We start from the raw sequence: 113,922 nt of genomic DNA, 5'->3' as shown, positions 1-113,922 counted from the left end.
GAGGGCCGTCTTCCAACACCTGCCGGGTCCAGACGATGGCCTCCTGGGCGAACAGGTTGAAGTGATCGGTTGGAGAATCTCCCAGGGCCGCCTGGTCGTGGTTGCCCATCACCGCTGCCCGCAGCAGCGGACGGAGCCGTTCGACGCACGCGTTGGGATCTGGACCGTAGCCGACGAAGTCACCCAGGCAGAGCAGCATGTCAGGGGCCTGACGGTCCTGGTGCGCGAGGACCGCTTCAAGCGCCTCGAGGTTCGCGTGGACATCTGATACGACCCCGATGCGCATCTGCGACCCCTACTCGAGCTCGCGCAGCTCGCGCTCTATCCGCTCGGCCTCGGCAGGGGTGGGAGGCCTGGGAGCGGAGTGGGTGGGAACGGTGGATCCTCCGGTCGCGCTGCGACGCACGAATCGGCGGAGTACAAGGAACCCGATGCCCAGGACCAGGGGCAGCGACATCCAGAGAATCAGGCCTATGCCCCGGCGCGGCGGCGCGGCGAGCACCCCTTCGCCAAACTGCGCCACGAAATAGGCGATGATCTGCTCCCGGGTCTGGCCCTGCTGCAACCGCTCGCGTATGACCGCGCGCATCTGCACGGCGAGCTGGGCCTCGGACTCAGCGACGGTCTGGCCTGCGCAGACCGGGCACATCAGTTCGTTCGCGATTGCTTGGATCTGATCGTCCAGCGTCGGCGCGGCCCGCGCATGGCCGGCAGCAAGCAGAAGCACCATGAGAACTAATGCAGCCGCATCCGGCACGGCGCGTCTCATACCAGCGCCGCCTGGGCCTGGGCGAGTTCCCACCGGCATCCCAGCTTCGTGAAGAGGGCTACCGCCGCCGCGTGTTCGTCCAGCGCTTCTGTCTGGTCCAGCGCAAAGAGCGCCCGCGCCAGGATCAGCCGGGCGGCCGCCTCGTGGTAGCGGTCGCCGCCGGCGGTGAAGACGGCCAGTGCATCCCGGGCGATCCCTTCGGCCTCCCCGGCCCGGCCGTCGTACAGCAGCGCCTCCGCGTACCCCAGGCCGACCTGAGCGCGGCCGTCGCGCCACCCGACCGACCAGCGGCGGCGCGCTTCCTTGTGCAGCGCGATCGCCCGACGGATTGCCCGGCGATCGCCGGGACGGCCCGCGCGCAACACCAGATCACCCCGGCTGGCCGCAGCGGCGGCAATCCACTCGTCGCGCGCGCCTCGCCTGGCTAAACGCATCGTGCGGTCGGAGTAGTCCAGACCGGCTTTGAGATACCCTTCCGCCGCGGCCGGGAGGACGTCGGCCAGATCCCTGTAGGAAGTCTCCACATGAGTACGGTACGGCACAGTGGCCTCTTCTCCCAGCGTCCGAGCTGCCAGGTTGACCAGTTCGCGAGACCGTGCCAGCCCCTCCTCCATCGGCTCGGGCCGCCGAGAATGCCGCAGTGCTGCGGAGAGGCCCAGGAGCCAGAGGATCTGGAGTGACTGGTCGCCCGACGCGCGGACCTCACTCTCGGCGGCCTCGAATGCCACCGTTGCCCGCTGGAGCGCCGCGGTGCCCTCGGAGAAGAACGCCCGCAGCGCCGCCCAGCCTGTTGAGACCGGATCGGCCGATGCGGTTTCCGCTCTCACGGGACGATGGACACCAGCGCGCCGGCGCGCAGCCGCGCCCTCCAGAGGTGGGCGAGCAGCCAGAGCGAGATCGCCGCGGTCAGCAGCACCCCGGTCGGGATCCCGCCGGCCAGCGGCAGTTTCTGTCCCAGACCGAAGATCGTCTGCAGGGCCACGACTAACAGGAGCGCCAGGCCCAGTCCACCCCGAACTCCCGCACGGATCAGATAGGCCGTCGTGACGATGTGAGCGAGGGTTGGGAAGAACCACGCCACGACGGCAACGGCCGTCGAGAGCGGTGTTATGAACGGCGTTCCTACCAGACCCAGAGCCATCGCGAGGAACTTCTGCCCTGCCACCAGCCCGAACCCGGCACCCGATGCGGCACCGTAGGCGAGCCCGGTCACCGCGTCCGCAGGCGTGAAGCTGATTGCCATCAGCGGGACGGTGGCCTTGAGGAGCTCCCCGACCAACGCGGCGATCAGTAGGCTGGCCCCCAGGCCGGCGGGGCCGCGCTCCAGGCCTCCGATCGGACCCAACCAGTCCCACGCCATCTTGGTGGCCTCCCTGGCGAAGAACCCGGCGGCCACGCCGCCTAATAGGCACAGCCACAGAAGCGGCCGGCGGATGTTCCTCCCGGCAAGCGGAAGGAGACCCAGGAGCGCAAAAACCGCCGCGATGACTATGGACGCGTACTGCTGCATCAGGCAAACCTCACAGGGAGTATGCCGGGGAAACGCACCGGGGTGCGACCTCGGCCCATTGTAAAACAGGGGGCGCCGCGGGTCAATTTGGCGGATCCGGCTGAACGCTCGCCGGAGGGGGCGGTGCAGCGCGCGACCAGAGCTCGCGGACGAGTTCAAGCAGGTCCTGACGGCGGCGCTGAGTAGGCGCCAGGTCGCCGACCAGATAGCCATCCCTATACCTGTTGCGCACCGCGGAGGTGTAGAAGGGCGCCCAGAAAGACTCCTCGCAACCTTCGTGCAGGACCACGACGCGCCAGCCGACGCGGGCTTCCAGACGGCAGCGACCAGGCGTGTGCACGACCCACGCGTCGCTGGCATCGAACTCTCGGTGCAGGATCTCGCGCAGACGGGACACCAGCAGCGGCCGGCCGGGCCAGCGCCCGGCCGGCCGCGAGGCGAAAGTCGGCATCTGTGGAGAACTACCCATGCTCGAGACGGGCGTTCAGGTCGTCCAGAAACGCCGCAAGGTACGCCGCGCCTATCTCCACCGGGGGCACCCCCCGCCGGGGCGCCGCCTCGGGAACCGGCAGCGCGGCAGCGATCTCGTGAACAACCGGCCGCAGCGCCTTCAGGTACATCTGCAGGGATTTCTTGGCGGAACGGGTGTGGGGAAGGGGCATGATGAATCCGTGCCTGCGCTCACCCGGCTCGAGCCTTCTGACACCTCTCATGCTCGCCACCTCCTCGCGGCCTCGGAGAGATCCCCTAGCGATGCGGCGTGGCAAACTCGGCAACCGTAGGGGTGACCAGCCGCAGGTAGTCCTGGACGGTCAGCGCTATCGTCTCACGGTGCGAGCAGGCGTTGAAGACGATCCGGGGCTGCGTGCTGAGACTCTGGTCCAAGTAGACCGGGACGTCGTAGAGATGGCCGAACGGCGGCATCGCGCCCGTCTCGCAGTCCGGGAACAGCGACGCGAACTCCTCCTCGCGGGCCAGGCGGGCCGCCTTGGCCCCCAGCGCGTTCTTCAGCTTGACCAGATCCACTCGGGCCGCGGCCGGCAGGATCAGCATCACCTGCCTGCCGTCCACGTCGGCGATGACAACCTTCGCGAACTGGCGTCCGGGAACGTGCTCTGCGGCGGCGACTTCTTGTGCGGTGTACGCTTCGGGGTGAGGTGTCAGCTCGTACCGGACACCGTGCTCGCGGAGGTAGGTCTCGAGTCGCTCTCGCCCTCGCATACCCTCTTCCTCCCTTCTGCGTGGGGGTTCCCTGCTCCCCTTGATGACGTTCCACACCCGGCGGCAAGGCCCCTTCCGTCACGGTATCCACCGCACCCGGCTTCCTTGGACACCCGATAGCAGCTTGTGCCCTCCCCATTCCTACTGGCCCGGATCCAACGGTGCCGAAGGGCCCAGCGCGGCTAGCGCCGCCGCTCCTAGGATCGGCGCGAGTTGGCGCGCCAGCTCCAATGTGCCTTCCACCTCTTCCTCGGAAACGACGTAGACGCCGCCGTATGTGACCTCATGCCGCCGGCGGCGCAGCATCTCCGCACGGTCAAACAGCACCGTGTGCCCAGGCAGGGCGAGCTGTGCAAAGCGGATTGTCACATAGTGGTGGCCGTTCACCCTTGGGCGGTATCCATACGCGGCCATCAAGGCTATGCAGCCGTCGAGGATGGCCTGGTGGGCAATCTTGAGTGCCCAGTCGGTGGCCTTCTCGCGATTGTGTTCCGCCGTCTCCAGATCGTGCGCCATCTTCTCCAGCAGCCGCTCAATGTCGATGCGGCTGACGGTTACGCGCTGCAGCTTGGGTTCAAGTTCTGTGAAGGGACTGCTCATCGCCCACCAGGAAGATCTTGTCTGTCCGCAGCAGCTCTTCGATGAAGCTTTCGCGGGCCTCGCGCCGGCGCCGCCACTCATCCAGCCCCATGATCATCAGGTTGATTTCGCGCCCCAGGTTCCCTTCGGCCTCGCGGAGGGCGACGGCCAACCTTGCCTGGTCCGGTTTGCCCAGCACGAAGAGGTCGATGTCGGACGTCGGCCGCTCGCCGCCTTTGACCACTGATCCGTAGATGAATGCCGCCTCCACCCCTCCCACTCCGGCCATCGCTTCCCGAAGTGTGTCACCCAGCGCCGTGCTCTTGTACACTAGGCGCTTCAGCTCGGGGAAGAACGGATGCTGCTCGTTGACGCGGTAGAGTTTCACCTTCCCGCGCCGCTCGGTTGTCAGCAGGCCCAGGTGTTCCATACGCGCTAGTTCTAGCTGCACGGAGGCCAGCGCGAAACCTGTGTCTCGCGCGAGCTTCCGGCTGTAGAACTGCTCAGCCGGATGAGTGCAGAACACCGTGAGCAGCGCTGCGCGCGTCCTGGAGCCGAGCAGCGTCTGCAGCGATCCTCCCGCCCCTCCCTGCCGTAGTGCAGCCTTCCGCTCCACCACCGACTGCCCCCTAGATCAAGTGACCAGAATTCTGGTCAGTATACGACCGGCCGACCGCTTTTACCGGTCAAGCGACCTATTCCATAGGTCAACCCTTGTTCCCTTCATGGCCCCGGTGGCGCAATGAGCGCAGAAGATCATCCACGAATTCTTTGGCAGGCCTTGCTGTGGGGGCGATGGCTAGAACGCAGTTAGAATGATCCTGGCGCGCCCGGAGGGACTTGAACCCCCGACCTACGGCTCCGGAGGCCGCCGCTCTATCCACTGAGCTACGGGCGCGCGCCAACTCTTATTATAACACCCCATTACACCCTTCGGGGCCTACTGCTCGCCGTCCCCTCCCCCGGACAGCGGCGCGGGTCCAACTGCGGGCTCACCAGAAGGCACAGCCGCGGCTGCGCGCGGGAACAGCTTTGCCACCAAGTCGTCCAGCAGCGAGTAGACCACCGGGATGACCAGCAGCGTCAGGAACGTTGCGGTCAGCATTCCGCCCAGCACAGCCATGCCCAGCGGCCGGCGCCACTCGGCGCCGCTGGTACCCAGACCCAGAGCCACCGGCAGGGTCCCCAGGATCGTCGTGAGCGAGGTCATCAGGATCGGCCGCATCCGGACCCCCCCGCCCTCGATTAGGGCATCCCATCGCGAACGGCCGCGGATCCGGAGCTGGTTGACGTAGTCCACGAACACGATCGCGTTGTTCACCACGATGCCCGTGAGCATGATGATCCCCAGCAGCGACATGATGCTCACGTTGATGCGCGTGGCCAACAGCAGCGGGAAGACGCCCACCGCCGCCAGCGGGAGGGTGAACATGACCGTCAAAGGGTGCAGCAGCGACTCGAACTGGGCGGCCATCACCATGTACACGAACACGATCGCCAGCGCCAGCGATGTGAGCAGGTCACGGAACGATTCCGCCTGTATCTGCGCCTCTCCGCCGAAGAAGATATCGTAGCCGGGCGGGAGCGCCAGCGCACCGGTCTGCTTCTCGATGTCGGCGATGACCGCACCCAGTGGTCGTCCCTTCAGGTCGGCCGATACGACCGCTAGCCGGGCCCGGTTCTTCCTCTGCACGGAGGCCGCTCCGCGTGCCTCGTGCAGCGAGGCTACATCGCGCAGGCGTATCGCGGCCCCGTCCGGGGCGGTCCCCACGTTGATCTCACCGATGCGTTCCACCGCGTTCCGATCCTCGATCCTGGACCGCACCGTGATGTCGAACTCGTCCCCTCCGACGCGGTACCTCGTCACGGCGTTCCCCTCGATCGCGCTGCGGAGAGCGGTGCCGACGATGGCGGCGTTCAGCCCCAACCGCGAGGCGCGTGCGCGGTCGAGGGTGATCTGGATCTCGGACTTGCCCGCGGCCAGGGAGTTGTCCACATTCACTACGCCGGGGGTGGTGCGTACGATCTCCTCGACCCTCGCCGCCAGATCTGCGAGCCGGCGTTGATCGGACCCCGAGATCTCGATCTGTACCGGCGTCTGGCCACCGCCGGTCATGCTGGCGGAGGAGATCTTCACGTCCGCCGCCGGGATGTTGCCCATCTCCCGGCGCAGCGCGGCCATAATCTGCTCGACCGACCGCCGGCGCTCGGCCCGATCAACCAAGCTCACAGAGATGTCTGCCTTCTGCGAACCCGGCGTGGTAAACCCAAGACCCAGCGAGGTGGCGCCCACCAAGGTGAAGACGGTCTTCACCTCAGGCGTCTGCCGCAGGATCGCCTCGGCCTTCCGGGCGGCGGCGTCCGCCAGCGCCAACGAGCTGCCCTGGGGCATCTCAATCTGGACGCGAAACTCTCCGGTATCAGAGGTCGGGAAGAACTCCTTGCCGATGAGCGGTGAAGCTACCAGCGCCATGCTCGCCGCGAAGGCCAGGGTCGCCAGTCCCAGCGTGACGGCACGGTGCCGCAGGCACCACGCCAGCCATCCCTGGTAGCGCCGCACCAACGCGTCATAGGCGGCATCCCATCGAGCGAAGAAGCGCCCCTGCCGGGTGCCGCCGTTGTTCTTTCGCCTCAGCCAGCGCCCGGACAGCATAGGCGTCAGCGTGAACGCGATGAAGACCGAGATCAGGTTGGCAAAGACGACCGTGAGGCCGAACTGCCGGAAGAACTGCCCGACAATGCCGCTCGTGAAGGCAATCGGCACGAACACCGCGACGTTGGTCAACGAGCTGGCCATCACCGCCAGCTCGATCTCGCGCGAGCCTTCCCGCGCGGCGTCCTGGGGCGTCGGGTCGAGGTCCAGGTGCCGGTTTATGTTCTCGGTGACCACGATAGCGTTGTCCACCAGCACGCCCACCGATACAGCGAGGCCGAGCAGCGACATCATGTTGATCGTGAATCCCGCGAAGAACATTGGTAGGTAGGTGGCGATGATCGCGGTCGGCATCGCCAGCGCGATGATCAGCGTGCTGCGCACGTTGTGCAGGAACAGGAAGACCACGATGGCGACCAGGATCGCACCGAGCAGCAGGTTGCTCTGCACGTCGGCGACCGAGGAACGGATGAAGACCGACTGGTCCTGGGCGATGCTGAAGGTCACGTCGGCGGGCAGCGCGCGGCGCAGCTCCGCGACTGCCTTGCGCACGCCGTCGGCGACCTTGACGGTGTTCCCGCCGGCCTGCTTCTGGACGGTGACCCCAACGCTGTCGCGGCCGTTCAGGCGTGTGTGCTGGGTGGCATCCTTCTCAACGTCGCGGACCGCGGCCACATCCCCCAGACGCACCGTGGTGCCGTCGCGGCGGAGCACGTGCAGGTCGGCGATTTCCTCGAGGCCGGTGAACTGCCCTGTGAGCCGAACCAGGAACTCCCTGGATCCCTCGGCCACCTTGCCGCCGGGCACGTTTAGGTTCTCGGCGCGCAGGGTATCCTCGATCTGCGAAATGGCCAGCCCGAACGCCCGAAGCCGCTCCTGGTCTACCTCGACACGGATCTCGCGTACACGGCCACCGGTGACGCTAACGGCGGCCACGCCGGGAACCCGCTCGATTCGCGGTTTGACCACGTCGTCGGCGATCCGGCGCAACTCGCGCGGGGACCGGGCGCCGCTCAGCCCTATGTTGAGCACCGGCTCGCCGGCGATGTCGAGCTTCTGCACCACGGGCTGTTCGGCGTCCCTGGGGAAGCGCGCACGGGCGATGTCCACGCGCTGCCGCACGTCGGCGGTCGCGGCATCCACGCTCGTGCCCAGCTCGAACTGCACCGTAACGAACGCGATGCCTTCGCCCGCCATGCTGCGGACCTCGCGCACGTTGGGCAGGCTGGAAAGCTGATCTTCCAGCGGCTTGGCGACGAGGAGTTCCACCTCTTCCGGGCCGGCGCCCGGATAGACCACGGTCACGGTCACGAACGGGAACTGAATGTCGGGGGTCAACTCGACGGGCAGGCGCGTGTAGGAGACCAGACCCAGCACCATGAGCGCGCTGATGATCATGAGCACGAAGACCGGACGGCGGACGGCAATCCCTGAGAGCGACACTAGCGGGTCACCACCCGGACCTTGGTGCCCGGGGCCAGCACCTCCGGCCCCAGCACGACCACCTGTTCGCCAAGCGCCACGCCGGTACGCACCTCTACGCGGCTTCCCTGCGACAGGCCCAGCACAACGGACCGAACCTGAACGGCGCCGTCCACCACGATCCGCACAACGGGTTGGTCGCCGCCGGAGACGGCGGCCTTGGGCACCACAAGCACTCCGGCGCGCTGCTCAATGACGATCTCGCCGCGCGCGAAGGTTCCGGGCACGGCGGCCGCTGCGCCCGGCTTCAGCCGCAGCCGCACACCGGCCGCCCTGCTGATCGGATCGGCCACCGGCGTGATGAGCCGGACCGCGGCCTCAACCGGCTGGTCGGGCGCGCCTTCCAGCCGCAGCATCCCGCGCATGCCCACCCTGACCAATCCAATCTCGCGCTCGCCGATCTTGACCTCCACTTCCACCGCCTGGTCGTCGTATACCAGCACGGCGTAGCCGCCGCGGCCGGCGAAGTCGCCCGAGATGAGGTGGTCCCCAACCGAAGCGGTCAGGCCGGACACCCGACCGGAGAAGGGCGCCCGCAGGATCATGTGCCCCAGCCGCTGCCGGGCCATCGCCGCGACCGCGCGGACCTGCTCCACCTGCGCGCGCGCGGCCCGCAGTTCTTCGCTCCTGGCGCCGCTCTCGGCCACCGTCAACTGCTGCCGGGTGGAGTCGAGCGCCACCCGGGCGATCTCGATCTGCGTCTGCGCCGCCTGCACCTGTGCGCGCGCCTGGTCCTGTTGGAGCCGCGCCTGGTCCACCTGTGCCTGGGCGATTGCGCCGTCCCGCAGCAGTTGCTCGTGACGGCGCAGGTTGTCCTCGGCGACCCGTAGCGCGGCCTGCGCCAGCGCGGCCTGGGTCTCCGCGGCCTTCACCTGGTTCTGCGCCTGTGTGACGGCGTTTTGGATCACCTGCCGCTCCTGCGGCCGGAGCCCGCTCTCAAGCAGGGCCAGGCGGGCCTCGGCTGAGGCAACCGCGGCCTCGGCCTGCGTCAGATCGATCCGCTGGTCCGCCGGGTCGAGCTCGATCAGTGCCTGGCCGGCGGCCACGCGGGCGCCGTCCTGGACCAGCATGCGCGCGACGCGGCCGCTCACCTTGGGGTAGATCTCGGCCACGCGGGATGAGGTCACGGTACCGCTGACCTCGACCGTGTGCGATACCGTTCCCCGCTCCACCGCGGCGACCTCCACCGGGATCAGAACCGGCGCGGTCTGGTCGGATGCGGACGGGCTCCCCCGGCCGCGCAGCACCGTTCCTACGGCCACAACGATCAGCGCAAGCAATACCACCCACCACCAGCGACGCATCAGCACAGGCTCCTTCCGTACCTTGCGATATACCCCGAGGGGCCTTCTTCTAAACAACTCAATCCGCCCGCTTGACTATTCCATCCAGGAAGGCGTCGGCGACGTCCGGCGCCAGGCGCCGCAGTGGAACAGCCCTGCGGTCAACGATCCATTGTGACATCATGCCGTCCAGGAGCGCCACCAGCACCGGAGCAGCCACGCCGGAGCGCCCAGCATCCAGTTCGCCACGGTGCACGCCTTCTCGAACGAGGGCGTCGACCATCTGTCTGCCCTGACGGTACATATCGCGCGCCATGCCTTCCACTTCCCGGGCCAGCTCTAACCCCCCGGGCAGCGTGGAAAGCTGCAGTAGGTTGCAGAACTGCGGGTGGTCCGCGTAATAGGTGACGGCCGCGGCGATCACGGCCCGCAGGCGTGCGACCACGGAACCGTCGCCCCCGTGGGCAACGACCTTCAGGTGCTCGATCAGACGCGAGACCTCCTGCCGGATAACCGCCAGGAACAGCTCTCCCTTGTTCTCAAAATGCCAGTAGACGGCGCCCTTGCTGACCGCGGCACCGGCAGCGATCTCGTCCAGTATGGCCCGGTGGTATCCCTTCTGCGAGAACTCGCGCAGCGCCGAGTCCAGGATACGGGTACGGACGCCTGGCTGGTCGGTCATTGTACGGCGGGGCACCGGCCTCTCCTTCCTGCATACTGACTGGTCAGTATGCAGGTTACCCGAGGCGTTCCCCGGTGTCAACGCCCGCGGACCGGCCTGTTGGTTGCACTACCCCTGCAGCCGGCGGCGGCGGATGTCCTCGTCTATGGCGGCGCGCAGGCGGAAGGCGATGGTCACAGCCAGATCGCGCACCGATCCGCCCTCGGGCGGAACGTCCGCTGGGGTGAAGCGGAAGACCGCCCAACCACGGGCGAACACACCCCAGCCCTCCGGATACGCGGCCGAAGATACCTCGAACGGCTCGAGGTCCGCGTCGAAGAGCCGGTCGAGCAGGTCGGCCGCCTCCTTGATCCTGGCCGGATCCGGCAGCCGTACGATCGGACGGCCGTTGACCAGGAGATCGGCGAGCACCAGGCCTTCTTCAACGTGTTCTCGCACCGCGAGCACCAGGTAGTTGGCCGTAACCCGCCTTACGAGCGGAATCCGGCGGGCGCGCAGCTCGGACTCCACATACTGCGCGCGCTCAGCGGTCTTGGGGTGTTGGGCGAAGGCGCCCGGGTCGGGCCGTGGAGAGAGCTGCTCCAATCGCACCAACCGCTCCAGCACGGTCAGCACTGCGACGGGACTGTAGTGGGTCTTGGACAGGTAGGCAATCGAGGCGAGATCGGCGTCGCGCTCGAGATCGCGCGCGTATCCCGCCAGCAGGCCGGTGGAGAATATCTGCGCGCCCTGCGCTAGGTTGGCGTCGCGGGCGAAGATCGCAACCAGCAGGGTGACGAACGCGGCCTGGTTCGCGCGGCGCATCATCTCCATGCCGTGGGCGAGCGCTGCGTGTGCCACCTCGTGGGCAATGACCGCGGCCAGCTCGTGGTCGCTGCGGACGAACTTGAGCAGACCGGTTGTCACGTAGATGAACCCGCCCGGCAGCGCTACAGCGTTGACCTGGTCGAACTCCACCACCTTGAAGCTGTACGGAAGGCGCGGACGGTCGGAGAGCGCCGAGACCGCGGCGCCAATGTGGTTCACCCGGGCTATAACCGCGGCATCCTTGACGACCTTGAATCTGGCTTCGATCTCGGTAGCGGCCTGTCGGCCGATCCGAATCTCCCGGTCTTCGGCGGGCGCGGCCAGAGCAGGCGAGGCAACGGCCGCCAGCAACAGAACTGCCAGTATCCCTGCGGTAAGGCGCAGGACGGACGCGGCGCACGTGGGCCTGGTCACGAGAGCGCCACGAACCGGGCGAGGTTGAAGACCGCCCTGGCGTTGGACGTCGTGATCTCGGCAACCGTGCCGGCGGATACGCCGCGGGCGTGTGCGGCCGCCCAGGCCACCAGAGGCAGATGGGCCGGCTCGTTGCGCCGGCCGCGGTGCGGCTCGGGCGGAAGGTACGGGGCATCGGTCTCGAGGAGGAGGCGATCCGGGGGCACGAAGCGCACCACCTCCTGGGTCCGGCGCGCGTTGCGGTAGGTCAGCGGACCGCCCAGCCCCAGGTAGTAGTCTCGGTCCAAGCAGGACCGGGCGATCTCAAGCGATCCGGAGAAGCAGTGCATGACAACGCCCGAGGGCGCGCCTTCGTCCAGGATGCGCAGCACGTCCTGATGGGCGTCACGGCTGTGAATGATCACCGGGAGGTTCAGCTCACGAGCCAGGCCTAGGTGTGCGTGGAACGCGCTCGCCTGGGCCTCCCGCGGCGCGAAGCGCCGGAAGTAGTCCAGCCCGGTCTCGCCGACGGCCACGACCCTGGGATGGTGGGCCAGTGCCGCCAGTTCGCGCATCGCCTCGGGCGTGGCATCGCCTGCGTCGTGGGGGTGAATCGCCACGGATGCGAACACGTCCTTGTGCTGTTCTGCGAGGGTCACGGCGCGGCGGCTGGAAGCCAGCGAGGTGCCGATGGTGACGAACCCGCCCACGCCCGCCGCCCGGGCACGGTCCAGCACGGCCTCCCGGTCGGGGTCGAATGCCCCGTCGTCGAGGTGAAGGTGCGAGTCGAAGAGGTTGAGGATCACCTCTTCAGTCTACCGGGCGCCTGCGGGAGCCGCAACCTGCCGGACCGATCAGGAAATCCTCGACCCCACAGGCGGCGCGCCGTCCACGGTAAGGATCGCCACCTCGTCGTCCCCCCACGTCGCCGCCAGCAGCATCCCGCGCGACTCGACACCACGCACCTTGCGCGGCTGCAGGTTGGCCAGAACCACGATGCGCCGGCCGATCAGGTCGGCCGGCTGGTAGTGAGTGGCGATCCCGGCCACGATCGTACGCGTCTCGTCGCCTATGCTCACCGTCAACCTGACCAGCTTGTCCGTGCCCTGCACCCTCTCTGCGGCGGTAACCTCGCCGATACGCACGTCCAGGCGCTTGAACTCCTCGATCGTGATCTCGCTCACGGCATCTTCTCCCTCCCTGGCCGCAATTGCAGCGACGGGCTTTGGCCGCGTGTCTATGCGCGGGAAAATGGGGTTTCCTGTTCGCACGCGCAGGCCGGGGCACAGCCCGCCCCACCGCCTGGCATCTTCGATCCGCTGGACCTCCAGCGGCTGCTCGATGCCGAGCTGCTCCCAAACCCGCTGGGTGGCGACCGGCATAATCGGGGAAAGCACGATGGTGGCGATCCGCAGTGCCTCCAGCGTGTTGTACAGAATCGTCCCTGCCCGGTCGGTACGGCCCTGCTTGATGGCCGACCACGGCGCCTCTTCATCTATGTACTTGTTGGCCGCGCCCAGCAGCCTCCATACCTCGGCCAGCGCCTGGCTGAAGTTGAGGCGGCCCACGTGCTCGCCAAATGAGGCCACGACCGCGCGCGCGGTCTCTGCCAGGGCTGCATCGGTTCCTTCGGCCGGACCAGGCGCGGGGAGCACCCCGCCAAACTGGCGCGCAACAAGAGGGAGAGTGCGGTTGAGCAGATTGCCGTAGTCGTTGGCCAGGTCGGCGTTGAACCGGCCGATCAGGGCCGGCCGGTTGAAGTCACCGTCCGCGCCAAAGGGGACCTCGCGGAGGAGGAAGTAGCGCAGCGCGTCCACCGCCACCGCCGGCTCGGCCCCTGATGTCTCGGCCAGCTCGCGGCTGACGGCCACCGGGTCCAGGATGATCCCAAGCGACTTGCTGAACTTCTGCCCCCCAAACGTCAGGAATCCGTGCGCGAAGATCTGTCGGGGAGGCTCAAGCCCGGCGGCGTGCAGCACGATCGGCCAGATTACGGCGTGAAACCTCAGAATGTCCCGGCCCACAAGGTGCACCTCCGCCGGCCAGAACCTTCGGAACTGCTCCAGGTCGTCACCGTATCCGATGACCGTGATGTAGTTGATCAGGGCGTCAATCCAGACATAGGCCACCTGATCAGGGTCGAAGGGAAGCGGCACGCCCCACTTGAAGGTGGAACGGCTGACCGCGATGTCCCTGAGACCGGACCTCACGAAGCTCAGCACCTCGTTGCGCTGCGCCTCGGGCTCTATGAATCCTGGGTGGCGCTCGATGTGGCTCTGTATCCAGTCCTGGTACCTGGACAGGCGAAAGAGGTAGCAGGCTTCGGCGTTCCACTCGACCGGCCTGCCGGTGTGCACCGGACAGGTGCGGTCCACTCCCAACTCGGCCTCGGGATAGAACGACTCGCACGAGGAACAGTACCATCCCTCGTAGGTGCCCTTGTAGATGTCCCCTTGCTCGTACAGCCGCGTGAAGATCGCCTGCACCACCCGCTCGTGCCTGGGTTCGGTCGTGCGGATGTAGCCGTCGTGAGCGATGTGGAGGCCCGCCCAGAGATCGCGGAACGCGGCGGAGATCCTGTCGGCCCATACCTGGGGCTCCACCCCGTGGGCGCGCGCCACGCGTTCGATGTTGAGGCCGTGTTCGTCGGTGCCGGTGGCGAAGTACACGTCACGGCCGACCAGCCGGTGGAACCTGGCAGCGGCATCGGCCGCGATTGTCGTGTAGGCGTGCCCGATGTGCGGCACGTCGTTCACGTAGTATATCGGCGTCGTGATGTAGAACTTCTCCATCAGCCATACCCTTCCGGGAAACCGCGCTGGACCCCGGCTTCGCCAGGCGTAGGTTTGATTCTAGGCCTGGCCGTTTGAGAGTGTCAAATGCCGGTGGTTCCTAGGGCTCTGTAGGTCGGTTTCCGGTGTTGTATTGGATACCACCTCCCTGCCTTCTAGGAGTACGGCCGCCTGCGCCTAGATATGTGCCTGATGCGGCCTGCGCCTCCTACCCCTAGGCTGGAATCGGAGGTGGGTGCCATGCAGCATCAAACCACGGGTCCGCCGCAGACGGCAGAAAGGAAAGGGATCCTGCCCCGCGCTGCCGGGCTGAGCTTCGCACTGGGCCTGATCGCCCTGCGCGTCTGCTGGCTGCCAGGCATCAACTGCATCCTGGCCCTCGCCGCCATCACGCTGGGGATCCTGGGACTGTACAGGATCATGAAGACCCGCGGGGCAGAAGGTCTCGATGAGGCGGTCACCGGCATAGTAATAGGCGTCGTGGTCCTCGGCCTCTCGACGCTCTTCGTTGCGGCGTTCATGACGGCATGGCGGTAGAACACCCGGCCGCCTGCCTTACTCGCCGCTAGATCCTCTCCGCCACGAAGATCGCCGCCTCGGAGTCCATGGTGTACGGTTCACCCGCCAGGCCGCCGTAGAGGGCTACCAGCGTAAATCCGGCCGCGCCGAGCATCGCCCTTACCTCCGCAACTGTGAAAGCCCGGATGGACTGCGTCCACGCCTCCCTGCGGCCGTCTGGATAGATCACGGTGTTGACCCAGCTCAACCGGCCTGCCAGCGGGTCAAAGGCCCAGTCCTCGATCTCCAGGATCTCGTCGTGGCGCCGATCCAGCACGACCGGCTGGAAGTTGCGGATCTCGTGCTCGCGGTTCCAGAAGTCAATCAGCAGGCGGCCGCCGCGGCGCAGTACCCGTGCCACCCCATCCAGCATCACCTGGCTCTCGGCATCGGTCGTGAAGTAGCCGAAAGATAGGAACATGTTGATCGCGGCATCGAAGCCGCCCCCAAGCGGCAGCGCGCGCGCATCGCCCACCACGAACGCGGGGCTGACGCCGGCCGAGGCGGCGTGGCGGTACGCCTGCGCTACCTGGACTTCGGAGATGTCCACGCCGGCGACCGCGAAGCCCCTGCGGGCCATCTCCACGCTGTGGCGGCCGTAGCCGCTGCAGACGTCCAGCACGCGCGCGGGCGGCCGGAGATCCAGCAGGCGAAGCGCCTGATCCACCTGTGTTGCGGCGCGGTCCAGGTCGGCCTTCTGGTACAGATCGAAGAACTCCCGCCGGTTGAATACGTCATGCCACCATTCGGCGCGGCGGGTCACGGCGGAGCGTCCTGCTCGAGCGCGGCCAGATAATCGGCAATCAGCGCGCGGGCTTCGCCCTCGTGCTCAGGGGGCACCAGGATCTCTGCCACTATGCCGGCCTGGTCCCCGGCCATCGTCGGCACCCCGTAGCCGGGCACAACGCGCGATCGGATCATCGTGTGCACGCCGGCGGCCTCAAGCAGATCGCGGATCGCGATGGCCTCGAACTCGGTCGCGGCACCGTGCACCACCACCACGTCTCCGGGCGCAGGCCACATGGGCATCTCACACCACCCCGCTGGCGATCCTATAGGCGTCGCGCGACGGCAGGCCGTACGCCTCGGCAAGCGCCCTGGCCGCATCGCGTCGAGAGAGTCCCTGCGCCACCAGGCGCGCGGCGAACTCCTCGGGGGATGCGCGCTCCTCGCCCACCCGGGCGGACGGCGAAGATCCGGCCTCGCCCGCGCCCGCAACCGCCCCCGCAACCGCGCCCTCGACCAACAGCGTAATCTCACCCCTGGGCGGCGTGCTCAATGCCGCGCGCACCTCGGCAGCAGTGCCGCGCAGGACTTCCTCGTGCACCTTGGTGATCTCGCGCGCCAGCACCACCCGGCGCGGGCCCAGGACCGACTCGATGTCGGCCAGCGTGTCGCGCACGCGGTGTGGGCCCTCGAACAGCACCAAGGCCATGGGCAGCCGGGCCAGCGAGGCAAGTACGCGCCGCCGCTGGCCGGTCCTAGCCGGGAGAAAACCGATGAAGGCGAACCGATCGGCTGGGAAGTCGGCCAGGGACACCACCGCGGTCACGGCGCTTGCTCCGGGGATTGGCACGATCTTGAACCCGTCCGCCACGGCGGCGGCCACCAGATGGGAACCCGGGTCGGAGATCGCGGGCGTGCCGGCATCGGAGACGACGGCCACGCTCCTCCCCTCCCGCAGCAGACCCAGAATCTGCGGGATGCGGGCCCGCTCGTTGTGCTCGTGGAGGCTCAGCGTCGGCGTCCGGATCCCCAGGTGGGCCAGCAGCCCTCGCGTGTGACGCGTGTCCTCGCACGCGACCACGCTGACCTCGCGCAGCATGCGCACCGCGCGGCCCGTAATATCCTCAAGGTTGCCGATCGGCGTCGCCACCAGGTAGAGCGTGCCGGATGCGCTCATCGTCAGCCCCTCAACCCCAACAACAGCACCAGCGCCGCCCGTCCTTGACAGCACCGCGGTTGCGTGGCTATCCTTGATTTTGCACTCGGTACGCGCGGAAGTGGCGGAATTGGCAGACGCGCAGGCCTCAGGAGCCTGTGGGCCAAAAGCTCGTGGGAGTTCAAATCTCCCCTTCCGCACCAACCCCTATTGATCTTTCCAGGCCTTCAGCCGGTCGAAGTTGGCAAGTCCGCCGCCGCCGATCCTCGATGCCGGATCCCAGTAGAAGGTGGTATTCTGGTCGAACTGCATCTGATACGAGAGGATGGCGCCGTTGGTGAGTTGCGCCCGGTCCAATTGAAAGCCGCCACCTGGGACGATGAAGGTCCCGGAGATCAGACCCGACTGGTTGAAGTGCACGGCCCCGCACGTGGCCTCCCCGCCCAGGCAGTCGCCCGCGTCTCCATTCGGCTTGTTGGACAGGACGTTGATCGTGAACCGATCCCCGGTGATCGCGGAAGGCGTCGCCCCTGTTGTGGTTGATCCGAAAACGGACAACTGCTCCGCCTTGAGCGCCTGCCTGGCCGCGCCGGCGGGATTGGCTTCAGGCTCCAGCAGCCAGAGCACGACCCTGCCGGATCCAGTGATCACCAGGCGGGCGCACTTGCCGACCCAGAGGCGGCGCATCCGCACGGTGACGGTGGCGTTGGGATCGGTGCCTGAGTCTATGATCAGCGTGGCGCGCTGGTCGACGTCGGCGGGACAGACATTGGTGCCGGACGATGACAGGGTCACGTCACCGTAGTTCACCACTGGATCGAGGGTAACGGTGGTGCCGGCGGCCACGGGGAGGGGACCGGCACCCGCCGACGAAGGGGGGGCAAGCGTCACCGGCGGGCAGACCGACCCTGCCGGCTGGTTGGGCGCGAGGGTCCCTTCTATCTGCGCGGACGTGCAGGTGCCGCCGCCGCAGGTAATCGTGCCCACCGCGGTTACGCTCCCGGAGTAACCCTGCGCCGGAGCAGGCACCGGTGCCGGGCAGGCGCCCCCGGCATTGGAATCGCAGACCTTAGCCGGGGTCCCCCCGCGGGCCAGGGTGATGTTGCCGTCGCTGCCCACGTCTCCGTAAATCCTCACACCCTGATCGAGGTTGACCCCGTCGTAGGCACAAACGGCGTAGCTGCTCGTGGAGGAGGTCGTGCCCTCAACTACTGCGGTTACCACGCGCATGGGGCCAGGCACTATGAGGCGGCCCTCGGACCGGATCCGCCGGTAGGCGGCGTTCGGACCGGAGCAACCGGCCCCGGTAGGGACCGTGCCGTCCAGACACCTTACGGCAATCGCGGCGTAGCCCACTGCAGCGCCCGTGGTTCCATCGGCGCTGATGGGCACCGCAGTGGCCTCGCCGGTGTAGGCGGCGGCCGCCGAGCCAAGAGCCTGCATGCGGGCGATGGCGTAGTGAAGGCCGGCCTCGGCCACGTTGAAGACCTGCACGGCCTGCTGCTGGCGGATCCCGGCCGCCAGGTCGGACCTGACGACGATCATCACGGTGGCGGTAACAATCATGATTATGATGAGGACGAGGATCGTGGAGAGCAGGGCCGCGCCCCGTTCCATGGTTCTTGCGGTTCTCATGGCGGATACGTCTCCGTTGGGCTGAGCCAGTTGTTCACGTCGGGCCGGGGGTTCCGCAACATGACCAAGCGTGTGAAGGTCTGTGCCTGCGGACCTGACGTGCCTTCTTCCCCCTGGACCGTCAGCGTGATCTCGATGAGCCTGATGCCGCGGACCTGCTCCGGGTCGGTGATCTGCCCGCCCATGGGGACGGAAATCAGATCGCCGGTGCGCGCGAAGTATCTGAACACCAGCGCGGTCACCGGGATGCGCGGGTTGGAGACCACCGACGAAGAGACGGTGGACGAGTTCCAGGCCACAGAGCACGGAGCCCTCTCCTCGACAACCGCCCCGTTCTCCAGACGGTAGCCCAGGGTGATGACCTCGTTCCCGGCCACGGTGTCCGAGTTGAGGATCTCGCCGCTCACGTAAACGCTCCCCGACTGCGGGCGAAGACCTGAGTCCTCTGCCACCACCATGTCCTTGCAGCGCACCTGCGCCTGGGCGTCGGGATAGACGTTCAGGCCGGCGTTGCGCAGCCGTTCGGACATCCACTCAAGGGTCTGCCGCGCCGATTCGGTGTCGGCGGAACGCACCGCGACGATCATCTTGCCGCGCATCGCTGCGCCCACAAGCACCGACATCGTCCCAATAATCATCACCATCACCAGGACGGCAACCAGCATCTCAACCAGGGTTGTCCCGGCCTGGCCCGCCTGCGCCGGGGCCCTGGCCGCAGCCCTACTGGTAGGTGAAGTTCGCCACATAGGTCACCAGGATAGTGTATGGCGGCGAGGCCGGTGTCTGGTACAGCCGTACCACGAGTCGCTTGAGCGGCAGACCGGAGATCGGGGTAACCTCCACCTCTGCTTGGTGGAACCCGGCCGGCACGCGGGGCTCCAGTAGATCCGCGTAGTCAAGGTATCCGTTGTTGGCCAAAGCGGTGTCGGGGAACCTGCGCGGTGCGGTCGTGATCGGTACCCCGTAGCCCTGGACACGCAGGAAGTCCAGCTCCGACTGCACCCAGGCCGCGGCCTGCGCCCGGATGAAGGCCCTGCGCGACTGGGTCAGGCTGAAGAGCACACCCCCCAGCACGGTGGTGGCCATCATTCCCAGGACGGCCACGGCCACGACCACTTCTATCAGGGTGAAGCCGCGCCCGGGCCTCCTACGGTTCACTGTAGCTCACCCGGCCTGTGCCGTCTTCCACCCGAATGGTGTACGACCGCCCGGTAGAGGTGCTGCTTACCGTCAGCGTCAGCGGTGTCGAGGGCACGCCCCTGCGGTCGAAGACCACCTGCTGCTGTGGAGACCCAAATGTGATGTGCCCGGGCAGGACTTCCTGTCGGAGGGTTGCGCCGCCGACCACGGCGATCGTGTATGTCTGATTCAGGAACGTCGCACGCACGCTAACTCGCCGGGTGATCGCATCCTGCTGCCCGGAGCTGAGGTCGGCCGCCACGCCACGGACCCACCCGTCAACTTCCTCGCGGGCGGCGGCCAGGCGAATCCCGTGGACGGCGGCCGAAAGCAGGATCCCCACAAGGGACAGCACAGCCACTAACTCTATGAGCGAGTAGGCCCGCTCTCCGGAGGCGTGCCTCATGAAACCACTTCTCAAACCCTCTGACTCTGGAGCACTATCCACATGGTATCACAACTGGTGGAGTCCCGCCCACTCAGTTCCGACCGAACGCGAAGACCTTATCGAGAGGAATCACCGCGCGCACGGCTCCGCGTGGCATCGGGGTGCGGTGGTCGGCCATCACTACCTCTTCACCCACCCTTATGTAAGCGCGGTAGCCCGCCCCGAGGAAGAGCACATCCACGACCTCACCGTCCACCCAGGCCGAACCGGCAGGCGCTGGTTCCTGCGGCGACGCCAGTTGAATGTCCTCCGCGCGGAAGATGAGAGAGCCGGCCGCGGAGGGCAGGATCCGGCCGTCAGGATCCATCACCGCCGCAAGCACGTTCGTGGAGCCCAGAAATTCCGCCACGAACGGGCTCTTGGGGTGCGCATAGACCTCTTCGGGACGACCGGCCTGAGCGACGCGCCCACCCTCCATGACCACGACCATATCCGCGATGCTCATCGCCTCTTCTTGGTCGTGGGTGACGTAGATTGCGGTGATGCCGGTGCGGCGCTGCAGCGCCCGAATCTCGACGCGCACGCGGTGGCGGATCTTCGCGTCCAGGTTGCTGAGCGGCTCGTCCAGCAGCAACACCTGAGGACGGACGGCGATGGCCCGGGCCAGCGCCACGCGCTGCTGCTGCCCGCCTGAAAGCTGGCGGGGCTTTCGCCCCTCTATCCCGGGGACGCGATCGAGCTCCACAAGATCCAGCGCCTCGCGCACTCTCTGCTCGACGTCGCGGCGGGAGACCTTGCGCAATCGCAGGGCGAAGGCCAGGTTCTCAAAGACCGTCATGTGTGGCCAGAGTGCGTAGCTCTGAAAGACCATGGCCGCGTCGCGCGATTGAGGCTGCGTGTACGTGACGTCCCGATCACCCATCCGGATCCGGCCGCGGTCCGGAGCCACGAATCCGGCCAGGCAGCGCAGAAGCGTGGTCTTGCCGCACCCCGAGGGGCCGACCACCGCGGTCAGAGCGCCCGATGGGAAAGCCTGGCTCACGCCATCCAGCGCGGTAACCTGTCCGTACCGCTTGGTTAGGTCTTCGACGCGAACATCCATCTTTCTAAGTCACCCTCCGAACGTGCTCACAGACGCCCGAAGAACGCCAGGTACTCGGCCCGCAGGAAGCGCTCCATGAGCACCAGGAGGAGCACCCCAGGTACCATCAGGACAAGCGCGGTAACCGAAGCAATCTGGAGTTCATATCCCAGGCTCGCCGTGTACATGTAAACGGGCAGCGTCGTAACGTACGGTGCGCCCACCAGCAGGGTACCGGTGAACTCATCCAGTGAGTATATGAAGACCAGGATCGAGCTGGCCACCACCCCCGGCAGCGCCAGCGGCAGCGAGATCCGGAAGAACGTCCGCGTCACCGAGGCGCCGAGGTTTATTGCCGCCTCTTCAATGTCCTCCCCGATCGCGCGGAAGACGGCGGTCATTGTCCAGACGGCGTAGACCAGCCCGCCCACCAGGTGGATCAGAACGACGCCTGCATACGTGCCCGCCAGGTTCCAGCGGTAGAACAACACCGCGGCGCTGGCGAAGACCGGCAACTGCGGAAAGGCCTGTGGCAGAAGGAACAGCATGAGCAACACCGGACCCAGCGGCAGGCGCGCCCTGGCGGCCCCGTAGGAGACCGGGATTGCGGCCACCAAAGCCACCACGGTGGTCACCGATGCGATAGCCACGCCGCGGGTAAGGGCGGCCAGCAGATCTCCTTGGGTAATGCGGGCCCAGTACTTCAGCCCTACCTGCTGGGGCAGCAGCGCCGGCCAGTGCCAGCGCTCGGCGACCGACCACAGCACCAGCCCTGCCAGCGGCCCGACGACGGCTGCCAGGAGCACGGCCACAAGCGCCGCCCGCAGAACCAGCGCCAGCAGTCCCCTGGGCCGGTCTCGCTGGTGGGCCGCAGGCGGCACGGTCGCGTTCACTGCCGCACGACGCCCTTCAGGTAGTAGTAGGCGGCTCCCGCGGCCAGGAGGTAGGACACTACGCCGATCGCGCTGGCCGTGCCGAAGTCGCCGTGCAGCCCGTAACGGTGGTAGAGGTCAATCATCAACATCTGAGGCCCGGACCCCTTCGTCATCATAAGGGGGATAGAGAACGAGGCCAGCATCGACGTAAGCGATAGCACCACTGCCAGCCCGATTGACGGTGCCGCCATGGGCACCATAACCGCCCAGATCTGCCGAAGCGTCCCGGCGCCGAAGCCCCGCGCGGCCTCCAGGTACTCCTCGCCCACCCCCCGGAACGCGCCCATCAGCAGCAGGACCACCAGGGCCAGGTGCTTCCACGCCAGCGCTATTGAAAGCCCCAGCCATCCCTCGCTGATCGCCAGGGTTGTGTCCTGGGATACCAGCCCCAGCGCGTGCAGGAAGATCAGCAGCGTGCCACGCGGGGCCAGGAAGATGCGCATCGCATGCCCGACGACCACGAACGGAACGAAGAGCGGGACCTTCAATAGAAATTCGGCGGTCTGCGAGTGGTGCAGCCGCAGGTAGCCGCTGAGGGGGATGCCGATCCCGAAGGTCAGCACCAACCCCGCAGCGGCCACCAAGACCGTGTAGACGACGTCTTGCCTGTATAACCTGTAGACCAGCTCGTAGTTCGCCAGCGTCAGAACGCCGTCGCGCGTGAACGACGCGACAAGCGACTGCACCAGCGGAAACCCAAAGCCGACGATGATCACCATGGTGGCCGGTATTGCCGCCAGCCACCACAGGACCTGCTCCGCCGGCCGTGCCGCGTTCACCTAACGCACGATCTCCTCGTAGGCCAGCAGGATGAAGTCATAGTACTCGGCCAGCGGCATCTGCCGCGAGTAGCGGGCTAGGTCCTCGGCGGTCACGCCTCGGAACAGCAGCGCCTTGGCCTTGTCCGACACCAGCGGCATCACCCGGTTGGGGTCAATCCCCGGGTACCAACCGAACTGCTCCACGATGACCTTGGCCTGGATGTGTGGGTTGGCCACCAGGTCTATGTACTTCGCGGCCCAGTCGCGGTTGGCCGCCTCGCGCGGCACCGTCAGGTAGAGCGGGTAGATGGGCAGCCCGGGCGCGATCAGCACCGGGGTGATATCCGGGTTCATGCGCCCCTCGTTCTTCCAGGCCACGAGCTGGTCCACCCACACCGCGCCCATCCATATCTCGCCGCGGTTCAAGGCGTCCAAGGTGCCGGCATTGCCCGAGGTGACCGTGACATTCCGGTTGAACTCCCGAAGCTGCTCGATGGACGAGCGGATCATCCCCTCATGGGCTTTGTCGTAGGGTCCCTGGAGGAGAAGATCGTACTGCCCGGTCTTGTAGAACACCCACCCCATGGTGAAACCGATACCAGAGACACCGCCCCGTATTCCGTTGTAGCCGAACCGCCGGGGGTTGGCCCGCACCCAGGCCTCTAGCTCGGCGAATGTCCGGGGTGGCTTGCTCACGAACTGCGGGTTGTAGGCTATGGCTATCTGATTGCGAAACATGGGGACCACGTAGCCCTTGATGTCCACCCCGAACGCCCGTACCGTGTCGGGACCCACCACGTAGGGTGCGAACTGGAGGTCGGAGGTGAACCTGTGCAGCAGGTTCTCCCTCACCATCTGCGCAGCGTATCGCATCGAGACCACCGCCACGTCAATGTCCCAGTTGCGGCGCCCGGCGTCGGCCTGCGCCTTGAGCTTGGTATAGATCGCCCGGCTGGCTGCCTCGCCGGTGCCGGTGCCCACAACGTTGAAACCTACCGTCGGGTGGTTCTTGCTGAACGCCACGCCCAGGAAGTTCCGATGAACCTCTACGACGTTGACGTCCGCTGCAATGGCCACCTGCAGCGTCACGCGAGACTGTCCGTACCCTGCGGGGCCAGCGGCCGCGACGACCACCAGCACCACAAGGACTGCAATCAGCCTTCTCATGGTTCTTCCCTCCTCCCCTTTGGGGAACGTTCTTCGTGAGGCACGTTACCCTCCGCAGAGCGCCGGCGCTCGACGGCCGCCTCCCAGGCAAGTGCCACTGCCTCAATGGGTTTGTCCACGCGCCGGATGGGATCGGCCTCAATCCCGGCCCGTTGCATCACCCAGGTCCCGTAACCCACCACCGTGACGCCCATCTTGAGCGCGTAGGCGATCTCCGAAAGCGTTCCGTAGGCGCCTCCTATCGCAATCACCGCCTCCGCCGTGCGCGCGATCAGGACATTGCGCCCCTCTCCCATGCCCGTAACGATGGGTATGGTCACGTGAGGGCTGCCTCCATCGGCGGTGGACCCTGGGAGGATGCCAACGACGACGCCCCCCTCGCGGGCCGCACCCCGCGCCGCGCCGGCCATCACCCCTCCCATCCCGCCGCAGACAACCACGCCGCCCCTGCGGGCGACCTCCCGGCCGACTTCCTCGGCCACAGCAACAAGCGCCGGAGAGGCGTCCTGCTCACCTATCACGCCGATCCGCACCGGCCTATTCACGGTAGACCTCGTAGCAGTAGTCAATGGGGATCTCCCGGTCCACGAACGTCGTGCCCTCCACGACCAACACCGGGTCGCCCGGCGCGACCCCCAGCAGCGCCGCCTCTGCTCGGCTGGGTTTGGCCGCGCGGTAGGCCCGGTCGCCCCGCGTGATCCGATAGCCGTACCGGTTCTGGATGATGAGGTAGAGCGAGTCCTCCTCGAGGTTGCAGCGGTCCAGGTCGGGACAGCGGGACAGTGGGATGTTGGAAACGTTGTAGGCAATGGGCTGGCCGTGTACCGCGCGGATGCGCCGGATCTGCAGCACGCGCTCCCCTGGCCCCAGGCGCAGCGCCTTCTGGATCGGGCCGGACGGGATCACCCGCCGGACGCCGAGCAGCTTGTTCTGAACCTCCAGCCCCCGGGACCTCATTTCCTCAGTGAATGAAATCACCGTCCAGAACCGACGCAGGGCGCGGGGCCGCGTGACGAAGGTACCCTTCCCATGATCGCGGCGGAGGAAGCCATCGTTGACCAGTTCGGAGACGGCCTGTCGCACCGTCATCCTGCTAACCCCGAGCTGCGAGGTCAGCTCCTGATCAGACGCGAATCGTGCACCCTCAGTCCACCGTCCCTCCTGGATCTCGCGCATGAACTTTGCTTTGAGCTGAAGATACTTGGGAACGCGGGAGTGGGGGTTAATCGTGGACCGCACTAGACGTCTAGATGACATCGCCTCTTAAGCATGACCCGTACGGTGCACCCCTGTCAATAGGGTGCGTCGGTTGCTCCTAACGCAACACCCTACGGCACCATCACCACCTTGCCGAAGTGCTCCCGCGCGCCCATGATCCGGTGGGCTTCCCGGATCTCGGAAAGGGGCAGCACAGCGTGCAGGATGGGATCTATCGCGCCAGTGAAGATCGCGGACATAACCGCGCGCAAGTCACTCGCGTTGCCCATCGGCGCGCCTATGATCCGGCGGTGGCACTGGTAGACCTCGCGGATGTCGAAGTCGGGCCGCTCGCCGCCGGAGGCGCCGCAGATCGTCATGCGGCCGCCGCGGCGGAGGCTGCGAATTGTCTGCTGCCAAGACGGCGCGCCGACGGGGTCGGCCGCGAGGTGCACTCCGGCGCCGTCGGTGGCGGCCAGTATCTGCTCGCTGAAGTTCGGGTGCTCCCTGTGGTCTATGGGGATTGCGCCGGCGGCCGCGGCCTTGGCCGCCTTCTCGGGCCCGCCCAATACGGCGAAGATCCGGCGCGCGCCGGCCATCCGCGCGATCAGAAGCACCGCGGTTCCCACGCCGCCTGAGGCGCCGACGGCCAGCACGTCCTCACCCGCGCGGAGGCCCCCGGCGGTGATCATCATCCGCCAGGCGGTGCAGTAGGCCGCGGGCACGGCCGCCTTCTCGAAGGACACGTGGTCTGGGACACGGATCAGGTTCGCGAAGGGCGCGACCACATACTCGGCCAGCCCGCCGGGCGTGTGCTCGCCGAAGATCTTGTACGAGAGGCACATCGTCTGCTCGCCAGCGAGGCAGAACCCGCACCGTCCGCACGCCAGGATCGGGTTGATCACGACGCGGTCGCCGGGCTGCCACTCTTGGGCGCCGGAGGCGGCGGGCAGGACACCGGGCCCCGCGGGCACTCCCGTCTCGGACCCTACAGCCACCACCGTCCCTGCCACGTCCCCGCCCGTCGTGAGTGGGAACTTCCGCTCACGCCAGGGGAAGACGACCCGGCCCCCGGGCGGGCCCGAGCGCGCCCAGATGTCCATGTTGTTCAGCGCGCAGGCGCCGACCCGGATCAGGGCCTCGCCTGGGCCGGCCGTGGGAATCGGAACCTCCTCGATGTTCAGGACCTCGGGACCGCCGTGACGGTGGATGACGGCGGCTCTCATGGTGCCGCCACCAGCCCCCGTGCCTCACGCAGCGCCGCGGTCACGCGGTTACGGCCGCGCACCAGGTGCGTCAGCGTCACGCGGTATCGGTGCCCCCCCGGCTCGATTCCCGCCAGGGTCTTGGCCGGAGCCAGATCGGGCAGCGGAGGCACGTCCACCGCCGGGTCGTGGCGGAACCGGCCGGCGCGGGTGTAGTTGATCCGCACAAGGACGCGCGCGAGTTTCCGCAGCGTGGTATTGGCCGCCCGCACCGCGGGGTCGGATGCCGGTCGGCCGCCCAGGCCAGCGCGGTCGAGGTACCAGCGGTCGAGGTCGGCTCGCAGCGCCTTCGCCTCTGCGAGCGGCTGGCTGAGATCGAACGCGCCCCCTGCCGCATCGCCGTATGCCTTCAGCGTGCCGGCCATCTCCTCGGCCAGCGCGCGGAAATCGAGCGGGTGCAGCGGGGCGTTGGCCGCCCGGTAGGCCGCGACGGTGTAGACCTTCGTGTCGCGCAGCAGGTTGTCGCGGTCGGCAATCTCGAGTGTATCGTCCTCGGTGTGCCAGGCGATGTTGGCGCCACAACCGCCCACGGGGTAGTAGCCTTTCTCCTCCAAGAGCGGCTTGGGCATCGTGGATGACAGCATGTAGAAGGTCGAGACGCCGACGTTCGAGAACGAGCAGTCACCCGCGCGCAGCGGCCGCCCGCCGGCGGCATCGAGGCCGGTCACGTCCTTGATGACCGCCTTCCCGATGCCCTCGGCCTCGCTCATCCAGAAGACGTCCTCGTACACGGTGGCCCACCGGCAGCCCGTGGAGTCGCAGTTGATGTGCGCGACGCAGTTGGCGTCGATGTCGAGCCCGAACTCGTCAGCGTACCATACCGAACCGGCGTACCGGCCCTGGGAGTGACCTGACCACCAGGCGATCCGCACCGTGCGCGCCAGCCGGTCCCGGTGCTTCCAGAGGACGCGCGCGAGTTCCAGAAGGGTGGCGTTGCCCGTGGCGTTGTCGCCGATGCCCTGGTGCCAGCCGTCCAGGTGGCCGTGGACCAGGACAAACTCCTCGGGCGCCTCGCGGCCGGGGATTTCGGCCACACACACCGGGCACTCGACCCAGCCTTCGTCCAGCTTCGTGGAAAGGCGGGCCTTGACCTCGCCGCCCTGAGCCAGGTCGCGCAGCCAGGCGCCGTCGGTCTTGTTCACGGAGACTACAGGAATCGTCGGCTTGCGCTCCCACGAGTCCAGGTCGGGCGAGCCCCAGATGGTCGTACAGATGCCCTCGTGGATCCGCTCGCCAGGACTGATGAAGATGACGCCGATCGCGCCTGCCTTGGTGAAGTCGGCCACCTTGCCAGGCGAGGCGTAGCCCTCGGTCAGGACGATCTTGCCCGCGACCTCGGGCATATCCCTCCCCACGCCCTCGAATAGCCCTCGGATGTGGCCCATGTGGTGCGTGGGAACGTACACAACCTGGCCGCGCTTCCACCGACCGCCGGTGGAGTGCGACATCGAAGGCGTCTTCGCGGCCACCGCGCGGCGCTCGGGCGCCAGGATCTCCAACCGCGCGCGCCGGGGCACGCTGATCAGCAGCGTAGGCGTGTGGATGGTGTGGGGAACGCAGTGCTTCTTCAGACGCTTGCTGATGTAATCGAAGGCCCGCTTCTCCTGCTTGGTGCCGGACTCGCGGACCAGCCCGTTGAACTTCTCGACGAGCGGCCAGGGCTCGTCCAGCGATACGTCTTCGACGAGCGCCTGCTCGTCGGCCTGGTTGCGCCAGTCGCTGACCGTGCTCATATGTCGTACGCCTCCTTAGGGTGGGTTCTCGTCGGATGAACTCTCAAGTGAGATCGATATACCCTGTCTCTCCGGCCGTCCTCAGTTCCGTCCCGAGCGCAGCGCTCATCGCCCGCATCCGCGCCAGTATCCGAAAGACCTGCTCCGGGGCCGCCGCGCACTGCTCGCCTGCCGGGTCGCTGGCGGTGGGGTGTACCACGAGACGCCTGCAGCTTGCGCCGTCGAACTCAAGCACGAAGACCGCCGACTCCGCCAGCTCGGGGGTGCTGACTGCCTCCATGCGGTAGGGCGGCGCCGGCCTACCCAGCTCGAAGCGCCTCCCCTCGCCCATGGCGTGGAACAAGAAGTTCCCCATGCTGTAGAGGATAGGCCTGCCGCGGTAGACCTCAACGCCGTGCAGGCAGTGCGGGTGGTGACCCAGTATGGCGGCAGCTCCGGCCTCGATGAGCGCGTGCGCCGCCGGCTGCTGGTAGTCCGCCAGGATGCCCTGGAACGGCGCCGCCCACCCAGGCGGCACGCCCCAATGGACGCTCACGATTACGGCGTCCGACTCTCGGGTTGCCGCGCGCACCGCCGCGGCGGCGCGGTCGAGATCCTCCGCGACTACCTCCGTGGAGACGTACGGCGAGGTACCGGGCTGCTCCTCGGCGACCGAAGCGTCGGCCTCGATCCGCACGCGCACGCGCAGGGGCGCAACGCCCGGCCGCCCGGGCGCAGCGGCGGATCCGGTCGGCAGCGTCGAGGCAAACCCGAGCCACGCGACGCGCACCGGCGGGTGCCCGGAGGGTGCGCGCCGAATGGAAGAGGGCTCGACGGACGGACACTCCGTGAACGCCGGCCGTAGCGCCTCGTCCAGGGTGGCCCCGGCGCCTACGACCCGGACGCCCGCGGCCCGCACCACCTCGAGCGTCTGCTCCAGGGCCGGGATCCCGAAGTCGAGGGCGTGGTTGTGGGCAAATGACACTACGGAGAGCCCTAGATTCGGCAGGACGGACGCGAGAGAGGGCGCTGACCGCAGCACGATGAGCTTGTCCGCAGGGTGGCCGCGGTCGGAGAGCGGCGCCTCCACGTTCGCGAACGCAAAGTCCGCGCGCCGGAGCAGGTCGTGGAGGGGGTTCGCGGCGGGCAGGTGTTCCAGCATGATGTCGCCCGCCGCGGCCAGGGTCCAGGCGCGGGAGGCGTGGGTTCCCTTCATAGCTTCAGCCTCGGATCAAGGGCGTCGCGCAGGCCGTCGCCCAGGAAGTTGTAAGCCAGCACCGTGGCCAGGATCAGCATGCCGGGGTACATCGCCAGGTTCGGCGCCGACCAAAGGTAGATCTGCGCGTTCTGCAGCATGTTCCCCCAAGAGGGCAGCGGCGGCCTGATTCCGAGCCCCAGGTACGAGATCGCCGACTCGGTCAGGATCGCAAAGGCGACGTTGAGCGTGGCGGCCACAATGATCGAGGGGGTAACCTGTGGCAGGATGTGCCGAACCATGATCCGACCGTCGCCCGCGCCGATGGCCCGCGCGGCCTCGACGAACTCCGTGACGCGCCAGCGAAGGTACTCGCTGCGCACGATGCGCGCCACCGGCATCCACGCGGTCAACCCGATGACCACCGTGGCGGCCACCGGCCCTCCGCCGAAGACCGCCAGCGCGGCCAGGATCACGAAGAACGTGGGCAGCGCCATCATCGCGTCGGTGAACCGCATCAGCGCGACGTCCGGCCACCGTCCGAAGTAGCCCGACAGCGCTCCCACCGTGATGCCCACCGAGACCGAAATGGCCATCGCCACGAACCCGACCGTCAGCGAGACGCGCGAGCCCAACATCAGGCGGGCCAGCACGTCGCGGCCCACCTCATCGGTGCCCAGAGGGTGCCGGAGGCTGATGGCGTGCAGCGTGGAGAGCGGATCGGTGAGAAACGGGTCGCGGCCCAACACCGACGGGCCAAGGACCGCACCCAGGTGAATCAGGACCAGGAATCCCGCCGCGATAAGGGCCGGCGGGTTCCGGCGTAGCCGCTGGGCGGCGATCCGCCAGAGCTTACGTGGCGGGTGCGAACCGGCCGTCGTCGCGTCTACGGGCTCGGACGCACTAGCCATAGGTGATCCGCGGGTCGAGCCAGCCGTAGGCGACGTCCACCATCAGGTTGGAGACGATGACCACCATCGCCACCACGATCGTCAGCCCCATGACGAGCGGGTAGTCGCGGCCCACGGCCGACGAGACCGCGAGCTGGCCCATGCCGGGCCAGGCGAAGATGGTCTCGGTAATGACGGCACCGCCGACGAGCCTCGGGATCAGTACACCGAGCATCGTGATCACGGGAATGAGGGCGTTGCGGATCGCGTGGTGCGAGAGGACGCGGCGGTTGGCGAGCCCCTTCGCGCGCGCCGTGCGCACGTAGTCCTGGTCGATCTCCTCGATCAGCGCCGACCGCATGAATCGGACCAGATTCGGGAGCGTCGCCGTCGCCAGCACCAGCGCCGGCAGGGTCAGGTGCGCCACGCGGTCGCCGAGCGAGAACGAGGCGCCGATGGTGGCCATCCCGGAGGCCGGAAGCCAATCGAGACGCACTGAGAACGCAAGGATCAGCAGGATCGCAAACCAGAACGCGGGGATCGAGACCCCGACGAAGCTCAAGAAGGTGACAATGTGGTCGGTTGCCGAGTAGCGGCGGGTGGCAGAGACGATACCCGCAGGGATGCCTACGAGCACAGAGAGCAGGAGCGCCGTGCCGCCGAGGAGCAGGGTGTTGGGCAGCCTCTCCCCTATAACCTCGGCGACAGGGCGTCCGTCGTTGAACGAGCGGCCAAACTCAAGACGCACCGCGGCAGCGGTCCACTTGGCGAACCGGATCGCCACGTGCTCGTCGAGCCCAAGCCGGCGCCGGTGGGCGTCGCGCATCTCCGCGGTCGTCTCCATCGTCGCCATGATGGCCGGCCCGCCAGGGGCCAGGCTGACCATCAAGAACGTCAGCGTGGAGACGACGAAGAGCACCACCAGCGCCTGGGCCGCGCGCAGCAGCAGGAACCTGCTCAGGCTACTGCCACCTCCACTCGTGCGTGTACTGGAAGGCGTCCCGCAGGCCGATGTTGGGCAGACCGCTCAGGCGCTTGTTGACGGCGCGGATCTCGCTCGGCCACCAGAGGTACAGGTAGGGCAGGTCCTCGGCCACGAGCTCCTGGAACCTAGTGTACGCCTTCTGGCGGTCGCGCACGTTGGTCGCCTGGCGTCCCGCCTCGAGGAGGGCATCGACTTCCTTGTTGTTGTAGAGCGGCAAGTTGAAGCCCTTTTCGGCAGCGCTGGAGTGCAGGTAGTTGAAGAAGTCGGGGTCGGCTGGTGTGACCCACCAACCCAGCAAGGCCTCGAACTTGCGCGGCAGCAGCCGCTGCGTGATGAACTGGTTGAACTCCAGGCCTTCGAGAACGACGTCGATCCCGACCGCCTTCAGGTACTGCTGCACCAGCGCCGCCAGCGGCTCGAAGTACTGCACGGTCGCGTAGGTCAGGGTGAAACGGAACCTCTGGCCGTCCTTCGTGAGCATCCCGTCGGGGCCCGGCCGCCAGCCGGCCTCGGCCAGCAGGGCGCGCGCCCTGCTGCGGTCGAAGTCGTAGGTCTTGACGTTCGGGTTGTAGTACGCCCGCAGCGCAGGTGAGACCGGGCCTGTCGCGGGCTGCGCGAAGCCCTGCAGGAACCCGTTGATCATCGCGGGCCGGTCCCAGGAGTGCATGATCGCCTGCCTGACCCGGCGGTCCTGGAACACCGCGGTCTGGAAGTTGGGCGCCAGGTAGTAGAAGTTGGTCTGCGGCACGGTCGTGACGTCTATGTTCGGCCGGCCCCTGACCGCACGTACCAGCGCCGGGTTGTCGATGAAAACGAGGGTCAGGTCGCCCGAGAGCAGCTGCGCGACCTGCGCGTTGATGTCGGGCAACACCTTGAAGGTGACCGTATCGAGCGTCGGCGTTCCCGCGAAGTAGTTGGGGTTGCGCTCCAGCGTGACGTACGCCCCCGGCACGTACTCCTTCATCTTGAAAGCGCCGGTGCCGATCGGTGCGCGCTTGTTGAAGGCGTCGTGGGTCCAGGGGTCGGCGATCCCCTGGAAGGCGTGCTTGGGGATAATGCCGGCGTTCGTACCAACAAACGCCGCCAAGCTCGCCACGGGACTGTGGAGCACGAACTGCACCGTGTGCGGATCGACGATCTTGACCTCCTTCACCGTCCGGAAGTTCGCGGACCCCGACGCGGCAAGCTTGGGGTCCATGACGATGTCGTAGGTGAACTTGACGTCCTCTGAAGTGAAGTCCCTTCCGTCGTGCCACTTGACGCCCTTGCGCAAGAAAAACGTCCAGACGAGCCCATCGGACGAGATCTCCCAGCGCTCCGCTAGGTCGGGCGCGGGCTGGAGGTTCTTGCCAGGCTTCGTCAGCCCATTGTAGATCACGCGGTTCGGAAACACCGACTCGACGAACGCTCGAGGGTGCCACGGGTTGAATGTGGGGTCGGCAACGATCGGGAACACAACGGATCCCCCGCCCGACGCCGGCCCACCGCTCGCCGGCGGAAGCCCTCCGACGACCAGGACCAGACCCACCACAAGGATGCCAATGGTGCGGAAGCGCATGATTACTCCCCCTTTGTCTTGCGTCGCCGTGGCTTCGAATCGCCCCGGCGCTGCTTAGATTCGCGCTGCTTAGATTCGCCCTGCTTCGCGTGACGCTGCTTCGATTTCACGCTGGAGTCACTCGGAGCCACACCGGCCGGTTCCGGAAGCCAGATGTAGCTCTGCTTGTGGATCTTCAGGATCATTGAGGTGTCGGTCCTGATCAGGCCGGGCACGCTCGCCAGGCCGTCCACCAGGAAGTCGTGCAGGCTGTCGGTATCGGGTAGCACGACCTCGACGATGATGTCGAAGGTGCCCGTGGTGACCGCGACGTAGCGGACCTCGGGCATCTCCATCAGGCGGGCCAGGGCCCGGCTCATCTTGCTGCGCTGGACGTTCATGCCGGTGATGGCCGCCGCGTGCATCCCGACCTTCAGTAGGTCGGCCACGGCCACCACCCGGATTACCCGGTCGGCAAGGAGGCGGGAGAGGCGGTTGCGCACCGTTCCCTCGGTGACGCCCAGCGCCCTTGCCATGGTGCTGAAGCTGGCGCGCCCGTCGCGCTGCAGCGCGCGGATGATGCCCTTGTCGAGCGCGTCCAGATGGCTAACGCGGCCCACGGGAAACCACCCCTGTGGCCTTGGCTTCGCCCTTGCGCTTGGCCTGGCGTTTGACCTGACGCGAGGCCTGCTTCGTGATCTTCGGGGGTACCGGGTAGGCCCTGCGGCTGTGGCGCAAGCCGAGCTCGCACAACATCTGCATCATCTTCGTCGCCGCGTGCACGGGGTTGACGACTGGGATGCCGAGGCGCTCGGACATCTCGTCCTGCGCGCCCTGGAAGGCCATCGTCATGCAGCCCATCACGATGGCGTCCGCCCGCTCCTGGTCGCGCGCCGCCTCGGCCTCACGGACCATCCGGGAGAAGGTCCTGCCCGGATCCTTGGCGATCTCGAGCACCGGGATGTCGACCGCGCGCACCGAGGCAAGTTTACGGTCCACCCCCACCTGCCATGCCAGCCGCTCGAGCAAGGGTATCACCGATGGGAGGACCGTCACGATGCTGAACCTGTGTCCCAGCGTCGCGGCCAGCAGCATCGCCGCCTCGCCCGGGCCGATCACGGGTATCGAGACCATCTCGCGGATCGCGTCGATCCCCGGATCCCCGAAGCATCCCAGGATGGCGCCGTCGAACCCGGCGCGCTCGGCCTCAACCAGGCGCTCCACGGAACCGGGTATGGACAGGTACTCCTCGTACGCGGACTCTATCGACAGCGGCCCGCCCTTCACGTCCCAGGCCTCTATGGCCCACGTGGGACCGGCGACGCGCTGAACCACGTCGCGCCGGCGCGCCAATTCCTGCGCGCCTCCCCGCCAACGTGTTATCTCTCCAGGAACGAGATAGAGTCCCCGCATTCCAGGCACCTCCGTACTCTGAATTCCTAAGCAGGGGGCAGGAGGATTGCGAATACCGGAAAATAGAAGCTCGGTCGGCTTGTTTTGTGAAAGACTATCACGGTGGGATCGAGGGGTCAATCCCGGTGTGCAGACGTGTAATAGGTCAATGATTTTGTCACCCGCCAACGGGCCAATGAATCTGTCACCCTGGGAGCATGACTAGGGAGACGATTATCTTGACCCAGAAGGAGCAACACCGTGTCCAAGTCTTGGCCCGGGTTCAGCACGGCGTTCTACGGGCTACGGAGGCCGCTGTGCTGTTGGGCCTTTCCCTTCGCCACCTCTCCGACGGCTGCTGGCCTGCCTGCGCCAGCAGGGCCTCGCTGCCCTCGCCCATGGCAACCGCGGCCGCCCCTCCTCGCGGCGCCTCCCGGAGGCCGTCAGGGACCGCATCCTCACCCTGGCCCGTACCACCTATGAGGGCGTGAACGATCACCACCTCACCGAGTTGCTCCGGGAGCGCGAGGGCCTCCGGCTTTCCCGCCAGACCGTGCAGCGGCTCCTCCGCGCGGCCGGGATCGGCAGCCCCCGTACCCGCCGTCCCCCACGCCATCGCAGCCGCCGGGAACGCATGCCCCAAGCCGGCCTCCTCGTCCAGATGGACGGCAGCCATCACCCCTGGCTCGAAGATCGCGGGCCGCGCCTCGTGCTCCACGCCGCCATCGATGACGCCACGGGCCAGGTCCTCGGCGGCGTCTTCCGCCTGGAGGAAGATGCCCACGGCTACTTCCTGCTCCTCCGCCAGATCATCCGGCGCTATGGCCTCCCCACTGCGGCCTACACCGACCGCCACGGGATCTTCCACCGCGATCCCCGCGCCCCACTCACCCTGGCTGAGCAGCTCCAGGGCCGGCCCGCGTCCACCCAGGTAGGACGCGCCCTCCAGGAACTCGGCATCCGCTGGATCGGTGCGCATTCCCCACAGGCCAAGGGGCGGATCGAGCGGCTCTTTGGCACCTTCCAGGATCGCCTGGTCATCGAGCTCCGCCTCGCCCAGGCGCGCACGCTCTCTCAGGCCCAGTGCGTGCTCGATCGCTTTCTCCCACGCTACAATGCTCGCTTCACTCACGCCCCTGCGCACCCCGAGCCCGCTTGGCGCCCGGCCCCGGCCCAGAGAGACCTCGACCGCATCTGCTGCTTCAAGTACCAGCGCACCGTCCAAAACGATAACACCATCCAACTCGACGGCCGTCTCCTCCAGCTCCGACCCGGATCAGGTGGACGCAGCTATGCCCGAGCCCGCGTCGATGTCCACGCACATCTGGATGGCACGCTCGCTGTGTATTACCGCGGCCAGCGCCTCGCCGCCAAGGCGCTCACGCCAGAGAAGCACCCCTCTGGACAGCCCCTGGAGCGATTCGTTGAGGGCAAGCCGCATCCGAGTACCCCTCTCCCAGGCAACGGCGAACAGCCACCCCGGGAGAGGTACATCCCGCCGCCGGATCACCCCTGGCGGCAAGCGACCATAACCACTGCGCGACGTAGGCAGCTCCAAACCCAGGGGTGACATATTCATAGAGCCATTAGGGTGACAGGATTACTGGGCTACGACATCCCGGTGTGCAGACGCTTCTGGCCGCGCATCACCGACGCCCTCCGGACCGCAGCAACCGTCCCGAGTTCAACAGGATCAGGAAGTCGGGGATCACCTGCGCCGCCGCTGCCAGCACCGGAGGCAGCAGGCCGACGGCCGCAAGGGTGATGCCCGTCAGGTTGTAGGCAACGGTGCCATACAGGTTCTGGCGAATGACGCCGAACGCCTCCCGGCTGATTCGCACCGCCTCCGGCACCAGGCGCCAGTCATCGCGCATGATGGCGACGTCGGCGGCCTCCAGCGCCGCCGCGGTCCCGGTGGTGCCCATGGCGATGCCGACGTCGGCCTGGGCCAGGGCCGGGGCATCGTTGATGCCGTCGCCGATCATGGCGACTACGCGGCCTTCGGCCTGAAAGGCCTGCACGACCGCGATCTTGTCCTCCGGGAGCATCTCTGCCCGGCACTCCACCCCTAGAGCGTCCGCGATCGCCCGGGCGGCGCGCGCGTTGTCGCCCGTGAGCATAATGATGCGCTCCAGGCCCATCGCACGCAGCGCCCGGAGCGCTTCCGGCACCTCGGGCCTGGGCGCGTCGGCAATGGCGATTAGCCCGGCGGTGCAGCCATCCTCGGCGACGAACAGCACCGTCTGGCCGGCGGCCTCCAGCGCCGCCGCCTCGTCGGTCAGCCGCTCGGGCAGGGAAAGATCGCGCTCGGCGAACAGTCGCCGGCTCCCAACCACGACCTGCCGGCCGTGCTCGTGCACGATCACGCCGCGGCCCGGAGCTACCTCGATCCGCGCCGCGTCCTCAGTTCCGCCGGCCGGCAGGAAGGCCGCCTCGCCCCGCGGCGGGGTATTGATGGTACTGGAAACAGCGGCCATCACCGCCGCCGCCGCCGGGTGTTCGGAGTAACGCTCGGCGACGGCGGCGACTGCCAGCACCTCGGCGGCGGTACGACCTCCCTCTGGATAGACGCCGGTCATCTGCGGCCTGCCCACGGTCAGGGTCCCGGTCTTGTCCAGCAGCAGTATCTCCGCCCGCGCCAGGGCCTCCAGTGCTGTCCCGCCTTTGACGAGGATGCCACGGCGGGCGGCGCTTCCGACCGCCGCGACCACCGCGACCGGGGTCGCCAGCGCTATCCCGCACGAACACGAGACGACGAGCACGGCCACCCCGGCGCTTGCCGAGCCGCCGATCAACCATGCGGCCGCGGCCACCCCACTCACCACCGGGATGTAGTACGCGGTAACGCGGTCGGCCAGACGTTGCGCTCCGCTCTTGCGGGCTTCGGCTTCTTCCACCAGCCGCACGATGCGGCCAAAGGTGCTGTCCGCGCCAACGTGCTCGGCTCGGATCCGCAGCGCGCCGTCCAGGCTGATCGTGGCTGCGAGCACGGCCTGCCCCTCTGCCCTCTCAACGGGCATGGCCTCACCGGTGATTGGGGCCTGGTTGATCGAGGCACGCCCGGAGAGTATCGTGCCGTCAACCGGGATCCGCTCGCCCGGCTTGACCAGGACGGTCTCGCCCACCTTGACCTCGGAGGCGGGCACTTCAACCTCGCCGCCGTCACGCATGACCCGAGCCTCAAGGGGCTGCAGTGCCACCAGTTCCTGGATGGCCTGCCGGGCGCGGCCCGCGGTGTAGGCGTCGAGGAAGTCGGCGAAACGCATGAAGAAGACGATGACCGCGGCCGCACCGTATTCTCCGATGATCAGCGCTCCTGCGATGCCCAGCGTCATAAGGGCGTGGGGGGTTACGCTCCGGGCGCGAACTGCCAGGAAGACCTTGCGGAAGATCGGAAGGCCGCCGATCAGCACCGCGGCAAGCGCAACCGGCGCAGGAATCAGACGGGACGCCGCCTCGATCAGCCCCAGGCGCTCGGCAGCCAGTCCGATCAGGACGGCGCAGGCGACCGCCACCACGAAAAGCCCTGAGACGATCCCAAAGAGCCGGGGCGCTGCTCCTTGATGGGCCTGGAGGGAGGCACGTGAACCCGGCACACGATAGCCCAGCGCCTCTACGGCCTGCGCCAGATGCGCCTCCGATGCCCGCGATGGATCGAACACGACCGTGGCGCGGCCGGACCCTAACGAGACGTACGCGCTTTCGACCCCTGCGACCCGGCGCAGCGCGCGTTCGATCCGGGCCGCGCAGTCGGCGCAGTCCATGCCGGCGACCGGGAGTTCAACCTGCTTGTTCACGCTGCTTGTTCACGCTGCTCGCTCACGCGCGCGCGAATACGGCGACGATGTTCTGACCGCCGAAGCCGAAACCGTTGACCATGGCGACACCGACCTCCATGCGCCGGGCCACGTTCGGCACGCAGTCCAGATCGCACTCCGGATCCTGCCGTTCGAGGTTGATGGTGGGAGGGACAACGCCTTCGTGGATTGCTTTGACCGCAACAAGCGCGCCTAAAGCGCCGGCTGCGCCCATAAGGTGCCCTACCATGGACTTCGGAGCGCTGACCGCGACGCGGTCCGCGCGGTGCCCCAGAGCCTGCCGGATCGCGCGGGCCTCGGCCACGTCGCCAACCTCGGTGGCCGTGGCGTGAGCGCAGATGTAGTCCACGTCATCCGGGGAGAGCCCAGCGTACTGCAGCGCGCGAGTCATCGCCCGTGCCGCCCCGCGGCCCTCGGGATCGGGCGCGGCGACGTGGTACGCATCGGCGGTAACGGCGCCCCCCATGGCCGCGGCATAGATCCGCGCCCCTCGGGCCTCTGCATGGTCCCGGCGCTCCAGCACCAGCGCGACCGATCCCTCCCCGAAGACGAACCCGTCCCGGTTCAGATCGAAGGGCCGACTGGCCCGTTCGGGCTCGTCGTTGCGCCTGGACAGGGCCCGCATGTTCGACATCGCGGCAAACGAGAGGGGAGTCAGCGCCGACTCGCACCCGCCGGCGATGATAACGTCCGCCTCACCGTCCCGGATCAGCCGGGCCGCGTCCACCACCGCGAGCACACCCGCCGCGCACGCTGCGGTCGAGGTGAGGACCGGACCGCGAAGCCCCAGCGAGATCGAGATCTGGCAGGAGGCGATGTTGGACATCATCATCGGGACGAACAGCGGACTCACGCGGCGTGGGCCGCGTGAGTCCAGCACGGCCTTCTCCCGCTCCATCAGTCCGAGCCCGCCGCCGCCGGTGTTCATCACCACGCCGATCCGGTCCGCCTCGGCCTCCCCCACGTTCAGACCCGCGTCCGCGAGCGCCTCGGTAGCGGCCGCCAGCGCGAACTGCGCAAACCGTTCCAGGCGGCCGGCCATCTTGCCGTCCACGTACCGTGACGGATCGAACTCCTTCACCTCGGCGGCGATCTGCACCGGGAGCCCCGAGGCGTCGAACTGCGTAAGGCGTCCGACGCCGGACCGGCCGGCACACAGGGCCTGCCATGTGGCGGACGCGCTCAAACCTACGGGGGTGACGGCCCCCAGGCCGGTTACAACCACATCGTCGCGGGGGGAACTCACGAGGTTATGGTATCAGAGTTCAGCGGGGGGGAGTAACCCCACCGCACGAGTCTGTTCTTGCGTATGGCGTCACTATTTGCAAGAGTGCCTGCGTTTGGTACGAGGATCCTATCCCTGCCGGTTACAGAGGGGGACCGCGGCCCGGGCCGACTTCCCGGACGGAAGGTACCGCGACACCAGGCGAAGAAGCCACATGGAGTGAGCCCCCGCCCCAAGTCCGTCAGGAGGATTCCATGACGCACCCCGTTGCAATCATCGGCGTAGGCTGGGCCGGCTTCCGGCCTGTCACACCCGAGGCCTCCTACAAGGAGTTGATCTACGAAGCCGCGGTCCGTGCCTACGCCGATGCCGGCGTGAACCCACGGCGCGACGTGGACAGCTTCGTGACCGTGTCCGAGGACTTCCACGAGGGCACGAGCATCTTCGATGAGTACGTGCCCGACCAGATCGGCGGGGCGCAGCGACCCGTACACACAATCACCGGCGACGGCCTGCACGGGCTGGCTGCCGCGGTGATGCAGATCCTGACCGGCCGGTTCCGGGTCGTAGTTGTGGAAGGACACAGCAAGGCCAGCAACATCCTCACCCTTCCGCACATCACGGCCTACGCGCTGGACCCGATCCTCAACAGGCCGCTGGCGGCCAACCCGCTCGCCGTGGCCGGGCTGGAGGCCTGCCGCTACACGCACGAGTCCGGGGCGACGCGCGAGCAATGCGCGGCGGTGGTCACAAAGAACCGGCGCAACGCGCTGCGCAACCCTGCCGCCGCGTACGGGGCCGACCTCCGAACCGAGGACGTGCTGGCGTCCGAAGCAGTGGCCTCACCGCTGGCCCGTCTGGAGATCAGCGACCACGCCGACGGCGCGATCGTCATCGTCCTGGCAGACGCCGAGACCGCCGGGCGCCTCTCGCCCCATCCTGCTTGGATACGCGGAATCGGCTGGGCCAACGACAGCCCCTCGCTGGAGAGCCGGTGCTGGGCCAGGGCAGTGTACGCGGAGCGGGCGGCGGCGATGGCGTACAAGATGGCCGGTATCGGTAACCCGGCGGAAGAGATCCAGTTCGCCGAGGTGGACGACACCTACGCTTACAAGGAACTCCAGCACCTGGAGGCACTGGGGCTCTGCGCCCAAGGGAGGGCCGGACCGCTTACCGTGGAAGGCGCGACTGCCCCGGACGGATGCCTGCCGGTCAACGTATCCGGCGGGAGCCTGGGAGTCGGCCACCTGCTGGAGGCCTCCGGGCTGGCACGCGTCCTGGAAGTGGTGCTGCAGCTGCGGGGGCAGGCGGGCTCCCGACAGCTCGGCGATGTCCACACCGGGCTCGCTCAGTCCTGGCGCGGGGTGCCCACTACCGGCGGCGCCGTGGCTGTGCTGAGCAACCAGTTGGGCGGGAGGGAATCATGAGCATGCGACGCGTCGCCGTGGTAGGCGCCGGAATGACCCGGTTCGTGCGGCGGGCCATGGAAACGCCGAAAGAACTGGCCTGGCACGCCGCCCGGATGGCCCTGGACTCCTGCGGGCTCACGCTGAACGACGTCGGCGGCGTCTGCATCGGCAGCGCGCCCGACGCCTTCGACGGCGTGCACATGAAGGGCGAGTACCTCTCTGACGGGAGCGGGGCCTGGGGCAAGCCGGTGATGCGGTCGTACGTTGGAGGCGGAACCGGTGTGTTCCTTGGCCCGCACGGCTGGTACCACGTCGCCAGCGGCCTGTTCGACGTGGTGCTGGTGGTCGCCGAGGAGAAGATGTCGAGCTTCTACCCGCACGCCCAGGCGGCGTTCCTGACCATCTTCGACCACACCACCGAGCGCCCGCTGGAACCCAACCTGCTGTGGATCTTCGCCCTGGAGATGAACCGCTACATGCAGGCCTACGGCATCTCCAAGCGCGACATCGCGCAGGTCGCCGTGAAGAACAAGCGCAACGCCGCCGACCACCCGTGCGCGATGCTCGGTGAAGCCAACATAACGGTTGAAGACGTCTTGAATTCCGAGGTGTTGGCCTGGCCGGTGCAGCGCCTCGACGTCAGCCCGGTCAGCGATGGAGCGGTCGCCATCGTCATGGCCGCCGAAGGCGTGGCGGAGCGGATCACCGACCGGCCAGTGTGGGTGCAGGGAGTGGGCTGGAACCTCGACACCGCCTACTGGACCAACCGCGACCTGGCCTACCCGGAGTACGTGGAGCGGGCCGCGCGCATGGCGTACGATATGGCCGGAGTGCGTGAACCCCGGAAGGAGATCCACATCGTCGAGCCCTACGACCCGTTCGACTACAAAGAGCTACACCACCTGGAAGGACTGCTCCTCGCCGACCGCGGCAAGGCGCCGGAGCTGACCGCTCAGGGCGTGACCGCGCGCAACGGGGCCATGCCGGTCTGCCCGTCCGGCGGCCTGCTCGGAGTAGGCAATCCGATCACCGCGGCCGGCCTGATGAAGGTCGCGGAGCTCTTCTGGCAGTTGCGCGGCGAAGCAGGAGCACGCCAGGTACCGGGGACGCCTGAGCGCGGCCTGGCCCAGGCCTGGGGCGACCTGATGCAGGTGGGAACAGTAACGATCCTGGGCACGCAGCGGCCCGCGTGAGCGAGGGGTGAGGAGATGACCCAGCGGATTGCGTCCTACCCGGGCACCGCCCTCAGCGAAGAGGATATCGAGCAGGGACGCGTGCTCTCCGTCCACGACCGGCTCCGGGCCGACTATGCCTGGGATGCGGGCTTGGCCGTCGGCCTGTACCTCGATGGCCTGAAGGCAGGCGTGATCCTAGGGGTCCGATGCACCCGGTGCGAGCGCACGGTCGTGCCGCCGCGCGCGTTCTGCGAGCAGTGCTTCGCCCCGATGGACGCCTTCGTGCCCCTCTCAGACGTCGGAACCGTGAACACCTTCTCGCTGTGCTATGTCACCTGGGACGTGAAGCGGATCGCCGAACCACTGATCCCCGCGGTGATTGACCTGGACGGCACGTCGCCGCCCGCGGGCATCATGCACCTGATGGGCGGGGTCGCCCCGGACCGGGTGCACATCGGTATGCGGGTCCGTGCGGTGTGGAAGCCCGAGCGGGCGCGCCAGGGCGCCATCACCGACATTCGGTACTTCAAGCCGCTGAGGAGAGGATAACCATGCCGCTTGATCCCACGCTGCACGCGGACGATCTCCGGACCTGGCATGGGAGCATGCCCGTAGCCAGCCGCTACACCCTCGGCCCGGCAGGCGAGCGGTTCTTCCGCGCAATGAAGGACGAAGCCCGCATCCTGGGAACCCGCTGCGGACGGTGCAACCTGACCTATGTGCCGGGAAAGCTGTTCTGTGAGCGGTGCTTCGACGAGCTGACGGATTGGATAGAGGTGGGGCCATCGGGCACCGTAGAGGCGGTAACGGTGGTGCACCTGGACCTGGATGGAACCCTCCTCGACCCTCCCTTGTTGATGGCGCTGGTACGACTGGACGGCGCCGATACCGTACTCTACCACCGACTTAGCGGCGTGGATGCGGCCGATGCGAATATCGGCCTGCGCGTGGAGGCCGCCTTCAGGCCCGCGGAGGACCGGACGGGCTCGATCCTGGACATCGCGCACTTCCGACCGCTGGGCTAACGGCGGGGTGGCGGCTGCTCCTCCACGATGCGGCGCATCTCCTCCAGCAGCCGGAGGGTGTCCATCTCGAAGGTTTCTTGAATCAACGCGAACTTGGCCTGCTGTTCAGGGGTGAGCGCGGCGGTGATCATCTGAAGCTGGCGCCGCCTGCCCGACTCCATCTCGGTGCGCAGCAGGTTGAGCTCGGAGACCTTGACCCGTATGGCCTCCTCGTCACGGGGCTGCTGCGCGGAAAGCTGCCGGATCTCCCGCCGCAGCAACGGTACCCGCCGGCCCATCTCCATCCGGATGGCTTTGAGCGCCTTGAGTCGGGGCAGTATTCGGGTGATCTGCCCCTCCGTGAGATCGAGCTCGTCCACCAGGCGCCATATGAAGATCGCCTCGATGATCCGCTCTCCCCGCGGCGGCGGCGGCTCCTGCCCTACCGCGGGCAGAGCCAGCGCCATCATCACGACCAGGAGCGCGGGCGCAAGGCGGCGCAAGGCGGCCACTCTCACTACCTCGTCCTTCGGTCCACGACCGCGTCGGTTTCGTGAGCCAGCCCGGCGCGCCAGATATCGAGCATCTCGCCCAGTGAGGGAAGACTGGAAGTCATCGTTGCGGTCACCAGCCCGCGCGCGCGAATCAATACGGGATCAGGCGGGGGCGGGATGGTCCGGACCGCCGCGAAGACCGCCAGCACCGTGACCGCGGTAACCACGGCCGTGCCCAGCGCGTGGCGCGGGGAAGCCAGCCACCGCCGGAGGCGGGCGCCTGCCGGCACCCTCTCCTCCTCGATGCGGTCGGCAATCCGCCGCATGAACTCCTCCCAGAAACCGGGCGGCGCGACAAACCTGCCCCCGGCACGCAGGCGCGAAGCAACGGCTTCCAGCGAGACTGCCTCGTCGCGGCAGCGGGCGCACGAAGCCAGATGGCCGGCGACGTCGACGCGTTCGTCCGGCGGCACCGTCCCGGTCACCCCTTCGACCAGGCGCTCCAGCACCTCTGCGCAGCGGTCCGTCATGGGGCGCGGACGCCCTCCTCGACCAGCGCGCGGCGCAGCTTGCGCAGCGCCGCGAACATCGTTGCCTTCACCGTGCCCTCGGAGCAGCCCATGATGCGGGCGATCTCCTGGTAGGGCAGATCCTGGTAGAGCCGCAGGACGGCCATCGCCCGCTGGCGCGGTGGCAGTTGGGCAACGGCGCGCGCCACCAGACGTCCGGCCTCCCGGCCCTCGGCCTCGTCCTCCGCGGCCGGGATACCGCTGCGATCGCGCGCGCCGTCCTCGTCGTCAAGCAGGGGCAACCTGGAGGACCGGCCGCGCAGGTCCAGGCAGAGATTGACCGTAATGCGGTACAGCCAGGTGTAGAGTTGCGACCGGCCGTCGAATCGCGGCAACGCCCGGTGCGCGCGGATGAACACTTCCTGGGCGACGTCCGCGGCGTCCTCGTGACTGCCGAGCATGCGGCGCGCCACGCGGTAGACGCTCTCCCGGTACTTGATCACGAGCGCCGTGAAGGCGCTCTCCTCCCCGCGCGCGAAAGCCCGGAGCAGTTGCCGGTCCTCAGCGTCCACGCCCGCCCCCTCTGTACCCATTGTGTGACGGTCGGAATGGCACCTTAGGTTTACTGGACCGCCTCCAGCACCACCTTCGCCCGGTCCGCCACCGCCGCCCAGTCCAGGTTGCGGAAGAACGCGTCCACGTACGCCGCCTTCGCGGTCTGGTAGTCCAGGTAGTACGCGTGCTCGAAGACGTCCAGCGCGACAACGACCGTCGCATTCCAGATCGGGAAGGTATTCTGCTCATCCCCGATGTAGTTGAACAGCCGCATCGTGTCCCAGTCAAACGCGGTCCAGGCCCAGCCTCGGGCCGCGATCGCGGTGGCCTTCAGATCGCGCTGCCAGTCCTCGAAGCTGCCGAAGTCCCGCTCGATCATGCTGAGCAACTTGCCCGACGGCTTCCCGCCCCCAACACCCAGGTGAGAGAAGTAGATCTCGTGGTTCTTCACGCCGCCGACGGCCCGCGTAAGCTCGACCTTGAGCTCGCGGATCTCGGAGAAGGTAGGGTTGGCCTTGGCCGGGTCCTTGTCGAGGGCGGCGAGCTTATCGTGGATCTCGTTGGCCTTGTTGACGTAACCCTGATAGAGCTTGTAATGCTCCTCCATGGTCTTCTTCGAGATGCCGTCCAGCTCTACGTCAAACGAGCGGAACTTCTTGGGCTCGTACTTTGGATATGCCATCTTGCTCACCCCTTCTGGCGCGCAGCGCCGGTACTCTGTACCTGCACAAGGTGAAACGCGGTGCCCACCTTGTGTATGCCCGCTACCCCATCACCCCATCAAGTGCGCCGGCCGCGTGCATAAGACGGCCGCCAACCACGGTCGCCAGCACCCTGACCTGCAACAACTCCTCGGGCGGGCCCGCGTACGGGTCGCGGTCGAGCACAATGAAGTCGGCCGCGCTCCCGGGACGAAGTGCCCCCTGCCACCCCTCGGTCCCGGCGGCGTAGGCGGCACCGGTGGTGTAGGCACGGATGGCTTCCTCCAGAGGGATGCACTCCTCTGGATACCATGCGCTGCGGTCCTTCCCGTGCTCGCGCCCGTGCTCGCGACGACGGGTGACCGCCGCGTACATCCCCCGCCACGGATCCGGCGTCTCCACCGGCGCGTCCGATCCGAAAGCCAGGGCCGCGCCGCTGGCGGTGATCGCTCGCCATGCATAGGCCCACCGTGCGCGCGGTCCCCAGTAGCGCTCGGCGATCTCGCGATCTTCCGTGGCATGGATCGGCTGCATCGAGGCCACCACGCCGATCCGTGCGAGTCGCGGCAGATCGTCCGGGTGCAGGAGCTGCACGTGCTCTATGCGGTGGCGGGCTCCCAGGCGCTGCGATGCGGCCTGGTGGCGCTCGAAGACGTCGAGGACTTCTCTGTTGGCGCGGTCGCCTATGGCATGGATCGCGGTCCACAGCCCGGCATCGATCGCGCGGGCCACCAGATGGTCCAGCTCGGCGGGCGACCGCACCTGCACTCCCAGGTTGCCCGGCTGGCCGTCATAGGGCGCAAGCATGCTGGCGGTCTGCGATCCCAGGGCACCGTCGGCGAAGATCTTGACCGGCCCAACGCGCAGCATCTCATCGCCCAGGCCCGTGCGCATCCCACAGGCCGCGGCGGCCTCCAGGTGCCGGTCGGGCAGGGTCGCGACAACGCGTACACCCAGATCGCCACGCGCATGCAGGCGTTGGAGCGTCGCGAAGCCCTCGGGGCCCTCGGTCGTGGTGCCCGTGAAGGCGTGCACTCCGGTAATCCCAAAGCGGTGAAGATCGGCGACTGCCTCCAGCGCGGCCCGCTCACGCATCCCGGGAGTCGGAGGCGGCACGACCCGCCTTACAAGCGCGGCGGCTTCTTCCTTGAGGATGCCGTCGGGCTCGCCCGCGGTATCACGGCCTACCACGCCTCCAGGCGGGTCAGGAGTATCGCGCGTGATCCCGGCCGCCCGCAGGGCCGCTGAGTTGACCCAGAGCAGGTGGCCGTCCTTGCTCGCCATCACCGCGGGCCGGCCGGCCGTGGCCGGATCGAGATCCCCTCGCGAGGGAAAGCGATCTTCGGGCCACGTGTTCTTGTCCCACCCCCGCCCCAACACCCAGGCATCCGCCGGCAGGCGTGCGGCCGCGGCAGAGACGAGCCGGGCGGCTTCCCCGGGCGACCCGGCTTCGCGCAGTTCCACCTCGAGCAGGCTGAAACCGTAGCCGATGAGGTGGAGGTGCGCATCAATGAGCCCGGGGAAGACCGGCAGCCCCCCAAGGTCCACGCGACGCGCACGGGGGAAAGCGGCGGCCACTTCGGCGGCGCCTCCGACGGCCAGCACGCGGCCGCCGGCGACGGCCAAGGCGCCTCCCCGCGATACCGGTCCGCCGTCGGGCCGCACGTCCGCGGGCGCGAATATCGTGACGGTCATCTGTCGGATGCCTCCAGTTCCCGCATCAGGTTGGCCATCTGGATGGCCGCGTGGGCGGCATCGGCTCCGAGGTTAACCCTGCCTCCGGCGCGAGAGGCGGCCTGCTCGGGTTCAAACACCGCCAGCACCTCGTTGATCACCGGAACACCGGTCTCCAGCGAGACCCTGGCGATCCCTGCCGCGGCCTGTTGGGCCACCAGGTCGAAGTGCAGCGTGTCTCCCTTGATGACGCATCCCAGGCAGATGACGGCATCGTAACGGCGCGCACTGCGCCGCCCGGCGCCGTCCTCCCCGGACGCCTCCCCCGGCACCTTGGCCGACGCCTCGGCCATGCGTCGGGCGACCAGGGGGATTTCCAGCGCGCCGGGCACCCAGGCCACGTCCACACGCGTCGCCCCCTGCGCCGTCAGAACCTCCAATGCCCCATCGAGCAGGCGCTGCGTGATCGGTTCGTTGTACCGGCTGACCACTACCGCGAAGGCCAGCCCGGCGGCGTCGCCTCCGCCGCGAAAGGTCGTTCCCATTTGGATCATCACCCTTCCATCACCAGACCCGGCCATCCCTCACTCGATGCTGAGGAGGTGCCCGAGGCGGTGGCGCTTGGTCTTGAGGTAGGCATAGTTCTCGCTGGTGGGTGTGGTTTCCAGCGGCACGCGTTCCACGACTTGAATGCCGTACCCTTCGAGGCCCGCGCGCTTCTGAGGATTGTTGGTCAGCAGCCGTATGCGCTTCAACCCGAGATCGGCCAGGATCTGCGCGCCTACGCCGTAGTCGCGCGGATCCGGCGGGAATCCCAACAGCTCGTTGGCCTCCACGGTGTCCGCGCCCTGGTCCTGGAGCGCGTAGGCCTTGATCTTGTTACCCAGCCCGATGTCGCGGCCTTCCTGCCTGATGTAGACGATCGCGCCGCGCCCCTCGCGCTCAACCGCCCGCATTGCCGTCTGCAACTGCTCGCGGCAGTCGCACCGCAGTGATCCGAAGACCTCGCCGGTCAGGCACTCCGATTGCACCCGCACCAGTGGCGGCGCACCGTCGTCTAGGATACCCTTAACCAGCGCCAGGTGGTGCGAGCCGTCGAGCGTGTTCTCGTATACCACGGCGGAGAACTCCCCGATTGCGGTGGGCAGGCGGGTCTGCCCTTCCCGCCGCACGAAGGGATCGTGCCGCAGCCGGTGCCGGATCAACTCTCTAACCGTCAGCATCTTAAGGCCGTGGCGGGCCGCAAACTCGCGCAGCTCCGGGAAGCGCGCCATGGCCCCGTCCTCACCCACGATCTCGCAGATCACCCCAGCCGGTTTCAGCCCGGCCAGGCGGGTCAGGTCAATCACTGTCTCGGTGTGCCCGGCGCGGCGCAGCACGCCCCCCGGAGCTGAACGCAGGGGAAAGACGTGTCCCGGGCGGGCCAGGTCGTCGGGGCTTGTGTTGCCGTCCCCTTCGGCTCCGGCCAGCAGCCGAATCGTCAGCGCACGATCGTGTGCTGAGGTGCCGGTCCCGCCGCGGCGCGCGTCCACCGAAACCGTGAACGCGGTCCCGTGTTGGGAGGTGTTCTCGGTCACCATGATGGGAATCCGCAGTTCATCGCACCGCTCGGGGGTGAGCGGCGCACAGATCAGTCCGCGCGCGTGCATCATCATGAAGTTTATCGCCTCGGGCGTAGCGAACTCGGCGGCCATGATGAGGTCGCCCTCGTTCTCGCGGTCTTCGTCGTCCACGACCACGAGCATCCGCCCGGCGCGTAGCTCCTCAACCGCTTCGGCCACCGAGGCCTGCGGGAACGCCGCCTTGCCTGTCAGGTCGTCCACCGCCCCGCCACCCCTTCCAGCAGCTTTTCCACGTGCTTGGCCAGGATGTCCACCTCGATGTTCACCCGGCCGCCCACGCCCCAATGCCCCAACGTCGTTACGGCCAGGGTGTGCGGTATCAGCGCAATCGCAAACCCAGGTGCGTCCGTGATCGCTGCGGCGGTGAGACTGACACCGTTCACGGCGACGGAGCCTTTCTCCACCAGGTAGCGCATGAGCGCCGGCGGCGGCGCAATCTCCATCCACACGCCCTCGCCCTCCGGCTTGATCGAGGTGATCGTGCCCACACCGTCCACGTGTCCCTGGACTATGTGTCCTCCCAGGCGCTGGTCAAATCGCAGCGGCCGCTCCAGGTCCACCGGATCCCCCGGTTGCAGCCCGCCCAGCGTGGTCCGCCGCAGCGTTTCGGCCACCACGTCGGCCGCGAACGACCGGCCCTCGAGGTCCACGATCGTCAGACACACGCCGCTGACGGCGATACTCTCCCCTACGCGAGCGCCGTCGAGCACCGCTCCTGCCCGCACCTTCAGGCGCACACCATCGGCGTTACCGGTAATGCTTTGGATCTTGCCGAGCTCTTCTACCAGGCCTGTGAACATCGAGCTTCCACCTTCCCTTCGATTGATATGTCCTCTCCCAGCCTCCGAGTGCGCACCTCCGACAGCCGTACGGCCCCGGAGACGCCCGCGAGTCCAGGGCCGTCCACCGGGGTAGCTGCCAGGGATCCACCGATCAGTCGAGGCGCCACGAGTGCGATCACCTTGTCAACGACGCCGGCGGCAAGCGCGGAGGCGTTCACGGTTCCGCCGCCCTCAACCAGGACGCTGAGCACCCCCCGACGCCCCAACTCCTCCATGAGAGCGCGCAGGTCCACTCCCTGCGGCGCCTGATCTAAAACGAGCACCTCCACGCCGGCCCGCCTCATCGCCTCGACCTGAGCAGGGGGTGCCGCTGCCGTCGTGGCAATCAGGGTCGGCGCTTCGGCCATGCCCGCGACCACGCGCGCCTCCAGTGGGGTGCGCAGTCGCGAGTCCAGGACCACGCGCAGCGGATTGCGGCCGCCGCTCAGCCTGCACGTCAGTTGGGGATCGTCGGCCAGTACGGTCTGCACTCCCACCAGCACCGCGTCGTGGGTGTTGCGCAGGGAGTGCGCGTACTGCCGCGCCGCTTCGCCGGTGAGCGCGGTCGCGCTCCTGCGATCAGCGCCGATCTTGCCGTCCAGACTCATCGCCCACTTGAGCGTTACGAAAGGCATTCCGGTCCGGCGGTGCTTGACGTAGGGCTCGTTCAGCCGCTGGGCCTGGTCCTCGAGCAGGCCGACTTCCACCTCGATGCCGGCTTCACGCAGCCGCGCGATACCCCTGCCGTCCACCCGGGGATCGGGATCGCGCATGGCGGCCACGACGCGGCGGATGCCAGCATCAATCAGCGCCTCGGTGCAGGGACCGGTGCGCCCGGTGTGAGCGCACGGTTCGAGGTTCACGTAGAGGGTGGCGCCGCGGGCGCGGTTGCCCGCCCTGCGAAGGGCAACGATCTCGGCGTGATCGGTCCCGGCCCTGGCATGATGGCCGCGGCCGACCACCACGCCGCCGGATGCGATGACCGCTCCGACCAGCGGGTTCGGACTGGTGCGACCCGCCGCCCGCCGCGCGAGCCGGAGGGCCTGCTGCATCATCCTGTTGTTGTCGTGGTGCGTTTCCATGGACAAACGCTCACGCCCGGGGTCCAGAGACCTCCGGGCGCAGGTGTAGTGGAACGGGGGTTCGGGCTGGAGGCCGCGGCTCACACATAGCGGGCCGTCGGTCCCGGCTACCGAATCCCGGGTTCCCCTTCTGACCTTCTTCCATCCGGACTATACCGTCGGCCCCGGAGTCTCACCGGATCTGCCTGGCTGCTTGTTCAGCCGGGCTCGCGGGCTGTACCGCCGATCGGGAATTGCCGGCACTTACGCGCCGGCTCACCCTGCCCTGAAGGCCTGCTATTCGATTGAACTACAAGTACAGTTTACCACCGAACGAGGTCCCGGGCAACACAAACCGCCGCGTCAGGAAGGCATCCGTCTGCTTGTATGCGAAATACACGAGCCATGAAGCACGCCGCCCCACCGCCGCGGACCGCTTTCCTACCCCGCGAGAAGGCCATCATCGAAACCCACCGCACGCCCCGGCAGGTCCAGCGGTTCCTCAATGCCGTGCGCTACAACCACCACCGCGTCGGAGCCACCCTGCGGTCGTTCCGCGAGGTGATCCGCGAGGGTGAGTCGCACTGCATGGAGTCGGCGCTGGTGGCGGCGGTGATCATGGAACAACATGGATACCCACCGCTCGTGGTGAGCCTGGAGTCGCAGGACAACCTGGATCACGTGCTCTTCGTCTTCAGGCGGCGCGGACGGTGGGGCGCCGTGGCACGATCCCGGGACGCCGGGTTGCACGGGCGCAGACCGGTCTTTCGGTCAATCCGCGACCTTGTGTGGAGCTACTACGACCCCTATGTGGACTTCACCGGACGGCTCACCGGCTACTCACTGGTAGACCTCCGCGACCTGGGAGACTACGACTGGCGGTTCAACCGGCGCAACATGTGGAAGCTGGAGCGCCACCTGATTGTCGCTCCGCACATGCCGCTGCGTTCATCCGACGCGCGCTACCGGCACCTGCTGCGGCAATATAGGGAGTTCCGGCGCCGCCACCCCGATGCGCCGGCGGTCTACTACCGCGGACGGGAGCGCTGGATGTAGCAGCATCCCCACAACCAATCGGGCCGCTTCCTCCAGGTTCCTTGGATCCACGATGGCCGGCAGGTCGGTCGGTCGGTGGTAGTGCGGATCCACCCCGCGGTGCAGGAGGACGGCGGGGATCCCCACCCGCTCGAAGCTGGCATGATCGCTGCCCGCCATCCGGAACCGGCTGGCGGAGATCCCAAGCGCCCGCGCCACCTCGATCGCGGCGTTCACCATGGCCTCGTCGCGTCCCGGCGAGCTGCCCGCCATCAGGGTGCTCCCCCATCCCACCATGTCTATGTTGATCATGGCAACGACGCCCCTCCGGCGCTCGTCCGCGAACGCGACCGATCCGAACAGGCCCAGCTCCTCTGCCGCGAACAGGACGAACTGTACGGTGCGCGGGGTGGGCGTACCGGCAAGCACGCGCGCCGCCTCGAGCACGACCGCAACCCCGGACGCGTTGTCGTTGGCGCCGGGACTACCCGGCACCGAGTCATAGTGAGCCCCGACCACTATGATCTCCTCTGGTCGCGCCACGCCCCGCTTGGTGGCCACAACGTTTACGGTAGAGCGCGTCTCGAGCACCGCGTCCACGAGCAGGCGGACACGGAGACGCCCCTGCTGCGCCGCCTCGATCAGGCGGACGCCGTCTTCGTTGGAAATCGCCACGGCCGGAATACGCGATGGTTGGGTCAGCACCCCTGCCATGATTCCTTCGGGCTGGTTGTTGTAGATCACCACTGCCACAGCGCCGCGCGCAGCCGCGTTGGTCGCTTTATCGCCGAAGGTGATCGAGCCGCGGGCCACCAGCGCGATCGCACCTGTAACCTGCCGCCCCTCGTAGTCCAACGGCCGGCCCAACCCGACGTGCACGACGTCGGCCTCGAGGCCTCCGGGCGCGCTGGGCGCTGAGTAGAAGAACGCCATGGCAGGTACCGGACGGGAGGCCGCGCCCAACTGCTGCAGCTCGACCCGCCGTGCCTCGAAGTACGGGAACCGGAACGAATGGAGGTCTACCTGATACCCGAACTGGCGGAACTGCGCTGCCAGGTACTCCGCGGCCTGACGCTCGGATGGCGTCCCAGTGGGTCGGGGCCCGATCACGCCTGCGAGGTGCTGCACGTGCGCAAACGCCGCCTCGCCCGACGGCGCCGCCGGCTGCCCCATGGCCGGCGCGGGTGCAAGCGCACAGACGGCGAGCACGAGCAGGATCGAAACGACGCGACGACGCAGGAAGTGCATCCGGTCACCTCTTCTGTTTCGGCTACTGCGGCGGGGCAAGCTCCGCGATCCGGCCGCCGGTCACCCTCACCAAATCGGGCGGGGTGATGGGGAAGATCGCATTCGGCGTGCCGGCCGCCGCGTAGACGATCTCGTACGCGAGCAGGTCTTCGTCTATGTACGTTTCCAGCGGCGTGGCGTGCCCCACGGGTGGGACGCCGCCGATCGCAAACCCGGTGGCCGCGCGGACCCGCTCGGCGTCGGCGCGTTCGATCCGCGCAGCACCGGCGGCGCGGGCGAGCTTCCCCGCATCTACCCTGTTCTTGCCCGAGGCCAGGACCAGCACCGGCAGCCCGTCCGCCAGGAACACCAGGGACTTCACGATCTGGCCGAGCGTGGTGCCGATCGCGCCGGCCGCATCCTGCGCCGTGCGCGTTCCCTGCGGGAACTCCTGTATCTGCACGGAGAGGCCCAGTGCAGATAGCGCCTGGTGCACGCGATCGGTGGCGGAAGACATCACCGGCCTACTGCCGGGTCGGGAACCGGCCCAGGAGCGCCTCCTGCACGATCGCCTTGACCTCCGGGCCGAACTCCTTGCGCAGGATCCATTCCAGGAACCCCCGATCCTTCTCCGCCAGATCGCGCAGGGACCGGCCGCGCACACCGTCCGGCCCGAACATCAAGACTGCTTCCCCGCGCTCCCACACGAACTTTCCATCGGGATCTATCGCGTTGGGATCGCGCGGGTTGAACAGGTCTGCGAGTTCCTGCGGGGCTCTCGGCAGGTCGGGATAAGCCGCGAGTTGGGCGTCTAGGATCTCCACGCACGCCTCAACGTCCACCTGGGCGCCGTGGGCTCCCTCCAGCTCCCTGCCGCAGTAGTACCTGAAGGCGGCGGTCAGGTCGCGCGGTTCCTTTCGGTGGAAGATCACCTGCGCGTCCACGACCGCGCGGCCCTCCATATCCAGGCGCGCGCCGGCCATCGCCAGTTCGCGGTGGAGCACCGGAATGTCGAACCGTTGGACGTTGAAACCGGCCAGATCGGCGTCTCCGATGAAACCCACCACCTCGGCGGCGATCTGCGCAAACCGCGGCACTCCGGCCACATCGGTGTCGGTGATCCCGTGTATGCGGGTGGAAGCGGGAGGAATCGGCATCCCTGGATTCACTCGGCGGGTCAGCGTTTCACGCCGGCCATCGGGATGGACCTTTGTCAGGCCAATCTCTACGATGCGGTCGGAAGCGGGGTTGACGCCCGTGGTCTCCAGGTCGAGAAAGACGAGCGGGCGGCGCAAGGCCAGGTGCTTCATCGCCCGAGTGACCCGCCGCAACCGGTCGGCATCAGTACGCCCGCGCGTAGTACACAGTTGCGGTCGAGGGTTTGCCACACGCCGGACAGGTCCCCTCCGGGGCGTCGTGCAGCGGGGTGACCCGCGGCGAGGCGCCTGTCCTCTCGCGGATGGCGTCCTCGCACGCCTGCTCCTGGCACCACCCGGTGCGCACGAACCCACGCCGGTCCCGGATCGCTTCCGCGAGCTGCTCAATCGTCTCGGCGGAGACCGTGTGCTCATCCATGAACGCCTTGGCCCTGCCGAAGTAGTCCTTCTGCACGTCCTCCAGCGCCGCGAGCACAACCTGCTCGATGCCGTCCTGCGCGACGGTCGTCTTGCCGCCGCCGGTCCGCTTCACCATCACCGCGGCGCCGGCTGCCACGTCCCGCGGCCCGATCTCCAGGCGGAGCGGCACGCCCCGCATCTCCCATTCGTTGAACTTCCAGCCGGGCGTGTACTCATCGCGGTCGTCCAGCCGCACTCTCGCCACCTTCCCCAGGCGATCCGCGAGCCCCCGGGCGGCGGCCAGGACGCGCTCATTGCCCTTGCCGAGGATCGGAACGATCACAACCTGGATCGGCGCGATGCGAGGCGGCAGGCCCAGCCCACGGTCGTCGCCATGCGCCATGATGAGCGAGCCGATCAGGCGCGTCGAGACCGCCCACGAGGTGGACCAGACGAACTTCTCGGTGTTGTCGCGGTCGAGGAACTTCACGCCGAAGGCCTTGGCGAAGTTCTGGCCGAGGAAGTGGCTGGTTCCGACCTGCAGGGCCTGGCGGTCGGGCATCAACGCCTCCAGCGTGTAGGTCCAGTCGGCACCGGCGAACTTCTCGGTCGGCGACTTGCGGCCCACCAGGACGGGGATGGCCAGCACGTCCTCGAGCAACTGCCGGTAGATCTCCAGGATTGTCAGGCACTCCTGGTCGGCCTCCTCCAGCGTGGCGTGCGCCGTGTGCCCTTCGTGCCAGAGGAACTCGCTGGTCCGCAGGAACAGCCGTGTGGACTTCTCCCAGCGCACCACGCTGTTCCACTGCAGCAGCAGCACCGGCAGGTCGCGGTACGACTGGATCCACTTGGCGTACATCGGCAGGATGATCGCCTCGGAGGTCGGCCGCACCGCCAGCCGTTCGGCCAGTTCCTCATCGCCGCCGTGGGTTACCCAGGCGACCTGGGGAGCGAATCCCTCAACGTGCTCGGCTTCCTTTTTGAGGAACGACTCAGGGACGAACAGCGGGAAGTAGGCGTTGACGTGACCGGTCGCCTTGAACCGCTCGTCCAACCAGCGCTGGATGCCTTCCCACAGCGCGTAGCCGTAGGGCCGGATGACCATGCACCCGCGCACCGGTGAGTAGTCGGCCAACTCGGCCTTGAGGGCGACGGCGGTGTACCAGTCCGAGAACTGCTCGGACTTGCTGGGAATCTCCTTGACAAACGTCTGGCCCTCGGTTGACATACATCCCCCTGAAACGATATGGCCCCCCACCCCAAGGGACGGGAGGCTCCCGCGGTACCACCCTTGTTCCGGCCCGGCGCCTGCGGCGGAGGACCGGCACTTGCCGCGTTTATCGGGCGCGCCCGGCGGCTTTCTCGGCCGCGGCTCAGGGGTGGGTTGGCCCCGTCATCGCCAACTGTACGGTGAGTCTAGCATGGCGCAGAAACAGCGGGCAAGGTCTCTGCTTTCCTCCTACGAACCGTGCGGAATACGGCGTAGGTCGTATGGGGTTTCCTGGTACACGTAGTAGTTCAACCAATTCGAATACAACAGATTGGCGTGCCCCCGCCAGCGAACAACCGGCGGCCGGTCGGGGGCGTCATCCTGGTAGTAGTTCCTGGGGATTGTAATCGGCAGCCCTCGCCGAAGATCGCGCTGGTATTCCCCGTGTAGGGTTAGCGAGTCGTACTCCGGATGGCCTAGAACGAATACCTGATGGCCGTCGCGTGAGATGATTAGATAGACCCCGGAGCCCCTCGACTGAGACAGGATCTCCAGATCTGACACCCGCGCAATGGCCTCGCTCTCCACCTCGGTATGGCGAGAATGCGGCGCGTAGAATGTGTCGTCAAAGCCACGCAGCAGCTTGATGTTCTGGCGGGTCACATAGTGTTCGAAGACCCCAAACTGCTTCACGGGAAGGGGATGCTTGGGAATCCCGTAGTGATAGTACAGTGCCGCCTGCGCTCCCCAGCAGATGTGCAGCGCGGCAAATACATGGCTGAGTGACCAGTCCATGATCTCCTGCAACTCCTGCCAGTAGTCAACCTCCTCGAACGGCAGATGCTCGACGGGCGCACCGGTGATCACCAACCCGTCAAACTTGCGCTCACGTATCTGGGCGAAAGGCTGATAGAAGGCCAGCAGGTGCTCTGCAGGAGTGTTCTTGGGCTGGTAAGAGTCGGGATAGAAGAGCGTGATGTTGATCTGCAGCGGCGTGTTTCCCAGCAGGCGGAGAAGCTGGGTTTCGGTGGCGATCTTTGTCGGCATCAGGTTGAGCACGGCGATCTCGAGGGGTCGGATATCTTGGTGCAGGGCCCGTCGCTCTTCCATCACGAAGATGTTCTCGCTCATCAGCACGTCCTTGGCCGGCAGGTCGTCAGAGATTCGTACTGGCATTGCCCACCTCATCTCGCCCTCTTTCCACTAGGCGGTAGAGCAGAAGGGCGCATGGCACGCGCTCAGGCATTCAAAGCCTGGTCGAGATCCCAAAGAATGTCCTCAATGTCCTCCAGTCCAACACTAAGCCGGACGAAGTCAGGTGTGACTCCCGCCGATGCCTGCTGCTCAGGCGTGAGCTGGCTGTGGGTCGTGCTGGCGGGGTGGATGGCAAGGCTCTTGGCGTCGCCAACATTGGCCAGGTGGCTGAACAGTTTGAGACTGTTGATAAACTTGCGGCCAGACTCGATCCCGCCTTTGATGCCGAAACCCAGGATCGCGCCGGCGCCCTTCGGCAGGTACTTCTGGGCAGCAGAATAGTATGGGCTGTCAGGCAGAGAGGGATAGGAGACCCAACTGACCCTCGGGTGCTGTGTCAGATACTTGGCAACCCGTTCCGCGTTCCTGACGTGCCGCTCCATGCGCAGACTGAGCGTCTCCAGCCCTTGCAGGAACAGCCACGAATTGATCGGAGCCTGGCAGGCCCCGATATCACGCAGAATCTGCACGCGCGCCTTCAAGATGAACGCCGGCGCACCCAAATCCGCGTACTTCAGGCCGTGGTAGCTGGGGTCGGGCGTCGTGAAGCCCGGGAAGCGCCCGCTGGCCTCCCAGTCGAAGTTGCCCCCATCCACAACAATTCCGCCGATGGACGTCCCGTGACCGCCGATGAACTTGGTGGTAGAGTGCGTCACGATGTTCGCTCCCCACTCAAATGGGCGGCACAGGTAAGGGGTCGCGAAGGTGCTGTCGATCACCAGCGGGATGCGGTGTGTACGGGCGATTGTTGCAACTTCGTCAAACGGAAAGACATCAATGCCCGGATTCCCCAGGGTCTCACCGTAAAGAATCTTGGTATTGGGACGGATAGCGCGCTGGAAGTTCTCGGGGTCCTTGGGGTCAACAAAGGTCGCATCGATTCCCAGCCGTGGGAACGTGTAGGCGAACTGATTGTAGGTGCCGCCATACAACGTCGAAGAGGAAACAATGTGGTCTCCGGCGCCGCATAACGTCAGGATGGCAAGCGTCTGGGCGGCGTGACCGGAACTGGCCGCCAGCGCGCCAACACCGCCTTCCAGGTCGGCGACGCGTCGTTCAAAGACATCGCTCGTGGGGTTCATGATGCGGGTGTAGATGTTGCCGAACTCCTCCAAGGCGAAGAGACGGGCCGCATGGTCCGTGTCCTTGAAGACATACGAGGTGGTCTGATAGATCGGCACTGCGCGTGAGCCCGTCGTTGGGTCGGGCTCCTGCCCAGCATGAAGCTGGCGAGTATTGAAGCCGAACTGCCGTCCTTTCTCGCCAAGTGTCATGATGCTAGCAGCCCCTTTCGATTGGCCGGCAGATGGCCGCAGCAAAAAACCCCTCCACTTCCTGCTCTTGGAGGGGGTTCATCCCTCTTATCCGCCGGAACTAGTTCCCGCGGGGGTTGGCACCTTACCTGACTGGCAGGTTGCCGGGGGTCATCGGGCCCGTCCCTCACCCACTCTTGATAAGAGCAGCTATTCAGTTAGGCGCGATAATAGCACGCGCTCACAAACGCGTCAATCGAACCTCAGGTTGGTGCCCTATCGCCCCTCCCACCACACGTTCCAGAATGCGTGCCCGGGCTGTCCGGTGTAACCCTTCAGCTCCTTCCGGTGCAGGTGCAGTGGGAAGTAGTCGCCGTACTTGATAGCCGGCACGTCCTCCCAAAACAGTCGCTGCGCGCGCTTCCAGATATCCATGCGGACCTTCGGGTCGGTGTGCCGGGCGAGCAGCGTCATCATCGCCTGCATGTCGCGGCTCTCGTACCAACCCGGCCAGGTCGAGCTGAGCACCAGCACCTGCGTGGGGTCAGGGAAGGTGAGCTGCGCTGTGTTGAGCGCGTCCCAAAGCTCCGGCCGCGCCCGACGCGAGATCAGCGTCGCCCAGTCCACCACCTGGAAGTCGAACACGAAACCCGCCCGCTCCAACATCGGCTTGGCGATCTGGGCCGAAATCCCGTAGGCCTGGTACTCCATGGTGGTCATCCACTTGATCGGCTCGCCGCGGTACCCCGCCTCGGTCAGGAGCTGGCGCGCCCGCTCGGTGTTCTTCTGGTTGTACCGCTCCTTGCCGACGTCGGTCCACATGTAGTGCGGCTTCGGGAGCAGCGCCGGATCCAGACGCCAGAACTTCGGGTTGCCGAACGTCCCGCGCATGATCGCTTCCATGTCCAGGGCTGCCAGCCATGCCTGCCGCATCTTGGGGTTGACAAACGGACCGGACCGCTTGTTGAACACGGTGGTCAGCCACAGCGGCACCGGCGGGACAAAGGGCACCAGGTTGGGATCGCCCTGCAGCCTTGTGAAGTCATCCTGGGGCACGCTCTCGGCGAACTGGAACTCGCCGCGCGTGACGCCGGCGATGCGGACGGCTACATCGGGAACGGGCACGATGTAAATCGAGTCGAAGTATGCCACCTTGCGGCCCGCGAACCCATCGGGCTCCTCACTCCGCGCGCTGTACCCGTCGAACCGATCGAGCCGTACGTGCCGGTCGGGTGCGTACTCGACGAATCGGTATGGTCCGGTACCGATGAAGCGGCGAACGGGTCCTGCCCCGGCCTCCTCGATGACCTCCTTAGGATAGATGACCGCCCCCTGCAGCGCTAAGGCCAGGTCCACCAGGACCAGCCCGTAGGGTTCCTTGAGTCTGAGCACGATGGTGTGGGCGTCCGGCGTAGACAGCGACTGGGTCACCGCGAACAGCGCCCGGCCGCGCGTGGACAGTCGACCCCAACGCGAGAGCGAAACCACCACATCGTCGCCGTTCAATTCCCGGCCGTGGTGGAAGCGCACGCCCTTGCGCAGATTGAACGTGTAGGTCAACCGGTTCGGGCTGATCTTCCAGGTGTCAACCAGCATCGGCTTCGGCGCAAACCCGCTGTTCAACGTGAAGAGCCCCTCGTAGACGTGCAGCATGATGTCCTGGACGATGAGCGCCGTGGTCGTGTGCAGGTCCAGGGTGGGCGGCTCACCGATGTGCGCCATGCGAAGAACCCCTCCGCGGCGGGGCTGCTGCGCCCCTGTGGGGGTGGTCGGAATCGCCACCAGCGTGACGACGAGCGCCAGCACGAAGATGCGAAGCGCCAAGCGTGTCAATATCCTACCTCCTCTGCAGGTGTTACCCTAAAGTACGCTGTTTTTGCCACGTGGACAAGTGCACCTTGTTGACGGCCCGCATGCGGCCCTGCTAGGTTGGGGGCTGGTTACCGGAGGCGTGACCCGGCGCCGCCGCTCACCCGTCCGCGCGATGAGACTCTCGCGACAAGACTCTAGGAGGCCCCTCCCTAATGAGCCTCGAACAGATCCTGGCACTGGCGATCTTCATCGCGACGTACGCCCTCGCCCTGAGCCGCCGGATCAAGATCGCCTACGTGTCGCTGACCGCGGCGGTGCTGCTGGTCGCGCTGCGCATCCTGACGCCGCACGAGGTCCTCACGCAGGCCCTGAAGTGGGACGTTCTGGGCATCTACTGGGGCTTCATGATGGTCTCGATAGCCTTCATGGACAGCGGGGCTCCAAAGCTCCTGGCGGAGCGCATCCTGAAGGCCGCCCACGCCGAGAAGCACGCCATCCTCTACCTGGCCGCCTCGACCGCGTTCCTGTCCGTCTGGATGGAGAACGTGGGCGTGGTTCTGATGATGGCGCCGATCGCGCTGGCGATCAGCAGGCGGCTGAACACCTCCCTCTTCCCGTACATGGTCGTCATAGGAATATCGTCCAACGTCGTCACGACCGTGACCATGGTGGCAGACCCGCCGTCAATCATCCTTGCCATCGAGACCGGGATGAAGTTCATGGACTTCTACTGGTTCCAGGGGCGGATAGGGCTGGGAACGCTGACGGTCGTCGCGGTCATCGCGGCGTTGCTCACCCTGCTGTTCCAGTTCCGCCACATGTCCAGGCGGATTGACCTGGCGGTGGACGAGGTGCCGGTCACCTACGGGGCGACGGTCCTGTTCGTGGTCTCGGTCGCAATCCTGGCCTTCGGCCACGGGCGCGGCCTCTCGCCCGGGATCGTAGGCGTGGCGGCCGGCGGCGCTGCGCTGTTGCTCAACCGCCGGCGGTTCCGCGCGATGTTCGTCGAGTTCGACTGGAACTCGTTCGCCTTCATCATGGGCATCTTCGTGGTGGCGCACTCGCTGCGGTCCACCGGGCTGCTGCGGGAGTTCGCGGGGCTGCTGCACGGGGCAGGGCTCAAGACGCCTGCTCTGGCCATGGGCGCCCTGATCTGGATCTCGGTGGCGATCTCTTCGTTCGTGGACAACGTGCCGTTCACGGTGTTGATGATTCCGGTGGCCCAGGACCTGGCCGGGCTGCTGGGGACGAGCGCGTGGCCGCTGCTGTTCGGAATGCTGGTCGGCACCGGCAGCGGCGGAAACATTACCCCGGTCGGCGCCACGGCCAACGTCTTCGCCTGCGGCTTTCTGGAGAAGCACGGCGAGCGGGTAGACCTGGGCCGCTACATGAAGATCAGCGTGCCCTTCACCCTGGTGGCCGTGGGCGTAGCCCACATCCTGCTCTACATCCTCTGGCTGCGCTAGCGCGCGCTGTGCGCGTGGATCCAGGTCATGGCCGCCTCGGTGGCCGCGTCCTGCGACGCCCGTTCGGCACCAGGCGGCGGCAGCGGCGGGCCGATCCGCACAGCCACCCGGCCGGGCCTGGGAAACCAAGCACCCAGAGGGAAAACCCGCCCAGTCCCCGCGATCGCAAACGGAATCAACGGCACCGTGGCGCGTGAGGCCAGCAGCGCGGCGCCACGAAGCCCCGGGCGCCCATCCGGATGTGGGGTCACGCGGCCTTCAGGGAAGACCGCCACCTTGCGCCCCGCCGCCAACGCGCGCAGCGCCTCGCGCACCGCACCGGAATCCACCTCGCCGCGGCGCACCGGTATGCACCCGTAGGTCCGCATCGCCCATCCCACCGCGGGCAGCGCGAAGAACTCCGCCGCGGCTAGAAACAGCAGGCGCTCGGACACGGCCGCGGCCAGAAACAGGGGGTCCAGCGCGCTTGGGTGGTTGGCGACGAGGACCGCAGGGCCTGCGGGAAAGCGTTCGAGGCCTTCGACCCGGAAACAGAAGAGGGGTCTAAGGAGGGCCCGCACGGCAACCCACCACGCCCAGAACAGCCGAGTCTCGCGCGGCCAGTGGTGGCGGCCCAACGGCTACTCGCTGCCGTCCGTTCCCGCGGGCACGCGCGCCCGGACGGGAAGCAGCATCGCTTCGATCTGCTCGAGGTGCGCCAGCATGGCCAGTTCGGCCGCGCCACCATCCCGCCGGCGGATGGCCTCCATGATGAGCCGGTGCCCGCGCAGCGAATGCTGCGGCCGGCCCCGTCCCCGAAGCGCCCGCTCGCGGTCATCGCGCAGCAGGTGCATCAGCAACTCGACTACCATCAGCGCCACCTGGTTGCGCGCCGCACGCGCAATCAGGCCGTGGAAGGCGCCTCCCGCCTCGACGCGGGCCGCCTGGCCTGCGAGGATCGCCTCCAACTGGCGTACCTCGTCGGGTGTCGCGCGCAGGGCGGCCTGACGGGCCAGGGCGGGTTCAATCACTTTGCGGAAGGCCATGACATCGGCCACGAGGTCGGGACTGACCCACAGTGCCGATGCGATGGGCGCCACCACTCCGGCGGCAGAGAGTTCCCGAATCACCGTGCCGTGGCCCTGCCGGGGCTCAAGCAGGCCGGTCGCTTCCAGCGTGCGGATGGCATCGCGGACCGAGGTGCGGCTTACGCCCATGGCCGCGGCCAGTTCGCGCTCGGGCGGGAGCTTATCTCCGGGTTTAAGCCGCCCCTCGGAGATGAGGCGCCGAATACGCGCCGCCACCTCTTCGTAGATCTTCGTGCGGCGCACGGGCTGTGGATTGGTCCGATGGTCCGACATCTGCAGGCAGGGCAATTGTCGCGCGTCGTGAAGAGACTGTCAACGAAACACACTAGCCTCCGGACGAGGTGGACGATGGAGCGGAGATACGTGCAGGGCCTGGTACTGATAGTCGTCGGTGTCGTCCTGCTGCTGGCCATGCGGGCGTACCCCATCGGTGACCAGAGCGTCCTGGTCGTCGGTGCGCTCCTGTTGGTGGCCTATGCCTTTACGGGCAGGTACGGCCTCCTTGTGCCGGCCGGGATCCTGACCGGGCTGGGCGCCGGCATCGCGGCGCGCGACTGGGTCGGCGCCGATCGCGCGCCGGTGCTGCTCGGGCTGGGCGTCGGCTTCCTGTTCGTCTACGTGGTGGATCTTGCGAGGAGCGGCAGGCAGGCCGCCGAATGGTGGCCGCTCGTCCCGGGCGGGATCCTCGTGGCAGTCGGGCTGCTGCGGGTCTTGCGGGGCGCAGGCATTATGCAAGTGATGGCCGCATGGTGGCCCATGCTGCTGATCGTGCTTGGGATCTGGCTGCTGGTGCGACGGAAGGCGGTCGCCTGACTCTCGCCTAGCTCTGCCCCATGGCTTCCAGGTACTCCCGCAGGGCCTGCTCATCCAGCCCTGCCATCCTGGCGATGCTAGAGAGTTTTGGCAGCGCCCACGTGCTCGTGCTGTCAACGAGCACCTCGTGTTCCGAGCGCCCGGGAAGAGTGATGGACGCGCTCACCACCGCGATCCTATCATCGTGGCTGACGACCTGCCCCCTGACGTACACCTCGGTGCCTGTCGGCACGGGCCTGAGGTAGCGGATCGAGATCTCGCGGGTGACCCCCAGCCGGCCCAGACACGCTATGACGGTCCAGGCCGACACTTCATCCAAGAGCGTCGCGATGATCCCTCCGTGGGCAACCCTGTCGAAGCCGCAAAGGTGCTCGGGGACGGCGTACTTGGTATAGCAGCCCTGCTCCGAGCGCCAGAAGCGAAGGCGCAGCCCGCGCGGGTTGGACGGCGAGCAGCCGAAGCAGTGGCCCGGCCATCTGTTGGTGATCTCAGGGTGGTCCACGCAGATCACACCTCCCGGAAGGATACCCGCCGCGTGCGCGGCAGGCCCCAGGCGGACAGCACCGCAGCCAGCCCTCCGATGCCCAGCACGGCAAAAGCCCATCCCCAGCCGGATGCGGGCGCCCCTGCGGGATTGGTCGCGTCCAGTACCAGGCCGAAGACGACCGGCGATACCGCACCAGCGCCGAATCCCACGAGCGACCGGATGGCCAGGGCCGAACCGAGATAGGCAGGGCGCACCGCCTCCGTCAGGGCGACCGAGAGCACCGGCGAGTCGCCCAGCGCCGTGAAGCCGTAGACCGCGCCCACGACGGCGATGATCAAGAGCGGCCCTCCCACCAGCCACCCGAAACTGAACGAGCATGCGGCGCTAGTCGCGGCCAGGGCGAGAATAACCGTGCGGCGCCCGAGCTTGTCCGAAAGGTACCCCATAGACGATGACGCCACCCAACCCATGAGGTGGAAGGAAGCCGAAAGGTAGGCGCCGAGCTCGGCGGCCCGTAGCGTCATCGCCCCGGATACGGCCAGGCTGGCGGCCACAAACGCCGGCGCCCACGCCCACATGCCCAGCAGTTCCCACGAATGGCCCGTGTAGCTGACGATCAGGCGCGTTGCATGCGGGTTGCGCAGCAGTTCGACCCCGGCACCGGACCCCTCCTCGCCAGGATGGATCACGTTGGCCGTCCCCCGCAGGGCGAACCATCCGACGAGCATCCCTGCAAGTGGGCCGGCGGCGGTCACCAGGAACGCCGCCTGATAGCCGCCCCGAGGCAGCACGGCACCCGTGACCAGCAGCGACGCCGCGTGGCTCAGCGAAGAGGCAGCGATCAGCCAGCCCAGGGCCGCGCCGCGGTGCTGCGAACGGTAGCGGTCGGAGATAAGCATGATGGCCGTGGTGTACGTGCCTCCCTGTGCGAGCGCGGTCAGCGTGAACAGCGCCAGCCCGGAAGCGTACGACCGCGCAAAGAGCGCAAACCCCAGCGCGGCAATCGTGCTCATGGCGCCGGAAATCAGGAAGATGCGCCGGGCGCCGACCCGATCGGCCAGCCAAGAGAAGCCCAGCAGGGAGATCGCGTAGCCGACCTGGAAACCGGTGGCCACCGAACCTGCCTGGGCCGCGGACATGCCCCACGACGCCCTGAGCACGGGCAGGCATGCGGCATAAGTCATGTGGATCATGTTCATGAAGAAGCGCGAGGCGCAGATCCCCGGCAGCCAAAGGTCGGGCTGGGCGCGCTCCTTCACTGTCTACCCCGGCGATTCACAGCGGCGATCCGTAGCGATGGGCCTCCTACCTCCGCCCCACCAGCAGCGGCAGGATCTCGATGCCGCGCAGGTGCCCCAGCGCTCCTTTGGCCGCGGCGGCCTCGGTGAATCGGCCGGCGCCGTCGGGCACCGTGCTCCCGCCGCCTATCAGAAGGGGCACCGGGTCGGGCGAGTGACCGCGCACCTCGCAGGGGGTCGCGTGGTCCGCGGTCACGGCGACGATGGCCGCGGAGGGATCGAGCGCCGGTAGCAGATTGCCGAAGAAGTGCGCGTCAATCTCCTCGATGACCTGCTGCTTGGCCGTGAAATCCCCGTCGTGCCCGGGCTCATCCGGCCCCTTCAGGTGCATGTAGAGACCGTCGTACTGGGGTAGCACTTCCAGCGCGCGGCGCGCCCATGTCTGGTAGGCCTCGGCGCGGCTGCCGGAGGTGCCGTGAGGTATCTCAACCACGCCCATCCCAAGGTAGCGCGCGATCCCACGCTCGACCGGCATCTCCACGAAGCACCCCAGCCGTACGCCAAAACGCTCGTGTATCGAGGGAACCTGCGGCAGATGGTCGCCGCCGTCGCGCAGCAGGATCAGGTTGCCGGCCAGCTTTCCCGCGGCCCGCCGCCGGGCGTTGAGTGGGTGCGCATCCATGATCTTGCGGCTCTTCCGGGTGAACTCGTTCACCAGCGCCGCAGCCGCGCGCGCCTCGGTCGATCCATCGAGCGGCACGCACTCCTCGACCTGGTTCCCGAACGTGGCGCGGGCGACGCCCATGCCGCCGATGCGCGCATAGGCCGGATCGGTGTTCGAGATCTGGGCGCTCAGGCGTCCCTCTGTGGGATGAAAAACCACCGCGCAGCGGTGGCCGATCGTCGCGGCCACGACTACCCTGGCGGGCGCGCTCTCTAGATCGATCTGCGCGGTGACCGCTTCGGCCAGCACGTGCGCCTCTTGTGAGGAAAGGTTGCGGCCTACGCGCCGGTCAACGATCAGGGCGCCCTCCCCGCCGGTGGCGAAGTTGCCGCGCAGCGCCAAGTCGCCCCCGCCGAAGTCCAGCCCGGCGCCCAGCGCCTCCAGCGGGCCCCGGCCGACGTGATAGACCATCGGATCGTACCCGAGGATGGCGACCACGGCCACGTCAGATTCGGGCGCGATCCCTTCCCCGACAGTGGTAACCAGACCCTGCTCGCCGGAGGCGGCCAGGCGGTCAAGGTGCGGGGTATGCGCGGCCTCCAAGGGCGTGCGGCCTCCAAGCGAGGGGATCGGCCGGTCGCCGACACCATCCAGGATCACATAGAGGATCTTGCGGCTCATGAGAACCCTCCAATCGCTGCCACGAGATCGGCGCTGAGCGTCCCCGAGTAGACCTCGGACGCCGGGCCGGTCACCCGAATGCTCCAGTCTTCGCCCACGACTACGCGCAGGTCTCCTCCGGGGGCCGAGACTGTGATCTCGCGGTCGGTCATGTCCTCGCGCACCGAGGCGGCCGCGACGGCGCTGGCGCTGGTACCCGAAGCCATCGTCTCGCCGACGCCGCGCTCCCAGATGAGGATCTGCACCCGGTCGCGCGCAACCACCTGCGCGAACTGCACGTTCGTGCGTTTGGGAAAGAGAGGATGGGTCTCCAGGAGCGGCCCGAGCCGGTGCAGGTCAATCAGATCCAGGTCCGGCACGAAGACGACGCAGTGCGGGTTGCCGACCGAAACCGCCGTGATCTCCAGCCGCTGGTCGCCAACTTCGATGATCTCGTCCACCATCTCGCGGGGCGGTCCCGTGGCCGGGATCTCGGTGCTTTGAAAGGTCGCGCGCCCCACGTCCACCGTCATCTGCTCGATACGACCGCCAGCCAGGTGAAGCGTCATGCCTGCGATCCCGCCGGGCGTGTCCACGGTGAAGGCCGTCCGATCGGTGTACCCGTGGTCGAAGAGGAACTTGGCGAAGATGCGCAGGCCGTTGCCGCTCTTCTCGGCCTCGCTGCCGTCGGGGTTGTAGATGCGCAGGCCGAAATCCGCGCGCGAAGTCGGAACGAGCGCCAGGATCCCATCGGAACCGACACCCAGGTGCCGGTCGCAGATGCGCTGTATCGCCCGGGAGGTCAGCTCGAAGGTGAGCGCGGAGGGGTCGAGCACCAGGTAGTCGTTGCCCAGCGCGTGGGACTTCACTATCCAGTTCTGCCCTGGGGGGGGCGTCATCCTTCTTGCACCTCCTGGGATGGCCTCCGGGCACGGCGTAGCGCGGCCGCGATAAGGCGCTCCACCTGGGCCGGGAACTCCAGCCCCGCGGCCAGCGCGGCCTTCGGAAAGAGACTCCGCTCGGTCAGGCCGGGAATCGTATTCACCTCGAGCACCGCGACGTCCGCCTCGCGGACGAAGAGGTCCACGCGCGCGAAGTCCCTGCAACCCAGCACGCGGTAGGCGCGCAGCGCGGCCGCCTGCGCCCGCCAGACCGCCGCAGCGGGCAGGCGCGCCGGGCAGATTTCGTCGGCCGCGCCCGGAGTATACTTGGCTTCGAAGGTGAAGAACTCCCGCTTGGGCACGATCTCCACCAGGGGCAGCGCCACCGGCGCGCCGCGCTCGGGATCGTCGAGGATAGCGCAGGTCAGCTCGGTGCCCGTCAGGTACTCTTCCACGAGAGCCGTCTGATCCAGGGCCAGTGCTGCCGCCAGCGCATCCGCCAGGCCCTCCGGCTGGCGAACCAAGCTTACCCCGATGCTGCTGCCCAGGGCATTAGGCTTGACCACGCAGGGGAAGCCCAACGTCTGCCGCACCTCCTCCACCAGCGAGGAGCCTCTGGCCGCGAGCAAGGCGCGGTCCACTACCAAGTAGCCGGGCACCGGCACGCCGTTGAACGCCATAAGCTGGCGCGACCGTCGCTTGTCCATGGCCAGGGCGCTGGCCAGGACGCCGGAGCCCGTGTAGGGAATGCCGGCGAACTCCAGCATGCCCTGAACCGTTCCGTCCTCTCCGAAAGGACCGTGCATGGCGACAAACGCCACGTCCATGTCCGTGGGAGGGAACCACGCGCCTGCGGCCGGCGCCTCCAACGGTACCACATCGTAGCGTGTGGGATCGAGCGCAGCCGCGACGTGGCGGCCGGTGGAGAGCGATATCTCGCGCTCCGGCGACGGGCCGCCCATGAGCACGCCGACGCGCAGCCGCCTCACGCGGTGCTCACCGTCATGATCACTATCGGGATGCGCCTCCCACAAGCGCGCGCCTTGTACAGCCGGAAGCCCGCATAGGTGTCCTCTGCCAGCCGCCAGAGCCTCTCGTACTCCCCTCCGCTTGCTTCGCGTGCGACGTACTCCCCAACCTGACCGCCCACGGAAACCACCGCGCGGGGGTTCGCCTTCAGGTTAGAGTACCAGGCCGGGTTGTGTCGCCCTCCCCAGTTCGAGGCGACGAGGGCGAAAGCATTCGGGGTAAGCTCGTCGCGAACGCACAGCAGAGGAAGCGTGCGCGGCAGCCCGCTCCTGGCGCCGGTGGCTGTCAAGACGACGACCGGCAGACCTGTCAAGAGGCCGGTCATGGTCGTGCGGCCCCCGGTCACCCTGAGAACGAGGCGGTCGAGATGGTGCAGGGTGCGAGAAAGGAACCAGGCTCCCAGCCGAGACGAAGCAACCCCCTGCACAAAGGAGTTGATCAGAGGCCCTTCCCGCATTCTTGGCAGAACTTAGAGTCCTCTTCGTTCAGCTTTCGGCAGGAGGGACATCTGACCATAACGATTCTCTGCGGCCCGCCTGTTCCGGCCTTGATCTGGGCCTCATCCAATGCATCTTTGACCATGCCGCCTGCCATTCGAGCGTAGGGTTCGAGTTCCTGCCGTGCCCGTTCCGGATCCAGAACCACGCCAGAACCGGCCAGGCCACGGGCTCCAACTGCCCTGATTGCGCCACCAACGGCCACGAGCGCCAGTCCCCCGAAGGCGCGAATCAGGAAGGACCCGATCACCGTTTCTGGATCTGAGTCTCTCCCGGCAAGCATCGCAAGCGTGACAAACACGGATGCGAACATGAGGCCGCCGATGATCATGACAACGACGCCCAGGTAGTAGGCGGTCTTTCTGCCAGCAGATACCTGCCTGCTCATGCTGTCCTCCCCGCTGCCCAAGAGCGCGATCCTCAGAAGAACGGTAACGTCACGATTGTACCCCAGGCGACGCCCAAGAGTGCCAAAAGGGTGCAGCCGAGCGCCTTCCTCTGCCTACCGCCCCGGGAAAGGGAGCGACAGGGCGGCCTCGAATCATTCGCAACAAGAATCCCAAGAGGAGGACCACCCATGAAACGCCTGCTCTCGCTGACCGTCGCCGCGATGATCGTCGTCGCGCTGATCATCACCGCAGCCGCCACCGGATCTGGACTCGCCCAGACGCCGGCCAAGCCCGGCCGAACGGTGCAGTGGAAGTTCACGATTGACTGGGTCTTTGACGGGTCGTACGCGCCCTTCCTGCTGGCGCTAGAGAAGGGCTACTACGCCGCGGAAGGTATCTCCCTCACCATTGACCGCGGGTTCGGCTCTGCCGACGCCGTGTCCAAGGTCGCGGCCGGCGCCTACAACCTGGGATTCGCCGACATCAACACCATGATCGAGTTCAACGCCAGGAATCCCGGCAGGGACCTGATCGCCGTTGCCGTGCCCTTCGACGCGTTGCCTTCCAGCATCGTTACGCTGCGGAAGGAGGGCATCACCCGGCCGATCGACCTCTACGGGAAGAAGCTGGGTGCGCCGGCCGGCTCTGCTCCGCGCGTGCTCTGGCCGCTGTTCGCCAAAGCGGTCGGCATGCACCCGGCCTCCGTGGAGTGGGTGACGATGTCCCCGCCGCTGCGGGAGCCGATGCTGTTGCGGGGTGAGGTCAGCGCGGTTGCCGCCTTCTCGTTCAACGCCTTCATCACGCTCAAGACTGCCAGGGTGGATCCCGCGGACATCGTGATCTTCCCATACAACGAGTACGGCCTGCCGCTCTACGGGAACGCCATCATCGCGCCGCCTTCCCTCCTGAAGGACGAGCCCGAAGCTCTGCGAGGTTTCGTCAGGGCGATAACGCGCGCCTGGAAGGATGCGGTCGCAAACCCCTCCGAGGCCATCAGCTCCCTCAAGCGCCGCGACCCGATGATTAGCGAGGACGTGGAACGGGAACGCCTGGTGCTGGCCCTCCAGCACGTCGTCCTGACCAAGGACGTCAGATCGGGCGGCTTCGGCGGCGTCAAGGGCGAGCGCCTGAGCCGGTCCATTGACCTGCTGGCCGAGGCGTTCAGTCTCCCGACCAAGCCCGCCTGGCAGCGCGTCTTCTCGGACAAGTTCCTGCCTCCCAAGTCTGAGCGCATGCTGCCCGCAAGGTAGCCTAGCCGGGAGTAGGGTGCGGAGAAGGGGGTTTCTTCGCCAATCGCGAACCTTTTAGGTTACACCGGAATCCAACCATAATACTCTAGCATCCGGAGAATCTCTGTCCTATCTCAAGGAGGGACCAGAAGTGAGAAGCCTCTTGGCAGTGTTTGCGGCGGTGCTGGCAGTTGTCGTGCTGGCCGCCGGATTTGGCCTTGCCCAGCCGCCCGCCAGACCAGGTAAGCAGACGACGTGGAAGTTCACCCTGGACTTCATCGTACAGGGACCGCAGGCGCCCTTCCTGGTCGCCCTGGAGAAGGGCTACTATGCGGCGGAAGGCCTGAACATCACGGTTGACCGCGGCTTCGGCTCGGCCGACGCGGTGACCAAGATCGCCGGCGGCGCCTACAACCTGGGCTACGCCGACATCAACTCAATGATCGAGTTCAACGCCAGGAACCCAGGCCGGGAGCTCGTGGCCATAGCGGTCCTGTTGAACGAGCCTCCCTTCTCGATCATCACGCTGAGGCGCGAGGGCATCACGCGGCCGATCGAGCTCTACGGGAAGAAGCTGGGCGCGCCGGCCGGCGATGCGCCGCGCCGCCTCTGGCCGCTCTTCGCCCGGGCTGTGGGCATGCACCCGGCCTCGGTCGAGTGGATCACCATGGACGTGCCGCTACGTGAGCCGATGCTGGTCAGGGGCGACGTCAACGCCATCTCCGGCTTCTACTTCACCTCGTTCCTCAACCTGAAGGCCGCGCGGGTAGATCCGGCCGAGATCGTGGCGTTCATGTACAACGACCAGGGCCTTCCCCTCTACGGCAACGCCATCATGGCGCCGGCGACCCTGCTCGAGAAGGAGCCCGAGGCGGTCCGCGGGTTCCTCAGGGCGTTTGTGCGCGCGTTGAAGGACACGATCAACAACCCCTCAGAGGCCGTCGCCATCGTCAAGCGGCGCGACCCGCTGCTGCGCGAGGACGTAGAGCTTGAGCGCCTGCAGCTCGCGCTCCGGCACAACATCCTGACCAAAGATGTGCAATCCCACGGCTTCGGCGCAATCAAGGGCGAGCGCATGAGCCGGTCCGTTGATCTGCTGACGGAAGCGTTCGCGCTCCCGGTCAAGCCCAGGTGGCAGCAGGTCTTCACCGACAAGTTCCTCCCGCCCAAGGCGGAGCGTATGCTTCCCGTGAGGTAGAATAGGCGCTGCAGGGATAGGCCAACCTAGCGCAAGAGGGGTAGACAGATGAGGCGACTTGGGCTCGAACGTGAGCTCGTAGATAAGACTGTTTATGAGCGGGCGGTGGGACGTTTCCGCGATGCCGGGATCGTGCTGCCCACCTTCGCAGAACTGACGGACCCGGCCCGGATTCCGCCGCGGATCCGGGAGGCCCTCTCCGGCGTGGACCCGGATGCCCCACACCCGCTGAACCTCTTTAGGGTGCACTGGTTCAACGGTGCAACCCGCACCGACCGGGTGGCGTCGCCCGAGCACGTGGTGCTGCCCAAGGCGCTCACCGGGGTGGAAGCGCGCATCGTGGTCGCACTCGGAGACCGCTTCCCGATGATCCGCGCCCACAAGGTGCTGGCCGCCTACGGGTGCATAGCCCCGCGGATAATCACCGGGCAGTTCGACCCGACGGCCCATCGGGCTGTCTGGCCGTCCACCGGCAACTATGCCCGCGGCGGCGTGGCCATCTCGCGCATCATGGGCTGCCGGGGAATCGCCGTGCTGCCGCAGGGGATGAGCCGGGAGCGGTTCGCATGGTTGGAGCGGTGGATAGCCGACCCCGCGGACATCATCCGGACGCCGGGCACAGAGAGCAACGTCAAAGAGATCTACGACAAGTGCGCGGAGTTGGAGCGCGATCCGACCAACATCATCTTCAACCAGTTCTGCGAGTTCGGAAACCATCTGGTGCATTACCTGGTCACGGGAAAGGCGCTGGGGAATCTGTTCGAGTCGCTGGCTGCCTCCGAGCCCGGCCTGCGGATGCGCGCCTTTGTCTCCGCCTCCGGCTCGGCCGGCACCCTGGGCGCCGGTGACTACCTCAAGGAACAGTACGGCGCCAAGATTGTGGCCATGGAGGCCCTTGAGTGCCCAACCATGCTGTACAACGGTTTCGGCGAGCACAACATCCAGGGCATAGGTGACAAGCACATCCCTCTGATCCACAACGTGACGAACACCGACTTGGTGGCGGCGGTCTCGGACCAGAGCACCGATCGGCTCGACGTGTTGTTCAACACTCCTGCCGGCCGCGAGTATCTCGTGAGCCGGCAGGGTGTACCGCCCGCGGTGATTGAACTGCTGCCGGCGCTGGGGCTCTCCAGCATCTGCAACGTGCTCGGGGCGATCAAGACCGCGAAGCACTTCGGGATGGGGCCACAAGATGTCGTCGTCACCGTCGCCACCGACGGCGCGGCGATGTACGCCACCGAGCGGGAGAAATCCCTCCGGAAGTACTTCCCAGGCGGATTCGATGCGGTCGCCGCCGGCGCGACGTTCGCCGGACACCTGGGCAGCGTCACCAACGACCACCTGCTGGAGTTGACCCGCGTGGACCGGGACCGCATCTTCAACCTGGGCTACTTCACCTGGGTGGAACAGCAGGGGATCTCGATCGAGGAGTTCGAGGCCAGGCGGGATCAGCGGTTCTGGCAGGAGATGCGGGCGATCATCCCAGCCTGGGACCATCTGATCGAGGAGTTCAACGGAAGGACGGGAGCGGCCGCATGATTGCCTGTACCGGGTGTGGCGCCGCGGCACCGCCCGGCGATCCCTACCCCTTCAGGTGTCCCAACGCAGGCCGGGGCGACGATACCGACCACGTGATGACCGCGGTGCTGGACCCGGCGGGCCTTCGGTTTCCCGCCTACGGTCCGGCCAACCCGTTCGTCCGATATCGCGAGCTCTCACACTCTTACCACCTGGCCCTGGCGCACGGCCTCACCGACGCCGACTATGTCGGCCTGGTCGAGCGGCTCGACCTCGCGGTGGCGCAGGTGGACGGGGGCGGGTTTGAGGCCACCCCGTTCTTCCGCAGCGGTCCGCTAGGCGACCGTCTTGGATTCGCCGGGGGCGGCGTCTGGGTGAAGAACGAAACCGGCAATGTTTCCGGGTCGCACAAGGCGCGCCACCTGATGGGGCTGCTGATCCACCTGGAGGTAGTCGAGCGGGCCGGCCTGACCGCTCGGGCCGGGACCGAACAGGCCGGCGCGGGCGCGCCCGATTTGGCCATCGCGAGTTGCGGCAACGCGGCACTGGCCGCCGCAGTGGTGGCCCGGGCCGGCGGGCGGCGGCTCCAGGTGTTCGTGCCCACGAGCGCCGACCCGGTGGTGGTATCACGATTGGAGGCGCTGGGCGCGCACCTGACTATCTGCCCCAGGGAGGAAGGCTCCCCCGGCGATCCTACCTACCACCGGCTGCAGCAGGCGGTGCGCGAGGGCGCCCTGCCGTTCACCTGCCAGGGGCCTGACAATGGGCTGACGATAGACGGCGGCAAGACCCTGGGATACGAGATCGCCTCGGATCTGGCGTCCGCCGGCAGTACGCTGGACCGCCTGTTCATCCAGACAGGCGGCGGTGCGCTGGCCAGCTCCGTGATCCAGGCGCTCCAGGACGCGGTGCGCCTGGGCGCGCTGGAGCGGATGCCGCGGATCCACGCGGTCCAGACCCTGGGCGGCCATCCTTTGGAGCGGGCCTACGGCCGGCTCATGGAGCGGATCGGGCCGTCTCCTGAGGGCGGGCCGGAGGGCCGCGAGAGGATCGAGGAGGCATTGCGCTACGCCGCCACCCACCGTTCGCAGTTCATGTGGCCGTGGGAGGAGGAGCCGAAGAGCATCGCACACGGCATCCTCGATGACGAGACTTACGACTGGCTGGCGGTTCTCCGGGGGATGGCAACCACCGGGGGCACTCCGGTCCTGGTATCTGAGGAGACACTGAAGGAAGCCAACGCGCTCGCGCAGGCAGCCACGGGGATCGGTGTGGATCACACCGGCTCCGCCGGGCTGGCCGGGCTGCTGCGCCTTCATCGCGAGGGCGGCATCGGGTCGGGTGAGCGCGTGGCGGTGTTGTTCACCGGCGTGAAACGATGAGACAATACGAGGGCCGAACGGCCGGCATAAAGGGAGGGATCGGTTAATGAGAAGCTTTCTCGGTAGGGACATCCTGTCGCTCAAGGATTTCGAGCGCAACGAGTTTTTCCGTGTCTTCCAGGTGGCGGACGACCTGAAGCCCTACGCGCGCGACCGGCGCAACACCGACCTGCTGAAGCACAAGACCCTGGTCACCGCGTTCTACCAGCCCAGCACCCGCACGCGCCTGGCCACGGAGGCGGCCATGATCCGGCTGGGAGGCAGCGTGCTGGGGTTCTCGGACGCCAAGATGACCCGTGCCGGCGACTTCTACCAGGAGTCTATCAAGGACACCGTGCACATGCTCGAGTACTACGGCGACGTCATCGCCATGCGCCATTTCCAGCAGGGCGCGCCGCACGAGGCGGCCCGCTGGGCCTCGGTGCCGATCATCAACTGCGGCGACGGCTGGGGGGAGCACCCCACCCAGGTACTGATAGACCTATACACGATCCAGCGCGAGCTGGGCACGCTGGACGGCCTCAAGGTGCTGTGCGTGGGCGACATGCGGATGCGCACGATGCACTCAATCCTCTACGCGATGTCGCAGTTCGACATGGAGGCGTTCGTGGTCTCGCCGCCCGAGATGTCCCTTCTTCCCGAGTTCAAGGCGGAGCTCGACGCGCTCAGCGTCCGGTACCGTGAGGTAGCCACGGCCGAGGAAGTCATCGGCGAGGCAGACGTGATCTACATGGAGCCCGTGGTCCAGCCCGACTACACGAAGTCCCGTGACGAGCGCTCCGGCGACGTGGGGCTCACCCCGGCGGCCTACAAGATCACCCGCCAGTTGCTGCGGGAGCGGGGCAAGAGCAGCGCGATCGTGCTGCACTCCCTGCCGCGCATGGACGAGCTTACCCCCGACGTTGACATCACCCGCCACGCTCGGTACTGGACCGAGGCGTTCAACGGCGTGGTCGTTCGCATGGCGCTGCTGGCCCTCGTGCTGGGCGCAGTGGAATAGGAGGAGTCCCGATGCAGACATATCTCCGCGGACGTGACCTCATCACCCTGCAGGAGTGGACCAAGGAGGAGATCGATACCGCGCTGGACGTGGCCTTGGATCTCAAGCGCAGCCGAGCCCTCAGCCAGCCGCACGCCATCCTGCGCGACAAGGTGCTGGCGATGCTGTTCTTCTTCTCCAGCACGCGCACCCGCGCCTCGTTCGAGGCCGGCATGGCGCAGTTGGGCGGCCACGCGCAGTTCATCGAGAGCCGCACCACCCAGATCGCCCACGGCGACACCGCCAAGGAGATCGGCGAGATCCTGGGACGCTACAACGACGGCCTAGCCATCAGGCACGTGGACTGGATGGGGGGCAACAAGTACATCCGCGAGGTCGCCGCGGCCAGCCGTGTGCCCGTGCTGAACATGCAGTGCGACATCTACCACCCGTTCCAGGCCCTCGCGGACCTGCTGACCATTATCGAGAAGAAGGGCGATCCGCGCGGGAAGACCATCACCGTGAGCTGGGCCTACGCCGCCAGCTACCAGAAGCCGATCAGCGTGCCGCAGAGTCTGATCCTCCTGATGCCCCGCTTCGGCATGAACGTCCGGCTGGTCCACCCGCCGGGATTCCAGCTGATGCCCGAGATCGTGGGACAGGCGCAGGAGAACGCACGCCGCGCCAAGGTTGGGTTTGAGATCATGGACGACTTCGAGGCCGGCATTCGCGGCACCGACGTCGTCTACGCGAAGAGCTGGGGCGCCCTGCTGACCGTTAAGAGCGATGAGGAAGGCGCGAAGCACTCCGCCAAGTACAAGGACTGGATCACCGATGAGCGGCGCATGGCAATGGCCGGGGATGACGCGATCTACATGCACCCCCTGCCCGCCGACCGCAACATCGAGGTCACCGACGCGGTGATTGACGGGCCTCAATCGGTGGTCTACGACGAGGCCGAAAACCGGCTGCACGGACAGAAGGCCGTGATGGCCCTGACGATGAGCTGACGCGCACCGGATACGGCGACGCGCCCAGGAAGAGAGCGGCGGGAAGAGGGCTGCGGGAGGGAAGCGCATGGCCGGGCGTACCGCGGTAGTGGCGATCGGCGGGAACTCGCTGATCAAGGATTCAAAACGCCAGACGGTGCAGGACCAGTACGAGGCCGCCAGGGAGACCTGCCGGCGCATCGCCGGCATGATCCGGGACGGCTGGGACGTAACAATCGGGCACGGCAACGGACCTCAGGTCGGCTTCATCCTGCGCCGGTCGGAGCTGGCCGCCCACGAGCTGCACGAGGTGCCGCTCGACGTTTGCGGCGCCGACAGCCAGGGCGCCATCGGCTATGCGCTCCAGCAGAACCTGTACAATGAGTTCCGCCGGCTCGGCATCAAGAAGGACGCCGTGACCGTGGTAACGCAGGTCGAGGTGAGCGCGGACGATCCTGCCTTCCAGAAACCGACCAAGCCGATCGGGTCGTTCATGGACGCGGAGAAGGCCCGGCGCCGACAAGCCGAGGAGGGCTGGAGCGTGGTTGAGGACGCGGGAAGGGGCTGGCGGCGCGTCGTGGCCTCGCCGGTCCCGATCCGCATCGTCGAAGAGGAGGCGGTCAAGCGCCTGATCGGCGAGGGGTTCGTGGTCATCACCGTGGGCGGAGGCGGAATCCCGGTCGTAGCCGACGCGGAAGGCAACCTGCGTGGGGTGGCCGCGGTCATTGACAAGGACCTGGCATCGTCACTGCTGGCCACGGTCATAGGCGCCGACCTATTCGTAATCACCACCTCGGTGGAACAGGTAGCCCTCAACTTCGGCAAGCCCAACCAGCAGACGATCCGGCGGATGACCCTGTCCCAGGCCAAGGAGTACCTGGCCGAGGGCGTGCACTTTGCGAAGGGCAGCATGGCTCCCAAGATGGAGGCGGTCATCGGCTACCTGGAGCGGGGCGGGGGCGAGGCGTTGATCACCAACCCTGAGAACCTGGAGCGGGCGCTGGGCGGGGAAACCGGCACGCGCATCACCCTGGGCTGATCGCAGTGGAGTTCACGCTCAACGGACGGCAGGTCTCGCTGGAAGCCCGCAAGGGCGCGAGCCTGCTGGAGGTGCTCCGCGAGCAGTGCGGCCTGACCTCGATGAAGGACGGGTGCGCACCGGAGGGCTCCTGCGGCGCGTGCACGGTGCTCCTGGATGGCAGGGCGGTGGTATCGTGCGCCCAGCCGGCGGAGAGGGCCGCCGGACGGCAGGTCACCACGCTTGAAGGACTGCCCGAGGAGCACCGCGCGCAGTGGGCGGACTGCTTCGTCGCCTCCGGCGCGTCCCAGTGCGGATTCTGTACACCGGGCATCGTGATGAAGGCCGAATCCCTGCTGGACCGTAATCCCGATCCCTCTCGCGAGGAGATCGCCAGGGCCCTGGCCGGCAACCTCTGCCGGTGCACCGGCTACATCAAGATCATTGACGCCATCAGCTACGCCGCCGGGGCGCGGCGCGGGGAACCGGTTCCTGCGCCCGATCGCAGCGGCAAGGTGGGATCGCGCACCGCGCGGTACCAGGGTCGAGATCTGGTGCTGGGCCAGAAGCCGTTCGTGGCCGACATGCGCGTACCCGGCATGCTCCACGGCGCCGTGCGGTGGTCCGATCACCCTCGGGCAAAGGTATTGCGCATTGACGTATCGAGGGCATGCGCCCATCCCGGCGTCGTCGCGGTGGCCACCTGGCGCGACGTGCCTGGAGAGCGCCGGGTGGGCCTGATCTTCAGCGACTGGCGGCAGTTCGTGGCCGAGGGCGAGGTCACAAACTACGTCGGGGACATCCTGGCGGTCGTCGCGGCCGAGTCCAGGGCCGCCGCCCGCGCGGCCGCGGCCCTCATCGAGGTGGAGTACGAGGTACTGCCCCCGGTCACCGATCCGTTCGAGGCGCTGGCCGAGGGCGCCCCGGTGGTCCACGAAATGGGCAACCTGCTCTCCGTGACGAAGGTGCAGCGCGGCGACGCGGGCGCGGCGCTCGCAGGCGCTGCGTTCGTAGCCGGGGAGACTTTCCGCACCCAATCCATCGAGCACGCGTTTCTCGAGCCGGAGGCCTGCCTGGCAGTGCCTTCCGGCGACGGCGGCGTGCACTTCTTCTCGCAGGGGCAGGGCATCTGGGAGGACCGCCGGCAGGTGGCATCGGTGCTCGCGCTCCCTGAGGAAAGGGTCCGGGTCACGCTGGTTTCCAGCGGCGGCGGCTTCGGCGGCAAGGAGGATCTGAGCGTCCAGGCGCACGCCTCACTGCTGGCCGTGATGACCGGTCGGCCGGTGATGCTGGCGCTGTCACGGCGGGAGAGCATCCGGTTCCATCCCAAGCGCCATCCCATGACCATGGAGTACACGGTCGGCTGCGACGAGGCGGGACGCCTGCTCGCGGTGCGCGCGCGGATCGTGGGGGACACCGGCGCCTACGCCAGCGTCGGGGACAAAGTCCTGGAGCGGGCGGCGGGCCACGCCTGCGGCCCATACCGCGTGCCGAACGTGGACGTCGAGTCAAGGGCGGTCTTCACCAACAACCCGCCCGCCGGCGCCATGCGCGGGTTCGGGGTCAACCAAGTCAGCTTCGCGATGGAAGCGATGATGGACACACTGGCCCTGCGGGTGGGCATAGACCGCTGGGAGATCCGATGGCGTAACGCATTGGACGTCGGCGACGTCTTCGCCACCGGCCAGAAGCTGGGGCCGGGCGTCGGCCTCAAGAAGACGCTGCTCGCGGTGCGCGACGCCTTTCGCTCGGCGCGCTACGCCGGCATCGCCTGCGCCGTAAAGAACACCGGGATCGGCAACGGCCTGACCGAGTACGGCAGGGCGGTGCTGCGCGTCGAGGAGGGCGGCACGGTCACGGTGTTTCACTCCTGGACCGAGATGGGACAGGGAGTTCATACCATCCTTCAACAGGTGGCCTGCGAGGAACTCGGCCTGACACCCGACCGGGTGGCGGTCGCGGTTGACACGGTGCGCGAGTTGGGCACCGGTGAGACCACGGCTTCCCGCGCCACGGTCCTCGGCGGGCTGGCGGTCATCGAGGCGGCGAAGCGCCTGCGGGCCGCGCTCGGGGGTGGCCATCTCGGGGGCGGTCGGCTCGGGGGTGGACGGAGCGGGGATGCTCGGCTGGAGTCGCTGGCCGGGCAGGAGTTCTACGGCGAGACCGTGATTGACTGGACCTCCAAGCCGACCCCGGGCGTGGAGGATCAGGTGACGCACTTCGCGTACGGCTGGGCCACCCAGGTAGCAATCCTCGACGATGACGGGCGGGTGGCCAGGGTGATCGCGGCCCACGACGTCGGCCGGGTTATGAATCCGACGCTGCTGGAAGGCCAGATAGAGGGGTCCGTCCACATGGGGATGGGGTACGCGCTCTCCGAGGAACTGGTGCTGGAGGGAGGGGTGCCGGTGACCGACACCCTCAAGTCGCTGGGCATCGTGCCTGCGGTGGGGATGCCTGCGGTTGAGTGCATCTTCGTCGAGGAGTTCCAGCCCGAGGGACCATACGGGGCCAAGGGAGTTGGAGAGATCGGCAACATCCCCACGGCCGCGGCGATCGCCGGCGCGCTGTGGTCCTATGACGGCATTCGCCGGACCCGGCTGCCCATGAAGGATTCTCCCGCGGCCCGAGGGTTCGTGCCCAAAAGGGCGCGGCCCGGCCGCGTTGAGGGTGTGTGAGGTTGAGAATGCCTGAGATGGGTCTCGCCCTGACCGGCGGTACCGTGCTTGCGTCGCTGGACGCGCCAGCGCTTCTCCAGGCCGACGTGCTGATCGAGGGAGGCCGGGTGACCGCGGTCGGCCGGGCTCCGGAGGGTCTTCCGCGCCGCGACTGCTCGGGCTGCCTGATCATCCCTGGTAACGTCTGCGCGCACACGCATCTATACTCTGCGCTGGCGCGAGGCATGCCCTACGGCCTGGAGCCGCCGGCCAACTTCACGCAGATCCTCCGGCGCGTCTGGTGGCGGCTGGACCGGGTCCTGGACGAGGAGACGGTCCGCGCGTCGGCACTGGCCGGCGCGATGAGCGCGCTGCTTTCCGGCACAACCACCGTCGTTGATCACCACGCCTCGCCCTACGCCATCGCGGGCTCGCTCGATGTCATTGCGGACGCGCTCGGCGAACTCGGCCTGCGTTCGGTTCTCTGCTACGAGGTCACCGATCGCGATGGGCCCGAACGTGCGCGCGCCGGGGTCGAGGAGAACCGGCGGTTCCTGGCCGCGCAGCGGCCCCTGGCAATGGGCCTGGTGGGCGCGCACGCGTCGTTCACTCTCTCGGCGGACACGCTGGCCGCCTGTGTCGAGCTTGCGCGCCAGGCAAGCGCAGGCGTTCACGTCCACGTGGCCGAAGACGGAGCAGACCAGCGCGATGCCCTGGCCCGCTTTGGCCGGCGCGTGGTGCACCGGCTGGCCGATGCCGGCGCGCTGGATGATCGGGCAATCCTGGTCCACTGCGTGCACGTGGACGATGGCGAGATCGCCGCGATTCTCCGCTCCGGAGCGACCGTGGCGCACAACGCGCGGTCCAATATGAACAACTCGGTCGGCCGCGCGCGGGTGGGCCGCCTCGGAGAGCGCGTGGTGCTCGGCACCGACGGCATCGGCGCCGACATGTTCGCCGAATCGGCGGCCGCGTACTGGCGGGCCCGGGAGGACGATCTCTTCCTCGACTTCGCATGGCCGCTCCAGCGCATGGCCGCAGGCGCGCGCATGGCCGGGAGGATCCTGGGCGAACCCGCGCTGGGCCGAATCGAGCCCGGCGCGCCGGCAGACATCACGGTGCTGGACTACCCTACCCCAACGCCGCTGCACGAGGGCAACCTGGCCGGCCACTGGATCTTCGGCCTCTCGGCGCGACACGTGCGCGACGTTGTTGTGGGCGGCGAGATCGTGGTGGCGGATCGGCGGCTGACAAAGGTAGACCAGGACCGGCTTGCCGCGCAGGCAAGAACGCAGACAGAGCGGCTGTGGCGCCGCCTCGAGGAGATAGGACCCCACGAGTTCGAACCCGCAGGAGGACCGAGGCCATGACACCAGGCGGCGGACGCGTAGCCCTGTACCTGCAGGACAAGCATCCCATTCGCCAAGGAATGGAGTACGTGCGGTACGCCGAGGAGCGCGGGTTCGAGGCGGTGTGGCAGGCGGAGAGCCGCCTGGTCCGCGAGGCCACGATCCCGCTGGCCGCGTTCGCGGCGGTCACCGACCGGATCAAGGTGGGTTCGGGGGTCGTCAGCCTCTGGACGCGCAACGTGGGACTGCTGGCGGCAACGTTCTCCACCCTCGACGACCTGGCGCCGGGCCGGGTAATGCTCGGGGTCGGCGCTTGGTGGGAGCCGCTGGCCACAAAGGTCGGGGTGAACCGGCGCAAGCCGCTGCAGGCGATGCGCGAGGTCGTCGAGGTCACCCGGCGGCTGCTGGCCATGGAGAGGGTGACCTACCACGGCGAGTTCGTGCACGTCACCGACATCGAGCTCGACATCGTGCACGGCGACCGTTCGCCCAAGAAGGTGCCCATCTACATCGGCGCGACGGGCATGAAGATGATGGAGCTGACCGGTGAGATCGCCGACGGCGTGCTGCTGAACTACCTGGTCAGCCCCGGCTACAACAAGACGGCGATGGAAGCGCTTGCCGCCGGCGCCGCCAGGGCCGGGCGGAGGGTCGAGGACCTCGACCGGCCCCAGCTCGTGGTCTGCTCCCTGGACGAGGATCGCTCTTTGGCACTGGACCGCGCCCGCGAACTGGTGACGCAGTACCTCGGCCAGCAGCCCCACATCATGAAGGCCAGCGGGGTGAACCCGGCGCTGCTGGACGAGATCGGCAAAGAGCTTACCTGGCCGGCCGGGCCGGAGGAGATCCACAGGGCAATGCGCCTGGTGCCCGACGAAGTGGTCCAGATGATAACCGCCTCGGGCACCCCAGCGGAGTGCCGCGCCAAGGTCCGTGAGTACGTGGCCGCCGGGTGCACCTGCCCCATCCTGTATCCCCTTGGAGACGACGTGCGCGCCATGATTGATGCCTTCGCAGAGGGACGGTTTTGACCAACCTCACCGCTGAAGAGACCTTCGTCCGCCTCGATAACGTCACGCTGGACTACCAACACGAGGGCCAGGCGGTCCGCGCCGTCGAGGACGTGAGTCTCACGGTGCGGCGGGGCGAGTTCGTGGTGGTGGCTGGGCCCAGCGGCTGCGGCAAGACCACTCTGCTCAAGGTCCTGGCCGGCCTGGTCGTGCCCGGGAAGGGCAGCGCCAGCGTGGGGAACGTGCAGGTGCGAGGCCCCCAAAAGAACGTGGGAATGGCATTTCAGAACCCTATCCTCCTCCCCTGGCGCAAGGTCATGGACAACGTCCTGCTCCCGATGGAGGTCGTCGCCCCACACAAGCAGCGGTTCCGCCGCCACCGCTCGGAGTACGTGGCGCAGGCGCGGGAGTTGCTCGCGTCGGTCGGCCTGAGTGGGTTCGACGACCGCCACCCCTGGCAGATCTCCGGAGGGCAGCAGCAGCGGGCCAGCCTGTGCCGCGCCCTGATCCACAATCCGGAGATCCTGCTGCTGGACGAGCCCTTTGGCGCGCTGGACGCCTTCACCCGAGAGGAACTCTGGCAGGTCCTGCAGGACCTGTGGATGCAGCGGCGGTTCACCGTGCTGCTGGTGACCCATGACCTGCGTGAGGCAGTGTTCCTGGCGGACACCGTGTACGTGATGAGCACGCGCCCTGGGCGGATAGTGTCCCGTACCACCGTGGACGTTCCGCGCCCGCGCACGCTGGAGGATACTTTCAGCGCGCAATTCACGGAGACGTATCACGAGATCAGGCGCCAGATCGGCGAGGTGCTGGGACGGTGAGCGGACGATGAAGCGCTCAAACTTGTTGACAGAGTGGCTGCCCCCGCTGGTGGTGATCGTGGCCGTCTTCGCAATCTGGGAGGCAGGGGTCGCCTTGCTGCGCGTGCCCGAGTTCATCCTGCCCGGGCCCACCGCAGTGTGGGTAGCGCTGGTGAAGTGGCGCGAGGCCATCTGGTTCAACGCCTCGCAGACGCTGTACACAACCCTGGTGGGATTCGCCATGGCCCTCGCCGGAGGAATGGGGCTGGGACTGGCCATCGGCTACTCAACGCTGGTGTACCGGGCGCTCTATCCCCTGCTGGTGGCGTTCAACAGCGTGCCCAAGGCGGCGATCGTGCCCGTGCTCGTAATCTGGTTTGGAATCGGCACGATCCCGGCGATCCTCACCGCGTTCCTCATCTCGTTCTTCCCGATCGTCGTGAACGTGGCCACCGGGCTGGCCACGCTGGAACCGGAGCTGCAGGACGTGCTGCGGTCACTGGGAGCGTCCAAGCGCGAGATCTTCCTTAAGGTTGGCATTCCCCGATCGCTGCCCTACTTCTTCGCGTCGCTCAAGGTTTCGGTCACGCTGGCATTCGTGGGCGCGGTGATCTCGGAGACCGTAGCAGCAAACAAGGGCATCGGCTACCTTATGATCGCGGCCAGCTCGCGCTTCGAGGTGCCGCTCGTGTTTGCCGGATTGATCGTGGTCGCCGCAATGGGCGTGGCGCTGTTCGCGTTCTTTGCGATCATAGAGCACCGCCTGACGAGTTGGGCCTACCGGGGACCGGCCCTGACCGTCTGAGGGGAGGAACCATGGGTAATCCAGCGCTGCTCATCATTGACATGCAGAACGACTCCTGCCTGCCGGGCGCGGCATTCGAGGTGCGTGGCGCTGTGGGCGTGATTCCCAACATCAAGAAGCTGCTGGATGCCTTCCGGAAGCACGGCCTGCCGGTCGTCCACTCGGCACGGGAGTACAAGGCGGACGGCACTGACATCGAGATCACGCGGCGCGACCGGTTCCTCCGCTCCGGCGGCGCGTTCGTGCCGGGCACGAGCGGGCATGCGCCCGTCGAGGGGCTCGAGCCGGTCTCCGGTGAGGCGGTAGTGCACAGACAGCGGTGGAGCGCCTTCCACAAGACCGACCTGGAAACCGTGCTGCTGGCCCAGGAGGTCGAGCTCGTGGTGCTGGCCGGGGTGGAGACCCTGGGCAGCATCCGGTGCAGCGCTTACGACGCTCTCGCCCTTGACCTTGAGGTCGTGGTCGCGTCGGATGCGACCATGGCCGGCGATGCCGAAGCGCACAAGGCCAATCTGCGCGACATGGAGACAGTCGGCATCGAGGTCTCCTCAACCGATCACATCGTCTGGGCGCTACCCCGCCGGCTGGGCAGGAGGCTCCGAGCCCGGCGCGACGAGGCGAAGGCCCGCCAGCCCTGATGGGGCGCGTACCGCCTGCTGGCTGCGGCGTGTGCGTCCATGTCCTCCCCAGTCAACGTAGGCACATTTGCTGCCATCGATGCATAATCTTGCAGTAGCCATGATAGGAGCGGTCCAATGAGCACCAAGACTGCGGTTGTTCACAGCGACCCGAAGATCCTCGGGGGTACGCCTGTGTTCGTGGGCACGCGTGTCCCCGCTCAGGTCTTGTTCGACTGCCTGGAGGCTGGCGACTCGCTGGAGCGCTTCCTTGATCAGTATCCGACGGTCAGCCGCAAGCAGGCGCTCGGCGCCCTCGAGATCGCCCGCGACGCCCTGATGGCCGTTGCGCGTTCTTCTTGACGAACAGGTGCCCAGGGACCTCGTGGCTGAGCTCACCGGCCACGAGGTCCGCACGATCGCCCAGATGGGCTGGAAAGGCCTCGAGAACGGCGAGCTGCTGGCCCGTAACCGCATCGAAGCGCTGCAGCCGCTGGTCCATGCCATCTTACGGGCCCTGGCAGCTGTGCGCCCTGGTGAAATCCAGCGGGTTGGTGCCTAACTAACTGGAACTGAGCGCGCCCTCCCGAACCTCCTGAGAGCTTCCAGGACCGCCCGCGCGCCGAACTCGACCGCATCGGAGGGAATCCGCTCGTCGGCCGCGTGCACGAGGCGCGAGAAGTTCATGCCCTCGGGCAGGCGCATCGGCAGGAAGCCGTACGTCTGGATTCCCAGCCGTGCAAAGAACCGCCCGTCGGTGGCGCCGGCCATGAGATACGGCACCGGGATGCCGGTTGGATCCGCATCGCGTAGAATCCCCGCAAGCAGACCGAACATCCCCATGTCGGGTGACGCGGAGCCGGGGCCGTGGCGGACCACACCCGGCTCGCCGACCGCGTTCAGGGCGACGTCGGGCCCCACGATCGGGCGCAGCTCGGCAATCAGGTCATCCGGTGTGCACCCCGGCAGCAGCCGCCCATCCATGTCAAGGAGGATCTCGCTGGGGATGACGTTGATCTTCTCGCCGCCGCGCACGATGGTCGCGTTTACCGTGTTCCGCAGCAGCGAGGAGAACATCCGGCCGCGCTCACCCATCAGCGCCAGCGCGCCGTCTGCGCGACGCGGGTTCAGCAGAGCGCGCAGGATCCAACTGGACGGCGGCCGCAGTGAGCCGGCGATCGCCTCGATCATCTGCCGGGCCACAGGAGTCACGCGCACCGGCAGATGGCGCCTGTCCAATGCCCTCAGTACGCGTCCGAGCGACGCCATGGCGCCGCCCTGCATGGGCAGGGCACCGTGCCCGCCGGGCCCGCTAATCGTCGCCCTCAACCGGCAGATCTGCTTCTCGGCGACCTGTATGGGATAGAACGTCCGGCCGCCGACCGGCATACTGAACCCACCGAACTCGCCGATGGCGTAGCGGATCCCTTCGAACAGCCCTGCGTGGTTCTCGACCAGGAAGCGGGCGCCGCATTCACCGTTGGCCTCCTCGTCGCAGAGGATCGCCAGCACCACGTCGCCGGCCGGCCGCAGGCCCTCGGCACGGGCGCGTAGGAGCGCGGCAAGCAGCATCGCAACGCCGCCCTTCATGTCCAGGGCGCCGCGGCCCCAGACGAAGCCGTCCACCATGCGGCCCTCGAACGGTGGGTGCTGCCAGACCTGCCCGGCGGTGGTCACGACGTCCACGTGCCCGTAGAGCAGCAGCGGCGGCGCACTGCCCTCGCCGGCCAGGCGCGCGATCAGGTTGGGCCGAGCGGGATCGCGGGCCAGAAGCGTGGTCTCGAAACCGGCTGCGGTCAGCAGGTCGTTGATGTAGCCGACGCAGGCGGCTTCGTTGCCCGGCGGGTTGGTGGTGTCGAACTGGATCAGGCGCCGAAGCAGTTCGGCGGGATGTTCGAGGACGGACACGGGATCCTCCTGGGGCTCTGGCCTACTCGGGCTCCATCAGCGTCCCCTGCCCGTGGGTCAGGCCCCAGTAGTGCGGGACCGCCTTCGGACCCGGCACGTCGGGCGCAGGCGGCGGGCCGGATGAGGTGGCCGGCCGGGTGAGGCCGATCAGGTCGTCGGGCCGGACCGGAACGCGGTTCAGCTCTCTGCCGGTGGCGTTGCGCAGCGCGGCTACGATTGCGGCGGTCGAGACCACGGTGGGCGGCTCGCCCACGCCCTTGACGCCGAACGGCGACCCTGGTTCGGGCTCCTCGACCAGCACCGCCTCCACCGGCGGCATGTCCAGGATCGTGGGTATCAGGTAGTCGGTGAAGGAAGCGTTCAGGATGCGACCTTCCCGCACCTGAACCTCTTCCATCAGGGCAAACCCCAGCCCCATGGCCGTGCCGCCCTCGATCTGCCCGTAGACGGCCTGCGGATTGATCGCGCACCCCACGTCCTGCGCCGTGGCGATTTGTACCACCCTGACGAGCCCCAGTTCTTCGTCCACCTCCACCACCGCGCGCTGCGCCGCGAAGGCGAAGCTGACGTGAGGGTCGCCCTGCCCCATGGCGTCCATCTCGCGCGTCGCGCGGTGGTGGTAGACGCGCGTGCGCTCGATCGGCTCGTCGAGGTACATCTCAATCGGACCCTCCAGGACATCGCCTGTCTCAGCGCTGAGGCCGGCGCGCCGGAACAACTCCTCCCTGATCGCCCGGCAGGCCAGTTGCACTGCTCCGCCCGACATCATGGTTTGACGGGATGCGGATGTGGACCCGGCCGAACCCACAAGCGTGTCCGAGGGGTGCAGCACGACGTGCTCAACCCCCAGCTCGGTGCGCGCGATCTGAGCCAGCACCGTGTGCACTCCCTGCCCCACCTCGGCCGCGGCGGAGTGCACCTCGGCGATCGCCCCTGAAGGCCCGGCAAACAGCTTGACGCGCGCCTCCGCCGAGTCGTCGAAGCCGTCACTGTAGGCGATGTTCTTGTAGCCAACGGCGAACCCGACCCCACGGAGCAGCGCCTCGCCGCGCGAGACGTTGCCGGCGCCGCCCGGGTAGGAGAACTGATCGCGGCGCCCCCTCTCCTCTACCGGCATCGGGATCGCGGCGCACCGCTCGATCACCTCGCGCACCGGCGCGCTACCCCGGATGACCTGGCCCGTCGGCAGGACCGAACCGGCCCCAAGCGCGTTCTTGAGACGGAGCGCCACCGGGTCCATCCCCAGCGCTTTGGCGAGTTTGTCCATCTGCGCCTCGTACGCGAAGCAGACCTGTACCGCCCCGAACCCACGCATCGCCCCGCACGGCGGGTTGTTGGTGAAGACCCGCGTGCCCTCGATGAGCGCGTTGGGCACCTCGTAGGGCCCGGTCGCGAAAGTTGAGGCGTTGCCGATTACCGCCGATCCCGACGACGAGTACGCGCCGCCGTCCAGCAAGAGCCGCGCTCGCACGTTGACGAGCCGGCCCTCGCGCGTGGCACCATGACGCATCCAGATCCGGGATGGGTGCCGGTGAACGTGGCCGAAGAACGACTCCTCTCGGCCGTAGACCATCTTCACGGGCTTCCCGGTGCATAGCGCCAGCAGGCAGGCATGAATGTGCATGCTAACGTCCTCGCGCGCGCCGAACGCGCCACCCACTCCGGCCAGATGCAGCCGCACCTTCTCAGAGGGCAGGTTCAAGCAGGGCGCCACCTGTTCGCGGTCCACGTGCAGCCACTGCGTGGCTACGTAGAGATCCACACCGCCGTCGGCGTCGGGGATCGCCATGCCGGACTCCGGGCCCAGGAACGCCTGGTCCTGCATCGCGGTTTCGTAGTACCCCTCGACCCACACCTCGGCCTCGGCGTCGGGATCGCCGTGCACGATGCGGACGTGCCGGAGCACGTTGCCGTACTCGTGCAGCCGGGGCGCCTCGGGTCGCAGGGCCGCCTCCATGTCGGTGACCGCGGGCAGGACCTCGTAATCCACGACGATCTGCGCGGCCGCGCGCCTGGCGGTTTCGGGATCCACCGCCGCAAGGATCGCCACCGGCTCGCCGACGTGCCTGACGCGGTCCCCTGCCAGCACCGGCTGATCGGCGAACTCCAGCCCGAAGTTCTTCTTGCCGGGCACGTCACCGGCCAGGAGCACGGCGTGTACGCCGGGTAGGTCCAGGACACCGGCGACGTTGACCGAGCGGATCAACGCGTGCGGGTGCGGGCTGCGCAGGGTGTGCCCCCACAGCATCCCTTCGGCCCAGAGATCGCTCCCGAACTGAAACGCGCCCTTGACCTTGGGGACGCCGTCCACACGGCGGACGCTCTCGCCGACTCCGCCCCGCGTCCTTGTCACCGTTCCGATGCTCATGCCTGAACGCTCCCCCTGGGCCGGCCGGCGATCCGAAGCGCGGCTCGGCGGCCCTCCGAGGCGATCGTGGCCTCATCGGCGCCGACCAGGCGCGCATCCCTAACCACGGCCCGGCCTTCCACGTACAGGTGCCGCACGCGCTGTGGGCTGCAGTGCACGAGCGCGGCGACGGGATCGGCACCCGCGCCGGCGTGCTCCAGTCCCTCGACCGAAAACAGCGCCACGTCCGCGCGCTTCCCGACCTGCAGCGAGCCGATGTCATCGCGGCCCAGGCAGGCCGCCCCTCCCCGCGTGGCCACGCGCAGCGCCTCCCGAGCGCTCATCGCGGCGGCGCCGCCGGATCGGGCAACCAGCAGTCCCATGCGCGCTTCGGCCAGCAGGTGCCCGCCGTCATTGGACGCGGATCCGTCCACGCCCAGACCCACCCGTGCGCCGGCGTCAAGGAGCAGGCGCACAGGTGCGATGCCCGATCCCAGGCGCAGGTTCGAGGTCGGGCACCAGGCCACACCGGTCGCGCTGTGGGCGATCTGGTGAACGTTCCGGTCTGAGAGGTGCACGCAGTGCGCCAGCCAGACATCTTGACCCAACCACCCAAGGTCTTCGAGCAGCTCCACGGGCCGCTTTCCATAGGTGGCTTTGCAGTAGGCGTCCTCGTCGAGGGTCTCGGCGATGTGGGTATGCAGGCGGACTCCCAGGCGGCGGGCCAGCGCCGCGGACTCACGCATCAGCCGCTCGGTCACGGAGAACGGAGAGCAGGGCGCCACCGCGATCCGCAGCATCGCCCCAGGAGCTGGGTCGTGGAAGCGAGCAACGGCCTCCTCGGTTTGCGCCAGGATCGTCTCCGTGTCCTGCACTATCGAGTCGGGCGGCAGCCCGCCCTCGGACTCGCCTAGATCCATCGATCCGCGGCAGGGATGGAACCGCAGGCCGATCTCGCGGGCCGCGGAGATCTCTGCTTCCAGTAGGTCCAATCCGTTGCTGGCCTTCGGAAAGACGTAGTGGTGGTCCGTTGTCGTTGAGCAGCCTGAGAGCGCCAGTTCGGCCAGGCCCACGCGCGAGGCTGCGAACATCCACTCCTGATCCATGCCGGCCCAGACCGGATACAGCGCGCGCAGCCAGCCGAAGAGGCCCTGGTCGAGAGCGCGCACGCGCGTCAGCGTCTGGTACAGGTGGTGGTGCGTGTTAATCAGGCCGGGCAGCGCGACCAGACCGCGGCCGTCCACGCGCTCCATCGGGCCGATGGAGCCGCCGGGGGACGCCTGCGGAGGGGATCCCAACCCGACCCAGGTGATTACCCCGTCTTCGAGCAGGAGCGACCCGCCGGGGATCTCGGTGCCCGCGTCGTCCATCGTGACGAGAACGTCGCACGATTCGATCAGAACCCTACTCATGCGGTTCGTCCGCGCAGGCGCTCGGCAGCCAGCTGCACCGCGTCGAGGATCTTCACGTAGCCGGTGCACCGGCACAGGTTGCCGGACAGTGCCTCCCGCACGTCTGCCTCGCTGGGCGAGGGGTTGCGCGCCAACAGGTCGGCTGTGGCAATGACGAGCCCAGGCGTGCAGTAGCCGCACTGGACGGCCCCTGCTTCGATAAACGCCTCCTGCACCGGATGGAGCCCCTCGGGACCGGCAAGCGCCTCCACGGTGCGCACTTCGCACTCGTGCGCCTGCGCCGCCAGCACCAAGCAGGAGCACACCACTTCGCCGTCCAGCCAGACCGAGCACGAGCCGCACTCGCCCTGCTCGCATCCGTTCTTCGTGCCGAGCATGCCGAGTTGCTCGCGCAGCACGTTGAGCAGGCTTGCACCGGGCTCCGCCTCGGCTGTTCGCCACTCGTCGTTGACCTTCAAACGAATCAGCATCGCCGATCCTCGAGCGCCCAGCGCAGTGCCCGCCGCGCCAGCACTTCGCAGGCGTGGCGCCTGTAGGCCGCGGTGCCGCGGATGTCGTCAATCGGTTTGGCCGCGGTGGCTACGCGCTCGCCGAAGGCCTCCAGCACCCCCGGCGGCACAGGCACAACCGGATCGTCCCAGGCGCCTGCTGCATCCAGCGCGCCCGCGGCAAAGGCCTCGGCCTCGGGCGCCCGCAGGACCGTGGGGCCGACCGATCCGAGCGCGACCCGCACGGCACGCCGGTCCTCGTCCAGCACCAGGCACAGACTCGCGATCGCGATAACCATCGCGTTGCGCCTGCCGACCTTGGAGAACGAACCGGGGCCGCGCGTGATGCGCCAGCGCGCGCCCAGGATCAACTCATCGGGTTCGATCGCGGTCTTCTTGGGACCGACCAGGAACCGGTGCCACGGGAGCGCCCTGGTGCCTCCGCCGGATCTGGCGAGCACCACCTCAGCGTCGCACGCGGCCAGCACGGGCAGCGCGTCGCCTGCAGGAGACGCGGTGCCCAGATTGCCGCCGATCGTGCCTCGGTTGCGGATCTGCGGCGAACCCACCGAACGCGACGCCTGAGCCAGCGCGGTGAATCCGGGCAGTTCCCGGATAATCCGGCTGAACGTCATCCCGGCGCCCAGGAAGAGCGTGCCGTCAATACAATGCCACTGCCGCAGTTCGGGAAGCCGACGGATGTCTAGGGCAATCGGGGGCAGGCGGCGTCCGAGGTTCAACTCGACCATCAGGTCGGTCCCGCCGGCAAAGGGAACGGCCTCGGGATGGTCCGACTTCAAGCCGAGGGCCTCGTCGAGCGTGCGCGGAAGCAGAATGTCCATCTACTCTCAACGGTTCAACGAGCAACTGACTGCTTTCCTGCCTGGCCTTCCCTGCCTGGCAGCGGCAACCCGCCCGCGGCGCAGGAACCCTGAACCGACCCGGTGAATTTCGTTACAATGGACCTCGCACGGCTCATCCAGGTCGCCAGGGGCAGGGAGCCCGCCGACCTTCTTCTGACCAACGCGCGCGTCATAGACCTGTACGACCACGACGTGATGGAGTCCGATGTCGCCATCCTCGGCGACCGGATCGCCGGGATCGCCGCCGGTCCGGACCGTGGCGCGTATCGAGCCCGTGCGGTCTGCGACCTGGGAGGATCGTACCTGGCTCCCGGGTTCATTGATGGACACGTGCACATCGAGAGCGCGATGCTGAGCGTCCCGGAGTTCGCGCGCGCGGTCGTGCCCAGAGGCACCACAACCGTGATCGCCGATCCGCACGAGATCGCCAACGTGCTGGGCATGAGCGGCATACGCTACATGCTGCAGGGGGCCAAGTACAACCCTCTCAGCGTGTTCCTGATGGCCTCGTCCTGCGTCCCGGCCAGCCCAATGGAAAGCGCGGGCGCGGAGGTCTCTGCCTACGACATCGAGACCCTGATGCAGGACAAGTGGGTGTTGGGCCTGGCGGAGATGATGAACTCCCCGGGCCTGCTGGACTCAAACGAGGACGTGGTCGCCAAGATCCGCTCGGCCGCCGGCCGCCCGATTGACGGCCACGCGCCCGGGATCAGGGGCATGGACCTGAACGCCCTCGCGGCGGCCGGGATCGGCTCGGACCACGAGTGCACGACCGTGGACGAAGCCCGGGAGAAGATGCAGCGGGGAATGGTCATCATGCTGCGCGAGGCCACCGGCGCGCGCAACCTCCAGGACCTGCTGCCGCTGGTTACGCCCGGGAACGCTTGGCGCTGCTCCTTCGTGACCGACGACCGCAACCCGAAACACCTGCTGGAGGAGGGGCATATTGACTCGATGGTCCGACAGGCGATCGGGCTGGGGCTCGATCCCTTCCTGGCGCTCCAGCTCGCCAGCCTGAACACCGCCGAGCACTTCGGGCTGCGCGACCGCGGAGCCGTCGTGCCGGGACGGCTAGCCGACCTGATCGTCTTCGACAACCTCCGTTCGCCGCGCCCCCGGCTGGTCTACCGTCACGGCCGCCTCGTGGCCCAGGACGGCGAGCTGCTGCCCTACCAGCGGCCTGAGAAGCTGCCGATGCTGCGCGGCTCGGTCAACGTGCTGCGCAGCGGCCTCCACTTCGGCATACCCGCGCGCGGCCGCCGCGTGCGCGTGATCGAGGTGGTTCCGAATCAACTGGTAACCGGAGCCGGTGAGGCAGAGATCACCATCGTCAACGGCGAGGCGGTCGCCGATCCCGGCAGGGATCTCATAAAGCTGGCGGTAATCGAGCGGCACACCGGAAGCGGCCGGGTCGGTATTGGATTCGTGCGCGGCTTCGGGTTGAAGCGCGGCGCGCTGGCCTCGACCATCGCCCACGACGCGCACAACCTGATCGTCCTGGGCGCCTCCGACGAAGCCATGCGCGTTGCGGTGGAGCGCGTTCTCGAAATGCAGGGCGGGCTGGTGGCCGTGGACGGTGAGGAGATCACGTCACTCCCCCTGCCCATAGCCGGCCTCATGTCGGACGAACCGCTCGCCGGGGTCGCCGAAGGGCAGCGGGCATTGCTGGCGGCGGCCCAACGCCTCGGGGTACCCCTGGCGGATCCGTTCATGACGCTGTCGTTCATGTCGCTTTCGGTGATCCCGGACCTGAAGCTCACCGACCGCGGACTGGTGGACGTGAACAGGTTCGAGCTGGTTCCGCTGTTCCTCGATTGATACCTGCGCGCGCCGTATGATCCCGACATCTCCCTCGCTGGCCGCCGTGATCTTCGACATCGGCGGTACGCTTATCTACCCCTCCACGACTGAAGGGGATAACATCGCGCACCTGACGGAGTGGCTGCGGGCATCGGGCCATCCACCGGAGCTGGGCGCCGCGGTCCGTGAAGCCCGCCGCTGGATGTGGAAGATGACCTCAACTACCGGCCGTCAGCACACGACGCAGGAGGCGGTCCGCCGGGCGGCCGATCAACTGAACCTGGGGACGACCGAAGGCGGGTTTGTCGAGGCCGCCGAGCGTGTGTTCTTCGAGCCCGAACTGGCAGGATACCGTGCCTTCCCGGGCGCGGTGGAGATGCTGAAGCAGTTGAGCAAGGCCGGCCTCCGGCTGGGGTGCGTCTCGAACGCATCCTCTCACTGGCTGATCGAGCAGATCGTCGAGCGGATGGGCTTCGGTCCGTACCTGGATCCCGTGGTAACGTCGGCAGGATTTGGCAGGACCAAACCCGACCCTGCGATCTTCCACTCGGTGCTCAACCTCTGGGGCGTGGAGCCGGCGCGCGCCGCGATGGTGGGCGATACGCTGGAAGCCGACATCGGCGGCGGGCAGGGCGTCGGGATGCGTACGCTCTACGTGACGATGACGCCCAACCCTGACAACGTCAACCACCGCAACCTGAAGCCTGATGCGGAGGCGGCGTCGCTGGAAGAGGCGGCCAGGATTCTGCTGACGTGGCAGGGGGCCTGAGCCGCGGCCCGCGCGGAGCGGGCCAGCGCGCTAGTGGCTACGCGGCTCGGAGGGCCTGATCGAAGTCCGCGATCAGGTCCTCCACGTCCTCCAGCCCAACCGAGACGCGTATCAGGCCGTCGGTTATCCCGGACCGCTCCCGGTCTTCCCTGGGAATCCCCACGCTGCTCGTTGACGCCGGATGCGTCACCAGGGTCTCGTGGCCGCCCAAACTGACCGCCAAACTGGCGACCCGCAGGCCCTCGACCGTGCGCACGCCGGCCTCGAAGCCTCCGCGTGCTTCGAACGAAAGCATCCCGCCAAATCCGCGCATCTGCCGCGCGGCTACGACGTAATCGGGATGTGACGACAGCCCCGGGTAGTGGACCCGTTCCACCCGCGGGTGGCCTGCCAGGAACTCGGCCAGGTGCGCCGCGTTGTGATTGTGCCGTTCCACCCGCAGTCCCAGCGTCCGCAGCCCGCGCACCAGCAGCCATGACGCGAACGGATCCAGCACCGGGCCGAGAATCCGGAGCATGCGCGTGGCCCGCTTGACCAGGTCGCGCCTTCCTACAATGACCCCGGCGGTGACGTCGTGGTGGCCACCCAGGTACTTCGTCGCGCTGTGCACGACCATGTCCGCGCCCAGCGCGATGGGCGTCTGATTGAACGGTGACGCGAAGGTGTTGTCGGCAATCGTAACAGCGCCGGCCTTCCGTGCCAGGCCTGTGATGGCCGCGATGTCGGTGACCTGCATCAACGGGTTGTTGGGCGTTTCGATATATAGCAGCTTCGTGTTGGGTCGCACGGCCCGCTCGTAGGTCGCGGGGTCAACCGAATCAATGAACGTAACCTCGACCCCGTGTTGCGGGGTCACCTCACGGAACAGCGTGAACGTGGCCTGGTACACAGCGCGCGGGGAGACAACGTGATCGCCGGGCTCCAGCACCGCCAGCGCCGCCGTGGATATGGCCCCCATGCCTGACGCCGTGGCGAGCGCGTCCTCACCGCCTTCGAGTTCGGCCATCAGCTCCTCGAAGAGTCGCGTCGTGGGATTGCCCCAGCGCGTGTAGTACCAGCCGCCGCCCGCATCGGCCCCCAGCCGGGCGCCCTCGGCCATCGAGTCGAACTGAAAGGTGGTGGTCTGGTAGATCGGCGGGCTCACCGACTTGAGCGGATCGCGCACCGTACCGCCGTGAATCGCGCGCGTCTGAAAACCTGTGGTCTTGCTCATCGTCTGGCCTCCACCGGGATCTCCGCCCGGCCCGGATTGAGTTCGGCGATCACAATCCCGATGAAGATCAGCGCGGCGCCCCACGCCTGGCGTCCCACAAGGACCTCGCCCAAGATGTGGAACGCGGCGATCGCGGCCGCAACCGGCTCGAACGCGAACATCAGTCCGGTGTGCGCCGGGGTGGTGAACCGCTGCGCCCACGACTGCACCAGCAGCGCCGCCAGCGTGCCCGTGACCGTCATGAACAGGATCATGCCCCAGATAAGGGCGCCCGCGGTAGCCACCGCCGGCAGGGATCCCTCCGTCAGCGCGGCCAGCACGCTCAGGACGGCGGCCACCACCACCTGCACCGTGGTCAGCGTAATCGCATCCATGCGAGGCGCCAGCCTCCCCATGATGACGATGTGCATCGCGAAGCACACCGCGCATGCCAGCACAAACAGGTCGCCAACGTTGACCGCAATCGCTCCGTTCAGCGTCAACAGCGCGAGTCCAACCGTAGCCGCGGCGATGCCCGTCGTAACGCGCTGGTGCGGAACCCGCCGCATCCACACCGCCCAGATTACCGGCACCATGACCACGGAAAGCCCGGTGATGAACCCGGCCTTCGACGCGGTGGTGATTCTCAAACCGATCTTCTGGAGGGCGAATCCCAGGAACAGCACTACGCCCAGGAGGGCCGACGCGGTCCTGTCACGCCTGGCCAGCACCGCAGCACGGCGTAGCATAAAGGGGAGGAGCACCAGCGACGAAAAGCTGAACCGGACCGCCATGTAGGCAAACGGCGTCAGGGTCTCCAGAACTATCTTGCCCAGCGGAAAGGTCAGACCCCAGAGCGCCGCAATTGCCAGCAGGGCGAGATCGGCGGAGAGTCGACGCAGGACTGATGGCCCGCTGGCGGAGGCGGCGCTCATGATCTTAGCATCATAGGAAGGGGGGTTACTTGCCTCGAAACGCCTTCGCGAACGCCTTGTGCTCGATTCCAGCGTGTGTCAGCTCTGCAGCCAGAAGCTCGCGCTTCACCTTTCGGTGGTCGGGAATCACAACGAGAACGGGAGGATTTCCACCCTCCTGTCTGAGAATGAGTAGGTCTTCCGCTGGACCACTTTGCCCATGGTCTGACAGGTCTGCTTCTCGCGGGATTCCATAACGAGTGCTTCGATGAAGGATGGAATCAGGTCCCGCATGTTCTCTTGGAGTTCCTCCATGGTCTCGCCTTGAGTGGCGCTCCCCGGTAATTCCTCCACGTACCCTACGTAGCCGCCGTCTGCAGACTCTGCCACGATCACGGTCAGCTTGAGTTCCTTTCTTCGCTTCGCCATGATGTGTCTGCCCTCCGAGAATACTAACGCCCTGTCTGTCACCTCTGTTCCCTACACAGCACGGGTCCGGCCGTGCGGTTCAGGATGACTTGCCTGTATCCCGACCGGTACGACAGACCCCTCTCCTCCTCCTGCTACTGTTGCTACTACTACCATCGCCACCTATGGGCGTTTCTAACAGGTCTGGGTCGGAATTGCGCGGCTGACAGCAGGCATCGCACCGCCCCGAACGGAAACAATCCGCAGCGATGCTGACTCCCGACGGCTGGATCGTGCTCTCCATCCTCGCCGGAGCCCTGGCGGCCTTTGCCTCGGGACGCCTGCGCCCCGAGATCGTCGCCATGTCGGTCGTGCTGGCCCTGGGCCTAAGCGGGGTGACTACTCCTGCCGCGGCGTTTGCCGGATTCGGCGACCCGGTCGTGGTCACCATCGCGTGCCTCCTCATCGTCAGCGCGGCCCTGGAGCGCACCGGGGTGGCGGCGCTCTCCGCACGCCTGCTCCTCCGCGCCGTGGGATCCCGCGAGGTGGCGCTCATCGTAGCGCTGATGGCGGTGGCCGGCGTTCTGTCGGGGTTCATGAACCTGGTCGGCGCCGCGGCCATACTCCTGCCGGTGGCCATCGCCGCCAGCCGTCAGGCAGGCATCAGCCAGTCCCGGCTGCTGATGCCGCTGGCGATTGCCGCCCGGCAGGGAGGTTCCCTCACGCTCATAGGCAAGGCCTCGAACCTCATCGTCAGCGGGCTCCTCGTTCAGGCGGGATACGCACCGCTCTCGTTCTTCTCGTTCTTCCCGGTCGGCATAGCAATGCTGGCGGCCTCCATCATCTTCATGGCCACGCTGGGACGCCGGCTCCTTCCGGCGCGGATGCCCGAGGGGGCGATACCGGCGGCGGGTCCCCATCAGGACCTGCTGGAAGCCCGCAGACTCTCGGCACCGGACGAGTCACGGCCCCTCCGCACCGCGCAGGTCCCGTACGCTCTGCTCGCGCTGGGAGCGGTTATTCTCTCCGGGGCCACTGGCGTCGTGCCGGTGAGCCTGGCAGCGGTACTGGCGGTAGGCATCGTGATCATCGGCGGCTGCGTGAGCGCAGCCGAGGCACCCCAGGTAATAGACTGGCCCACTATCATCGTCGTTGGGAGCCTGCTGCCGCTGGGAGCCGCGCTGCACACCACCGGGGCCGCGGCGGCGGTCGCGGGCGCGATGCTGCCGCTGGCCGGGGACGCGCCATTCTCGGTCCTCGCGGCGATCTGCCTGGCCACGTTTGTCGTTGGGCAGTTCGTACCCGCCATCCCCACGACGATCCTGATGGCGCCGATTGCCCTCAGCGCCGCCACGAAGCTGGGCGTCAACCCGGTGCCCTTCATGATCACGGTTGCGGCGGCAACGTCGGTCACCCTGCTTACACCGATAAGCCACCCGGTCAGCATGATGGTCATGGTGCCCGGCGGATACCGGTTCGGCGACTACGCGCGGGTCGGCGCGCCGCTGGCGCTGCTGCTGGGTGTGACGCTGCTGGCGGTTGTTGCTGCGGTCTGGCGGTTCTAGGGTACCACGCAAAGACCCCCGCCCCCAAAGGGTGCGCTCAACCGCTCCCCTCCGGCGCACTACGGTGTTCATCTTGGGGCGGGCGCGGGGACGGGGGTCATATCACCGCTGCTAGAATAACCCCGCCACCAGAAGGTTTCAATCCGGTCCTCTTCGCGCAGGAGGACCTCCTTCCGCGGGAGGCAGGCGTCTGCCCCGTGCGTCTGCACGTTCCCCTCTCCTTTGGCCACGATCAGGTCGGGAATCCCCGGCCTTCCCGCAACCACCGCCGTCTTGACCCCGAGATTTGTGGGAATCCGCAGGGCTCCGCCGCATGCCCAGAGAAGAACGAAGCACCGATGCGTCTGGGAGCGCACGTCTCCATCAGCGGATCGCTGGACCTGGCCATTGACCGCGCGGTGGCAATGGGCTGCGACTGCCTGCAGATCTTCTACGGATCGCCGCGACAGTGGCGGGGCAGCGTCTATCCCGATGACGTGCTCGAGCGGTTCATCCAGAAGCGGCGCGCCGCCGGCCTCGATCCGCTGGTCGCGCACGCCGCCTACCTGGTGAATCCGGGCACGCCGGACCGCGATCTCCGGCGCCGGTCCGTCGCATCGCTGCTGGCCACGCTGCGCGGCGTCGAGCGGCTGGAAGGCCTGGGCGCAATCACGCACCTGGGCAGCCGTCTGTCCTCTCCCAGGGGCGCGGCGCTGCGCCGGATAGCCACCGCGGTCCGGCAGATCCTCGGCGCCACCGAGCGCGCGATGGTGCTGCTCGAGAACAGCGCGGGGTCCGGCGGCACGCTGGGCGCCACATTCGACGATCTGGCCGCGGTGCTGGACGGAGTTCACGGCGATCCCAGGGTCGGCGTGTGCTTGGACACCGCGCACCTGTTTGCCTCGGGCTGGGACCTGCGGACGCCGGCGGGGATCGAGGATATGATCGGCGCGGCGGACCGCACGGTGGGATGGGATCGCGTGCGAGTGCTCCACCTGAACGACTCGCAGGGCGCCCTGGGATCGCGTCGCGATCGTCACGCAAACATCGGCGAAGGCCTGATTGGGGCGGGCGGGTTTCGTGCGCTCCTCGCGCACCCGCGCCTCCGGGCCCTGCCGGGCATCATTGAGACACCCGGATTCAACAGTGAAGGCCCGGACGCCAAGAACCTGGCGCGCCTAAGACGTCTGGCAGGGATCGGGCGGCAGGCCGGCGTCAGACGGGCCGGCGTCAGGCGGGCGGCAACCCGGAAGGAGGTCCGCGATGGAGACCGACCGGTTCGTTGAGGTGATGGGGGCACGCGTCCGTTACCGCGTCGAGGGCAGCGGTCCGCCCGCGGTCCTGATCCACGGTATCGGCGCATCGCTTGAGTTCTGGCAGTGGACGGTTCCGGCGCTGCGCGAGCGGTACACCACGATCGCGCTCGACTTCCCTGGGTTTGGGCTGTCGGACCCGATCGCCACAGCCGCCACGCCTGAGGGCTCGGCAGCGGCCACCCTGGCATTCATGGACGCCGTAGGCGTGCCGCGCGCGGTAATCATCGGCTCCTCACTAGGCGGCGCGATCGCCTCGCTCGCAGCCGGAACCGCGCCCGAGCGCTGCGCGGCACTGGTGCTGGCCGCGCCCGCCGGCTTCGGCACCGGACTGAGCACTACGCTGCGGCTGATGACGATCCGCTGCGTAGGAGAAGGATTCCTGGCGCTCACCTGCCGCTTCCCCCGGCTGGGACTCCGGGAGGCGTTTGCCGACCAGCGCCGCATCCCTGATGCGCTGGTCGAGATCACCCGGCGCAACGCCGCGCGCCCAGTGACGGGCGAGACCTTCTTGAATACGCTCCGGGCTTCGGCGACGCTGCGGGGCGTACGGCCGGAAGTCGTGGAGCAGGCCAGGGCGGTCGCGGCGCGCATCACGGCGCCCACCCTGATCGTCTGGGGCACACGCGACCATGTCATCCCCCCGGACCAGGCAGAGGTCGCGGGCCGGACGATCCCGGGCGCGCGGGTGCACATCATGCAGGGGATGGGGCATGTCCCGTTCATCGAGGACGCCGGCGCCTTCAACGCGACGCTGTCCGCCTTCCTGGGAGGGGGCGGGTGAACGGCATCCCCTGCGCCCACCACGCCGACCGACTTGCGCTGACCTACTGCTCGGGATGCGGCAAGGCGTTGTGCGGGAGCTGCGTGGTTCGGCTGGGAACGGGCAACTACTGCAGGGCGTGCGCTGAGGCGCCCGACCTCCGACCCCGCAGGGCCCGCGGCCGGAGCGGCCGAACATGGCTCTGGGTAGGGATCGCGGTGCTGGTCCTAGTTGCCTACGTGGTCTCTAGACTCTTCTAAAGGAGAAAGCCGTGTTCACGACAATTCTCTACCCTACGGACGGATCCGAGCACGCGCGCAAGGCGCTGACCATCGTAGCAGGCATCGCCCGGCGCTACGGCGCGACCGTGGTCGTGCTGACGGCCTTTGAGCCCCTGCCCAGGGATCTGGGGTCGCCGTACCTCGAAGAGCTCATGGCCAAACGGCTGGCTGCAAGCGAGGCGCTTGTTCGAGGGGCGGCGGAGGTCCTGGAGGAAGAAGGCGTGGCGTACGAGGAGTCGGTTTTGGAAGGCCCTGCCGCTCACGCCATCCTGGACGTGGCGCGCGCCCGCGGGTGCGACCTGATCGTGATGGGCTCGCGCGGGCTGGGCAGGGTGGGCGTGGCGCTGCTGGGGTCTGTCAGCGCGCGTGTGATCCACGAGGCCCACTGTCCAGTGATGGTTGTCCGGTAGTCGCACGCCAGGTAATCGCACACTTGAAGGAGGCAGGCATATGACGCGGTGGAACGCCCTTCCGGTTCTTCTGGTAGTGGTGGTGCTGTTGGCCATGACCGCCGGCAGCGGCGGCGCGGCCCCGGCCCCGGCGCGAGGGGGCACGCTGACGATGGTGATCGGCTCGGATCCTCCCTCGCTAGACCCGCACCGCACGCCGTCGGTCAACATCGCGCACGCGGTGATGTACGAAACCCTGGTGACCGTGGACCGGCGCACCGGCGAGTTCATCCCGGGGCTGGCCGAGTCCTGGGAGATCTCCCAGGACGGCACGGCTATCACCTTCAAGCTCAGGCGGGGAGTGAAGTTCCACGACGGCACCCCGTTCAACGCGGCCGCGGTCAAGACCACGTTCGACCGCCTGGTGAGCAAGGAGACGAATGCGCCCGGGGCATCGTGGGTCGGCACGCTGACGCGCACCGACGTGGTGGATGACCTCACCGTGCGCCTGGTCTTCTCCAAGCCGTACGCGCCGATCTTCTCGTCGCTGCGCATATCGTTCCTGGCGATCCTCTCCCCGACGGCCATCGCGAAGATGGGCGCCGACTATGGGCAGAACCCGGTCGGAACCGGACCGTTCCGTTTCAAGCAGTGGATCCCGAACGACCGGATCGTCTACGAGCGGAATCCGGACTACGCCTGGGGACCCGCGCACTACAAGAACCGCGGCGCGCCCAACTTTGACCAGCTCATCATCCGGATTGTGCCGGACGAGTCCACGAGGGTGATCGCGTTCGAGAGGGGCGACATTGACATCCTGCCCGGCGCCCCTGCCCGCGATGCCAGGCGCATGATGCGCGAGGGCAAGTTCCCGTTCATCCAGATCCCCACCACCAGCGGCACCTACCTTGGGTTCAACGTCAAGAAGCCCCCGGTCAACGACGTGCGCGTGCGCCGGGCCATCGGACACGCGACCAACACCGACGAGGTGGCGCGCATCGCGCTGGAGGGCCTGGCGGTACCGATGCTCAGTCCGATCGCGCCGACGATCTGGGGCTACTGGGATGGGGTGAAGCAGTTCGCGCTCAACTACGATCTCGATCGCGCCAGGGCACTCCTGGCCGAGGCCGGCTACCGGCCGGGGCCGGGCGGCGCGATGATTAAGGACGGCAGGCAACTGGAGTTCACTGTCTGGACCTACGCCCGCATGACCAACGTGCGCGTGGCCGTCGTCCTGCAGTCGCAGCTACGGGCGGCCGGCATCAAGCTGAACATCGAGCAGATGGAGCCCGCGACGCTCCTGGCCTCAACCCAGCGCGGGGAGCACGACGCGATTATGATCTCGTACGGGTGGCCGGACGCCGACATCCTCTTCTACTTCTTCCACAGCAGCCGGCTGCCCACGACCAACCGCGTGCACTACGTCAACCCCCAGGTGGACAAGCTGCTCGAAGACGGGCAGACGACCGTGGACACGGCCAAGCGGCTGGAGGTCTACAAGCAGCTCCAGCGGATTCTGCTGGCGGAAGTGCCCTGGGTGCCGTTGGCGTCGGAGCTCTCGGTCAACTTCAACCAGACGGCGATCCAGGACGTCTACTACGATAAGTTCGGGAACCTGCTGTTGCTGGACGCCTTTCGGACGCGCTAGGTGATCGGGTGGCGGGCAAGGGAGCAGGCGGTCCGCGGCGGGATCGCGTGAACTGAGCCGTGTTTCACTACGTCGCCAGGCGGCTGCTGCACCTGATCCCGGTCCTTCTGGGAATCTCGTTCCTGGTGTTCCTGCTCGTCCATCTGGTGCCCGGGGATCCGGTCCGCGTCATGCTGGCGGACGCCGGATCCCCGGAGCAGGTGGAGCGGATGCGCCGGCAGCTCGGCCTGGACCGGCCCATCTACGTTCAGTACGCCTCGTTCGTCGTGCGCGCCGCGCAGGGGGACTTCGGGCGATCCATCCACACGCGCCGGCCGGTGGCGCAGGAGATCGCGTACCGGATCCCCTACACGGTGCGCATGGCGGTGGCGGCCACGCTCGTCGCGGTCGCGATGGGCGTGGTGCTGGGCGCGATCGCGGCGATGCACCACCAGTCGGCGCTCGACTACGGCACGATGGTGGTCGCGCTGGCTGGCGTCTCGCTGCCGAGCTTCTGGTTCGGCCTGGTGCTCATCCTCGTCTTCTCCCTGCACCTGCGCTGGCTGCCACCGGCCGGCGCGGACAGTTTCCTGCACCTGATCCTGCCCGCGATCACGCTGGGCACCGGAGCCTCGGCCATCATCGCCCGCCTGACGCGCTCGTCCATGCTGGAGGTGCTGAGTCAGGACTACATCCGTACGGCGCGCGCCAAGGGCTTGGGCCCCCGACGGCTCGTGTACCGGCACGCGCTCAAGAACGCGATGATACCGGTGGTCTCGATCGTCGGGATGCAGTTCGCCAGCCTGCTGGGCGGCGCGGTGATCGTCGAAACGGTGTTCGGGTGGCCGGGAATAGGCCGGCTGGCGGTGGACGCGATCTTCACCCGCGACATCCCCGTGATCCAGGCGGTGGTGCTGGTGGCGGCGGTGATCTTCGTCTTCATGAACCTGCTGGTGGATCTGCTCTACGGCCTGCTGGATCCCCGCATCCGGTACGGATGATGGACACCGGGCGGTCGCACTGGGCAATCGGGTTCAGCCGGATGCGCCGCAACCGCGGCGCGACGGCCGGCGCGATCATCGTGCTGCTGTTCATCGCCGCCTCGGCGCTGGCGCCGTGGCTGACCGACGATGACCCCATTCAGGTGCAGTTCGACCAGCGCTTCGCGCCGCCGTCGGTGCGGCACCCCCTGGGAACCGACTCGTTCGGTCGGGACCTGTTTAGCCGCGTGCTCTATGGCGGCCGGCTCTCGCTCTCTGTGGGACTGATCGCCATCGCCATCTCGGACTCGATAGGCATCCCGCTCGGGCTCATCACCGGGTATCGCGGGGGGCGGTTCGACGATGTGATGATGCGGCTCGTGGACCTGTGGCTGGCGTTCCCCGGCCTGCTGGTGGCCATCGCGATCGTGGCCGTCCTCGGTCCGGGCCTGCAGAACGTCATGATAGCCATTGGGATCGGCGGCATCCCGGGACTGGTGCGGCTGGTGCGCGGCAACGTGCTTTCGGTGCGGGAGCAGGAGTTCGTGGACGCGGCGCGCGCGATCGGAGGAGGCGACGCGCACATCGTGCGAGCGCACATCTTCCCCAACGTGCTCGCCCCTATCGTCGTGCTGACCACGCTGCGCCTGGCCGGCGCAATCCTCTCGGGCGTGGGGCTCAGCTTCCTGGGCCTGGGCGCGCAGCCACCGTCCCCTGAGTGGGGCGCGATCGTCGCCGAGGGCAGGTCCTACCTGCGCGAGGCATGGTGGGTCTCGACGCTGCCCGGCGTGGCGATCTTCATGACGGTGATGGGGTTCAACCTGTTGGGCGACGGCCTGCGGGACGCGCTCGATCCGCGGCTGCGGTAGTCCGTCGGTAGCCCAGAGTCTTGCCCGTGCGCAGCCCTGTCAGCGCCAGCGCGCACGCCACCTGGTAGCCGGCGGCGACCGGATCTACTACCGGGATGTGGAGGTCATCCTGCAGGCGCGCAGCGGTCCCTGTCAGCGCAGCGCACCCAAGGATGATCCCCTCCGCGTGGTCTTCATCCCTGGCGGCCCGCGCTTCCCGGTGGATCGCCTGGTAGCAGCCTTCCGGGTCGTCCTGGATCGCCTGAACCGATAGCTCGATGGACCTCCAGGCGCATACGCGGTGCGCCATCCCGGTGTGGCGCGCGTTCTGCTCCATCTTCGGCAGCCACTTCCAATCCCCGATCAGAACGGCCAGCCGCGAGGCAAGGAAGCCTCCCAACACAAGGCTCGCCTCGGCGATCCCAACAACCGGGACCTCCAGCGCCTCACGCAGCTCCCACATTCCGGGATCATAGAAGCAGCCGATGCTGACCGCCCCTATGCCGTGCTCCTCCACATAGCCGGGAAGGATCCGGAGCATCTGTCCAACCGCCGCATGGTCGTCGGTAGAGTGCTCGAGGTCCGCAGGGCCATCAGGAAGGTCAATCACGTGCGCGTCCATGTCCGGGGTCAGGGCCGCCAGGCAGGCCCTCACCTGCTCCACCCGACCCGGGCGGGCGCAAACCGGAATGACGTGCAGCACGGCGGGCATCTGCTCAGTAGCCCGCCACGCCCAGGTCCCGGCACGCGGCCACGATCTCGGGGTGAACGTACCTGCCGTCCACCTGGAGCGGCTCTCCGTCCAGGTGAATCGTGGGACCGGGCAGCACGCAGTCGGTATGCGCCGCGGCCTTCCATCCCGTCGCCTTCATCTGTTGACCTTGCGTCCCGATCCCCATGGTGAAGCAGCCGAACATGCGCTCGTCCTCGACAATGCGCCCGGTCGGCTTGGTCACGCCGGGGTTGAAACCCAGCGAGTAGTGCGCCACCCGGTACATGTTCGGGTCGTTGAACGCTGCCAGCCACCGCTCGTAGACCCGCGCTTCCGCTCCACCGTCCAGGCGCTTCACGATCCCCGATTCGATCGTCAGGGTCACGGGAGATCGAACGAGTCCCACTTCCGCGGGCGGCCATATGGTGCCGTCAACCACCAGACGGCCGCTGATCGTCTCCTCCAACGGGCACCAGGAGATCTGGCCTCCAAGCATGATCGGCTCGCCCGGCGTGTCGGCCAGCTTGCCGGAGTGACGGACGAACCGTCCGCCGTTGTCCGCTGAGAGATCCGTGCCGGCCGCGTTGGTCAGCCGGACGACCCTGGCCTTCGCGACCAGGGCCAGCAGCTTCTCCCCCAGCGCGATCACCCCGGGATAGTCAATCTGGCCAACCGACCTCACCAGCAGATCCACGTCCACACCCGAAAGGCAGATGTAGCGCGCCCCGCGCTCCATGGCGTGGTGATAGGCGTTGGAGTACAGCAGGTAGCCCACCGCGTACTCAATCCAGACGTCGCTGTCCGCGATTGCGGCGGCGACAGGCCGCGGCGGCTCCTGGCCGCTGCCCAGCTTGGTCGGATACCACAGGACCACGGGCACCGCGCCCGCCGCGTGAGCCGCGCTTGCCGTGGCCTCCACCACGCGGGGATCGCTGCTCGTATCCGCGGTGATGGTCACCGACTCGCCCGGCTTCGCCAGCATGACCTGCTCCACCAGCTTGCGCGCGGCCCCCGCAACCTCGAACGACAGGTATTCCCTCAACGCCTCGGTTCCCAGCGCGAACTCCATGGCAGCGCCTCCTCAGGATGCTATTCCTTCGAGAGGCCCGGCGCAATCCACCGGCCTCCCGCAATGACCATCTCGCCATCAAACCACAGATCGGGTCGGGGCAGCACGAAATCCTGGTGATAGTCGGCAACCACTGTCCCGCCCATGTGGCTGCCGTCACCAACCGCGAGGTGCACCGTGCCCTTGATCTTCTCGGCCTCCACCGTGATGTCGGTCCGACGGGCGTTGGGATTCGTGCCGATGCCCAGCTCGGCGAGCGTCCGCCGCGGCTGCGCATCATCGCCCCGGCAGGCCAGGTCGAGGATCTCGGAGATCTCCGATCCCACACCGCCGCCTCCTTCAAGAGCCGTAACCTCGCCGCGCTCGAAGTGGATCGTCATGGGCTCGACCAACCCCGCGTGCCACCCGGGCTCCACCACGAGCAGGCCGTGCGCCGTATCTTCCAGCGGTGCGCAGTACGCCTCGCCTGCCGGCAGGTTGCCCCAGGAACCCCTTGCGGTGTACATCCCGTCGTCGCTGCGGCCGTCCCGGCCCTCAACGCTGAACTCCACGTCGGTGCCTGCCGGGGTGGTAACGCGCACCTTGCTGGCGGCGGTGATCAGGCCGGCCAGCGCACGCGTGGAGAAAGCCACCCTTTCGTAGTCCACCGCCATCGGCCCGTCCGGATAGAGCATCTCCGGAAGGAACCGAGGCATGCTGGCCACCCGCGCGCCCCGGCGGCACGCCTCCTCCCGGGCCTCGGTGTGCGACAGGGAGAAGGAGGTGATGGCAAGAACCACGTCGGCCTCCGCCATGGCCTGTGCGGCCTCCTCGGGCGGCTCGACGCCGCTTCTCCCGGTGGAAGGGAACGTCAGAAACCGCACCTTGCCTCCGGGGAGGTGCTCGCGCGCGAGGTCCGCCACGAGACGGGCCAGGTATGCCCGCCGGAGCATGGCCTCCACCTGGTCCGACCCGATTTGCCCCCACTGCTCCGGCGTGGGAACGTCGGTAACGACGAGCACGCGTTCACCCGGGCGCACCCCCATGTTCACCCGCAGCATCGAGAAGGTGCCGGGCGCGATTGCCGTGCGATCAATCCATGCCACTCGATCCACCTCCGTGCAGGCCCGGTGCGCCGAACGCCCGGTCGTAAAGGATGCACCTCGCGTGGTGGTCCGGCCCAACCGGCATGAGCTCCGGGACGACCCGTTCGCATCCTTCAATGCGCGCGTAGCACCGCGGGTGAAAGGAGCACCCAGGCGGAACGCTGGCCGGGCTGGGGATCTCACCGCCCAGCGTGATCTTCTCGGGTATCAGCGCGCTCTCCTCATCGGACACGGTGGGAATCGCTGACAGCAGCGCCCGCGTGTATGGGTGCTTCGGGTCGCCGAACAACGCGGCGACCGGCGCCGTCTCCACGACCTTGCCCAAGTACATCACCGCAATGACATCTGCCACGTTCCGCACGAGGCTCAAGTCGTGAGAAATAACAAGGTAGGTCAGCCCCATATCGCGCTGGAGGCGGCGCAGCAAGGTGATGATCTTGGCCTGGACGGAGACGTCGAGGGCCGAGGTGGGCTCATCCAGAACGATGAACTTGGGATCAAGGGCCAGGGCGCGTGCAATCGCGACCCGCTGGCGCTGGCCACCGCTGAGGGAATGCGGATACCGGAACATGAAGTCCTGTGACGGGAGCTCCACGCGCTCGAGGAGTTCGCCCACCCGACGACGGCGCTCGCCGGGCGTGCCTACCCGGTGAATCAACAGCGGCTCCTCGATGATCTCGTTGATGCGCCGGCGTGGGTTGAGCGAAGAGGCCGGATTCTGAAACACGATCTGCATCTTCTGACGCACGGGCCGGAGCGCCCCGTCGTCAAGCGTCGTGATCTCGCGGCCGTCAAATGTGACGCGCCCCGAGGTGGCCGGCAGCAGCCGTAGGATCACCCTGGCAAGGGTGGTCTTTCCCGAGCCGCTCTCGCCGACCAGGGCGAGCGTGGCTCCCTCCTTTATGGACAGGTTGACCCCGTCCACCGCCTTGACCTCTCCCACCCTGCGGCGTAGGAAGCCCTGGGTAATGGGGAAATGCTTGACGACCGCCTCGGCCTCAACGAGTCCCATCACCCGCTCTCCTCGCCGGAGCCGCTTCCCTCGCCGGAGCCGCTCTCCTCGCTGGAGCCGCTGTCTTCGCGGGAGCCGAGGAGGTGACAGGCGACCCAGCGATCGGTCTCGGCCTCAACCAGGAGCGGACGGCGGAGGCGGCAGATCTCCATGCGGAAAGGGCAACGGGGCTCAAACCGGCAGGCGGGCGGGGGGTTGACGTAGTCGGGGATGCGCCCCTCGATTCCCTCACCCATCGTCCCGGTCAGGCGCGGAACGGCCGCCAGAAGCCCCTGAGAGTAGGGATGGAGCTGCCTGCGGAAGACCTCGGCTGCCGGCGCCACCTCGGCGATTTCGCCGCCGTACATGACGTAGATGCGATCCGAGACGAGCCGCGCCACCCCCAGGTTGTGGGTGATGTACAGCACCGACAGGCCCCCGGTGCGGACCAGCTCCCGCACCTCCAGGAGGATCTGGTCCTGCACGGACACGTCGAGCGCCGTCCCCAACTCGTCGGCGATGAGCAGTTCCGGCCTGCCCACCAGCGCGAGGGCGATGAGCACCCGTTGGCGCATGCCCCCGGAGAGCTCTACCGGGTACCGCCCGAACGTGCCCTCCGGATCGGGAATCCGCACCAGGCGCAGGATCTCCAGACACCGTTGATGGACGGCCCCGGTGACGCGGCGTCCTATCGTCGCGCTTCGGGCACCCTGCCACAGCACCACGTCGGTGAGCTGCTCGCCCACGGTGAACACGGGGTTCAGCGCCGTGGACGGATCCTGGAAGATCATGGCAATCTGCCTGCCGCGAATCCCGTGGAGATCCTCCTCCGGCAGGCGCAGCAGATCGCGGCCCTTGAACGCGATGCTTCCTGAGACTATCTCGGCGTTGGGGGGCAGCAGACCCAGGATCGCCTTGGCGGTGATGGACTTCCCGCACCCCGTCTCGCCCACCAGGGCCACCGTCTCGCCCTCGTGGATCGTCAGGCGGACGCCGTTGAGGACGCGGGCCCGCCCTTCGTAGGTGCGCATGTGGATTCCAAGATCCTGGATTGCCAGGAGCGGCTCCGTCGCGCTCACGAGCCCGCCTGCCACTGTTCGATGTGCACGTCAAACACGTCGCGCAGGCCGTCGCCAAGCAGGTTGAAGCCGAGGACCGTCAAGAAGATTGCAAGTCCGGGAAAAGTCGCGGCCCACCAGTACCCGGGGAGATAGAGGCGCCCCTCCGCGATCATGGTTCCCCACTCAGCGGTGGGGGGCTGCGCGCCCAGGCCCAAGAAGCTCAGTCCCGCGGCCGTCAAGATCACGAAGCCCATGTCCAGCGTGACCTTGATGAGGATCGTGGACCACGCGTTCGGCAGAATCTCTCGAAAGGCGATCCGCAGCGGGCCCGCGCCCAGTCCGCGGCTGGCCTCCACGAACTGCTCCTCCTTGAGCGACAGAACCTGACCGTACACCAACCGCGTGTACCAGGGCCACCAGGCAAAGGCGATCGCGATCATTGCGTTTGTGAGGTTGGGGCGCAGCGCCGCGGTAACCGCCAGGGCCAGGGCAATGGGAGGAACCGCTAGGAAGACGTCGGTAACCCGCATGATCGCATCACCCAACCGGCCTCCCCAATAGCCCGCGATCAGCCCCAGCGGGATGCCGACGGCCACGGCGATGGCCAGCACGATGATGCCCAGCGATACCGAGATGCGGGTTCCGAACAGCATCCGGGAGAGGATGTCCCGTCCCGCATCGTCAGTTCCCAGTGGGTTCTTCAGCGAAGGGGGGCGCAGGCTGTTCTCGAAGTCCACGAATGACCCGGCGTGCTGGGGGTGCGGAGCGAGAACCGGAGCGAACACAGCGCAGACAACGATCGCAGCCACGATGCCCAGGCCCGCGACCGAAAGGGAGGATTGGCGGAAGCGGAACCACATCTTCCCCCACTCCTGGGCGCGGGCAACCTTCGGCTCGCCTTCCGGGCGCGATTCAGCAATCATCCCTCACCGTACCTGATCCTTGGGTCAATGTAGCCATAGAGGATGTCCACGAACAGGTTGGTGACCGCGTATGCCACCCCCACCACCAGGGTCACGGCGATGACGCCATTGAAGTCCTTGGCGAGGAGGGTGTCCACGCCGTAGAACGCTAGGCCTGGCCAGGCGAACACCCTCTCTACCAGGAAGGCGTTCCCCAACAGGAATCCGTAGCTCAGGCCGATGATGGTCAGCGTGGACGTGAATGCGTTCTTCAGCAGGTATCTGTAGATGATCAGGTTGGCCGGGAGCCCGTACGATCGCGCGGCCAGTGCGTGGTCGCGCCTCATCTCCTCGATCATGCTGGCGCGGATCAGGCGCATGATCTGAGCCAGGGTCCCGACAGAAAGGGCAAAGGCCGGCATGGCAATGTGCTTCAGCGAGACGATGAACGCGTTGAAGTCGAGTGTCAGCAGGCTGTCCAGCAGATAGAGACCGGTAATCTGGGTGGCGGGGGCCGGTCCGCGCCCAATCGTGGGCAGCAGCCCCAGATGGTAGGCAAAGGCAATCTGGAGAAGGATCGCGAGCCAGAACCTGGGCAGCGCCACCCCAGCCAGGGCCACCACCCTGTTCAAGTGATCCTCCAGGCTGTCCTTGCGGACGGCGGCGCGCACCCCCAGGGGAACCCCCAGGAGTATGGCCAGGATCATAGCCAGGGTCGTCAACTCCAGCGTCGCCGGGAAGAAGTCTTTGAGATCTTGGGCCACGGCGCGGCGCGTGAGCAGGGAGTATCCAAAATCCCCGCGGAAGAGACCCGAGACGTACGCGAAGTACTGTACGTGCACGGGCTTGTCCAGCCCCATCAGGCGGCGCAGCTGCTCGATCTGCTCGATGTTCGCCTCGGGCCCCAGGGCAAGCCGGACCGGATCCCCGGGCATAACCCTCGAGATGACGAAGATGAGGATCGACAGACCCACCATCACCGGCACCATGTGGAGGATCCGCCGCAACACGTACGTTCGAAATCCCATAGACCTACCCCCACGAGGGGGTGGCTGACGCCACCCCCTCGTCGGCTCTACCGTGCAATTGTGAAATCGTAGAACGCGCAATCAAACCCGAGCAGCCCCACGTAGCGATACCCCTTGACGTAGTCGCGGAAAGCGATGCGGTGGAGAGGGTTGGCGATGTAGATGCTGGGAGCATCCTTGACGATCAGGGCCTGCGCCTCCTTGTAGAGCTTCATCTGCTCTGCGGTGTCCACCGAGCGGCGCGCCTGCTCGAGAATCTTGGTGACGGCGGGGTTCTCGTAGAAGCTCATGCAGCGGAACGAGCCCCAGCAGCTCGGGTGGTACAGGCCGTAGGTATGGCTGTCAACGTGAGGGTACTTCAGCGTATCAAAGACCGCCGTAATGTGCGGGGTGGTCTCCACCTTGGCGGCGCGTTCCACCACCCGTCCCCACGGCTCACCGATGATCTCCGTCTTGATGCCGATCTCCTCAAGGTTGCTCTTCAACAGCAGACCGATCAGCCGCTCCATCGGCACCCCGGTGATCCACAGGTACTCGAGCGTGATCTCCCCGGGCTTGAAGCCCGCCTCGCTCAGCAGTTGCTTGGCCCTGGCCACGTTTCGACCGAAGGTGACAATCGAGGGGTTCCACCCGGGCACCTTGACGGGCACCGGCCCCTTTGCCTTGGTCGCGCCTACGAAGATCTGCTGGATGGCGATGTCGTAGTTGAACGCATAGGATATGGCCTGGCGCACCTTGACGTTGTCCAGCGGCGGCTTCTTCGTGTTCATCAGGAGGTGGAAGAGCTGGACGCTGGGATCCTCCTTGACAACGATTCCAGGACTCTGCTTAAGCTCCAGGAAGCTGGGCGGTGAGAGCCACTGGTTCACCATGTCCGCCTGTCCGGCTATGATCAGCGTCTTGACCGTGGCTTCCTCCAGCACGGTCTTGTAGAAGACCTTGGTAATCTGGCCAGGCTTCCAGCCGCGCCAGTAGGCGTCGAAGCGTGCCATTACCATCTCGGTGGCGCGCTCCCACTTCTCCATCCGGTAGGGCCCTGATCCCGCGTCCTGCCGCTCGAGGAGGCCCGCCCCATAGTCCCCAAACTCCCCGTACGGGCCGGGGCGCAGGTTCGCCATGATCAGGTCCTTGTCCATGACGAACAGAAGGAGCATCGTCCCAAGGAAGGGGGCGTAGGCTTCCTTCAGTTGAAACCGCACGGTGTAGGGGTCCGCGACCTTCGCGCTCCCGGGCTCGAGCACGGGAGCCCAGACCCAGAAGAACCCGCGCTTTATGCGCAGCACGCGGTCCATCGTGAAGACCACGTCCTCGGCGGTCATCTCGCGCCCGGTGTGGAACTTGACTCCCCGGCGGATCTTGAACGTGTAGGTCTTCCCGTCAGGGGAGATGGTCCACGACTCCGCGATGTGCGGCCTGGGCTCCATCGTTCCCTTCTCGACGTTCGGATACAGCAGCGGGTCGTAGAGGTTGATAGCCGATTGTAGGCTGCTCTCATCCACGGCCCCTGCCGGGTCAATCGCCGTGATGATCTGCTGCTCGATGTAGGTGAAGGGAACCTCTCGGACTTGAGAGGAAACCGATGCGGGAAGCGCGATCAGGGCCACGGCCACGATCGCCGCGAGTGTAGTCGCCAGATGTCTCTGTCGTATCACCTAGATCACCTCGCTTCGCGTTGAGTTTGCAGAGCGCGTGCTTCGGACATGGGAGGACCGCCGGGAGGCGGGCTTCCCAAGAGGAGTAGCGATATCCTGCCGGCCGCCTGCCGGACCTCATTGACCAGGTCCTGGAGGCGTTCATCGGAGAACCGCTGGGCAGGGCCGCCGATGCTGACAGCGGCGACCACCTCCTTCCGTGAGTCCACGATGGGAGCGCTGATCGCGGCGACCCCGTCGTCGAACTCCCCCACCGTGAACGCGTATCCGTCGTGGCGAATCCGTGCGAGGTCTCGGAGCAACCTGCTCTTGCTGGTAACCGTACGCGCGGTGTGCCGTGGGAGTCCCCGGGCGATCACCTGCTGGATCAGGGGCTCGGGTTGAAACGCCAGGTGGAGCTTCCCGGCGGCACCCGCGTGCCAGGGAGTGATCCTTCCCAGCCGAAAGCTCACCCGGATCTGCTGCGGGCTGTCAACCGTGTCGAGGCAGATCACCCCGTCCCGGCTGGGAGCCGTCAGCACTGCCGACTCGCCGGTGCGCTCGGCAAGGTCCAGCATGGTTGCGCGTGCGACCTGGCGGACGTCAAAACGGTGGAGCACGACGCTTGCGAGTTCGAGCGGCTTGGTCCCGAGCGCGTACCGTCGGTCCTCAGACTGCATCACGTAGCCGTGCCGTTCCAGCGTCCGCACGAGACGGAACACGACGGCCTTGCTCAGGCCCGTTGCCCTCGAGAACTCGCTGATGCCCAAACTGGCGTTCCCGTTTCCGAGAAGGTCCAGCAGCGAAAGCGCCCGGTCTACCGATTGAACCAAGTGCCACGCGCTGGAGCGCTTTGCCTGGGCCCGGCCTATGTTTCGCATTGTGAAACCCCGTTTCTATTCTGACAGGTCCTTCGGTGCCGAAAGGGTAAACCCTCCCACCATGGAACTCCACCAGCCATGGACGGCGTGACCGGACGGGTGCGGCTGCGCGGCGGCCGCGAGGAACGGATCGAAGCCGGACACCTCTGGGTCTATGAGGGAGAGATCGGCCTGGTCGAAGGCCGACCGCAGGCCGGTGACGTCGTGGACGTCTGCACCCCGCGCGGGCGGTTCCTCGGCCGCGGCTACTTCAACCCGCGGTCCAAGATCCGCGTCCGTATCCTGACCCACCAAGAGGAGCCCATTGACGATCGGTTCCTGGGACGCCGCCTGGAGGCCGCGATCGCCCTCCGGGAACGGGTCGTCTCCGGGACCAGCGCCTACCGGCTGGTCTTCGGAGAGGGCGACCTGCTGCCTGGGTTGATCGTGGACCGCTACGGCGACGTGCTGGTAATGCAGACGCTCACCGCGGGTGTGGAGCGCCGCCGGGATGTACTGGCAGAGCTGCTGGTGGCGCTGCTGGAAGCCCGGACCGGCGCCAGGACGGTCTACCTCCGCAACGACGCGCGGAGCCGCACCCTGGAAGGGCTCCCTCTCTACCGGCAGTTCGCCCGCGGGGAGTC

Annotated in this window: 116 protein-coding genes, 2 tRNA genes and 2 riboswitches (2 of these 120 only partly in view); of the genes, 35 read left to right on the top strand and 83 right to left on the bottom strand. The window is 67.3% G+C overall.

Features of this window, described 5'->3' with window-relative positions:
- The 16 genes from RDU83_02055 to metG all read right to left on the bottom strand — a co-directional run.
- Positions 1-286, bottom strand: the beginning of a protein-coding gene (locus RDU83_02055) for a metallophosphoesterase family protein (protein MDQ7839794.1). The gene continues 467 nt to the left of window position 1, outside the view; 286 of the gene's 753 nt are visible here — the first part of the coding sequence; its start codon is at positions 284-286; its stop codon lies beyond the left edge, outside the window.
- Positions 287-295: 9 nt separating this feature from the next.
- Positions 296-769 carry a cytochrome c-type biogenesis protein CcmH gene (locus RDU83_02050; protein ID MDQ7839793.1) on the bottom strand — a complete coding sequence of 158 codons (474 nt, stop codon included), beginning with the start codon at positions 767-769 and terminating at the stop codon, positions 296-298.
- A complete protein-coding gene (locus tag RDU83_02045; GenBank protein MDQ7839792.1) occupies positions 766-1,596 on the bottom strand; it encodes a hypothetical protein in 831 nt (276 codons plus the stop codon). The genes RDU83_02050 and RDU83_02045 overlap by 4 nt, the downstream gene beginning before the upstream one ends.
- Positions 1,593-2,279: a hypothetical protein gene (locus tag RDU83_02040; protein MDQ7839791.1), complete on the bottom strand. Its 687-nt coding sequence runs from the start codon at positions 2,277-2,279 to the stop codon at positions 1,593-1,595. The genes RDU83_02045 and RDU83_02040 overlap by 4 nt, the downstream gene beginning before the upstream one ends.
- A gap of 82 nt (positions 2,280-2,361) precedes the next feature.
- Positions 2,362-2,730, bottom strand: a complete 369-nt coding sequence (locus RDU83_02035; GenBank protein ID MDQ7839790.1) for a hypothetical protein — start codon at positions 2,728-2,730, stop codon at positions 2,362-2,364.
- A 10-nt stretch (positions 2,731-2,740) separates the two neighbouring features.
- Positions 2,741-2,992: a hypothetical protein gene (locus RDU83_02030; GenBank protein ID MDQ7839789.1), complete on the bottom strand. Its 252-nt coding sequence runs from the start codon at positions 2,990-2,992 to the stop codon at positions 2,741-2,743.
- Positions 2,993-3,026: 34 nt separating this feature from the next.
- Positions 3,027-3,500 (bottom strand): YbaK/EbsC family protein, encoded by a 474-nt coding sequence (locus RDU83_02025; GenBank protein ID MDQ7839788.1) that lies wholly within the window; start codon positions 3,498-3,500, stop codon positions 3,027-3,029.
- Positions 3,501-3,641: 141 nt separating this feature from the next.
- On the bottom strand, positions 3,642-4,100 hold the full coding sequence (locus RDU83_02020) for a HEPN domain-containing protein (protein ID MDQ7839787.1): 459 nt from the start codon (positions 4,098-4,100) through the stop codon (positions 3,642-3,644).
- Positions 4,075-4,698, bottom strand: coding sequence for a nucleotidyltransferase domain-containing protein (locus RDU83_02015; GenBank protein ID MDQ7839786.1), 624 nt, complete (start codon positions 4,696-4,698; stop codon positions 4,075-4,077). Before RDU83_02015 ends, RDU83_02020 begins: the two co-directional genes overlap by 26 nt.
- Before the next feature lie 203 nt (positions 4,699-4,901).
- Positions 4,902-4,977: transfer RNA gene (locus RDU83_02010), tRNA-Arg, on the bottom strand.
- 42 nt (positions 4,978-5,019) lie between these two features.
- The gene (locus RDU83_02005) at positions 5,020-8,175 is read right to left on the bottom strand and encodes an efflux RND transporter permease subunit (protein MDQ7839785.1); all 3,156 of its coding nucleotides are present in this window, start codon (positions 8,173-8,175) and stop codon (positions 5,020-5,022) included.
- Positions 8,175-9,518 (bottom strand): efflux RND transporter periplasmic adaptor subunit, encoded by a 1,344-nt coding sequence (locus RDU83_02000; protein MDQ7839784.1) that lies wholly within the window; start codon positions 9,516-9,518, stop codon positions 8,175-8,177. Before RDU83_02000 ends, RDU83_02005 begins: the two co-directional genes overlap by 1 nt.
- A 58-nt stretch (positions 9,519-9,576) precedes the next feature.
- Positions 9,577-10,194 (bottom strand): TetR family transcriptional regulator, encoded by a 618-nt coding sequence (locus tag RDU83_01995; GenBank protein ID MDQ7839783.1) that lies wholly within the window; start codon positions 10,192-10,194, stop codon positions 9,577-9,579.
- Positions 10,195-10,287: 93 nt separating this feature from the next.
- The gene (locus tag RDU83_01990) at positions 10,288-11,400 is read right to left on the bottom strand and encodes a M48 family metalloprotease (GenBank protein ID MDQ7839782.1); all 1,113 of its coding nucleotides are present in this window, start codon (positions 11,398-11,400) and stop codon (positions 10,288-10,290) included.
- The gene (locus RDU83_01985) at positions 11,397-12,185 is read right to left on the bottom strand and encodes a TatD family hydrolase (GenBank protein MDQ7839781.1); all 789 of its coding nucleotides are present in this window, start codon (positions 12,183-12,185) and stop codon (positions 11,397-11,399) included. The genes RDU83_01990 and RDU83_01985 overlap by 4 nt, the downstream gene beginning before the upstream one ends.
- A 48-nt stretch (positions 12,186-12,233) precedes the next feature.
- Positions 12,234-14,171: a methionine--tRNA ligase gene (gene metG / locus RDU83_01980; protein ID MDQ7839780.1), complete on the bottom strand. Its 1,938-nt coding sequence runs from the start codon at positions 14,169-14,171 to the stop codon at positions 12,234-12,236.
- A gap of 240 nt (positions 14,172-14,411) precedes the next feature.
- On the opposite strand from metG, the gene RDU83_01975 reads away from it, so the two are divergent.
- On the top strand, positions 14,412-14,708 hold the full coding sequence (locus RDU83_01975) for a hypothetical protein (GenBank protein ID MDQ7839779.1): 297 nt from the start codon (positions 14,412-14,414) through the stop codon (positions 14,706-14,708).
- 28 nt (positions 14,709-14,736) lie between these two features.
- Here the strand turns inward: RDU83_01975 and RDU83_01970 are convergent, their stop codons facing one another.
- From RDU83_01970 to rsmI, 3 genes are read right to left on the bottom strand one after another with little or no spacing between them, the layout of a single operon-like run.
- Positions 14,737-15,492, bottom strand: a complete 756-nt coding sequence (locus RDU83_01970) for a methyltransferase domain-containing protein (protein MDQ7839778.1) — start codon at positions 15,490-15,492, stop codon at positions 14,737-14,739.
- Positions 15,489-15,758 (bottom strand): DUF2007 domain-containing protein, encoded by a 270-nt coding sequence (locus tag RDU83_01965; GenBank protein ID MDQ7839777.1) that lies wholly within the window; start codon positions 15,756-15,758, stop codon positions 15,489-15,491. The genes RDU83_01970 and RDU83_01965 overlap by 4 nt, the downstream gene beginning before the upstream one ends.
- Before the next feature lies 1 nt (position 15,759).
- A complete protein-coding gene (gene rsmI, locus RDU83_01960) occupies positions 15,760-16,632 on the bottom strand; it encodes a 16S rRNA (cytidine(1402)-2'-O)-methyltransferase (GenBank protein ID MDQ7839776.1) in 873 nt (290 codons plus the stop codon).
- 94 nt (positions 16,633-16,726) lie between these two features.
- Between rsmI and RDU83_01955 the strand changes: the two genes are divergently transcribed.
- Positions 16,727-16,814 (top strand) — tRNA-Leu (locus RDU83_01955).
- Between the two features lie 4 nt (positions 16,815-16,818).
- On the opposite strand, the gene RDU83_01950 is transcribed toward RDU83_01955, so the two are convergent.
- The 22 genes from RDU83_01950 to fabF all read right to left on the bottom strand — a co-directional run bounded on the left by RDU83_01950 (position 16,819) and on the right by fabF (position 38,994).
- On the bottom strand, positions 16,819-18,246 hold the full coding sequence (locus RDU83_01950; protein ID MDQ7839775.1) for a hypothetical protein: 1,428 nt from the start codon (positions 18,244-18,246) through the stop codon (positions 16,819-16,821).
- The gene (locus tag RDU83_01945; GenBank protein MDQ7839774.1) at positions 18,243-18,911 is read right to left on the bottom strand and encodes a hypothetical protein; all 669 of its coding nucleotides are present in this window, start codon (positions 18,909-18,911) and stop codon (positions 18,243-18,245) included. The genes RDU83_01950 and RDU83_01945 overlap by 4 nt, the downstream gene beginning before the upstream one ends.
- Before the next feature lie 55 nt (positions 18,912-18,966).
- Positions 18,967-19,404: a prepilin-type N-terminal cleavage/methylation domain-containing protein gene (locus tag RDU83_01940; protein ID MDQ7839773.1), complete on the bottom strand. Its 438-nt coding sequence runs from the start codon at positions 19,402-19,404 to the stop codon at positions 18,967-18,969.
- The gene (locus RDU83_01935) at positions 19,394-19,831 is read right to left on the bottom strand and encodes a GspH/FimT family protein (GenBank protein MDQ7839772.1); all 438 of its coding nucleotides are present in this window, start codon (positions 19,829-19,831) and stop codon (positions 19,394-19,396) included. Before RDU83_01935 ends, RDU83_01940 begins: the two co-directional genes overlap by 11 nt.
- Before the next feature lie 73 nt (positions 19,832-19,904).
- On the bottom strand, positions 19,905-20,915 hold the full coding sequence (locus RDU83_01930) for an ABC transporter ATP-binding protein (GenBank protein ID MDQ7839771.1): 1,011 nt from the start codon (positions 20,913-20,915) through the stop codon (positions 19,905-19,907).
- Between the two features lie 26 nt (positions 20,916-20,941).
- On the bottom strand, positions 20,942-21,787 hold the full coding sequence (locus RDU83_01925; protein ID MDQ7839770.1) for an ABC transporter permease subunit: 846 nt from the start codon (positions 21,785-21,787) through the stop codon (positions 20,942-20,944).
- On the bottom strand, positions 21,784-22,608 hold the full coding sequence (locus RDU83_01920; GenBank protein ID MDQ7839769.1) for a sugar ABC transporter permease: 825 nt from the start codon (positions 22,606-22,608) through the stop codon (positions 21,784-21,786). Before RDU83_01920 ends, RDU83_01925 begins: the two co-directional genes overlap by 4 nt.
- Positions 22,609-23,757 (bottom strand): extracellular solute-binding protein, encoded by a 1,149-nt coding sequence (locus RDU83_01915; GenBank protein MDQ7839768.1) that lies wholly within the window; start codon positions 23,755-23,757, stop codon positions 22,609-22,611.
- Positions 23,754-24,302, bottom strand: a complete 549-nt coding sequence (locus RDU83_01910) for a TIGR00725 family protein (protein ID MDQ7839767.1) — start codon at positions 24,300-24,302, stop codon at positions 23,754-23,756. The genes RDU83_01915 and RDU83_01910 overlap by 4 nt, the downstream gene beginning before the upstream one ends.
- Positions 24,295-25,014 (bottom strand): GntR family transcriptional regulator, encoded by a 720-nt coding sequence (locus tag RDU83_01905; GenBank protein ID MDQ7839766.1) that lies wholly within the window; start codon positions 25,012-25,014, stop codon positions 24,295-24,297. Before RDU83_01905 ends, RDU83_01910 begins: the two co-directional genes overlap by 8 nt.
- Before the next feature lie 71 nt (positions 25,015-25,085).
- Positions 25,086-26,180, bottom strand: coding sequence for a zinc-binding dehydrogenase (locus tag RDU83_01900; GenBank protein ID MDQ7839765.1), 1,095 nt, complete (start codon positions 26,178-26,180; stop codon positions 25,086-25,088).
- The gene (locus RDU83_01895; GenBank protein ID MDQ7839764.1) at positions 26,177-27,952 is read right to left on the bottom strand and encodes a M28 family metallopeptidase; all 1,776 of its coding nucleotides are present in this window, start codon (positions 27,950-27,952) and stop codon (positions 26,177-26,179) included. Before RDU83_01895 ends, RDU83_01900 begins: the two co-directional genes overlap by 4 nt.
- A gap of 43 nt (positions 27,953-27,995) precedes the next feature.
- Positions 27,996-29,147, bottom strand: coding sequence for a CapA family protein (locus RDU83_01890; protein ID MDQ7839763.1), 1,152 nt, complete (start codon positions 29,145-29,147; stop codon positions 27,996-27,998).
- Complete coding sequence (locus RDU83_01885; GenBank protein ID MDQ7839762.1) at positions 29,144-30,037, bottom strand: ABC transporter permease; 894 nt, start codon at positions 30,035-30,037, stop codon at positions 29,144-29,146. Before RDU83_01885 ends, RDU83_01890 begins: the two co-directional genes overlap by 4 nt.
- On the bottom strand, positions 30,030-30,962 hold the full coding sequence (locus RDU83_01880) for an ABC transporter permease (protein ID MDQ7839761.1): 933 nt from the start codon (positions 30,960-30,962) through the stop codon (positions 30,030-30,032). Before RDU83_01880 ends, RDU83_01885 begins: the two co-directional genes overlap by 8 nt.
- Positions 30,963-30,978: 16 nt before the next feature.
- On the bottom strand, positions 30,979-32,559 hold the full coding sequence (locus RDU83_01875; protein MDQ7839760.1) for an ABC transporter substrate-binding protein: 1,581 nt from the start codon (positions 32,557-32,559) through the stop codon (positions 30,979-30,981).
- Positions 32,560-32,561: 2 nt separating this feature from the next.
- Positions 32,562-33,158 carry an Lrp/AsnC family transcriptional regulator gene (locus tag RDU83_01870; protein MDQ7839759.1) on the bottom strand — a complete coding sequence of 199 codons (597 nt, stop codon included), beginning with the start codon at positions 33,156-33,158 and terminating at the stop codon, positions 32,562-32,564.
- A complete protein-coding gene (locus RDU83_01865) occupies positions 33,145-33,891 on the bottom strand; it encodes an aspartate/glutamate racemase family protein (GenBank protein ID MDQ7839758.1) in 747 nt (248 codons plus the stop codon). The genes RDU83_01870 and RDU83_01865 overlap by 14 nt, the downstream gene beginning before the upstream one ends.
- Positions 33,892-34,213: 322 nt before the next feature.
- Positions 34,214-35,173 (bottom strand): hypothetical protein, encoded by a 960-nt coding sequence (locus RDU83_01860; GenBank protein ID MDQ7839757.1) that lies wholly within the window; start codon positions 35,171-35,173, stop codon positions 34,214-34,216.
- Positions 35,174-35,206: 33 nt separating this feature from the next.
- Entirely contained in the window at positions 35,207-35,371 is a 165-nt protein-coding gene (locus RDU83_01855) for a hypothetical protein (GenBank protein ID MDQ7839756.1), read from the bottom strand.
- A 205-nt stretch (positions 35,372-35,576) separates the two neighbouring features.
- Entirely contained in the window at positions 35,577-37,727 is a 2,151-nt protein-coding gene (locus RDU83_01850; GenBank protein ID MDQ7839755.1) for a cation-translocating P-type ATPase, read from the bottom strand.
- A 22-nt stretch (positions 37,728-37,749) separates the two neighbouring features.
- Positions 37,750-38,994 carry a beta-ketoacyl-ACP synthase II gene (gene fabF, locus RDU83_01845; GenBank protein ID MDQ7839754.1) on the bottom strand — a complete coding sequence of 415 codons (1,245 nt, stop codon included), beginning with the start codon at positions 38,992-38,994 and terminating at the stop codon, positions 37,750-37,752.
- A gap of 233 nt (positions 38,995-39,227) precedes the next feature.
- On the opposite strand from fabF, the gene RDU83_01840 reads away from it, so the two are divergent.
- From RDU83_01840 to RDU83_01825, 4 genes are read left to right on the top strand one after another with little or no spacing between them, the layout of a single operon-like run.
- Complete coding sequence (locus tag RDU83_01840) at positions 39,228-40,400, top strand: acetyl-CoA acetyltransferase (protein ID MDQ7839753.1); 1,173 nt, start codon at positions 39,228-39,230, stop codon at positions 40,398-40,400.
- Positions 40,397-41,575 (top strand): thiolase domain-containing protein, encoded by a 1,179-nt coding sequence (locus tag RDU83_01835; protein ID MDQ7839752.1) that lies wholly within the window; start codon positions 40,397-40,399, stop codon positions 41,573-41,575. The genes RDU83_01840 and RDU83_01835 overlap by 4 nt, the downstream gene beginning before the upstream one ends.
- Positions 41,576-41,590: 15 nt before the next feature.
- Entirely contained in the window at positions 41,591-42,106 is a 516-nt protein-coding gene (locus RDU83_01830) for a Zn-ribbon domain-containing OB-fold protein (GenBank protein ID MDQ7839751.1), read from the top strand.
- Between the two features lie 2 nt (positions 42,107-42,108).
- Complete coding sequence (locus tag RDU83_01825) at positions 42,109-42,582, top strand: Zn-ribbon domain-containing OB-fold protein (protein MDQ7839750.1); 474 nt, start codon at positions 42,109-42,111, stop codon at positions 42,580-42,582.
- Here the strand turns inward: RDU83_01825 and RDU83_01820 are convergent.
- The 9 genes from RDU83_01820 to ribD all read right to left on the bottom strand — a co-directional run bounded on the left by RDU83_01820 (position 42,579) and on the right by ribD (position 50,019).
- Positions 42,579-43,073 carry a hypothetical protein gene (locus RDU83_01820; protein ID MDQ7839749.1) on the bottom strand — a complete coding sequence of 165 codons (495 nt, stop codon included), beginning with the start codon at positions 43,071-43,073 and terminating at the stop codon, positions 42,579-42,581. The two genes, RDU83_01825 and RDU83_01820, sit on opposite strands and share 4 nt — an antisense overlap.
- Before the next feature lie 5 nt (positions 43,074-43,078).
- On the bottom strand, positions 43,079-43,585 hold the full coding sequence (locus RDU83_01815; GenBank protein ID MDQ7839748.1) for a zf-HC2 domain-containing protein: 507 nt from the start codon (positions 43,583-43,585) through the stop codon (positions 43,079-43,081).
- A complete protein-coding gene (locus tag RDU83_01810) occupies positions 43,582-44,136 on the bottom strand; it encodes a sigma-70 family RNA polymerase sigma factor (GenBank protein ID MDQ7839747.1) in 555 nt (184 codons plus the stop codon). Before RDU83_01810 ends, RDU83_01815 begins: the two co-directional genes overlap by 4 nt.
- Positions 44,137-44,186: 50 nt before the next feature.
- Positions 44,187-44,801 (bottom strand): superoxide dismutase, encoded by a 615-nt coding sequence (locus RDU83_01805; GenBank protein ID MDQ7839746.1) that lies wholly within the window; start codon positions 44,799-44,801, stop codon positions 44,187-44,189.
- An 82-nt stretch (positions 44,802-44,883) separates the two neighbouring features.
- On the bottom strand, positions 44,884-46,515 hold the full coding sequence (locus RDU83_01800; protein ID MDQ7839745.1) for an amidohydrolase: 1,632 nt from the start codon (positions 46,513-46,515) through the stop codon (positions 44,884-44,886).
- Complete coding sequence (ribH, locus tag RDU83_01795) at positions 46,512-47,039, bottom strand: 6,7-dimethyl-8-ribityllumazine synthase (protein MDQ7839744.1); 528 nt, start codon at positions 47,037-47,039, stop codon at positions 46,512-46,514. The genes RDU83_01800 and ribH overlap by 4 nt, the downstream gene beginning before the upstream one ends.
- Before the next feature lie 39 nt (positions 47,040-47,078).
- The gene (locus tag RDU83_01790) at positions 47,079-48,317 is read right to left on the bottom strand and encodes a bifunctional 3,4-dihydroxy-2-butanone-4-phosphate synthase/GTP cyclohydrolase II (protein MDQ7839743.1); all 1,239 of its coding nucleotides are present in this window, start codon (positions 48,315-48,317) and stop codon (positions 47,079-47,081) included.
- Positions 48,305-48,916, bottom strand: a complete 612-nt coding sequence (locus RDU83_01785; GenBank protein ID MDQ7839742.1) for a riboflavin synthase — start codon at positions 48,914-48,916, stop codon at positions 48,305-48,307. The genes RDU83_01790 and RDU83_01785 overlap by 13 nt, the downstream gene beginning before the upstream one ends.
- Complete coding sequence (gene ribD, locus RDU83_01780; GenBank protein ID MDQ7839741.1) at positions 48,898-50,019, bottom strand: bifunctional diaminohydroxyphosphoribosylaminopyrimidine deaminase/5-amino-6-(5-phosphoribosylamino)uracil reductase RibD; 1,122 nt, start codon at positions 50,017-50,019, stop codon at positions 48,898-48,900. Before ribD ends, RDU83_01785 begins: the two co-directional genes overlap by 19 nt.
- Positions 50,020-50,148: 129 nt before the next feature.
- Positions 50,149-50,296, bottom strand: a riboswitch (FMN riboswitch).
- Between the two features lie 107 nt (positions 50,297-50,403).
- Between ribD and RDU83_01775 the strand changes: the two genes are divergently transcribed.
- Complete coding sequence (locus tag RDU83_01775; GenBank protein ID MDQ7839740.1) at positions 50,404-51,054, top strand: hypothetical protein; 651 nt, start codon at positions 50,404-50,406, stop codon at positions 51,052-51,054.
- Here RDU83_01775 and RDU83_01770 read toward each other — a convergent pair.
- The 7 genes from RDU83_01770 to RDU83_01740 form a co-directional block, all read right to left on the bottom strand.
- Positions 50,947-52,281, bottom strand: coding sequence for a M20/M25/M40 family metallo-hydrolase (locus RDU83_01770; protein ID MDQ7839739.1), 1,335 nt, complete (start codon positions 52,279-52,281; stop codon positions 50,947-50,949). The two genes, RDU83_01775 and RDU83_01770, sit on opposite strands and share 108 nt — an antisense overlap.
- Before the next feature lie 22 nt (positions 52,282-52,303).
- On the bottom strand, positions 52,304-52,777 hold the full coding sequence (locus tag RDU83_01765; protein MDQ7839738.1) for a YbaK/EbsC family protein: 474 nt from the start codon (positions 52,775-52,777) through the stop codon (positions 52,304-52,306).
- Between the two features lie 7 nt (positions 52,778-52,784).
- Positions 52,785-53,570: a 3'-5' exonuclease gene (locus RDU83_01760; GenBank protein MDQ7839737.1), complete on the bottom strand. Its 786-nt coding sequence runs from the start codon at positions 53,568-53,570 to the stop codon at positions 52,785-52,787.
- Positions 53,571-53,601: 31 nt separating this feature from the next.
- A complete protein-coding gene (gene proS / locus RDU83_01755; protein MDQ7839736.1) occupies positions 53,602-55,044 on the bottom strand; it encodes a proline--tRNA ligase in 1,443 nt (480 codons plus the stop codon).
- Positions 55,045-55,275: 231 nt separating this feature from the next.
- Positions 55,276-56,202 carry a homoserine O-succinyltransferase gene (gene metA, locus RDU83_01750; GenBank protein ID MDQ7839735.1) on the bottom strand — a complete coding sequence of 309 codons (927 nt, stop codon included), beginning with the start codon at positions 56,200-56,202 and terminating at the stop codon, positions 55,276-55,278.
- Positions 56,203-56,264: 62 nt separating this feature from the next.
- Positions 56,265-57,554 (bottom strand): O-acetylhomoserine aminocarboxypropyltransferase/cysteine synthase, encoded by a 1,290-nt coding sequence (locus tag RDU83_01745; protein ID MDQ7839734.1) that lies wholly within the window; start codon positions 57,552-57,554, stop codon positions 56,265-56,267.
- Positions 57,555-57,638: 84 nt separating this feature from the next.
- Positions 57,639-57,740: riboswitch (SAM riboswitch) on the bottom strand.
- Between the two features lie 69 nt (positions 57,741-57,809).
- Positions 57,810-59,366: an ABC transporter substrate-binding protein gene (locus RDU83_01740; protein ID MDQ7839733.1), complete on the bottom strand. Its 1,557-nt coding sequence runs from the start codon at positions 59,364-59,366 to the stop codon at positions 57,810-57,812.
- A 191-nt stretch (positions 59,367-59,557) separates the two neighbouring features.
- Between RDU83_01740 and RDU83_01735 the strand changes: the two genes are divergently transcribed.
- Entirely contained in the window at positions 59,558-60,811 is a 1,254-nt protein-coding gene (locus tag RDU83_01735) for an SLC13 family permease (GenBank protein ID MDQ7839732.1), read from the top strand.
- Here the strand turns inward: RDU83_01735 and RDU83_01730 are convergent.
- A complete protein-coding gene (locus tag RDU83_01730; protein ID MDQ7839731.1) occupies positions 60,808-61,371 on the bottom strand; it encodes a lysophospholipid acyltransferase family protein in 564 nt (187 codons plus the stop codon). The two genes, RDU83_01735 and RDU83_01730, sit on opposite strands and share 4 nt — an antisense overlap.
- A gap of 60 nt (positions 61,372-61,431) precedes the next feature.
- Positions 61,432-62,151: a FadR/GntR family transcriptional regulator gene (locus tag RDU83_01725; GenBank protein ID MDQ7839730.1), complete on the bottom strand. Its 720-nt coding sequence runs from the start codon at positions 62,149-62,151 to the stop codon at positions 61,432-61,434.
- 75 nt (positions 62,152-62,226) lie between these two features.
- Here RDU83_01725 and RDU83_01720 point away from each other — a divergent pair, with 75 nt between their 5' ends.
- Complete coding sequence (locus tag RDU83_01720; protein MDQ7839729.1) at positions 62,227-62,691, top strand: hypothetical protein; 465 nt, start codon at positions 62,227-62,229, stop codon at positions 62,689-62,691.
- Between the two features lie 7 nt (positions 62,692-62,698).
- On the opposite strand, the gene RDU83_01715 is transcribed toward RDU83_01720, so the two are convergent.
- The 7 genes from RDU83_01715 to RDU83_01685 are packed head-to-tail and all read right to left on the bottom strand — an operon-like array spanning position 62,699 to position 68,556.
- The gene (locus RDU83_01715; protein MDQ7839728.1) at positions 62,699-63,193 is read right to left on the bottom strand and encodes a PaaI family thioesterase; all 495 of its coding nucleotides are present in this window, start codon (positions 63,191-63,193) and stop codon (positions 62,699-62,701) included.
- 5 nt (positions 63,194-63,198) lie between these two features.
- A complete protein-coding gene (locus RDU83_01710) occupies positions 63,199-64,437 on the bottom strand; it encodes an MFS transporter (GenBank protein ID MDQ7839727.1) in 1,239 nt (412 codons plus the stop codon).
- A gap of 46 nt (positions 64,438-64,483) precedes the next feature.
- Complete coding sequence (gene apgM / locus RDU83_01705; GenBank protein ID MDQ7839726.1) at positions 64,484-65,761, bottom strand: 2,3-bisphosphoglycerate-independent phosphoglycerate mutase; 1,278 nt, start codon at positions 65,759-65,761, stop codon at positions 64,484-64,486.
- Positions 65,758-66,639 carry a diaminopimelate epimerase gene (gene dapF, locus RDU83_01700; GenBank protein MDQ7839725.1) on the bottom strand — a complete coding sequence of 294 codons (882 nt, stop codon included), beginning with the start codon at positions 66,637-66,639 and terminating at the stop codon, positions 65,758-65,760. The genes apgM and dapF overlap by 4 nt, the downstream gene beginning before the upstream one ends.
- Positions 66,636-67,610 carry a D-alanine--D-alanine ligase gene (locus RDU83_01695; protein MDQ7839724.1) on the bottom strand — a complete coding sequence of 325 codons (975 nt, stop codon included), beginning with the start codon at positions 67,608-67,610 and terminating at the stop codon, positions 66,636-66,638. Before RDU83_01695 ends, dapF begins: the two co-directional genes overlap by 4 nt.
- Positions 67,607-68,107, bottom strand: coding sequence for a nitroreductase/quinone reductase family protein (locus RDU83_01690; protein ID MDQ7839723.1), 501 nt, complete (start codon positions 68,105-68,107; stop codon positions 67,607-67,609). The genes RDU83_01695 and RDU83_01690 overlap by 4 nt, the downstream gene beginning before the upstream one ends.
- Complete coding sequence (locus RDU83_01685; GenBank protein MDQ7839722.1) at positions 68,089-68,556, bottom strand: zinc ribbon domain-containing protein; 468 nt, start codon at positions 68,554-68,556, stop codon at positions 68,089-68,091. The genes RDU83_01690 and RDU83_01685 overlap by 19 nt, the downstream gene beginning before the upstream one ends.
- A 168-nt stretch (positions 68,557-68,724) precedes the next feature.
- On the opposite strand from RDU83_01685, the gene RDU83_01680 reads away from it, so the two are divergent.
- From RDU83_01680 to RDU83_01610, 15 genes are all read left to right on the top strand, one after another.
- Positions 68,725-69,786: an ABC transporter substrate-binding protein gene (locus RDU83_01680; protein MDQ7839721.1), complete on the top strand. Its 1,062-nt coding sequence runs from the start codon at positions 68,725-68,727 to the stop codon at positions 69,784-69,786.
- A 130-nt stretch (positions 69,787-69,916) separates the two neighbouring features.
- A complete protein-coding gene (locus RDU83_01675; GenBank protein ID MDQ7839720.1) occupies positions 69,917-70,963 on the top strand; it encodes an ABC transporter substrate-binding protein in 1,047 nt (348 codons plus the stop codon).
- Between the two features lie 48 nt (positions 70,964-71,011).
- Positions 71,012-72,505, top strand: coding sequence for a pyridoxal-5'-phosphate-dependent protein subunit beta (locus RDU83_01670; GenBank protein MDQ7839719.1), 1,494 nt, complete (start codon positions 71,012-71,014; stop codon positions 72,503-72,505).
- Positions 72,502-73,866: a pyridoxal-phosphate dependent enzyme gene (locus tag RDU83_01665; GenBank protein MDQ7839718.1), complete on the top strand. Its 1,365-nt coding sequence runs from the start codon at positions 72,502-72,504 to the stop codon at positions 73,864-73,866. Before RDU83_01670 ends, RDU83_01665 begins: the two co-directional genes overlap by 4 nt.
- A 46-nt stretch (positions 73,867-73,912) precedes the next feature.
- Complete coding sequence (gene pyrB, locus RDU83_01660; GenBank protein ID MDQ7839717.1) at positions 73,913-74,866, top strand: aspartate carbamoyltransferase; 954 nt, start codon at positions 73,913-73,915, stop codon at positions 74,864-74,866.
- A gap of 11 nt (positions 74,867-74,877) precedes the next feature.
- Positions 74,878-75,855, top strand: coding sequence for an ornithine carbamoyltransferase (locus RDU83_01655; protein MDQ7839716.1), 978 nt, complete (start codon positions 74,878-74,880; stop codon positions 75,853-75,855).
- A 67-nt stretch (positions 75,856-75,922) separates the two neighbouring features.
- On the top strand, positions 75,923-76,873 hold the full coding sequence (gene arcC / locus RDU83_01650) for a carbamate kinase (GenBank protein ID MDQ7839715.1): 951 nt from the start codon (positions 75,923-75,925) through the stop codon (positions 76,871-76,873).
- A gap of 5 nt (positions 76,874-76,878) precedes the next feature.
- Complete coding sequence (gene xdh / locus RDU83_01645; GenBank protein MDQ7839714.1) at positions 76,879-79,530, top strand: selenium-dependent xanthine dehydrogenase; 2,652 nt, start codon at positions 76,879-76,881, stop codon at positions 79,528-79,530.
- An 8-nt stretch (positions 79,531-79,538) separates the two neighbouring features.
- Entirely contained in the window at positions 79,539-80,879 is a 1,341-nt protein-coding gene (locus RDU83_01640) for an amidohydrolase family protein (protein MDQ7839713.1), read from the top strand.
- On the top strand, positions 80,876-81,889 hold the full coding sequence (locus RDU83_01635; protein MDQ7839712.1) for an LLM class flavin-dependent oxidoreductase: 1,014 nt from the start codon (positions 80,876-80,878) through the stop codon (positions 81,887-81,889). Before RDU83_01640 ends, RDU83_01635 begins: the two co-directional genes overlap by 4 nt.
- Positions 81,886-82,692: an ABC transporter ATP-binding protein gene (locus RDU83_01630; GenBank protein ID MDQ7839711.1), complete on the top strand. Its 807-nt coding sequence runs from the start codon at positions 81,886-81,888 to the stop codon at positions 82,690-82,692. Before RDU83_01635 ends, RDU83_01630 begins: the two co-directional genes overlap by 4 nt.
- Before the next feature lie 7 nt (positions 82,693-82,699).
- Entirely contained in the window at positions 82,700-83,476 is a 777-nt protein-coding gene (locus tag RDU83_01625) for an ABC transporter permease (protein MDQ7839710.1), read from the top strand.
- An 11-nt stretch (positions 83,477-83,487) separates the two neighbouring features.
- A complete protein-coding gene (locus tag RDU83_01620) occupies positions 83,488-84,114 on the top strand; it encodes a cysteine hydrolase (GenBank protein MDQ7839709.1) in 627 nt (208 codons plus the stop codon).
- A 117-nt stretch (positions 84,115-84,231) separates the two neighbouring features.
- Positions 84,232-84,456 (top strand): DUF433 domain-containing protein, encoded by a 225-nt coding sequence (locus RDU83_01615; protein MDQ7839708.1) that lies wholly within the window; start codon positions 84,232-84,234, stop codon positions 84,454-84,456.
- A 7-nt stretch (positions 84,457-84,463) separates the two neighbouring features.
- A complete protein-coding gene (locus RDU83_01610; GenBank protein MDQ7839707.1) occupies positions 84,464-84,655 on the top strand; it encodes a hypothetical protein in 192 nt (63 codons plus the stop codon).
- Here RDU83_01610 and RDU83_01605 read toward each other — a convergent pair.
- The 5 genes from RDU83_01605 to RDU83_01585 are packed head-to-tail and all read right to left on the bottom strand — an operon-like array spanning position 84,652 to position 91,090.
- A complete protein-coding gene (locus RDU83_01605) occupies positions 84,652-86,001 on the bottom strand; it encodes a M20/M25/M40 family metallo-hydrolase (protein MDQ7839706.1) in 1,350 nt (449 codons plus the stop codon). The genes RDU83_01610 and RDU83_01605 overlap by 4 nt on opposite strands.
- 22 nt (positions 86,002-86,023) lie before the next feature.
- Positions 86,024-88,369: a xanthine dehydrogenase subunit D gene (gene pucD, locus RDU83_01600; protein MDQ7839705.1), complete on the bottom strand. Its 2,346-nt coding sequence runs from the start codon at positions 88,367-88,369 to the stop codon at positions 86,024-86,026.
- Positions 88,366-89,760 carry an 8-oxoguanine deaminase gene (locus RDU83_01595; protein MDQ7839704.1) on the bottom strand — a complete coding sequence of 465 codons (1,395 nt, stop codon included), beginning with the start codon at positions 89,758-89,760 and terminating at the stop codon, positions 88,366-88,368. Before RDU83_01595 ends, pucD begins: the two co-directional genes overlap by 4 nt.
- Positions 89,757-90,230, bottom strand: coding sequence for a (2Fe-2S)-binding protein (locus RDU83_01590; GenBank protein MDQ7839703.1), 474 nt, complete (start codon positions 90,228-90,230; stop codon positions 89,757-89,759). Before RDU83_01590 ends, RDU83_01595 begins: the two co-directional genes overlap by 4 nt.
- On the bottom strand, positions 90,224-91,090 hold the full coding sequence (locus RDU83_01585; protein MDQ7839702.1) for an FAD binding domain-containing protein: 867 nt from the start codon (positions 91,088-91,090) through the stop codon (positions 90,224-90,226). The genes RDU83_01590 and RDU83_01585 overlap by 7 nt, the downstream gene beginning before the upstream one ends.
- Before the next feature lie 102 nt (positions 91,091-91,192).
- Between RDU83_01585 and ade the strand changes: the two genes are divergently transcribed.
- Both ade and RDU83_01575 read left to right on the top strand, forming a co-directional pair.
- On the top strand, positions 91,193-92,929 hold the full coding sequence (gene ade / locus RDU83_01580) for an adenine deaminase (GenBank protein ID MDQ7839701.1): 1,737 nt from the start codon (positions 91,193-91,195) through the stop codon (positions 92,927-92,929).
- Between the two features lie 16 nt (positions 92,930-92,945).
- The gene (locus RDU83_01575; protein MDQ7839700.1) at positions 92,946-93,680 is read left to right on the top strand and encodes an HAD family hydrolase; all 735 of its coding nucleotides are present in this window, start codon (positions 92,946-92,948) and stop codon (positions 93,678-93,680) included.
- Positions 93,681-93,717: 37 nt separating this feature from the next.
- On the opposite strand, the gene RDU83_01570 is transcribed toward RDU83_01575, so the two are convergent.
- From RDU83_01570 to RDU83_01560, 3 genes are all read right to left on the bottom strand, one after another.
- The gene (locus tag RDU83_01570) at positions 93,718-94,893 is read right to left on the bottom strand and encodes an aminotransferase class I/II-fold pyridoxal phosphate-dependent enzyme (protein MDQ7839699.1); all 1,176 of its coding nucleotides are present in this window, start codon (positions 94,891-94,893) and stop codon (positions 93,718-93,720) included.
- Positions 94,890-95,807 carry a DMT family transporter gene (locus RDU83_01565; GenBank protein ID MDQ7839698.1) on the bottom strand — a complete coding sequence of 306 codons (918 nt, stop codon included), beginning with the start codon at positions 95,805-95,807 and terminating at the stop codon, positions 94,890-94,892. Before RDU83_01565 ends, RDU83_01570 begins: the two co-directional genes overlap by 4 nt.
- Positions 95,808-95,933: 126 nt before the next feature.
- Positions 95,934-96,215: a type II toxin-antitoxin system HicB family antitoxin gene (locus RDU83_01560; protein MDQ7839697.1), complete on the bottom strand. Its 282-nt coding sequence runs from the start codon at positions 96,213-96,215 to the stop codon at positions 95,934-95,936.
- Between the two features lie 248 nt (positions 96,216-96,463).
- Here RDU83_01560 and RDU83_01555 point away from each other — a divergent pair, with 248 nt between their 5' ends.
- From RDU83_01555 to RDU83_01520, 8 genes are all read left to right on the top strand, one after another.
- On the top strand, positions 96,464-97,759 hold the full coding sequence (locus RDU83_01555) for an SLC13 family permease (protein MDQ7839696.1): 1,296 nt from the start codon (positions 96,464-96,466) through the stop codon (positions 97,757-97,759).
- Between the two features lie 338 nt (positions 97,760-98,097).
- Positions 98,098-99,024: a deoxyribonuclease IV gene (locus RDU83_01550; protein MDQ7839695.1), complete on the top strand. Its 927-nt coding sequence runs from the start codon at positions 98,098-98,100 to the stop codon at positions 99,022-99,024.
- A complete protein-coding gene (locus tag RDU83_01545; GenBank protein MDQ7839694.1) occupies positions 99,002-99,835 on the top strand; it encodes an alpha/beta fold hydrolase in 834 nt (277 codons plus the stop codon). Before RDU83_01550 ends, RDU83_01545 begins: the two co-directional genes overlap by 23 nt.
- Positions 99,832-100,074 carry a hypothetical protein gene (locus tag RDU83_01540; GenBank protein MDQ7839693.1) on the top strand — a complete coding sequence of 81 codons (243 nt, stop codon included), beginning with the start codon at positions 99,832-99,834 and terminating at the stop codon, positions 100,072-100,074. Before RDU83_01545 ends, RDU83_01540 begins: the two co-directional genes overlap by 4 nt.
- 11 nt (positions 100,075-100,085) lie before the next feature.
- Complete coding sequence (locus tag RDU83_01535) at positions 100,086-100,505, top strand: universal stress protein (protein MDQ7839692.1); 420 nt, start codon at positions 100,086-100,088, stop codon at positions 100,503-100,505.
- A gap of 40 nt (positions 100,506-100,545) precedes the next feature.
- Positions 100,546-102,132, top strand: coding sequence for an ABC transporter substrate-binding protein (locus tag RDU83_01530; protein ID MDQ7839691.1), 1,587 nt, complete (start codon positions 100,546-100,548; stop codon positions 102,130-102,132).
- Between the two features lie 59 nt (positions 102,133-102,191).
- Complete coding sequence (locus RDU83_01525; GenBank protein ID MDQ7839690.1) at positions 102,192-103,112, top strand: ABC transporter permease; 921 nt, start codon at positions 102,192-102,194, stop codon at positions 103,110-103,112.
- The gene (locus RDU83_01520; GenBank protein MDQ7839689.1) at positions 103,109-103,960 is read left to right on the top strand and encodes an ABC transporter permease; all 852 of its coding nucleotides are present in this window, start codon (positions 103,109-103,111) and stop codon (positions 103,958-103,960) included. Before RDU83_01525 ends, RDU83_01520 begins: the two co-directional genes overlap by 4 nt.
- Here RDU83_01520 and RDU83_01515 read toward each other — a convergent pair.
- The 9 genes from RDU83_01515 to RDU83_01475 are packed head-to-tail and all read right to left on the bottom strand — an operon-like array spanning position 103,908 to position 113,299.
- A complete protein-coding gene (locus RDU83_01515) occupies positions 103,908-104,651 on the bottom strand; it encodes an aspartate/glutamate racemase family protein (protein MDQ7839688.1) in 744 nt (247 codons plus the stop codon). The two genes, RDU83_01520 and RDU83_01515, sit on opposite strands and share 53 nt — an antisense overlap.
- Before the next feature lie 4 nt (positions 104,652-104,655).
- On the bottom strand, positions 104,656-105,720 hold the full coding sequence (locus RDU83_01510) for a hypothetical protein (GenBank protein MDQ7839687.1): 1,065 nt from the start codon (positions 105,718-105,720) through the stop codon (positions 104,656-104,658).
- Positions 105,721-105,740: 20 nt separating this feature from the next.
- Positions 105,741-106,805 (bottom strand): hypothetical protein, encoded by a 1,065-nt coding sequence (locus tag RDU83_01505; GenBank protein MDQ7839686.1) that lies wholly within the window; start codon positions 106,803-106,805, stop codon positions 105,741-105,743.
- Positions 106,792-107,817 carry an ABC transporter ATP-binding protein gene (locus RDU83_01500; protein MDQ7839685.1) on the bottom strand — a complete coding sequence of 342 codons (1,026 nt, stop codon included), beginning with the start codon at positions 107,815-107,817 and terminating at the stop codon, positions 106,792-106,794. Before RDU83_01500 ends, RDU83_01505 begins: the two co-directional genes overlap by 14 nt.
- Positions 107,817-108,875: an ABC transporter ATP-binding protein gene (locus tag RDU83_01495; GenBank protein ID MDQ7839684.1), complete on the bottom strand. Its 1,059-nt coding sequence runs from the start codon at positions 108,873-108,875 to the stop codon at positions 107,817-107,819. Before RDU83_01495 ends, RDU83_01500 begins: the two co-directional genes overlap by 1 nt.
- Positions 108,872-109,780 (bottom strand): ABC transporter permease, encoded by a 909-nt coding sequence (locus RDU83_01490; GenBank protein MDQ7839683.1) that lies wholly within the window; start codon positions 109,778-109,780, stop codon positions 108,872-108,874. The genes RDU83_01495 and RDU83_01490 overlap by 4 nt, the downstream gene beginning before the upstream one ends.
- The gene (locus RDU83_01485; GenBank protein ID MDQ7839682.1) at positions 109,777-110,787 is read right to left on the bottom strand and encodes an ABC transporter permease; all 1,011 of its coding nucleotides are present in this window, start codon (positions 110,785-110,787) and stop codon (positions 109,777-109,779) included. The genes RDU83_01490 and RDU83_01485 overlap by 4 nt, the downstream gene beginning before the upstream one ends.
- A gap of 47 nt (positions 110,788-110,834) precedes the next feature.
- Entirely contained in the window at positions 110,835-112,439 is a 1,605-nt protein-coding gene (locus RDU83_01480) for an ABC transporter substrate-binding protein (GenBank protein ID MDQ7839681.1), read from the bottom strand.
- Between the two features lie 5 nt (positions 112,440-112,444).
- Positions 112,445-113,299, bottom strand: coding sequence for an IclR family transcriptional regulator (locus tag RDU83_01475; protein ID MDQ7839680.1), 855 nt, complete (start codon positions 113,297-113,299; stop codon positions 112,445-112,447).
- A 78-nt stretch (positions 113,300-113,377) separates the two neighbouring features.
- Here RDU83_01475 and RDU83_01470 point away from each other — a divergent pair, with 78 nt between their 5' ends.
- Positions 113,378-113,922 carry the 5' portion of a class I SAM-dependent rRNA methyltransferase gene (locus RDU83_01470; GenBank protein ID MDQ7839679.1) on the top strand. Its footprint extends 652 nt past the window's final position, so 545 of the gene's 1,197 nt are visible here — the first part of the coding sequence; it begins with the start codon at positions 113,378-113,380; its stop codon lies beyond the right edge, outside the window.

The sequence above is a fragment of the bacterium genome (assembly GCA_031082185.1).
Taxonomy (GTDB): domain Bacteria; phylum Sysuimicrobiota; class Sysuimicrobiia; order Sysuimicrobiales; family Humicultoraceae; genus VGFA01.
Note: the sequence above shows the minus strand (reverse complement) of the source record. Positions and strands in the feature narration are given on the sequence as shown.

Bases quoted from the DNA above. Each gene is read 5' to 3' on its own strand.
- RDU83_02000 (MDQ7839784.1), bottom strand. From the start codon at position 9,518: ATGCGTCGCTGGTGGTGGGTGGTATTGCTTGCGCTGATCGTTGTGGCC.
- RDU83_01890 (MDQ7839763.1), bottom strand. From the start codon at position 29,147: ATGAAGGGAACCCACGCCTCCCGCGCCTGGACCCTGGCCGCGGCGGGC.
- RDU83_01550 (MDQ7839695.1), top strand. From the start codon at position 98,098: ATGCGTCTGGGAGCGCACGTCTCCATCAGCGGATCGCTGGACCTGGCC.
- RDU83_01815 (MDQ7839748.1), bottom strand. From the start codon at position 43,585: ATGACGGACCGCTGCGCAGAGGTGCTGGAGCGCCTGGTCGAAGGGGTG.
- RDU83_01895 (MDQ7839764.1), bottom strand. From the start codon at position 27,952: ATGAGCACGGTCAGCGACTGGCGCAACCAGGCCGACGAGCAGGCGCTC.
- pucD (MDQ7839705.1), bottom strand. From the start codon at position 88,369: ATGAGCATCGGAACGGTGACAAGGACGCGGGGCGGAGTCGGCGAGAGC.
- ribD (MDQ7839741.1), bottom strand. From the start codon at position 50,019: ATGGAAACGCACCACGACAACAACAGGATGATGCAGCAGGCCCTCCGG.
- RDU83_01585 (MDQ7839702.1), bottom strand. From the start codon at position 91,090: ATGGACATTCTGCTTCCGCGCACGCTCGACGAGGCCCTCGGCTTGAAG.
- RDU83_02035 (MDQ7839790.1), bottom strand. From the start codon at position 2,730: ATGCCGACTTTCGCCTCGCGGCCGGCCGGGCGCTGGCCCGGCCGGCCG.
- RDU83_01770 (MDQ7839739.1), bottom strand. From the start codon at position 52,281: ATGCACTTCCTGCGTCGTCGCGTCGTTTCGATCCTGCTCGTGCTCGCC.
- dapF (MDQ7839725.1), bottom strand. From the start codon at position 66,639: ATGACGCCCCCCCCAGGGCAGAACTGGATAGTGAAGTCCCACGCGCTG.
- RDU83_01830 (MDQ7839751.1), top strand. From the start codon at position 41,591: ATGACCCAGCGGATTGCGTCCTACCCGGGCACCGCCCTCAGCGAAGAG.
- RDU83_01875 (MDQ7839760.1), bottom strand. From the start codon at position 32,559: ATGCGCTTCCGCACCATTGGCATCCTTGTGGTGGGTCTGGTCCTGGTC.
- RDU83_01775 (MDQ7839740.1), top strand. From the start codon at position 50,404: ATGAAGCACGCCGCCCCACCGCCGCGGACCGCTTTCCTACCCCGCGAG.
- RDU83_01510 (MDQ7839687.1), bottom strand. From the start codon at position 105,720: ATGGAGTTCGCGCTGGGAACCGAGGCGTTGAGGGAATACCTGTCGTTC.
- RDU83_01950 (MDQ7839775.1), bottom strand. From the start codon at position 18,246: ATGAGAACCGCAAGAACCATGGAACGGGGCGCGGCCCTGCTCTCCACG.
- RDU83_01825 (MDQ7839750.1), top strand. From the start codon at position 42,109: ATGCCGCTTGATCCCACGCTGCACGCGGACGATCTCCGGACCTGGCAT.
- RDU83_01975 (MDQ7839779.1), top strand. From the start codon at position 14,412: ATGCAGCATCAAACCACGGGTCCGCCGCAGACGGCAGAAAGGAAAGGG.
- RDU83_01805 (MDQ7839746.1), bottom strand. From the start codon at position 44,801: ATGGCATATCCAAAGTACGAGCCCAAGAAGTTCCGCTCGTTTGACGTA.
- metG (MDQ7839780.1), bottom strand. From the start codon at position 14,171: ATGGAGAAGTTCTACATCACGACGCCGATATACTACGTGAACGACGTG.
- RDU83_01760 (MDQ7839737.1), bottom strand. From the start codon at position 53,570: ATGAAGCACCTGGCCTTGCGCCGCCCGCTCGTCTTTCTCGACCTGGAG.
- RDU83_01765 (MDQ7839738.1), bottom strand. From the start codon at position 52,777: ATGTCTTCCGCCACCGATCGCGTGCACCAGGCGCTATCTGCACTGGGC.
- RDU83_01930 (MDQ7839771.1), bottom strand. From the start codon at position 20,915: ATGGATGTTCGCGTCGAAGACCTAACCAAGCGGTACGGACAGGTTACC.
- RDU83_01595 (MDQ7839704.1), bottom strand. From the start codon at position 89,760: ATGAGTAGGGTTCTGATCGAATCGTGCGACGTTCTCGTCACGATGGAC.
- RDU83_02020 (MDQ7839787.1), bottom strand. From the start codon at position 4,100: ATGAGCAGTCCCTTCACAGAACTTGAACCCAAGCTGCAGCGCGTAACC.
- arcC (MDQ7839715.1), top strand. From the start codon at position 75,923: ATGGCCGGGCGTACCGCGGTAGTGGCGATCGGCGGGAACTCGCTGATC.
- RDU83_02025 (MDQ7839788.1), bottom strand. From the start codon at position 3,500: ATGCGAGGGCGAGAGCGACTCGAGACCTACCTCCGCGAGCACGGTGTC.
- RDU83_01530 (MDQ7839691.1), top strand. From the start codon at position 100,546: ATGACGCGGTGGAACGCCCTTCCGGTTCTTCTGGTAGTGGTGGTGCTG.
- RDU83_01885 (MDQ7839762.1), bottom strand. From the start codon at position 30,037: ATGGCTAGTGCGTCCGAGCCCGTAGACGCGACGACGGCCGGTTCGCAC.
- RDU83_01785 (MDQ7839742.1), bottom strand. From the start codon at position 48,916: ATGTTCACAGGCCTGGTAGAAGAGCTCGGCAAGATCCAAAGCATTACC.
- RDU83_01935 (MDQ7839772.1), bottom strand. From the start codon at position 19,831: ATGAGGCACGCCTCCGGAGAGCGGGCCTACTCGCTCATAGAGTTAGTG.
- RDU83_01905 (MDQ7839766.1), bottom strand. From the start codon at position 25,014: ATGTCATCTAGACGTCTAGTGCGGTCCACGATTAACCCCCACTCCCGC.
- RDU83_01690 (MDQ7839723.1), bottom strand. From the start codon at position 68,107: ATGCGGGAAGGGCCTCTGATCAACTCCTTTGTGCAGGGGGTTGCTTCG.
- RDU83_02040 (MDQ7839791.1), bottom strand. From the start codon at position 2,279: ATGCAGCAGTACGCGTCCATAGTCATCGCGGCGGTTTTTGCGCTCCTG.
- RDU83_01720 (MDQ7839729.1), top strand. From the start codon at position 62,227: ATGGAGCGGAGATACGTGCAGGGCCTGGTACTGATAGTCGTCGGTGTC.
- RDU83_01625 (MDQ7839710.1), top strand. From the start codon at position 82,700: ATGAAGCGCTCAAACTTGTTGACAGAGTGGCTGCCCCCGCTGGTGGTG.
- RDU83_01615 (MDQ7839708.1), top strand. From the start codon at position 84,232: ATGAGCACCAAGACTGCGGTTGTTCACAGCGACCCGAAGATCCTCGGG.
- RDU83_01635 (MDQ7839712.1), top strand. From the start codon at position 80,876: ATGACACCAGGCGGCGGACGCGTAGCCCTGTACCTGCAGGACAAGCAT.
- RDU83_01560 (MDQ7839697.1), bottom strand. From the start codon at position 96,215: ATGGCGAAGCGAAGAAAGGAACTCAAGCTGACCGTGATCGTGGCAGAG.
- RDU83_01555 (MDQ7839696.1), top strand. From the start codon at position 96,464: ATGCTGACTCCCGACGGCTGGATCGTGCTCTCCATCCTCGCCGGAGCC.
- RDU83_01725 (MDQ7839730.1), bottom strand. From the start codon at position 62,151: ATGTCGGACCATCGGACCAATCCACAGCCCGTGCGCCGCACGAAGATC.
- RDU83_02050 (MDQ7839793.1), bottom strand. From the start codon at position 769: ATGAGACGCGCCGTGCCGGATGCGGCTGCATTAGTTCTCATGGTGCTT.
- RDU83_01665 (MDQ7839718.1), top strand. From the start codon at position 72,502: ATGATTGCCTGTACCGGGTGTGGCGCCGCGGCACCGCCCGGCGATCCC.
- RDU83_01855 (MDQ7839756.1), bottom strand. From the start codon at position 35,371: ATGCGGCTTGCCCTCAACGAATCGCTCCAGGGGCTGTCCAGAGGGGTG.
- RDU83_01840 (MDQ7839753.1), top strand. From the start codon at position 39,228: ATGACGCACCCCGTTGCAATCATCGGCGTAGGCTGGGCCGGCTTCCGG.
- RDU83_01565 (MDQ7839698.1), bottom strand. From the start codon at position 95,807: ATGAGCGCCGCCTCCGCCAGCGGGCCATCAGTCCTGCGTCGACTCTCC.
- RDU83_01545 (MDQ7839694.1), top strand. From the start codon at position 99,002: ATGGAGACCGACCGGTTCGTTGAGGTGATGGGGGCACGCGTCCGTTAC.
- RDU83_01640 (MDQ7839713.1), top strand. From the start codon at position 79,539: ATGCCTGAGATGGGTCTCGCCCTGACCGGCGGTACCGTGCTTGCGTCG.
- RDU83_01965 (MDQ7839777.1), bottom strand. From the start codon at position 15,758: ATGCCCATGTGGCCTGCGCCCGGAGACGTGGTGGTGGTGCACGGTGCC.
- pyrB (MDQ7839717.1), top strand. From the start codon at position 73,913: ATGAGAAGCTTTCTCGGTAGGGACATCCTGTCGCTCAAGGATTTCGAG.
- ribH (MDQ7839744.1), bottom strand. From the start codon at position 47,039: ATGGGAACGACCTTTCGCGGCGGAGGCGACGCCGCCGGGCTGGCCTTC.
- RDU83_01520 (MDQ7839689.1), top strand. From the start codon at position 103,109: ATGATGGACACCGGGCGGTCGCACTGGGCAATCGGGTTCAGCCGGATG.
- RDU83_01500 (MDQ7839685.1), bottom strand. From the start codon at position 107,817: ATGGGACTCGTTGAGGCCGAGGCGGTCGTCAAGCATTTCCCCATTACC.
- rsmI (MDQ7839776.1), bottom strand. From the start codon at position 16,632: ATGAGCGCATCCGGCACGCTCTACCTGGTGGCGACGCCGATCGGCAAC.
- RDU83_01620 (MDQ7839709.1), top strand. From the start codon at position 83,488: ATGGGTAATCCAGCGCTGCTCATCATTGACATGCAGAACGACTCCTGC.
- RDU83_01575 (MDQ7839700.1), top strand. From the start codon at position 92,946: ATGATCCCGACATCTCCCTCGCTGGCCGCCGTGATCTTCGACATCGGC.
- apgM (MDQ7839726.1), bottom strand. From the start codon at position 65,761: ATGAGCCGCAAGATCCTCTATGTGATCCTGGATGGTGTCGGCGACCGG.
- RDU83_01570 (MDQ7839699.1), bottom strand. From the start codon at position 94,893: ATGAGCAAGACCACAGGTTTTCAGACGCGCGCGATTCACGGCGGTACG.
- RDU83_01745 (MDQ7839734.1), bottom strand. From the start codon at position 57,554: ATGACACTTGGCGAGAAAGGACGGCAGTTCGGCTTCAATACTCGCCAG.
- RDU83_01475 (MDQ7839680.1), bottom strand. From the start codon at position 113,299: ATGCGAAACATAGGCCGGGCCCAGGCAAAGCGCTCCAGCGCGTGGCAC.
- RDU83_01800 (MDQ7839745.1), bottom strand. From the start codon at position 46,515: ATGACCGTCACGATATTCGCGCCCGCGGACGTGCGGCCCGACGGCGGA.
- RDU83_01590 (MDQ7839703.1), bottom strand. From the start codon at position 90,230: ATGCTGATTCGTTTGAAGGTCAACGACGAGTGGCGAACAGCCGAGGCG.
- RDU83_01945 (MDQ7839774.1), bottom strand. From the start codon at position 18,911: ATGCTGGTTGCCGTCCTGGTGATGGTGATGATTATTGGGACGATGTCG.
- RDU83_01515 (MDQ7839688.1), bottom strand. From the start codon at position 104,651: ATGCCCGCCGTGCTGCACGTCATTCCGGTTTGCGCCCGCCCGGGTCGG.
- RDU83_01915 (MDQ7839768.1), bottom strand. From the start codon at position 23,757: ATGAGAAGGCTGATTGCAGTCCTTGTGGTGCTGGTGGTCGTCGCGGCC.
- proS (MDQ7839736.1), bottom strand. From the start codon at position 55,044: ATGTCAACCGAGGGCCAGACGTTTGTCAAGGAGATTCCCAGCAAGTCC.
- RDU83_02030 (MDQ7839789.1), bottom strand. From the start codon at position 2,992: ATGAGAGGTGTCAGAAGGCTCGAGCCGGGTGAGCGCAGGCACGGATTC.
- RDU83_01655 (MDQ7839716.1), top strand. From the start codon at position 74,878: ATGCAGACATATCTCCGCGGACGTGACCTCATCACCCTGCAGGAGTGG.
- RDU83_01735 (MDQ7839732.1), top strand. From the start codon at position 59,558: ATGAGCCTCGAACAGATCCTGGCACTGGCGATCTTCATCGCGACGTAC.
- RDU83_01835 (MDQ7839752.1), top strand. From the start codon at position 40,397: ATGAGCATGCGACGCGTCGCCGTGGTAGGCGCCGGAATGACCCGGTTC.
- RDU83_01670 (MDQ7839719.1), top strand. From the start codon at position 71,012: ATGAGGCGACTTGGGCTCGAACGTGAGCTCGTAGATAAGACTGTTTAT.
- RDU83_01485 (MDQ7839682.1), bottom strand. From the start codon at position 110,787: ATGGGATTTCGAACGTACGTGTTGCGGCGGATCCTCCACATGGTGCCG.
- RDU83_01900 (MDQ7839765.1), bottom strand. From the start codon at position 26,180: ATGAGAGCCGCCGTCATCCACCGTCACGGCGGTCCCGAGGTCCTGAAC.
- metA (MDQ7839735.1), bottom strand. From the start codon at position 56,202: ATGCCAGTACGAATCTCTGACGACCTGCCGGCCAAGGACGTGCTGATG.
- RDU83_01680 (MDQ7839721.1), top strand. From the start codon at position 68,725: ATGAAACGCCTGCTCTCGCTGACCGTCGCCGCGATGATCGTCGTCGCG.
- RDU83_01490 (MDQ7839683.1), bottom strand. From the start codon at position 109,780: ATGATTGCTGAATCGCGCCCGGAAGGCGAGCCGAAGGTTGCCCGCGCC.